The organism is Kribbella sp. NPDC050124 (genome assembly GCF_044460355.1).
In the GTDB taxonomy this organism is placed as follows: domain Bacteria; phylum Actinomycetota; class Actinomycetes; order Propionibacteriales; family Kribbellaceae; genus Kribbella.
This window is the reverse complement of sequence record NZ_JBITJU010000025.1, coordinates 57,458-163,584: the sequence shown is the minus strand read 5'-3', so window position 1 is coordinate 163,584 and position 106,127 is coordinate 57,458. Positions and strand designations below refer to the sequence as shown.

The window sequence follows — 106,127 nt, the reverse complement described above, 5'->3', positions numbered from 1 at the left end:
CCGCATCACCCTCGACCCCTGGCGCATCGGCGCCATCACACAAGCCGCACTCGTCCTACTTCAACTACAAAGACCAGCCCGGTGAGAAAACCTCATTGAACACTGAACGTCCTGATTGCGGCCGCCGTCGTCCCTGGATCCAAAGTCCCTGGCGGCGCACCAAAGGCCAGGTAACAGCACTTCTGTGGTGGACGCACCCGAGGCGAGCATCGGGCGCCCGCGGATGTACGAGTTCGACAACGATCCGGGCGACGCATCCACCGGTCTCATGCCTCCGGCGGAGGCACGGGCTGCAGGTACGCGGCTCGGTACTCCGTTGGTCGCATCGATTTCAGTTCACGGAAGCGCCGGTTGAAGTTGGCGAGGTTCCGGTAGCCACTGCGGGCGGCGACCTCGGTCACTGGCAGAGCGGTGGTGGTGAGCAGCTTGCAGGCCGTCTCCACCCTGAGCTGGTTGACGTAGTCAGTGAGCGTGCAGCCGATGGCCTGGCGGAAGAACCGGCTGAACGAGGTCGGCGACATGTGCGCGAGGCCGGCAATCTCGTCGAGATGCACTGGGCCGGTATGAGTCTGCTGGAGGTACCGGCACACGACATCGACACGATCGCGTACGACGGTGCTTGGTGCTGCGGTATATCCGGCCCCGGTCACCGGAGTGGGCGCGACGTCGGTGGCGAGGCGATGCAACACGTCGAGCAGTCGCACGGTCTGGACCGCCGACGCGAAGCCCGGAAGAGACGCCACATCCGCCCGCAGCTCCTCTGGGACGTCGCTGAAGGACAGACCGCGGGCCGAACGTTCCAGGAGGCTCTGCACGGAACGGAACTGTGGGAGTTCGAAGAATCCCGGGCCGAGGAAGTCGTACTGGAATTGGGTCACCGCGGCCTCGGCCAGATTCTCGGACCGCTCCGAGGCGTACGTGTGCGGCAGATCAGGTCCGAGCAGGACCAGATCGCCCGGACGGTACAGCTCCACCGTGGTACCCACATATCTGACCCCAGTGCCGGCAGTGATCAGGGTGAGCTCATACTCCCGGTGGAAATGCCAGTTGAAGTCGAAGGACTGATCGCGCCTGACAAAGCAGGTGAAGGTCGAGTCGTTGGGCACTCCAGGCCGTTCGTAACGCGGCTTCACACGGCAATCCTAGGCACGATCGCAGGGGGCAACTGAGTACCAGAACTGGCCAACAGCGGCGTGGTGCGTGCCCTCTGCGGGCTGCGATGGTCAGCAGACTCGACCGTCGATCGACACCAGGAGAACACGACATGACGACTGCGACAGACGCCCCGGTAGGCGAGCTGGACGTCCCCTATGACGGCCTGTCCGCGACCGCGACCGCGGACTTCAATCGAGACGGTTTCGTTCACCTCTCCGGCGTGCTCAGCCCGGCGACGATCGCGCAGTACGAGCCAACGATCACCTCCGAGGTGATCCGGCTGAACACCCAGCACCTTCCACTGGCCGAGCGCGACACCTACGGGAAGGCGTTCCTGCAGGTCACGAATCTGTGGCGGCGGAACGAGAAGGTCAGACAACTGGTGTTCTCACGTCGCCTCGCGGGCATCGCGGCGCGGCTCCTCGGGGTTCACGCCGAACGCATTTACCACGACCAGGCCCTGTACAAGGAGCCGAGCGGCGGCATCACCCCCTGGCACGCCGACCAGTACTACTGGCCGCTGTCCTCCGACCGTTGCGTGACGATCTGGCTGCCGCTGCAGGAGACCCCGTTGGAGATGGGCCCGCTCGCCTTCGCCCGCGGCAGCCACAACTTCGCCTTCGGACGGGACCTCCCGATCTCCGACGATTCCGAGGAACAGCTCGAGAAGGCCATGGCACAGCAGAACTTCGAGGACGTCGTCGAGCCCTTCGCACTGGGTGACGCCAGCTTCCACCGCGGCTGGACCTTCCACCACGCCGGCCCGAACCGCGGCACCGTACCGCGCCGGGTGCTGACCGTGATCTACATGGACGCCGACATCCGCGTCACCGAGCCCACCAACGACTACCAGACCAACGACCTCAGCCACTGGATGCCCGGCACGCAGCCAGGCCAGATCCCGCAGACGCCACTCAATCCTGTCCTCTACGACACCCGCACCCTGTGAATCCAGAAACGCACCTCAATCAGCACGAAGAGCCCACCAACAACGACAAGTACGGTCCCGCGGTTGTGTGCTGGGTGACGTCAGGAACGGATGTGTTGATTGTATGGACAGGTGCGTTCGTGTGAGCTACCACCGTGCAGGTCGACGTGCATCGGATCACGCGCTGACGGCGGCGACGGCATCCGGCAGCAACGATCATCCGGCCTCGTCGGCGGCCTGCCCACGGGCGAAGGGATTCGAGAACAGCATCTCCTCGACCTCGCTCAGGGCAAGACGCACCGCTCCCACAGCGGCCGCGCTCTCGCCGAGAGGTGAGACGACGACGCGCGGTTCGAACATGCACACCTGAGCGAGTCTCGAGCGGATCGCGTCCGCCGCAATGTCACCGGCGACGACCACGCCGCCGCCGACGACCACCACCTCGGGATCGACGGTGATCACGAGCCCCTCGATGGCCGCAGCGAACTCATCGGCGAAGTCGATGACCGCCTGGCGGGCACCGGCCTCTCCTCGCTGCGCCGCCTCGAAGACCGTCAGCGGATCGATCCCGAGCATTTCGTCACGCGGGAGCGTATCGACGCCGACTCCGGTGAAGCTCACGAGCTTGCGGTAGGCATCGATCAGCCGGCGGCCGGATTCCGGCGGAATCTCCCCCGCAGCCCCGTGATGCCCTAGCGGCGAGACGCCGTCGATGAGGTACGAGGATCCGATCCGTCGCCCCACGTGGAGATACACGGCGCTGCTGCAACCCACGGCCGCGCCGACCCAGTACTCCGCGAGGACAGCAGCGCGCATGTCGTTCGCGACGCGGACGGGGACGGGGAGGAACGCTCCCAGCATCTCGGCGATGTTGTGCCCTTCCATCTGAGGGATGGTGGAGCGCACCACCTGACCGTCAGCGCTCGCGATGCCGACCGTCGCAGCGGCTGCGGCGAGGATCTGCCCAGGATCCCGATCGGCCAGGCGCAGCGCTTCCGTGATCGCCGTGCGTGCCGCTGCGCTGCGCTCGGCCGCGCTCGCGCCGTCGGCCACGGGATAGTCCGCTCGCCCGATCACTCGCCCTGCCAGGTCCGAGACGAGTGCTCGCACCCAATGCCGTGCGAGATCGACCCCGACCACACAGCCGGCCTGGGAATCGAAAAAGATCGTCCGAGCGGGCCGGCCGGCCGAACGACGGCCGGGCGCCCCGGGACTCGGTGGCGCAGCGGCCAGCCACCCCTGCTCGACCAGAGCGTCCACCACATCCTCGGCGGTCGGACGCGAGATGCCTGCTGCTTGCGCGATCTCGGTCACCGTGTATCGGTCGCCCGCCGTGACCTCGCCAGAGCCGACCACGCCGGTCGCTTGCGCGGCGTAGAGCAGCCGCAGCACGGCGACGACGTTCAACTTCCGCAACGCGGAGGGGTCCCCCGCGTGCCCGGTACCGACACCCTTGACCGACATAAAGAATCTCATTTCTGAATCGCCCGGACACTCTCGATCCCCCGAGGATATAGGGAAGAGCGAAGGGTTGACAGCACCCCCACCCGTTGCGAGACTACCCGAAACCACCCATTACGAAACTTTTTTGGATAACTTCGCGACGTGTCGCACCGGCGGGACCGCCGCAACCCCTACTCAAGAAATGAGACATCCGTGCGTACACAACGGCGTAGAACGCGGTACCTGGTCCTGGGCACCCTTGCCGCGGCTGCCCTCGCGCTCACCGGCTGCACGGCCGGTGCGCCTGCCTCGTCCGAATCCAGCGACGAGGTGACCCTGACCTTCCTCGTCTCGGAATCCCCGAACCTGACCCCGCAGTACTGGGACGCCGCGATCGCCCGGGCCTCGAAGGAGGTCCCCGGCGTCAAGATCAAGAAGGTCGTCGGCGAGAACACCCCGGCCTACGCACAGCAGCTGTTCGCGTCAGGTCAGGCGCCCGACATCTTTGCCGCCGGCATCGCGAACGGCCTCGCGCAGAAGGGCGAACTCGCCGAGTACAGCCGCGACGAACTGGAGGCCGCCGGCATCACCGACTTCACCTCCGGCACCATCGACGGCAAGTTCTACGGCATCCCCACCGGCGCGCAGGCGATTCCGCTCGTCTACTACAACAAGGACCTCTTCAAGAAGGCGGGCATCAGCGCCCCGCCGAAGACCTACGCCCAGTTGCTCGAGGACTGCGCGAAGCTGAAGGCTGCCGGCATCTCCCCATTCGAGATCGGCGGTGGTGGCAAGGACACCTGGGCGACGTCGTTCGCGCTGAACGCCACCGTCTCGGCCGACGTGCTCGTCGCCGATCCGGCCTGGTTCCTCAAGCGCGAGAAGGGCGAGGTGAAGTTCACCGATCCGGAGTTCGTCGGCGCAGCGGGGAAGGTCGCGAAGCTCATGAAGGACGGTTTCGCCGATCCGGACGGCATGACCCGCACCTACGCCGACCTCGAGCAGGCGTTCCTCGCCGGTAAGGCGGCGATGTATCCGATGGGATCGTGGTTCACCGCCGCGGCTGACGGCAAGAAGCTGACCAACATCGGCGTGTTCGGCTGGCCCGGCGACGACGGCAAGCCGGCTTTCCCGGTCGTCACCGGCGCGGGCATGAACGTCAACGCTAGTTCGAAGAACGTCGATCTCGCCAAGAAGTGGGCACTGGCGTTCGCGACCGACAAGGCGAACCTGGACTCCTCTGTTGTCACCGACAGCGCGATCGTGACGGTGAAGGACTACACGATCCCCGACGGCGTGGGTGCGCTCTACAAGGAGATGGCGGCCGGCTACGACGCTGCCGTCTCCGAGAACGCGACCGTCCCGGCCTGGGGCAACATCACGGGCGACGGCGCGCTCCCGCCGGGCTTCAACGACAAGCTGATCGCGGCCAACGTCGACCTCCTGACGGGCAGGACAACGCCCGAGAAGTTCGCGAAGGACCTCGACGAGCAGTACGCCGCCGCGCAGAAGTAGGCGCATCCCGCCTCGGGAACGGGACGGACTCCGGCCGGAGCCGTCCCGTTCCCGAACGAGATACTCGAGAAGCGAAGACCCTATGAACACGCACACGAAGCGCAGGAAGATCCTGCGCAATCCTCTCCACTTCCTCTTGTTCGCACTGCCCGGCGCCGCGCTCTACGCGGTGTTCGTGCTCTGGCCGCTGCTGGTCGCGTTCGGGTCGAGCCTGACGAACGAAGACGCCTACCGGGTCACCACCTCGTTCGTGTGGTTCGAGAACTACACCCGGCTGTTCTCCGATCCGGCGTACCTGCAGACTTTGGGCAACACCGTGATCCTCACCGTCATCTGCATCATCGTGCCGAACGCGCTCGGACTCGGGATCGCGATTCTCCTCGACCGCAGCGGATGGGCCTTCAACGCGATGCGAGCGGTGTTCTTCGTGCCGGTCATCCTCTCCTCCGTCGTCGTGGCGGTGATCTGGCAGCTGCTGCTGAAGGACGACGGCCTGATCAACTCCGCACTGCACCCCTTCCTGCCCAACCCGCCCGGCTGGTTGTCCGATCCCTCCCTCGCTCTCTACAGCGTCGGCGCCATCGTCGCGTGGCAGTCCGTCGGTGTGTGCGTGGTGCTGTACCTCGCGGGTCTGCAGAGCGTTCCCAAAGAGCTCCTGGAAGCGGCGTCCATCGACGGCGCCGGGCCGGTGCGCCAGTTCCGGGCCGTGACGTGGCCGCTCCTGGCGCCTTCGGTCACCATCATGACGGTGCTGTCGATGATCGGCGGCTTCAAGATCTACGACCAGGTGAAGGTGATGACCAACGGGGGTCCTGGCGTCGGCACGACATCGACCCTCGCGTTCGACGTCGTGCACACCGGCCTCGACACCGGCGCCGTGGGATATGCCGCGGCCAAGGCCGCCGTGATGTTCCTCATCATCGCCGTGATCTCGCTGTTCTCGATCCGGCTGATGCGCAAGCGGGAGGTGGACCTGTGATCACCGCAGAGTCGACGGATGTCATCGAAAGCACCGTCGAAGATGGCACGGCCCGCGCTCGTCGCCGCAGGCGTCGTCGGCGCGGTGTGGAGGCGAGCGGCGCCGGACCGGTCCACACGGGGATCGCGCTGGTCGTGACCGCGATCTTCATCTACCCGATCTACCTCGTCCTGCTGAACGCGTTCAAGACGCAGGAGGACATCTACAAGTACCCCGGGCTTCCGGTGCTGCCGCTCACGGTGCAGAACTTCGTCGACGTGTTCACGCGTCCCGACGCGCTGTTCTGGACGGGCCTGATCAACAGCGTCCAGATCACCGTCATCGGCACCCTGGTCTCCACCGTCATCGCCGCGATGATGGCGCACTACATGGTGCGTTCGCCGGGCTGGTTCGCGAAGCTGCTGTGGATCACCATCCCGCTCGGGCTGATGATCCCCCAGGCGACGACCCTGCTGCCGCTGCTGCGCATGATGCGGGACTTCGGACTGATCGGCTCGGTGTTCGGCCTGATCATCGTGTACGTCGCGGGGAACCTGCCCTTCGGAGTGCTGGTCTTCACGGGATTCATGCGGACCATCCCGAAGGGGATCGAGGAGGCCGCCGCAATCGACGGCGCGGGCCCCATCCGCACGTTCTGGGCGATCGTGTTCCCCCTGCTGCGGCCGGCGGGAGCGAGCGTCGTCATCTTTCTGGCGGTCGGGCTGTGGAACGACTTCATCACTCCGCTGATCATCCTCGGACCGGCCAACGGAAGCACGGTCACGGTCGGCATGTACCGCCAGATCAGCGAACACGTGTCGAACTACGGAGCGGTGTTCGCCTACATGGTGCTCGCCACGATCCCGATCGTCATCCTGTTCATCTTCTTGCAGAAGTACTTCGTGAAGGGACTGCTCAGTGGCGCAGCAAAGGGATGACGCCGTCATCAGCAGCACGCGGGACATCCGCCTGGCCGTCGCCGGCGCCGGAATGCGCGGGCACGCGTACGCGGCGGAGGTCGCCGAGCTTCCGGGTGTCGAGGTCGTCGCCGTCGCCGAGAGGAATCCGACGACGCTCGCCCGCTTCGCCGGCCTCTTCCCCGACGCACAGGTTTTCGACGACTGGCGCGACCTCGCCGCACTGCCGCGCCTCGCCGATGCGGTCATCGTGGCGCTGCCCGATGAGCATCACCGCGACGCGAGCGTGGCCTTCGCCGAAGCGGGCTACGACATCCTCCTGGAGAAGCCGATCGCGACCAGCCCGGAGGACTGCGACGACATCGAGAACGCCGCGAAGGCCAACGGCGTCAGCATCACGGTGTGCCATGTGCTGAGATACACGGCGTACACGAAGACGTTGCGCCAGCTCCTCGATGCCGGCGCCATCGGCGAGGTCATGCAGATCGAGCATCTCGAGCCGATCGGTCACCTGCACTTCGCGCACTCCTTCGTGCGCGGGAACTGGGGCCGTTCCGTCACCAGCCACAGCCTGCTGCTCGCAAAGTCGTGCCACGACATCGACTGGCTGCTGCACATCATGGGACGCCCGGTGCAGCGGGTGACGTCCTTCGGCTCACTCGGGTACTTCCGCCCCGAATCGCAGCCGTCCGGCGCGTCCGATCGCTGCGTGACCTGCGCGGTGGAGTCCTCCTGCGCATTCTCCGCGGCGCGGTTCTATCGCCGCGGTCTGAACAACCCCGGTTCCGCCGAGGAGTACAACGCCCTGGTCATGGCGGGCGCGGTGACGCCGGAGGCGATCGACCGTGCCCTGGAGACCGGCCCTTGGGGGCGGTGTGCGTACCTCTGCGACAACGACGTGGTCGACCACCAGACTGTGCAGCTCGAGTTCAGCGACGGACGCCTCGCGAGCTTCACCCTCTCGGCCTTCACCGAGGGCAGCAACCGCAAGACCCGCCTGTTCGGCACCGCCGGGCAGATCACCGGCGACGGGCGGATGATCAGCGTTTACGACTTCCGCACGCTCCAGACGACGGTGTACGACACCGACGAACTCGGCTTCGACGCCGCGGCGGGTCACGGCGGCGGCGACCGGCGCCTGGTCGAGACGTTCGTCGCCGCGCTGCGGGACGACTCCCCCGAGCAGCTCACCACGAGTATCGCCGAGAGCATGGCCAGCCACCGTGTGGTGTTCGCCGCCGAGGAGGCCCGCCGCACCGGCACCGTCGTATCCCTGGCTCCTGCCATCGCGTGACGCCCTGCGAGCCGAGGCCCGCGTGTACTGCCGGCGGTGCCGGCAGTACACGCGCTCGACGCCGGTGTTACATCGTGAGCGTCAGCGGTCCAGGACGTTGACGAGGGCGGCCGGCCTGACCGGCGTTCCCGTGACCGCGCCGGTGACGACGAACCAGCCCGGCTTGGCGACCTTGTCCAGGGTGACCGGGTCCCAGGTCACCCCCAGCGGGGCGGTGGTGCCGTCGCTGTAGACCGCGTCGGCCTGCGCCGGCAGCGGCGGGAGTTCGCCGATCTTGGTGTCGACCGAGACCGGCCTGAAGTCCACGATCGCCTTCGCCTTCGGGACCGTGTACACACCGAACTCGGCCAACCCGCACTCCGCCCCGCTCGGGTTGTTGTAGGCGATGTCGGGATCGATGGTGAACTTCACCCAACTGGTCTTCACCGGAGCGTCGAATCTCACGACGTTGTCCGGCTGGCCGTTCCACTGGATACCGGTCACCCGTTTGCTGCCGCCTTCCCACTCCAGGACACCTTCGACGATCTGGTTGACGTCGTGGCCGCGGTCGACGAGGTTGACGTGGTCGATCTCGACGGGAGCCGGGAACTGCAGCTTGATCCACGGGCTGCGGTCGATCTGCTTGGCCGCCCAGGAGGTTGCCTTGTTCCCGTCCGTCGCCTTCGGACCCAGATAACGGTCGTCCTGGCTGTTGCCGTCGGGTACGCCGTTGCGGTCGCGGACGGAGGAGACCGTGACACTTGCCGAACTCGCAATGTTGTCGGACAGCGCCGTGATCGCGACCGGGTTCGACTCGACCGGTACGCCGTCCAGCGTCACGACGGCCTTCGCTGTGGCCTGGAACGCACTGGTGATCGGTTCCTTCAGCACGATCGTGTTGCTGCCCGGCACCGCCTGCAGTCTGCTGTCGCTGAGGACGTACTCGGTCGTCGCCTTCGACAAGTTCGCCTTGTCGCCGGTGTTCAGCGTGCCCTCGATCGTGCCGACGACCGGTTCGTTCAACTTGACCGAGCTGTTGCTCAGTGCAAGCTTCACCTGCTTGAGGAAGGTCGGGAACGACATCCGGCCGGTCGCGTCCACGTCGACATAGAGGTAGTCCTCGGCCCGGTATCCGGCCAGCTCCGCCGACACGGTGACCCGTGCCCTCCCCGCCGTACCGGACGACAGCACCCGAGCGTCGCCCATCGCCACCACTGACGGGTTGTCGCTGGTGATCGTCAGTCTGGCGTCTTTCAGGTCGAGGGGCGCACCCAGGAACGACGAGCCCGTCACCTCGATCGTCGCCGTACGGCCGTCGGTGGCGGCCTTCGGTTGCAGTTCGAGGCTGCCGAGGGCGGTGAGGTCCCGCAGTGAGTAGACCCGGACGTCCAGCACGTCGACCGGACTGCCACCTTGTCCGCCGCCGGGGAACGAGACCCTGACATAGCGGGCATGGACGCTGGGCCTGGCCGGATCGACCGGATAGTTGTAGTACAGGCCGTCCTGCTCCCAGCCGTACAGCGTCGTGTCACTGCCCGGCACGGCAAGCGTGTTTCTCGCGGTCGGTAGCCCGGCGCCGGACACCGTGTTCGTCTCGTTGCCGGCCGACCAGTGCTCGCCGTCCTCGCTGTACTCGATCCTCACCTTCTTCGGCACGTTGTAGTACGTGACGTTGTCGGCGTTCGGCATGTGGTGGTTGAAGAAGACGTTGACCCGCGAGAGGTCCTGCATCTTGCCCAGGTCGTAGGTGATGGCCGCGTTCTCGTCGCCGGCCGGGGCCGTCCACTTCGCCAGGTTGCCGCCGGTCGCGTCGTTGATCACGCCGTCGGACAACAGCTTGGCATGGGCGTTGTCCGTGGTCACCTTCGGCGTGAGACCCGCGGCAACATCGGCGTCCGGAAGCAACGTGATGTAGTTCCGCGTCGAGGTGTAGGTCTTCCCATCCACCGTGACGTCGGCCCAGTAGCTGTACGTCACCGGAGTGGACACCTTGCCGGCGAACCGCATCTTGTTGCCAGTAACAACGAACGGCGACTGGTCGGCCGGGATCTCGGTGACCGTGATCTTGCCCGCGGCGTTGTCCCGCCGGCCGTCCACCGTCGCATAGTGGAACTTGACGTCGGTCGCGTCGAGGACATCGACGTCGCCGCCCTTCTGGGTATAGCCCTTGAACGCCACCGGGACGTCCTTGTCGGTGCCGAACTGTCCCCAGAACCGCGCCCCGTTCGTCAACAGGTTCACGCCGACCAGCGGGAGCGCGGCCGAGATTGCCCGGTTCCGGACCTCGACCGGGTAGGTGTCCGTCATGACCTGCGGCGGGTTGACACCGTCGTCGTACGTCGAGGTCACGGTGATGGTCGCCGTACCGTCGCCGGTCGGCCTGACCACACCGGTCGCCTCGCTCACGGTCGCGACCTGCGGGTTGCTGCTCGTGTACTCGAGCTTCGCGGGAGCGAACACGTTGGTGTAGTTGTTCAGGTAGCTCTCAGCCCGCAACTGGAGGCTGTTCGGCTCGGTCTGGCTGCTGAAGAGCTTGACGCTCGTCATCTTGTACTTCCGGACCGGGTCGGCGGTCCGGATCTTGATGATGGTGTCGATGGGATCGGCCGTGACATCGGAGGTGTCGATCGAGACGTAGTACTTGCCGTTCGACGTTTCCGTGGTGAACCGCAGCGAACTGCCCTTGTTCAGCCACTGCACCTGCTGGACCGGGTAGTCGAAGGGGCCGATGTGGCTCATCGCCGACTGGCCGGCGAAGCCCGTCTTCGCCGTCCCCTGGATCTGGTTCTTGACCATGTGCAGGTACACGTACTGGTCGCGGGACATCGCGTAACCCCAGTCCGGACCCTGACCGTGCGCGATCGCCTTCTGCGGGTCGGTGTACCAACCGGGTTTCCGGGTGTAGTCCATCGTGTACGGCGTGGTGCCGTACATCGACTCGCGCAGATCAGGACCGCGCCCGTTGTCCATCCACCTGACGATCGACGACCGCATGTCCGACAGCTGCTGCGACGACACCGGCACCATCGTGAAGATGTTGGTGTTGTCCAGGTTGCTGCTCAGGTTGTCCATACCGCGGCTCACCGTGATCGAGGAGTCGTAGTTCATGACGTAGCCGTGGCCGTACTGGTTGATCAGCTCCTTCGTCGCCTCGCGCCAGTCGTCACGTTCGTTGCCCTTGGCGTACTGCGTCCAGATGTCGAGCGCCGTCGTGTACGGGTCGTTCCATTCCTCGTGGGCGACCTTTCTGCCCTGAGGCAGGATCCCGGTGCGCCAGCCGCCCTCGTTGTAAGGCTCGCTGTTCCAGAACGGACGCTCGTGCAGAGTGATGTCCTGGTCGCCGGTCTGCGCGTTCGGGTTCGCATCGATCAGCACCCGGTCGTTGTAGTTGCGCGCGGAACTCCAGGCGACGTCCGGATTGGAGTAACTCTCCGGACCACCGTCAGCGAAGACGTACCACGGGTCGTACCGCGCCACCAGACCTTGGATGTCGCTCTCGAGGATCTGGGATCCTTCGTACAACGACGACACATACACGCCGAACTTCAAGCCGTAGCGCTCTGCGGCCTGCTTCGCCTGAAGCACCCGGTCCTTCACGTGCCAACTACCGTCCGGGGACTGGTACAGGGCGTTGTACTTGTACAGCTTGTTGGAGTTGTTCGGCGTCAGGTTCGCGTTCGGCGACGGCCAGTAGTAGATGGTGTTCTGCAGGCTCTCGGTCGAGAGCATGGTCATACCCATCTCTTTCGCCGTCTGGGCCCACTCGTCGTAGTTGTAGTTCGGGTCGTACAGGTTCGGCATCGTGCCCGTGGTGTGCGACAGCGCCGACATCTTGCCGTCGATGAACCAGTCGACAGGGTTCTTCTTCACCGTGATCGTGTACGGCTTCGTACTCGTCGCACCGGCCGCGTCCGTCGCCTTCACCGTGAAGGTGTAGTCCTTCTGCGATGCCCCGTGGGCGCCGTCCGCGACCTTGCCGTCAATGTGACCGTCGGACGCCAGCGTCAAGCCGGGCGGCAGTTCGCCGGCGGCGATCGTCCAGGAATAGCCGGGGCTTCCGCCGGCCGCCTGGAACGTGAACGGGGCCGCCTGCGGGGCGATGCTCGACGTGTTCCGGTTGCCGTCGATCGTTGCGACCATGCCGACGTACGGGTTCTCGGCGTACGCGTACGGCAGGGTGTTGGACGGGTAGTCGTTGGCCGGAACGTCGGCGTTGCGCGCGGCGAAGGCCTGCCGATCAATACTCAGGCCCTTGGTGACGATACCGAGCTGGTTGTCCGCCACGTTCGGCCCGGTGACCGAGTAGGTCAGTCCGGGTACGGCGTTGCCGGCGCTGTCGCCGATCCTCGTGTAGAAGCCGAGGAAGTTCTTGTTCTTGCCCGGGTTCTTGTGCTGGATCTGGAGGAGCAGCTTGTTCCAGCCCTGGTTCAGCTGCACCGGGTACTTCGCGCCGGACTTGCTGACCCGGCTCGCGACCTGGGTCTGCTGCCCGACCGGGGCGTCGTTGGCGAACAGCCGGTACAGGCCCGAGCCGCCGACCTGCCACTGCACACTCTGCGCGGTGGGGCTGTAGACGTAGCTCGCAGCCGCCACCCACTTGTCGACCGTTGACTGGCCCTGCTTGACGTCGAAGTAGCCCATCAAGTCGTTGTAGTCGTCGTAGTTCCGGTTGAAGATCCGGTCGTCGAAGTACTGCCAGGTGGCCGTGTCCTTGCCGATCGCATCCGCGTCGACGTACGGACCCGACACCACCCACTGGTTCAGGTACGGCGCGGTTCCTCCGGTCTGAGCCGCCTGCGCTTGCGGCTGGGCCTGCACAATGCTGCCCGCCGCGAGACCCAGCGCGGTCACGGCCGCGAGAACGCCGTACCGGATCCTTCGTAATCTCTTCACGCTACCTCCTTCGAGTTGGTGAGATGAGTGCTGGCGGAGCGAACTGCGCGATCACTCGTAACCGATGCCGGGTGCGGTCGGAGCGCGCACGAGGCCGTCCGGGCCGACAGCCTGTTCGCGGACGATCGGGTTGGCGTAGACGAGGGACTCGTAGTACGAGGTGTTGGGGATGGCCATGCACAGATGGGCGTTGACGATGTCGGAGCCGTGCACCTCCGCGCGCAACTGGAAGCTGTCCGCGAGGTGCGCGATCCGCATCGCCCCGGTGATGCCGCCCTTGTACTGCGCACTGGTCCGGACGTAACCCGCCGTACCGGCGGTGATGAAGTCCGCGACGTTCATGTGCGCGCCGTCGGAGGTCTCGGCGACCAGCAGCGGTACGTCGACACGCTCGGCGAGCCGGCGGTACGCCGTGACGCCGAACTCCCGCATCGGCTCCTCGTACCAGGTGTAGCCGACCTCCGACAGGGCCCTCCCGACGTACACGGCGTCGGTGAGGTCGAAGCCTGCCGAGCCGTCGTACATCAGCGGAACGTCGTCGCCGACGTGGGCGCGCAGTTTCTGGCACAGTTCGGCGTCGGCGCGCGCATCACCCCAGGCATGCAGCTTGATCGCCTTGTACCCGGCCTCGAGGCACTGGTCGGCGACGTCGAGATACTCCTCCACCGACGCGAACGTCACGGTGGACGCGTACGCGGGGATGGCGTCCCGGAAGGTCCCCAGCAGTTGGTGAACCGGCAGACCGGCGGCCTTCCCGGCCAGGTCCCACAACGCGACGTCGACCAGTCCGAGCGCGTAGATCGGCAGCTCCTCGATCCGGTCCAGCTCCCACAGGCGATGCCACAGGAGCTCCCGCCAGAGCGGGTCCGCGCCGATCAGGTCGGCCCGGATCCGGCGCTCGACGAGGTCGGCCACGATCCGTCCGCGACGCGTTCGCGCCTCCCCCGTCAGTCCCTCGTCGGTGTGGATCCGCAGGATGCCACCTACCACCGGCCCCTCCGAACCCGGGAGCCCGGCACGCCACCGGAACGGCGGCTGCGCCGGCAGGTCGACGAGTTCCAGGGTCACGTCTGTGATTCGCATGTCGTCCTTCAGGTCGGGAAGAGCAGGGCGCAGCGCACGGCAAATACTTCTGATCTATCGAATCAAAGTTCGGCAAGTAGAGCAGATCCAAAGGGTTGACGCAATAGAGGGGCCTGGACATACTCGACGCACCCTCGAGCGCGCCTGGCCAGGGTGTTCTGGCGCCGCGGAGGACGGTGAGCCCGAGGAGTCAGTGTCTCTTCAGGCCTTAATTCATCACCAGAAGCATCAGATGCATCTACTCGGCTCGACTCTCGGCCGGTACAAGGAGACTGATAGTGAGACGCAAAAGAACCGCATCGTTAGCAGCCCTTGCGGCGATCCTCGCCGCGTCGTTCCTCCTCGCACCACCGAAGACGGCGCACGCCCAGCAGGTCGCCGGCAGTGCCCCGTTCATCAACTCGTGGCTGGTCTCGGGCCCGTTCGACGCACCGGTGGCCGACAAGCTGTACGAGTGCGAGGTCCCGGAGCCGGTGAACCATGCCCCGCAGGCATCCTCGATCACGGCGTCGTCCTCGACGCTGGCCGGGAATCCCTTGTCCTATCTGGTCGACGGGAGCACCGGCAAGCAGTGGGTGACGCAGAACGATGCGAGTCCGTGGGTGAACTTCAGCTGGAGCACCCCGATCTCGTTGAACGAGGTGCGCATCGCGCAGTGGGGCGACTCGCGGCACGTGAACAACTGGTACCACGTCACCTTCACCCTCGCGGACGGCAGCTCCGTCGCGTCCGGCCAGGTGAACAGCACCTCGTCAAGTCCGTCCTCGCCGACGGTGTACTCCGCGGATCCCGGGCTGAAGAACGTGGTCGCGATGAAGATCGAGATCGACAAGGGGCGCACGCCGTACCCGTCGATCACCGGGATCTCCGAGGTCGAGGTGTACAACCGGCCGGTGCCGGTCGACGGGAAGACCCAGATCACGCCCCGACTGGGCGAGTCCCTCGGCGCCGGGAGCGAGCACCAGGACTGGGAGTACTTCGACGACCGGCTCTACAACCGTAACTACGACGACTATCAGGACCTGTACGGGTACTACACGGTCAAGAAGGGCGTCGACACGCGGAACAAGTACGTCTACGCCAGCACCTATGTCTACAGCCCGGAGCCGAAGGACGCGTTCTTCAACACCGGCGCCAGTGGGTCGTACCGGATCTACGTGAACGACCGCTGCATGACGTCGCCGAGCACACCGGTCGAGGTACAGAAGGACCTGACCAAACAGGCCGTGCACCTGCGGCAGGGCTGGAACAAGCTGATGATCCAGATCAAGCACACCTACACCGAGGACGTGAACGCGAACGGCGTGCCGATCGCGAAGGATCAGAACGTCGCCTACCTGGGGTTCTACGGCAGGGTCGCGGATCAGAGCGGCAACGCCGTGAGCGGATTGGTGAACTCGGTGGCCGGACCGTCCGAGTCGCTGAAGATCGTCTCCCAGGGGCTGTCGACCGACGATCCGGTCAGCGCTCCGCTGCCCCGCAACACCATGCCCACCGGGTACAAGGAATGGCCCTACGTCTGGAACAAGTCGACCAGAACGGCGAACCACGGCGTGGCCGCGTCGGCGTTCCAGTTCATGGCCGGCGGAGGTACGCCGGGCTACACCTGGAAGATCGTCGACGGCCGGCTTCCGGACGGCCTGGAACTGAACCCCGACGGCACGATCGCGGACGGCCTGGTCGGTGGGAAACCCGACCTGAACAGCACCAAGGGCATCATCAGCGGTGCCGCCGCGACCGGCGACTACAACTTCACCGTGCAGCTCACCGACAGCGCCGGAAGCAGCGCGACGAAGACCTTCACGACAACGGTGAAGGAACGGCCGAACAAGTGGTTCGAGGAAGGCAGGGTCGGCGCCCTGACCCATGCCACGCCGACGTACGACTACTTCGTCGATCCGAACTACTCGGTCGATCTCTGGGCGGCGAGAGCAAAGCGCCAGGGACACTCACTCGTTTCGATCGAGGCCCTGCAGCAGAACTACTTCTGGCCGTCCAAGTTCGCCGACCCGAAGCACGTCAGGCAGCTCTACCTCCCCAAGGACAGCAGCGGCCAGGTGGTCGACGGCCTGAAGCGGTACGAACAGGCCGTGAAGCGCCAGGGCATGGAGTTCGGGCTCTACTACGCGACCGAGGGCGGCGGCCTGCAGCACTACTCCACCGACGTGTTCGTGCAGAACGTAGAGGATCTGATCGGGCGCTACGACCCGGCGTACCTGTACTTCGACGGTCCGCAGGCGATGCCGAACGCGAACTACGACGTGATGTACAGCGCCGTCCGCGACCACAGCAACGACATCGTCATCGACTCGAACGCCTGGGGAGAAGAGTTCGGCGACCCGGACCTCAGGACCGGCGAGGCGTCCGGCATCTACTCCAACGCCGGCGCGAACCACCTGGTCAAGCGCACGCCGATGGAACCGTGGAAGATGATTCGCACCAAGAATCAGGTCTCGCCGTACTACGGCCAGCGCGACGACTTCCGGCAGGTCACCAAAGAGATGATCATGAACGCCGGGCGCGGCTACGTCGACAACAACGACCAATCGGTCATCGACAGCCGCGGACCCAACTGGCACTCCCCCACCGAGATCTCCACCAGGTACCCGAAGGGCGTGCAGGAGTTCATCGACGTCCGGGAGAACCTGGCCGACTGGTTCGCGCCCGCCGGCCTTCCCGAGCGGCATGAAGCCACCACCGGTACGACGCCGTACTTCCTGGCCGGCCACGGCTACGAGGACAACGGTCGCGGGAACTACGAGAAGTTCGCCTTCCCGAACGGCACGACCGGGCCGCAATGGGGCTACGCAACCGCCCGCGACAACAACATCTACCTGCATGTCGTCAAGGGCCCCGACGGCAAGAAGGGCTTCGACGCCATCGCCGGACGGTCGCTCACCGTCAGCCCGGTCAAGGATCGGGTCACCTCGGTGACCTGGCTGAACCAGAACCTTCCGGTCACCTCGTTCAGCCAGACGGGCGACAGCCTGACCGTCAATCTCGCCAACGTCGAGGAAGACCAGATCGACACCATCGTCAAGATCGTGACCGACAACCCGGCGCGGAAGTACGAACTGACGAATGTCGTTGCGACCGGCAAGCAACTGGCGCCACGAGCTCTACGGGTCGAGGCCGAGGGGTACATGACGTACCCGGCCCTGAAGGCGAGCCTGTCGGCGGTCCGCTACAGCAGCGCGGATCCCGGCATCGCGAAGGTCGTGACTTCCGGAATCGTGACTCCCGTCTCGGACGGCACGACGACGATCACGGTCACGGGGACGCACGAGGGGGTCACCAAGTCGGACACGTTGAAGGTCAGCGTCACGGACGGTGTCGTCTTCGTCGGCGAGGACATGCTCGGCGCCTCCTTGCTGGTCGACGGGAAGGAGACGTACGGCGAGGTCGGCCTGAACGACGGGCTCCGGTACGAGATCCAAGGCAACTCGGCCAAGGGTGGCGCGATCGGGCTGGACGCGGCCCGGATCACCTGGCACGGCGGGATCGTCGACCTGGCCGGCGGCACCAACAACACGCCCGTGGCCATCACGGAAGTCGACACGTTCACGTTCGAGAAGAACGGGATCCTGACTCCGCAGGTCGACCGGCTCACCCGAGGAGTCGTCTGGGCCGACGTCACCCTGAACGGCAAGACCGTCACGACCAACCGGGTGTTCCTCGACCTGCAGCCCTACCGCAACCTTGCGAAGTCCGCGGAGGTCACCGCAGGCGACAACCAAGACGCGCTCGCGAAACTGACCGACGGACAGACCATCGACGCATCGCACTTCGACAGCTCGAAGTGGTCCGCGCCGGCCGGGACTCCGACCTGGATCCAGTTCAAGCTCCCGGCCCAGGCCGAGTTGTCGAACCTCGAACTGACCTACAACACGCTGGATCAGCGGTATCTGAACACTCCCAAGACGATCACGATCCAAACAAGCGTCGACGGAGTGAGCTGGACCGACGTCAGCACAATCAGCGGACCTACCGGCAAGGCGTACTTCGGCGCCTACAACCGGTACCCGTTGAACATGCAGGGACAGTACGTCAGGTTGGCCTTCGATGGCGGATCGAACGGATCGGCGATCGACCTGCTCGAGGTCGCCGTCAACGGCAAGTAGGCTCGCTGCAGATGCCTCGTCCGGGCTCGGGCCCGGACGAGGCACCGGCGCATGCAGTACCGCTCAGCTGGTGCCGTCGGCGGAAAACATGCGGGTGTGCATCTCGTGCTTGAACTGCGCCAAGGTCGTGTCGATGTGCTCGATCATCAGCGCCACCGCCTGCTCTTCGTCACCCGACCCGATCGCTGCCGCGATCGCCGCGTGCTGCTCCGCCGCCACTACGGTCGAGCCACCCGCGACGCCCGCCAGCCCGATCACACTGACCTGCCGCTGAAGCCGCTGCACGGAGTCGACACTCGCCGACAGAAACATGTTGGACGACGCGTCGCCGATCGCACCGTGGAACTTCTCGTCGGCCCGGTTGAACGCCTCCAGGTCCCCCTCCGCCGCGGCATCCACCGTGAGCTGCGCCGCCTCGCGCAACGCCTTCACCTGCGCCGGGGTCGCCCGCTGAGCGGCCAGCTTGGTCGTCGTGGTCTCCACGAAACGGCGGAACTCGAAGATCTCCTCGACCTGACCGAGATCGGCCGGCAGGAAATGCGCCAACGACTCCCGCCAGAGCGCACCCTCCGGCTCGGCCACATAGATCCCGCGACCCATCTGCACCGAGATCCGCCCGAGTGCGGACAGAATCTTGACCGCCTCCCGGACGATGGTCCGGGACATCCCCACCGCCTCCGCGAGATCCTTCTCGGTCGGCAACCGATCACCAGGTTCGAGGCGAGCCCGGACGATGTACTCGAGGATCCGCTCCGCCGCGATCTCGTACCCGGGACGATATCCGCCCTCCGCACCGACCTGCTGCGCCGCAGACGACAACCGCTTGGACCGGCCCGGCATCCCGTCTCCCATCGTCCACCGACACTCCGGATCCCAAGATACTTCACATCCACACAGTCACCAGCGACCGATCAACCCGAACTATCAGGAGCGAGGGTGGTGGCGAGAGCGTCGGAGCGGGCGTGGGTCGGCTGCGGCTAGAACGGGAGTTTGGGTTGGGGTGGGGCGTGGGTGGGGTCTACTCCGTCGAAGAGGCTGCTGACTGATTCGCCTTCGTGGATTCGTTTGATGGCTTCGGCGAAGAGGGTGGAGACGGAGCTGACCTGGAGTTCGGGGAAGCCGGCGGGGCGGGGGACGGTGTCGGTGCTGATGACCTCGGTGACGGAGGGGTGGGAGCGGAGGCGTTCCACCGCGGGGCCGGCGAAGAGGCCGTGGGTGCAGGCGACGGCGGCTTGGGTGCAGCCGCGGTCTTTGAGGCGGTCGAGGAGTTCCATGATCGAGCCGCCGGTGGCGATTTCGTCGTCGAGGATGATGGCGCGTCTGCCGGCCACGTCGCCGACGATGGCGTCGATCACGACGCGGTCGTCGGCCAGGCGCTGCTTGCTGCCGGCTGCGACCGGAAGGCCGAGGAGGCGGGCGAACTGGGTGGCGGTCTTGGCGTTGCCCAGGTCGGGGCTGACGACGACCGTGTCGCTGAGGTCGCGGCCGCGGAAGTGGTCGGCGAGGACGCCGATCGCGGTCAGGTGGTCGACCGGGACGGAGAAGAAGCCGTGCACCTGCGGCGCGTGCAGGGCCATCGTCAGGACCCGGTCGACGCCGGCTGCGACCAGGAGGTCGGCGACCAGGCGGCCGCCGATCGAGATCCGGGAGGCGTCCTTCTTGTCGGAGCGCGCGTACGCGTAGTGCGGCATCACCGCGGTGATCTGCTGCGCGGAGGCGCCACGCGCGGCGTCGATCATCAGGAGCAGCTCCATCAGGTGCTCCTGGGTCGGTGGTACCAGCGGCTGGACGATGTACACGTCCCGCTGCCTGCAGTTCACCTGCAACTGGACCTGCAAGCAGTCGTTGCTGAACCGATGGATCTCGACCGGTGAGAGCGCTACGCCGAGATCGGCACAGATCCGCTCCGCCAAACCAGTGTGGGCACTTCCGCTGAACACGACGATCTCTCGCACGGCTCTCCCCGAATGCTGCCGACCCGACAACCGCACCTTATCTCGGCCGCCCATCGCATCCACACAAGGTCATTGGATCAGGCGCGCCAGGGTTTCCGCGGCGGTGCGGCAGTCCTCGGTCGAGGCGTCGAGGTGCGTCACGACCCGCAGCTGCGTCGGTCCGACACCGCCGACGAGTACGCCAGCCTCGCGTGCGGCGGAGACGACCTCAGGCACCGACTTGCCGGTGGCGGCAAGGTCGGCGACCACGATGTTCGTCTCCACCTGGTCGGGCTTGACGGAACCGGGCGCGGCATCGGCCAGTACGTCGGCAATCAGCCGGGCATGAGCGTGGTCCTCGGCCAGCCGCTCCACGTTGTGCTCGATCGCGTACAACCCGGCCGCAGCCAGTACGCCGGCCTGCCGCCAGCCGGCCCCGAGACGCTTCCGCCACACCCGGGCCTCACGGATCAGCTCGGTCGACCCGACGAGCACCGACCCGACCGGCGCGCCCAGACCCTTCGAAAGGCACACGCTGACGGCCTTGGCACGGGACGCGTACGACGCCATCGACACACCAGACGCCACGGAGGCGTTCCACAGGCGCGCACCGTCGAGGTGGAGCGGCAGGCCACGGGCATCGAGTTCGTCGGCGAGAGCGTCGTACGCGCGCTGGATGGCGCCGCCGCCGAAGTTGTGGGTGTTCTCGACCGAGACGGCCGCCGTGGGCACGAAGTAGGCGCCCAGATCGGCCGCAATCAGCAAGCGGATCTGCTCGAGGTCGATCTGCCCGGCCGGTGCGCTCCACGTGCGCGTGGTGACGCCGCTGACGGCCGCGTGCGCGCCAAGCTCGGCCCGCGCGATGTGTGCGCTCGCCTCGCACAGCACCTCCGCGCCAGGCGGCACGAGCGCGCGGACACCAAGGATGTTCGCGAGGGACCCGGTCACGGTGAACAGGCCCGCCTCGTGGCCGAGCAGGTCCGCGACAGTCTCCTCGAGCCGGTTGATCGTCGGGTCCTCGCCGTACACGTCGTCACCGAGCGGCGCCGACGTCATCGCGGCCAGCATCCCGGCGGACGGCCGGGTGACTGTGTCCGACCGCAGATCAATCACGCAGCGCCCCAGATCATGCTTGGGCGCTGCGGAGCCGCTCCGCGACCAGGAACGCGAGCTCGAGCGACTGGTGCCGGTTGAGCCGCGGGTCGCAGGCGGTCTCGTAGCGGTTCACGAGGTCCTCCGCGACCAGCTCCTCACCGCCGCCCAGGCACTCGGTCACGTCGTCGCCGGTCAGCTCGATGTGCATCCCGCCCGGCCAGGTCCCGACCTGCTCGTGCGCGTCGAAGAAGCCCTGGACCTCGTCCATGACGTCCTCGAAGTTGCGGGTCTTGTACCCGTTCGGCGTCTCGAAGGTGTTGCCGTGCATCGGGTCGCACACCCACGCGATCGGCGAGCCGTGGTCCCGGACCGCCTCCAGCAGCGGCGGCAGCGCCTCGCGGATCTTGCCGGCGCCCATCCGGGTGATGAAGGTCAGCCGACCCTCGATGCCCTTCGGGTTCAGCTTGTCGATCAGGGTGCGGATGTAGTCCGGCGTGGTGGTCGGGCCGATCTTCACGCCCAGCGGGTTCGACAGCGAGGACAGGAACTCGACGTGCGCGCCTTCCAGCTGGCGGGTCCGCTCCCCCACCCACAGCAGGTGGCCGGAGACGTCGTACGGCTGCTCGGTCCGGGAGTCGATCCGGGTCAGCGCGTGCTCGTACTCCAGGATCAGCGCCTCGTGCGAGGCGTAGAAGTCGACGGTGTGGAATTCTTCGGAGTTCGCCCCGCAGGCCCGCATGAAGGCGAGCGCGCGCTCGATCTCGCTGGCGAGCCGTTCGTACTTCTGGCCGACCGGGGACGACTTCACGAAGTCCGTGTTCCAGGCGTGCACCTGGTGCAGGTCGGCGTACCCACCGGTGGTGAACGCGCGGGTCAGGTTGAGCGTGGCCGCGGCAGCGTTGTAGACACCACGCAGGCGCCGCGGATCCGGGATCCGCGCCTCGGAGCTGAACTCGAGCCCGTTGACCGCGTCGCCCCGGTACGACGGCAGCGTCACGCCGTTCCGGGTCTCCTCGCCGGAGCTGCGCGGCTTGGCGTACTGGCCGGCGATCCGGCCGACCTTCACCACCGGCACGCTCGCGGCGTACTGCAGTACGACGGCCATCTGCAGCAGCACCCGCAACTTGGCCCGGATGTTCTCGGCGGTCACCCCGTCGAAGGTCTCCGCGCAGTCGCCGCCCTGGAGGATGAACGCCTCGCCGCGGGCGACCGCACCGATCTTCGTGGTCAGGTCGTCGCACTCACCGGCGAACACTAGCGGCGGCAGCGTCCGCAGCTCGCCGATCACCTGGTCCAGGATCGCCGAGTCCGGCCACTCCGGCTGCTGCAGCGGCTTCAGCGCCCGCAGCTCGTCCAGGCTCGGCACACCGGGCACTTCCCCCGCAGTCAACGTCGCGAATTGCATGGCCCCAACTCTAGGCCAGCCGTCTCCAAGCCCGCGTGCCCGTCTCACGCCCTCCCGCAAACCGCTCCATGGAGGGAAATGCCCGCCTACAGCGACAAAATCCTCCAGGATTCAGCAGGGCCTTCCACAGGCGCGCAAATGGTCGCCAGGGAGGGGGTGAGTGGGGGGCATGTTGTCGGCGTGGAGGGACTACGAGAGCCAGAAGACGCGCGGGCAGGTCGATTCGTCGAGCTGCGCGGCCGCCAGCAAGGTGCGTTCAGCCGGGCCCAGGCGGTGGCGAACGGGATCGACGACTGCATGCTCGCGCGGCGATGCCGGAATCGACAGATCCAGCGGATCCACCAAGGCGTGTACGCCGACTTCACCGGGCCGCTGCCCTGGGCGACGCGCGTGTGGGCCGCTTGGCTGGCTTGTGGCCCCTACGCCGCTTTGACCGGCGACACCGCCTTGCGCTGGCACGGGCTGAGCGGCGATTGGGACGATGAGTCGATCCACCTCGCGGTGCCACTGGGCCGCAGGATGGAGCGTCGGCCCGGCATCCGGATCACCCGCCACCAGAACTTCGACGCCTTCGTGATGAACGGACGTGAGCCGCGCCTGGTCCGGCTGGAGGTGGCGCTGCTGACGGCGGCCTCCCGCCGCGTTGCCCCGGATCGACGGGCGGCACTGGTTCTCGACGCCTGCAGGCAGCGCCGGACACCACCAGACCGGTTGCTGGCCGAGCTGAGCCGGCTGCCGCGACTCCGTGGCCGGAACCTGCTGCAGCAGATCATCCAGGATGCCGCCGCCGGCGTGCAGTCGCTCCTCGAGCACACCTATCTGACCCGCGTCGAGCGTGCGCATGGGCTGCCCGACGCCGCGCGGCAAGTCCGCGCGACGCGCGGGACGGCGGTGAACTATCGCGATGTCGACTACCTGGCGTATGACTTGATCGTCGAGCTCGACGGTCGCGCCGGTCATGCGGACGCCGCCTCAAGCTGGCGCGACATGCACCGCGACGACGTCGCCACACTGCAAGGCAAGACGACACTGCGCTTCGGCTATCAGCTGGTCACCGACCCGTGCACCGCCGCTTCGCAGATCGGCGCGGCGCTCGCCCTCCGCGGCTGGCCTGGCCCCCTCACCCCCTGCTCCCCCACCTGCCCCATTCCTGGAGGGTTTTAACCAACTCCTTGGAGGTTTTCTGGCGCTATACCAGCAAAACCCTCCACAAACCTCAGGTGAGGGCGCTGAGATCCGGAGGTACGTCGACGGCGTGCTCTCGTAGGACCTCCAGGGGGATGGTGTCGAGTGACCGGGCGTGCGTTGACGCCAGTACGACGGGAGCCGCAACGCCGTCGTGGTACGCCTGCAGCCAGCGGACCGCGACCACGCACCAGCGATCGCCCGGCTTCAGACCGGGGAACCGCAGCTCGGGACGCGGAGTCACCAGGTCGTTCCCGACCGACACCTGCTGGGCGAGGAACTCCGCCGTCATCACCGCGCAGACCGTGTGGCTGCCGAGATCCTCCGGTCCGCTCGTGCAGCAGCCGTCGCGGTAGAAACCGGTGACCGGGTCCGTACCGCACTCCTCCAGCGGCTCGCCGAGCACGTTCAGGTCGCTGTCCATGCCGACCATCCTCACCCGCGCCGCGGGGAATGCGGCGTCAACTGGCCTTGGTGTCGCCGAGCCGGACGTGCTCGTCGACCGACTCGCCGGCCTTGATCAGCTCTTTGGCCTTGTCGGCGTAGATGTCGACGTACTCCTGGCCGGACAGGTCCATCAGCGCGTACATGATCTCGTCGGTGACCGAGCGCAGCACGAACCGGTCCCGCTCCATGCCCTCGTAGCGGGAGAAGTCCAGCGGCTTGCCGAACGCGACGCCGGGGCGGACGAGTCGCGGGATCCGGCGGCCCTTCTCCCGGTAGAACCAGTTCGGCCAGACCTTGCCGGGAGGCTGCAGCTTCTCGGTGTCGATCATCGCCACCGGGATCACCGGCACTCCGGCGACGATCGCCATCCGGGCGACGCCGGTCTTGCCCTTGTAAAGCCGGCCGTCGGGTGAGCGGGTGCCCTCGGGGTAGATCCCGAACAGGTCACCCTTCTTCAGGATCTCCAGGCCGGTGTTCAGCGCGGCCAGCGAGGCACGGCCGCCGGAGCGGTCGATCGGGATCTGGCCGACCGACCGGAAGAAGGTCGCGACCAGCTTGCCCTTGAGGCCCGGCGCGGTGAAGTACTCCGACTTCGCCGGGAAGACGATCTGCCGGGGCACCGCGACGGGCAGGAAGATCGAGTCGCAGAAGGCGAGGTGGTTGCTGACCAGCAGCGCCGGCCCGGTGGCCGGGATGTGCTCGAGCCCGGTGACCTTGGGGTGGAAGAACAGCTTCACCAGCGGCGCCACTATGAACCGTCTGAGGAACAGATACAGCATTCGCCTCGACCTCCGTCACTCGCCCGACACGCCTACCACCGACCATCCTCGGCCCGTACCTCGTCCGGCACCAGTGTCCGCCGGTGGCGACGGTCACGACAGCTCCGGCGTCCACCGTCGGTGCAGGACATTACGTTCCAGCTTCCTCCTCAGGCAATGTCACCGCCAGGAATGCCCGTGTTGCTCACCGTGTTGTCACCTGGATGCAGACTGGATGCAGCCCAGATGCGACGATTGGCCTGCGGTGGGTGTGCTACGTGCCAGACCGCCTGTGAGGACCGTGACCGGCGAGGAGTCGACAGTGCCAGTGCAACCCCATGCCGAGGAGTTCCGCAGCCCGGGATCCGGGCCGAACGCGGCCGTCGGGGTGCTGCTCAGCCATGGCTTCACCGGCTCGCCGAGGTCGATGCGCCCGTTCGCCGAGCACCTCGCCGCAGAGGGGTACGGCGTCGCCGTACCGCGGCTGCCCGGACACGGGACGAGCTGGCAGGAAATGAACAAGACCGGCTGGCCCGACTGGTACGCCGTACTGGACAACGAGCTGGAGCGGTTGCGTAAGGAGCACGACGAGGTGTTCCTGGTCGGGCAGTCGATGGGCGGGTGCCTGGTGCTGCGGTTGGCCGAGCAGCACGGGACCGATGTTTCCGGTCTGGTCCTGATCAACCCTTCGGTGCAGACCGACGACAAGCGGCTGGTGCTGCTGCCGGTGCTTTCCCGCCTGGTCCCGTCGTTCCCGGGGGTCGCGAACGACATCAAGAAGCCGGGTGTCGACGAGGGCGCGTACGACCGGATGCCGCTGCGGGCGCTGCACTCGCTGTCCCAGTTGTGGCAGCTGACCCGGGACGATCTGGCGAAAGTCACACAGCCGGTGCTGATGTTCCGCAGTACTGTCGATCACGTGGTGGAACCGAGCTCGGGGCGCACGGTACTGGCCTCGATCTCGTCCCGCGACGTGACCGAGACCCTGCTCGAGGACAGCTATCACGTGGCAACTCTGGACAACGACGCACCGCGGATCTTCGCGGACTCCGCAGCCTTCATCCGGCGCCTGAGCGCGGTCGGAGAGCAGGTCGCCGATGCGTGACAACGGCCTCACCGCCACCGACTACACCTCCCTGGGCAGCATCGACCCCCTGGTCGCCGACCCGGTCCTGACCGCGCTGGCCGAAGCCGGCATCGCCGCATACTGCGCCACGCCGGGTGAGTCCCGTACGACGGAGGCAGCCGACGCCGAGGTCCGTACGGCGGAACCGGCGGACGGCGGCGGTGAGACAGAGAAACCCGAAGCGCCCGCGAAGGCCGAGGAGCCGGCTCGGGTGCCGGTCGGGTTCGAGGAGATCTTCGTCGACTCCGAGGCGGTGGAGCGGGCCCGGCCGGTGATCGCGCGGAGTACCGAGGATGCGGAGTGGGAGTCGCTGGTCGAGCAGTTCAACGCGCCGTCGGCGCCGGGGCACGACGGTGGCGAGACGCCGGTGCCGCGGTGGCCGGCCAGTGAGGACGTCGACGACAAGTACGAGCCGCTGATCGACGTACCGGAAGGACTGGACGCCGCCGACGAGAAGGACGACGAGGAGGAAGAGGCAAAGCCGGCCCGGAAGTCGGACGACCCGCACGACCACTACGTCCCGCCGGAGCCGCCGCGCGGCCCGCGGCTGGACTGGATCAGCCGGCTCGCCTGGCTCGGCCTGATCGGCGGCCCGCTGCTGCTGATCGCCGCGGCCGTGCTGGACTTCGGCACCGGCCGGATCACCACGATCGCGGTGGTCGGCTTCATCGCCGGCTTCCTGACCCTGGTGATCCGGATGAAGGACCGCCTTCCCCCGGACGACACCGGCGACGACGGCGCGGTGGTCTGACGCCCCTCGCCGTACCGCAGTCCGAGCCGGGTGAAGCATTTGTCACATCGGCGCGCTAGAGTGCGGATCGTCGGACAATCCGACGAATGCTGAGGGAGGTAACCCGTGCAGGTCACCGAGACCGTCGAGATCACCGGCCACCTGATGGACTCCGGGCTGCTGTCCCGGGTCCTGGACGACATCCGCGGGTACGGCGGCGAATACACGCTGGACCGGTTCGACCTCGGCTACGACAAGGACGACCCGTCCACCGTCCGGATGACGGTCGGCGCGGAGGACGAGGAGTCCCTGCAGCGGCTGCTGATGCGGATCCAGACCAAGGGCGCGAACCTGGTCGACCCCGGCACCCCGGAGATCACCGAGGTGACCCAGGACGGGGTGTTCCCGGACGGGTTCTACTCCACCACCAACCTGCCGACCAGTGTCCGGCTCGGCGGCCACTGGGTCGCCGTACAGAACCCGGAGATGGACTGCGGGCTCCTGGTCGAGGGCGAGACCGTGCGGACCATCCCGATGTCCGACGTGAAGGCCGGGATGCACATCATCACCAGCGCCCAGGGCGTCAAGGTGATCCCGCCGATCGCGGTGAACACCGAGGAGGGGTTCGGCTTCATGGAGTCGGATGTGTCCAGCGAGAAGCCGCAGCGGGTGCTGGTCAAGCAGGTCGCGGACGGTATGCGCGAGGCGAAGGCGAACGGCCAGAAGGTGCTCTGGGTCGGTGGCCCGGGGATCGTCCACACCGGCGCCGCGCCGGCCATGGTGGCGCTGGTCGAGGCGGGCTTCGTCGACATCCTGTTCGCCGGGAACGCGCTGGCCACCCACGACATCGAGTCGTCCCTCTACGGTACGTCGCTCGGCGTCGACCTGGCCCGTGGTCGCGGTGTCGAGCACGGCCACGAGCACCACATCCGGGCGATCAACACGATCCGCAAGGCGGGCTCGATCGCGGCTGCGGTGGAGCAGGGCGTGCTCACCTCCGGCGTCATGCACGCGCTGGTGAAGATGAACAAGACGTTCGTGCTGGTCGGGTCGGTGCGCGACGACGGGCCGCTGCCGGACGTCTACACCGACGTACTCGAGGGCCAGCGGGCGATGCGGGCCGAACTGCCCGGGGTCGGGTACTGCCTGATGGCCGCGACCATGCTGCACTCGGTTGCCACCGGCAACATCTTGCCGGCCTCCATCCCGCTGACCTGCGTCGACATCAACCCGGCCACCGTGACCAAGCTGGCCGACCGCGGTTCGTCGCAGGCCCGCGGCATCGTCACCGACGTCGGCCTGTTCGTCGAGCACCTCGCCCGTGAACTGTCCCCGTCGTACGCTGACGGGAAGTAGGCCCGGGCAAGGATGCCGGGCTCAGAAGCTGCGTCCCGTGCCCTGCGAGCGGCCGGCTGACCGCGGTCCCCAGGTCTTCGCAGCATCCTCGGCCCGCACCGGCTGATCGGCGCGGCCGTCAACCGCCGGCCCCCTCGGATCGCGCGACAGCTCTCCGCCGAGGTGCCGCCCGTGCTCGACGGTGTGTGCCAGCCGCTCGCTGAACTCGATGACGGAGTTGATCTCGTCGTCGACGCCGAACCGTCCCAGGGTCTGACTTCCCCGGGCGGTGTGGTCGTGCCGAACGACGACCGCGGACGCGTAGGTCTCCTCCGGGTTGATGTAGGCGGACTCTTTGGTCGGCGTCACCAGCAGGTTCTGGTACGGCGTGGACGAACTGCGGCCGACGACGTGTAGGTATCCGTCGTCGTACTTCTTGTCCTCGTAGAACCCGTCCCCGCCGCCGTACCGGGAGCCGTAGTCGTCGGCCCGGCCCGCTCCGCTTTCGCAGGTGGCTCGCACGGCGTCGATCAGCTCCTTGCCGGTGATCGGCCGATCGAACGTGACGGTCTTCATGGCAACCGACTCACTCAGGTCGATCACGGCTCTCCTTCGTCAGTGTGGTCGAGCAGACGATCGTAGTGGCCGGGGCGGTCCATCCGGGCGGTTCGGGTCACAGCGCTCGCCGATCCGACAAGGCAGGATGTCCACATGACGGAACTTGTGCACCTGGCTGTGGCCGACGGGGTGGCGACGATCACCCTGGACTCGCCGCAGAACAAGAACGCGCTCTCGCAGCAGCTCAGCGGCGAACTGCTCGCGCGGCTGGAGACGGCGGGCGCCGATGACGCGGTCCGGGTGATCGTGATCCGGTCGGCGCTGGACGTGTTCTGCTCGGGCGCCGACCTGTCCGAGGCGACCACGGTCGGGATGGGCGTCGGCGCCCAGCGGATGGTGGACGTCCAGCGGGCGGTCGTCGCCAATCCCAAGCCGGTGGTCGCCCGGGTCGCCGGGCCGGTCCGGGCCGGCGGGATCGGGATCGTCGCCGCGGCCGACATCAGTGTCGCGGCGTCCGACTCGACCTTCGCGCTCACCGAGGTTCGCCTGGGTCTCGCGGCCGCTACCATCTCGCTGACCGTGATTCCGCGGCTGACCGACCGCGCCGCGTCGTACGCGTTCCTCACCGGGAACGGGTTCGACGGGCTGGAGGCCGCGCGGCTCGGGCTGGTCACGCTGACCGTTCCCGAGGCCGAGCTGGACTCCGCGGTCGGCACGGTCGTCGAGTCCCTGCTGAAGGGCGTGCCGCAGGGCCTGCGGGAGACCAAGAAGCTGCTCAACCGTGAGCTGCTCGCCGACATCGATGCCCGTGGCAAAGACCTCGCCGAGCTCTCGGCCGGCCTGTTCGGCTCCCCGGCCGCTCAGGAGGCGATGCTCGCCTTCCTGAACCGCCGGAAAGGCTAGTCTCAACCGCCGGAAGAGCTGAGCTCCAGTCTGTGTACGGCGCCGGCCGTCAGGGTGACCGGGATGCGTTGGTCGCCGTACCGGATGATGCGTTGCTGGTCCCGGTTCGTGGTGAGGACCGCGTCCACGCCGGACGGTGACCAGGCCAGGTCGACGGTCACTCCCCCGCGCGCCCGCAGCCCGCTCACGCGGCCGGTCGCCCACTCGGCCGGTACGGCGGGCAGCAGCTCGAGCTCACCGGTGTGGCTCTGCAGGAGCATCTCGGCGATCCCGGCCGTCGCGCCGAAGTTCCCGTCGATCTGGAACGGCGGGTGCGCGCAGAACAGGTTCGGGTAGACGCCGGCTCCGGCGCCGACGTAGTCCGTGCCGGTGTCGTGGGCAGGCGTCAGGAACGCCCGGACCAGCCGGTGCGCGCCGGCCGCGTCGCGGAGCCGGGCCCGGAGGTTGATCTTCCAGGCCAGCGACCAACCGGTGGCCTGGTCGCCGCGCAGGTCGAGGGTCCGCGCCGCCGCGGCTGCGAGGGCGGGCGTGCCGTCGGGGGTGATCGAGTCGCCGGGATGTAGGCCGATCAGGTGCGACATGTGCCGGTGGTGCGGGTCCTCTTCGGGCAGGTCGGCGGCCCACTCCTGCAGTTGCCCTTGGCCACCGATCGGCGGCTCCGGGATCCGCTTGCGGGCGGCGGCGAACTGCTCGACCAGCGGGTCGGACAGCTCGAGCGCCTCGGCCGTGAGCTCGCAGCGGTGGAACACGTCCGAGATGAGCGCGAGGTCCATCGTCGACGAGACGGTGACCGAGGCGGACGCGCCGTCGGCGAGGTACGTGTTCTCCGGTGAGGTCGACGGCGAGGTGCCCAGGCTGCCGTCGGGCAGCTCGACCAGCCAGTCCAGGCAGAACTCCGCGGCACCACGCAGGATCGGCCAGGCCCGCTCCAGGAACTCCAGGTCACCGCCGAACGCATAGTGGTCCCACAGATGCCGCACCAGCCAGGCACCGGCCATGGGCCAGTTTGACCAGCTCGGCCTGCCCGCAACCGGAATCGTCCAGCACCAGGCGTCCACGTTGTGGTGTGCGACCCAGCCACCGCAGCCGTAGCGCTCCTGCGCCGTATGGCGTCCTGCCTCGGCGAGGTGGCCGAGGAAGTCGAGCAGTGGCTCGTGGCACTCGGGCAGGCTCGTGGTCTCGGCCGGCCAGTAGTTCATCTCGGTGTTGATGTTGACCGTGTAGTTCGAGCTCCACGGCGGCTGCAGGATGTCGTTCCAGATCCCCTGCAGGTTGGTCGGCAGGCCGCCGGGTCGCGAGGAGGCGATCATCAGGTAGCGGCCGTAGTTGAAGATCAGCGCCGCCAGCGCGGGATCGTCGCCGTGCTGGGACAACCGCACGTCGGTCGGCAGCTCCTCCAAGTCCGCAGGACCGGTCAGGTCGAGCGACGCGCGGCGGAACAGTCCCTGGTGATCCTGGGTGTGCTCGGCGACCAGTTCGTCGTACTCGCGGCCGAGTGCAGCGTGCACCTTCTCGTCGGCGGCTGCCCAGCACTCCTCCGCCGTCCGGGTCGGCGCAACTGACGGGCCGTCGTACCCGGTTGCCGTGGACAGGATCAGCGTGAGCTCCGTGGCCTGGCTGACGGTCAGGGCGGTGTCGGTTGCCGTCACGGCACCGTCTGACCGGGCGCGGAGGGCGATGGCCGCTGCCATGCCGCGGTCTGCGCCGTCCGAGTAGCGGACCGGGTCGGTCGCGTCGCCATGCGGTGGCGCGACGTTGGCCGGCGCCTGAAGCAGCAAGCCGACCGCCCCGGCGACCACCTGCGGCCGCGAACGCAGCTGCGAGGTCAGCCGCCCAGTCAGCGTCACCGGCTGCGATGCGGTCAGCCGCAGCACGAGCACTCCGGCCGGCGCGCTCACGAACACGTCCTGCTGGACCTCGACCCCGCCGACCGCGTACGACGCCGTCGCGGTCGCCGTGTCCAGATCAAGCGTCCGCCGGTACTGCGTCGCGTCGTCGGCCGTCGGCGTGGAGTCGCCGATCCGGAGGTCGAGCAGCAGATCACCGAGAGGCATGTAGGCCTGCGAGTGCCCAGCCTGGAACCCAAGCGCCAACTCGTGAGCCTGCTCGATGTCCCCGGCAGCGAGCGCCGCCCGCACCTCGTCGACCGCCTCGGCCCCGGTGGTGCCCAGCGGCGTCGACAGCAACCGGGCCGTCTCCGGACTGCCCGACCAGCAGGTCTCGTCGTTGAGTGCGATCCGATCCGCCCCGACAGCGCCGAAGCACATCGCCCCGATCCGCCCGTTCCCGAGCGGCAACGCCTCCACCCACTCCCCTGCCGGCCGGTCGTAGTACAGCCGCTGCGCCCTCACACTGCCTCCACCCACAGATCCTATGAATCCCCGGAATCCTAGCCTCTCGTCACCCGCCCGCGGGAGCCACCAACCGCACCCCACCCTCCTCACGTCGGCCCTGATGTTGGCGGGTTTCGGCACATGCAGAGCAAAAGGCTCCAGGTTCCACCCGAAAAACCTCCAGGAGCCCGCGAACCGGGTCTGCCGAGGCGAATCATCCGATGTCTGACGCCATAATGGATTGCGCTCCCCGGACCGGGTTGATCCACTGACCGCATGTCGACGATCACCGACGAGCAGCGGGAGCACTTCCGGGACCAGGGGTACGTCGTTGTGCCCGGCGTAGTGACCGACACGCAATTCGCGGCCGCTCGCCGTACGGTCGCGACGATGCTCGAACAGCAGCCCCCCACCGACGTCGGCGTGCACTTCTTGTGGCCGCGGCTCAAGGACGCGCCTGCTTTGCTCGACGTCTACCGCGAGGCTGGGATCAGCGACCTCGCGGGGCAGCTGATCCGGTCGGACCTCGTGATCGACGAGCCCGAGCAGGCGCAGGTCGCGACGACGATCCCGCCATGGCCGCATCGACCGGGCGGGCCCCATGTCGACGGCCTGACTCCGATGGCGGCGGACGGTGTACCCGGGACGTTCACGATGCTGGCCGGGCTCTGGCTCACCGATCACGAACAGCCTGATCGCGGCAACCTCTACGTCTGGCCCGGTTCACACCTCGGCCTCGGCGCCTACCTCGCGGAGCGCGGCGCCGACGCCCTCACCCGGGTCGACGAGATGAACGACGGCCCCTACCCCGAGATCGACCTCGACTCCCCCGTCCAGGTCTCCGGCCCGGCAGGCAGCATCCTGTTCGCTCACTACCTCCTGGGCCACAACATGGGCGGCCACTCCGGCGCGGCAGGCGACGAGCGCCGCGAGACCGTCTACTACCGCCTCCACACCAGCGGCCACCGCGACCGCTGGCGTGAAGTGGTAACCAATCCGTTGCTCGAGTTCAGACGCTGACGCCGCGCGGGTTGCCCGCGAGCTGGTGGGTTGGCCGCTCGGATTCCTGCTGGGCAACCCATCTGCTCAAGGGGCAACCGCGGTGAGCTCGATCAGGAGGGGAAGGTGGTCGGAGGCGGCGGCCAGGTCTTCCGGGGTGGCTGGGGTGGGGAGGATGCGGCCGGAGAGGTCGGGCGAGAGGTGGGCGCCGTCGATGCGTTTGTACGGGTTGGAGGAACTGAAGGTGGGGCCGGCATCGGCGCCGAGGTCGGTGAGGCCTTCTTCGGCCAGGCGCTTCCAGACCGGGCCGTCGGGTTCCTCGTTGAGGTCACCGACCAGGAGGTACGGCGTACCGAAGGAACGGCAACCGCGAAGCACCTGCTCGAGCTCGTGCTGGCGGCCGCGGAAGTGCAGGCCGAGGTGGCAGACGACGAGAGCCAACTCGGTGGTTCCGAGGATGACGCGGCCGCCGACCGCGCCACCGGGGAGCTGGGTCGCGATCAGCCGGAGCCGACGGCGGACGAACGGGCGCCAGATCCGCCAGTGCAGCGGCTCCGCCAGTTCGGTGCCGTCGGCAACGAGGACGGCGTTGCGTGCGGACGCGGCGACGTACGTCATCCCGAAGCTCGCCGCCATCGCCCGCCGTTTGCGTCGCGTACCCCACCAGGTCGGTGCTTCCTGGACGAGCATCACGTCCGGCGCGCACGCCCGCACCACCCGAGCCAACGCCTCCCGGTCATCACCCCACCGATGCACGTTGTACGACAGCACCCGCAGGGTCATAAGTCGTCGTGGTCGCCGTTGAGGTCGGCGTGGTGGATCTGGTCGGGTGCCGTGCGCATCCCGGTACGGCGGTTGGCCGACTTGCGGGCCGCTCGCTCGAGACGGGTGGTGCGGTTACGGGCTGCCGCAGTCTTGGCGGTGACCGCGGTCGTCTTGACCCGGACGCGACGCAACCAGGTCGCCTCCTCGCGGGCGAGGTCAGCGGCACCGACCAGACCGGCCTCCGGGCCGAGGACGGCGCGCACGATCCGCGCCTCCGGCCGGAACCCGCGACCGGTGAGGGTCCGCTTGAACGCCTCCCGGGCCGGCGCCAGCAAGAGCTCGCCGGCGTCCGAGACGCCGCCGCCGATCACGAACGTGCCCGGATCCAGCGCCGCGGCCAGGTTGGCCAGGCCGATCCCGAGCCAGCGGCCGACGTCCTCGAGCAGCTCGACCGCGACCGGGTCGCCGTCCTTGGCCAGCTCGGTCACCATCGGCCCGTTGATCTTGCGCGGATCGCCGTCTGCCCGGCGCAGCAGGTTGTGCGCGACCGGCGAACCGGACAGCGCCAGCTCCCGCGCCTCCCGGGTCAGCGCGTTGCCGGACGCGTACTGCTCCCAGCAGCCGCGGTTTCCGCACTCGCAGCGGTGTCCGCCCGGCACGACCTGCATGTGCCCGAACTCGCCCGCGATGCCGAACTTCCCGCGCTGCAGTGAACCGTCATTGAGGATCGCGCCACCGATGCCGGTGCCGAGCGTCACGCAGACCAGATGGCTCTCGCCCTGGCCGCCGCCGAACCGCCACTCCGACCAGGCCGCGGCGTTCGCGTCGTTCTCGACCACGACCGGCACCCCGAGCCGGCGCTCGACCGCGTCCCGCAGCGGCTCGTGCCGCCAGGCCAGGTGCGGCGCGAACAGCACCGACGACCGGGTCCCGTCCACGAATCCGGCCGCGCCGATGCCGACCGCGATCACGTCGTGCCGGGACTCCAGGTCGCGGACGATCTCCGCGATCGCGTCCTCGGTCTCCTTCGGGTCCTTCGTCGGGGTGTCCCGGCGCAACCGGTCCAGGATGTTGCCCTCCGGGTCGACCACGCCGGCGGCGACCTTGGTGCCACCGATGTCGATCCCGATCGTCAATGCCTGCGTCAGAGCCACCGCACGACCCTCCTCGCCGTACCCCCGACCCCCGCCGGACTACATCCAGTATCCACGGTCGTCAGGTCGCTGAGATCGGGCGGCGAGCCAGGTCGGCGGCGCCGATCAGGCCGGCGTCGTTGCCGAGCTCGGCCAGGCCGAAGGCCGGGTGTTGCCGGTTGGACCGGGCCGGCAGGTTCTTCTCGAACGCCACCTGCGCCTGCTTCAGCAGCAGGTCCTTGGCCGCGCTCACCCCGCCGCCGATCACGACCACGCTCGGGTCGAACAGCGTCACGATGCTCGCCAGGCCCTCGCCGAGCCAGTGGCCGAGGTCGTCCAGCAGCTCGACCGCGCACGGGTCACCCGCCGCAGCCGCCTCGGTGATCATCGGACCGGTCAGCTCCGCCGGGTCCGTGATCCCGCAGACACTCAGCATCTGCGCGGCCGCGAGCGAGCCCGACTCCGCCCGGGCCCGGCCTTCGCGCACCAGCGCCCGGCCCGACGCGTACTGCTCCCAGCACCCACGGGCGCCGCACCCACACCGATGCCCGCCCGGTACGACGCGCATGTGCCCGAGCTCGGCCGCGACACCGTGCTCACCACGCAGCAGCTCGCCGTCGATCACCACGCCGCCACCGATCCCGGTGCCGACGGTGATGCAGACCATGTGCTCGACGTCCTTCGCCGCGCCGAAGGCGAACTCGCCCCAGGCGGCGGCGTTGGCGTCGTTCTCGACCACTACCGGGATCTTCAGCTGCTTCGAGAGCCGGGCGCCGAGTGGCTCATCGCGCCAGGCCAGGTTCGGCGCGAACAGCACCGTCGAGCGGTCCGACGAGACGAACCCGGCGGCGCCGATGCCGACCGCCTCGACGTCGTTCCCGGCGATCAGTTCGGCGGCCGCGTCGCAGATCGCGGCGGCGGTCTCGTCGACCGAGGTGGCCGGGGTGTCACGCTGCGTCCGCGCGCCGATCGAGCCGTCGTCGTCGACGACGCCGGCTGCGATCTTGGTCCCGCCGACGTCGATGCCGATGGTCAATCCCATGGTTCGGGGTCCTCACTCACGTCGATCCGGTCCACCCGGGACCGGCTCGGCTCATCGTCCTGCTGTGAGGATCGCGACGCTGCGTCCTCCCGCGCCTGCCGGGCAGTCTCAGCGGCTGCCTCGAGCAACGACCGCACCGACCCGAGCACGTGCGCAGCCGCCGTCGACAGTTGCTCGATGGTCTCTGGGCTGGTGGTACGCACCTTGTGGATCAGCTGGCACACCGGGCACCACTGACAGTCGGGTCCCAGCTTGTGCTCATGCTGCTCGTTCACAGGCGCTTCCGCCGTACCCGTTATGTCGGCCGCGTTCTGCAGTACGGCGAACAGCTTGGCCGCCTCCTCGGCGACGGAACCGATCGGATCCTTGGTCAACGGCCTTCTCCGATCGCGGCCTCGCGTTCGCGGCGCTGGGCGTGGTACTCGGCCGTCAGGCCCTGTGCCAGCTCCTGCGCCGACTCCAACGGGCCGGCCCCACTCGGTACGTCGGAAGACACCGAGCGAGCCAGCTCCCGCGGCGCGAACCGCACCTGCAGCCGACCGTCGTCCAGCCGGGCACCCGCGACCACTCCACGCGCCAACGCGGCCGGCAGCGGCAGCACGCGCCGGTAGGACCCGACCGTGATTATCAGCTCGTCGCCGTGCCGCGCCAGCTCCAGCTCACTCGCGGATGCCAGCGGCAACGGCATCGTCAACGTGTACGTGCGGCCGTCGGTGTCGATGTGCCGGTCCACCCACAGCGAGGTCTCGTCCGTCGCGCGGGCGAACGGGTCGTCCCCGCCGTACATCTCGACGGCGAACGCAGCCAGCTCCTCCACACCCACCGGCTCACAGACCCGGTACGGCGACTCCCAGATCGGCAGCGGCCGGAACGAGTCGGAGACCTCTTCAAGGATCCCGCGCTGCGCGGCGACCCACTGCCGCCGCCAGCTGTCCGCACCGGCGGCCGGGAAAACGCGGTTCGCCACCACACCGTCCACCCGGTAGCCGTACAGCGACAGCCGGGTCAGCGATCGCCGGGCCTCGGCCACGACCACGGCCTCCGGCGTCAGCACCAGGCGCACGGACGCGTCCGGCCCGGCCAGCAGCGTCTTGATGTCCGAGAGGTCGCTCTGCAGCCGCCGCAGCGCGTCGAAGACGGTGTCGTCGGGCATCGGCAGCGCCGACCCGCGGCTGAGGAACGGCCGGAAGGTCCGCATCACCTTGCGCTCGGCGTTGAAGATGCGGTCCATGTACCAGTTCAGCGCCTCGGGCAACGCGAGCAGCCGCAGCGTCTCCGCGGTCGGCGCGCAGTCGACCACGATCACGTCCCAGCGGCCGGACCGGACGTGGTCGCGCACCTCGAGCAGCGCGAGCACCTCCTCGGCGCCGGGCAGCACGGTGAGTTCCTCGGCCTCGATCGGGTCCACCCCGACCATGTGCAGCACCGACCGCAGGTACGACTGGATGTCACCCCAGGATCGTTCGAACCGGCGCTGCGCGTCGATCTGCTGGACGAACAGCAGGTCGTCGATCTCGGTCGGCTCACCACCGACCTCGGAGTCGAAGGCGTCCGACAGCGAGTGCGCGGCATCGGTCGACAGCACCAGCGTGCGCAGCCCGCGCAACGCGGCGAGCGTGGCCGTGCCCGCGGCGGAGGTCGTCTTGCCGACGCCGCCCTTACCTGTGTACAGCAGTACCCGAGTCACTGGATCAGGACTCGACGCGCTTCTTCAGGCCCTTCAGGGCCGTGTCGATGATGACCTTCTCCGCCTTCCGCTTGAGCATCCCGATCATCGGGATCGCCACGTCCACGGCCAGCCGGTAGGTCACTTCGGTCCCCTCCGCGCCCAGGTCGCGCAACACGTAGGCGCCGTCCATGCCCTTCACCATCTTGGCCTGCACCAGCGTCCAGGTCACCTCGTTGCGGGACCAGGTGTAGTCCAGGGTGTACTCGTCGGAGATCGCCCCGGCGTCCACCTTGAACCGCACCTGCTTCGGCCGGCCCGCCTCGTCGGTCGACAGCACCTCGGTCTCCCGCATCGAGTCGGCCCACTCCGGGTACGCCGCGAAGTCCGCGATCACCGTCATGATCTCTTTCGGAGTCGCGTTCACCACGATGGTCGAGGTGGTCTGTTCCGCCATCGATTCACCTCTTAGCTGCCGGGACGTGTGGAGCGGGGTCGACTGCGGGTCGGTTCCCTCCCCGGAGACTATCGCGGGATCGGACCCGGTACGGCGCTCGCCCGCGGCGCGGCCCGCCTCGACTTCGTCCTTGAACCGCCACAGCCGCTCCCGGTACTGCGCGACGTACCGCTCCCGCAGCTTGGTCAGGGCCCGGCCGCGGAGCGGTTTCGCCGGATCGACGCGCAGATACCAATGCACCACGACCCCGTCGCGGACCTGCTCCAGCCACCACTCCGCCGTACCGGTCGCCGCTCCGGTCACGGACCAGCGGACACCCTCCAGACCGCGCCGCTCGGACGGCGTCAAGGTCAGGTCCGGCCACCACTCGCGCCAGAGGGTGTCCGAACCGAGCCGCTCGGCGACGTAGGCTGGATCAGCAACGATCAGGTCGTCGCAACTGATGTCGAGCGTGGGCATTGCTGAGGGGCACCTGTTCCTTGAGTCACATGAACCTGGCTACTTATGGGTAGGTGACTGTAGCGTGCGCCGGAAGTCGACAATTCGTGACCGACTAGGAGACGACGCGGATGCGTGAGTACACCGTTCCTGCTGTGACCGAGCCACCCACCGGGAGCCTCAGCGACCCGGTCTGGGCGAACGCGTCCTCTCATCCTGACACCGCGGTGTTCAGCCGGCGCGCCGAGGGCGGCTGGCTCGACGTTTCCGCCGCCGAGTTCGCGCGGCAGGTGACCGCGGTCGCGAAGGGCCTGATCGCGGCCGGCGTGAAGCACGGCGACCGGGTCGCCCTGCTCAGCGCGACCCGGTACGAGTGGACCCTGGTCGACTACGCGATGTGGAGCATCGGCGCGGTCACGGTGCCGATCTTCGAGACCTCGTCCGCGTCACAGATCCAGTGGATCCTGACCGACTCCGAGGCGGTCGCCGCGGTGGTGGAGACCGCCGCGCACGGCGCCGTGGTGGAGTCCGCCCGGGCCGACGCGCCGTCGCTGCAAGAGATCTGGCAGCTCGAGGCCGGTGCGGTCGAGGAGCTGACCGTGCTCGGCCAGCAGGTATCCGACGCCGAGTTCGACAAGCGCCGTACGGCGGTCGAGCCCGGCGATCTCGCGACGCTGATCTACACCTCCGGCACGACGGGCCGGCCGAAGGGCTGCAAGATCACGCACGCCAACTTCCTGGACGAGCTCAACCCGGCGGTGCGGGTGCTGGACGACCTGTTCGACGTGAACGGCGCGAGCACGCTGCTGTTCCTGCCGCTGGCGCACGTGTTCGCCCGGATCATCCAGGTCGGCTGCGTGATGATGCGGGTCAAGCTCGGCCACAGCGCGGACGTGAAGAACCTGGTCGACGACCTCGGCGCGTTCAAGCCGACCTTCATCCTGAGCGTGCCGCGGGTGTTCGAGAAGGTGTTCAACTCGGCCAGCCAGAAGGCGCATGCCGAGGGCAAGGGCAAGATCTTCGACGCCGCCGCGGACACCGCGATCGCGTACTCGCAGGCGCAGGACAAGGGCGGCGCCTCGTTCGGGCTGAAGGCCAAGCACGCGCTGTTCGACCGGCTGGTGTACGGCAAGCTGCGCACTGTCCTCGGCGGAAAGGTCCAGTACGCCGTCTCCGGCGGCGCCCCGCTCGGGGACCGGCTCAGCCATTTCTTCCGCGGCATCGGCGTACCGGTGCTGGAGGGCTACGGCCTGACCGAGACCACCGCCGCGGTGGCGGTGAACCTGCCGGACGACGTCCGCATCGGCACCGTGGGCCGGCCGCTTCCTGGTGTGTCGGTCGGCGTCGCGGAGGACGGCGAGCTGTGCTTCAAGGGTGGCCAGGTGATGCAGGGCTACTGGAAGAACGACGACGCGACCGCGGCCGCGATCGACGCCGACGGCTGGTTCCACACCGGCGACCTGGGTGAGTTCGACGTCGACGGGTTCATCCGGATCACCGGGCGGAAGAAGGAGATCCTGGTGACCGCCGGCGGCAAGAACGTCGCCCCGGCCGTGCTGGAGGACCGGATCCGCCTGCACCCGCTGGTCAGCCAGTGCATGGTGGTCGGCGACGGCAAGCCGTTCATCGCCGCCCTGGTCACCATCGACCCGGAGACGATCGTCCCGTGGGCCACCGACCGCGGCAAGCCCACCGACGTCCCGTCCCTGGTGGACGACGAGGACCTGATCGCCGAGGTGCAGAAGGCCGTCGACGAGGCCAACGCCGCCGTCTCCAAGGCCGAGGCGATCAAGAAGTTCACCATCCTGCCCAACGACTGGACCCAGGAGACCGACGAGCTCTCCCTCAAACTCTCCCTCCGCCGCCACATCGTCATGCGCAACCACGCCACCGACGTAGAAGCCCTCTACGCCAAGTAGCCGGGGATTAGCTGGTGGGTACTTTCGGGGTGTGAGGCGATCGTCGCTTGGTTCTGGTCGCCGTGCCGGATCTAGGAGACGTTGTGAGTTCAGTGGACAGGCATGCTCGAAAACCTCGCGTGGTCGGGGCCGCGCGGCGGCCCACGGAGGTCAGTGGGCCGTTCGTTTGTGGGTGGAGTGCGGTCGGTGACTGTGCAGTGGTTCGGGTGGCCGGGCAAGTTGATCTGGTGACGGCACCGGCGTTCGAGCATGAGCTTCGGCACGTGATCACGACGAAGCTGCCAAAACTGGTGGTGGATCTGCGCCGCGTCACGCTGATGGAGCCGGCGGGCGTCGACGTACTCTCCGTCGCCCACGACCTGGCCGTCGAGCATGGTGGATGGGTGCGCATGTCGGGCGCCGCGAAATGGCTCGCGGACCTGATCGGCACGATCACGCCCACCCACTACCCCACGCTGGCTGAAGCGCTGCCGGCGTACCGTCCACTCGGCTAGCTCGGCCTTCTCGGACGGGATTAGCTACTTCCCGCCGCTGAAGGTGATTCCGTTCGTGATCTGCTTCTGGGCGACGAAGAACACCAGCAGGCAGGGCAGCGTGATCAGCACGGAGGTTGCCATCAGCAACGGGGTGTCGGTGCCGTTGACGGACTGGAAGCCGGCCAGGGCGAGCGGCAGCGTCTTCCACTCGTCGGAGTTGATGTAGATCGCCGGTCCGAGGAAGTTGTTCCAGTAGCCCATGAACAGCAGGATCGACACCGCGACGACGGCCGGCCGGGCCAGCGGCAGGTACACCAGCAGGAACATCCGGAACCAGCCGCACCCGTCCACGACCGCCGCGTCGGCCAGCTCGCCCGGCATCCGCAGGAAGAACTGCCGGAACAGGAAGATGTAGAACGGCGACCCGAAGAACGCCGGCAGGATCAGCGGGTACAGGGTGTCGATCATGCCGAGGTTGTTGAACAGCATGAACTGCGGCACCATCGTCACCTCCCCCGGCAGCAGCATGGTCGCCAGCACCACCGCGAACACCACCCCGGAGAACCGCACCCGCAGCCGCGCGAACGCGAACCCGGCCAGCGCGCAGGAGAACACCGTCCCCACGATCGGGATGAAGGTGGTCAGCACCGAGTTCAGCGCGTACCGCCAGAACGGGAACGACGTCACCGCCCGGGAGTAGTTGTCCCAGAGGAACTCCTGCGGTACCACGCTCGCGCCCGAGCTGCCCACTCCGGCGAGCGACCGCAGCGAGGTCGCGATCATCCACAGGAACGGGTAGACGAACGCCACCGAGCCCAGCACCAGGACGACGTACAGGACGATCGTGAGCGAGACGTTCCGGCGCCAGAACGGCCGATCGGTGCGGAACGCCACCGCGGGACGGGCTTCTGCCAGCGCGGTCATCGGTTCTTCCTCCTGCGGCGGACCGACAGCTCGGTCTCGTAGTACACGGCGAACGCGCTGCCCCGCAGGGTCACCGCGGTCAGCGCCAGGATGACGACGAACAGTATCCAGGCCAGCGCGGACGCGTAGCCCATCCGGAAGTTCTGGAAGGCGTTGTCGTAGAGGTAGTAGACGAAGAACAGCAGCGAGTCCTTCGGGCCGCCGTTCGCGATGAAGCCCTGGGTGAAGATCTGCAGCGACCCGATGATGCCGGTCAGCGCGTTGAACAAGATGATCGGCGACAGCTGCGGCAGCGTCACGTGCCAGAACAGCCGGAGCGGACCGGCGCCGTCGAGCGCGGCGGCTTCGTACAGGTTGGACGGCACATCCTTCAGCCCGGCCAGGTAGATCACCATCGCCCCGCCGACCGTCCACAGGCTCATCAGGATCACCGTCGGCAGCGCCCAGGACGCGTCGTTGAACCACCCGGGTCCCTCGATGCCGACCTTGCCCAGGACGTCGTTCGCCAGCCCGTACTGCGGGTTGAACACCCACAGGAACAGCACCATCTGGGCCACGCCGGACACCAGGCTCGGCAGGTACCAGATGGTCCGGAAGAACCGCATCCCGGGCAGGTCCGCGTTCAGCAGCAACGCCACCACGAAGGCCAGCGCGGTCTGCAGCGGCACGCTGATCAGGGCGTACAGCAGGGTCACCTTCAGGGCTTGCGCGACCCGCGGGTCCTGGAAGGCCTCGCTGTAGTTGGCGAAGCCGACGAACCGCGGCGGCGTGATCAGGTCCCAGGACGTCAGGCTGACGTAGACCGAGGACAGCATCGGGCCGACCGTGAACAGCGCGAAGCCGATCAGCCAGGGTGAGACGAACAGCCAGAACGCGATCGTCTTGTCGGCCCGCGGCCACTTCCGCCTCGCCCCGTACGCCGCCAGTCCGATGACGGCGTACAGGGCGATCAGCAGGAGCAGGAACGGGACCAGCGGCACGAGTACGGCGGGGACGCCCCAGGACTCCGCGAGGCTCCGGATCCAGCCGATGGTCGGGTTCATCGGCTACCTCACTGCTTCAGTGCGGCGGTGCACTTGTCGTTCAGCCCGGGCAGGATCTTCGCGACCTCCTCCTTGCCGCTGCCGAGCGGCGTGTAGCTGGTGATGCCCTTGTCCGCGTCACCGGAGATCTGCGCCTCCCGCGGCACCGACGGGCTGACCTGCCCGGTCTTCATCGCGGTGGTGAACGCGGCCAGGTTCCGCTCGGCCGGCAGCACCTTCTCCAGGGTGCCGGTGGACTCGGCGACGATCGGGACGCCGAGCGCGGTGTTGCCCTGGATCAGCTGGTTCTGGGCGTCCGGGTTCGAGCTGGCGAACTCGACGAACTTCTTCGCCGTCTCGAGTTGCTTGCCGCTCGCGGTCTTCGAGATCGCCAGTCCGCCGACCTCCATCGGGAATCCCTTGCCCGGGACCGGGACCAGCGTCCAGTTCGGTTTGGTGATCTTGGCGAAGTCGGCGACCGTCCACGGCCCGAAGTCGCTGAAGGTGCCGAGCCGCCCGCCCGCGAACCACTGCGCCTGGTCCTGGCCCTGGACGTCGAGCGAGCTCGGCGCGTACCGGTCCTTCTGCATGTCGACGACGTACTGCGCGGTCTTGAGGCCCTGCTCGTCACCAAAGGTGCAGGCGGTCGCGTCGGCGTTGTAGAACCCGCCGCCGGCCGCGGTCAGCCAGCCCTTGAACCACAGGTTGCTGGCGCCGTAGACCCGGCTCTTGCCCTCGCCGTGCGACAGCTTCGCCGCGATGTCGCGGTACTCCTCCAGCGTCAGCGGTGTGGTTGCGCTCGGCAACGGGATGCCCGCGGCCTTGAACGCGTCCACGTTGATCGCCATCACCTTCGGCTTGGCGGTGAACGGCATCGCGTAGTACTTGCCGTCGTACTTCAGCGACTCGGAGATGTTCGGCTGGACGAACTTGCCGGCGTCCACCTGCTGCTCGGCGAAGCTGGGCGCGAACCCGGCCAGGCTGGTGTTGCTGATCTCCATCACGGTGGACTGGGTGCCGGCCGCGATCGAGGTCTGCAGCTTCTGCTCGTAGTCGGCCTGGATCCAGTTCGTGGTCACCTTGGTGCCGGGGTTGGCCTTCTCGAACGCGGCCGCGATCGCCTTCAGCGAGGCGGCCTCCGAGTTCGTCCCCCAGAACGAGAAGCTGATGTCGGCGGAGTCCCCGGAGTCGCTCGACGCGGGTGGGTTGCTGGTGGCGCACCCGGCGGCCAGCAGTACGGCGGCAGTCGCCGGGATCAGGCGGTGGGAAAGCTTCATGAAAGGTCCTTGCTCTGAGTGCTGACCCGGGCGGTCCGACCGGGTTCGAGGAGGTGAGGGGCGGCCTGGCCGACGGTGACCGTGAGCGGCCCCGGTCCGCTGTGCACGGTGATCTCGGTGGTGTGCCGGCCTTGCTGGCTGATGCGGAGGTCCCACCCGCCGACCCGGACGTGGTCGGCGGTCAGCCGGCCGATGGCGGCGGGCAGGTGGGAGTCGATGGTCAAGGAGGCCGACGCCGCGTCCGGCACCAGGCCGAGCAGGCCGGCCACCAGGTGCTGGACGACGGTGAAGGAGATCTCCGGGTAGTCGTCGCGGCTGTCGATCAGGTGCTGGATCCAGCGCCAGGCCGACTCGTCCCGGCGGTGGCGGAAGAACACCTCGGGCAGGTAGCTGAACGCCTCGATGTTCTCCGGCGGCCGCTGCTCGAGTTGGGCTTCCAGGTAGTCGAGGAAGCGCTCGTTCTGCGCACCGGTCCCGCTGAGGCCGGTCATCGCGACGATCCAGTGCGACTCCAGCCCCCAGGTGAAGTCGAGCCCGTCCTTCGTCCGGCCGCGCGCGAACCACTCCCCGTTCCACCAGTCGTTCAGGAACATCGCCTGGATCCGCTCGGCCCGCTCGTCCAGACCGAGTTTGCGGAGTACGGCGTACTGCAGCGCGAGACCGTCACCGGCGACGACGAGTGGCGCGTCCTGCTCGTTGTAGGTGGCCGTGCCGACGAAGATGTCGCCGGTGCCGGACGCCTCCGGGACACCGTCGCCGTCGGCGTCGTGGGCGTCGACGAACTCGCCGATCGAGTGCCGGTAGTACGCGGCCAGGTCGGGCTCGTCGAGCCATCGGCGGTCGCCGGTCCAGTCGTACTGTTCCAGCGCCCGGTAGGTCAGGTCGAACACCGCGGGGATCTCCCGGACGAAGTGTTCGTCGTGGTGGTAGTCGATCTCGGCGATCCGGCCGTCGAAGTGGAACGCCCACAGCGGGTACCACTTGCGGGCCGGCGTCGCCGACCGGACGAAGTGCCGGAACATCGCGAGGTTCTCGGCGTCCAGGCCGAGCAGGTGCGCGCCGGCCGCCTGGTGGCAGACGTCGCGGGCGTAGAACAGCGGACGGGACGGGTAGCCGGCCCAGTACGACGGCAGGTTGCCCGGCGCGGCGCCGGTCTGGACCCAGTCGAGCGCACGCTTGCGGGCCCAGCCGAAGGCGTCCTCGACGATCGGGTTCTCGGAGCTGACAGCCAGCACGGCCACTCCTCGGAGAATCGGATATTAGCGCTAAAACTAGGAGTGCCCAGGAATTCCGTCAATACCTTCTTGGGATCGAGTTTTACCGCTATAGTCCAGCTCGTGACGACTTTCGAGATCCGCTCCCCCGACGGCCGCACGCACCGAAGCGGTTCGGTCGACGGCGCCCACTCGATCACCGAACTGCCGGCCACCGAGCCCGGCGTGCTGCGGTACGACGTGGTCGCAAACGGCACCGCACGGCTGCGCTGGACCTGGCCCGCCGAGTCCGCGGTGACCTTGTGGCGGGCCACGCAGTCGTCACACCGCGAGCTGCCGACCGACTGGGGTTCGCACCGCGACATCCGGTCGGTTCGCTCGGCGCCGGTCGCGGCTCTCGTCGACGCGCAGGACCGGAGTCTGCTGACCGTGTCGCTGTCGGCGACGGTCCGCGGCTGCGACTTCGCGATCGGCGTGCACGAGGAAGGCGCCGAGCAACTGATCCAACTGGCGGTCGACGACATCGAGCCGACCGACGGCGTGCACCGCTTCACCGTGCGGATCGACCTCCGCGGGCTGCACTTCGCGGAGGCACTGCGGGGCGTGACCGACGACTGGACGCGCGAGCTCGGCGATCGGATCGTGCCGGTGCCCGAGCTGGCCCGGCAGGCGATGTACTCGACCTGGTACAGCGACCACCAGCACGTCTCCGCCGAGTCCGTCGAACGGCACGCGCGCGCTGGCGCGTCGTACGACTGCAAGGCGGTGATCGTCGACGACGGCTGGCAGACCGACGACACTCGACGCGGCTACGCGTACTGCGGCGACTGGGAGCCGACGTTCCACGACATGACCCAGCACGTACGGCGGGTGCACGAGCTCGGGATGCGGTACGTCCTGTGGCTCGCGCCGCCGTTGATCGGTCACCACTCGAAGGCCTGGGAGAGCCTGAAGGACAGCACGCTCGGCCATCTCGAGCACCTCGAGGCATCGGTGCTCGATCCGCGGTTGCCCGAGGTACGTGAGCACATCGTCGAATCGTGTGTGCGGCCGGTGCGCGACTGGGGTGTAGACGGGTTGAAGCTCGACTTCCTCGACACGTGGGCGGCGTGGCAGCTGCCGGGGCTGGACGAAGGCGTCGAGTCGGTGCTGCAGGCGATCACCACCGAGCTGCGTCGGTTGCGGAGTGACGTGCTGATCGAGTTCCGGCAGGACTACGTCCACCCGCGGCTGTGGCAGTTCGGCACGTTCCTGCGGGCCGGCGACTGCGCGATGGACCCGGTCGAGAACCGGGTCCGCACCGTCGACGCGCGACTGCTGGCCGGCGATCGGGCAGTCCACTCGGACATGCTGATGTGGCATCCGGCGGCTGCTCCGGAGACGGTCGCCCAGCAGTTCATCGGAGCGATGTTCAGTACGCCGCAAGTGTCGATGGAGCTCGATGCGCTGCCAGTGGACCATCAGCGGGTCGTGCGGTTCTGGCTCGGGTTCCTGAGTGATCACGCCGACGTGCTGCTTCACGGCGTCCTGACTCCGATGCGGCCGGACGCTCGGTACACGCAGGTGCGGGCGGTCGGCGCGGAGACCGTCGTGGCCGTTTTCGCCAACCCTGTCGTGCGTTTGAGTGAGTCCGACCGGTCCGTCGTCGTAGTGAACGGCGGCAGCGAATCACGCATCCTGGTCGAAGGAGCCGGTTCTGGACCGGTCGACCTCGTAGTGTCGGATTGCTCGGGCGTGGAGGTCTACCGGGGGACGGCGACACCGCCGGAGCTGTGGGCAATCGACGTACCCGTGGCCGGAGTGGCGCGGATCGTGCGGAACTGAGGGGGCTGGATTGACGCAGCAGCGGAAGCCACGACGGACGACGGTCGCGGACGTCGCCCGGCTGGCCGGGGTGTCGGCGATGACGGTGTCGAATGTGCTGAACGCGCCGCACCGGGTCAGCCCACCGACGGTGCAGACCGTGCGGGCCGCGATCAAGGAGCTCGGCTACACCCCGAACCACGCCGCCCGGGCGCTCTCGTCCGGCCGCAGCCAGGTGATCGGGCTCCCGCTCTACCTCGAGGACGACGCGTTCAGCGACCAGAACCCGGGTCTGGGCGGCTTCTTGCACGGGCTGCTCGGCGGCCTGGTGAAGTCCGCCGCGGTCTCCGGGTACGGCGTGCACGTCACGACACCGACCGAGGGTGCGACCGAGATCGCCCTGTACGAGAAGCTGATCGCGGCCCGGCAGGTCGACGCGATCGTCGTACTCGAGACGATGCCGCACGACGACCGGATCGAGTACCTGAGCCAGCGGCCGTTCCCCTTCGTCGCGTTCGGGCGGACCGGGCATCAGCACCGGCAGTGCTGGGTCGACGTCGACAACGAGACGTCGATGGCCGGGATCGCCCGGCATCTGCAGTCGACCGGGCGGACGCGGGCCGTGTACCTGGCGACCGACAGCGCGTTGCCGTGGGTTCATCAGCGGCAGGACGGGTTCCTGCGGGAGTTCCCGGCCACGGTCGTGGAGTCGTTCGGGTCGCTCGAGGCGGTGGCGTCGTACGTCGAGGAGACGGATCCGCCGGAGGTGTTCGTGGCGGACAACGACGCGTACGCCGTGGTCGCGATGCGCGCGTTGCAGCGGCGCGGGATCACCGTGGGCAAGGAGGTCGCGGTGACCGGGTTCAACGACTTCCCGTTCGCGAGCATGCTCGACACACCGCTGACGACGGCGCGGATCCCGTTGCGGGACATTGCCACCGCGCTGTTCGAGCGGGCGCTGCGGGAGATCAACGGCGACCCGGATCAGCCCGGCTGCCTCGTCACCGCTCCCCTGGTCGTCCGGTCCAGCGCCTGACGCGTGATCAGGAGCGTGATCGTCGTACCGAGGATCCCCGAGAGGGTGATGGTCAGGCTTGGTTTCAGGAAGGTGCCGACCAGACCGCCGAGGGCGATGCTCAGGCCTTGGATGGCCATCAGGCCGCTGGTCTGGACGGTGAACAGGCGGCCTCGGTACGACGGATCGACGGTTGCGAGGATCATCGGGTCGATGGCTTGGTTGAAGGCGTAGCCGGCGCCGGAGACGGCGAGGAGTACGGCGGCGATCGGGATGGAAGGCGTTAGCAGGAAGGCGATCGCGGGGATCTGGCTGGCGATCACGAGTGGTACGACGAGCCGTCGCCGGGTGGCTGGGGTGAAGCGGGCGACGACGAGTTCGCCGAGGACGGTGCCGGCTGCGTAACCGGTGAAGAGGGCGCCGGCGGCTGAGGCGGCGGCGCCGGTCTGGGCGGCGTACGCGACCGCGAGTCCGTCGGGGACCGAGGAGAACGCGGGCGCGACCCAGGTGAGCAGGATCAGCGTGCGCAGGCGCTTGGTGGAGAAGATGTAGCGCAGGCCGGCCAGTGAGTCGCTGACGGTGTTGCGCTGTCGCTCACCGGGCGGGGTGTACGGCGTGCCTACGCCGATCAGGATCGCGGATGCTGCGAAGGTGATTGCGTCGAGCGCGAGGAGCCAGGTGGGGCCGATGGCGGCGACTGCTACTGCGCCGAGGGCGAAGCCGGTGAGCACAGTGACCTGACTGATTGCCCGGAGCAACGACCGGCCGATCGGGAAGAGATCGCGCGGGAGCAGATGCGCGAGACTGGCGGCACGGGCACCGGCGAAGACGGGCGCGATGATTCCGGTCAACAGGAGGAGGCCGAGGAGCGCGGCTACCGGTAGGTCCGGGATGAGCATCAGGCCGATGCAGAGGGCGCTGAGCAGGTCGCAGCTCACCAGGACACGGCGGGCGGGGAAGCGGTCCGCGATGGACGAGAGCACGATGCCGCCGAGGGCGTAGGGCAGGAACGAGCAGACGAGCACCAAGGCAGACAGCAGTGGTGAGCCGGTGCGCTCGAACACCAGGATGGACAGCGCGACCTGCGCGGCGACGGTGCCGACCATCGAAATGGTGTGCGCGAGAAAGATCGTGCGCATGCCTGGGATGGCCAAGACTTCTCGGTAGGACCTCACAGGCTGAGGGTGTCTGGTGCCAGCGCGGTGGCGTAGAGTTTTGGGTGTGGCCGAAAGTTGTGGGGGATGACTGTTCTGCGGTTCACGCAGGGGGATGCGTTGCGGTGCCGGTTCGGGGCTTCGCCGTTGTGGGAGACGATGTCGGCGGTGCGGGTGCTGCATGGCGTGCGGCATCGTGGGTTGTACGTGCCGTGGGTGGCGGCGAAGGCTGAGGCAGCGGCTGGGCTGGAGCTGCGCGGGTTGAAAGCCGTCCAGCCGCGGGTCGGGTTCACGCCGGACTTTCTCACCCCGCCGCCCAAGGCATCGCGGGCCAGGTTCGCGACCGAGATCGCGCGCGTCCGGAGCACGCCGCTCGAGCGAGTGCGATCCGAGCTGACCCGATCACGCGACGAGCTCGGCAACCCCGGCGCGCCCGAGATCGACCGAATGCTCAAAGACCTAGCCGGCGCACGGGAACGCCTCGCGGACGAGATCGAGAGCGCCTGGGAGGCCCTCGTCCGGCCCGATTGGCAGCTCATCAGCCGCGTGCTGGACGACGACATCGCGTACCGCGGCCAACAGCTCACCGACGGCGGACTGGCCGCGCTCTTCGACGACCTGCACCCGACGCTCGCCTGGGAAGACGACCGCCTGATCGCCACCCGCTACCGCGAACCGGACCACGAGCTCACCGGCCAAGGCATCCTGCTCGTCCCCGGCGTCTTCGCCTGGCCGCACCTGGTCATGGTCCTCGACCCCAGCTACCAACCCACTGTCGTCTACCCGGCCCGCGCAGCCGCCCGCTTGTGGTCAGATGCCCCCGCTCCCCCGGACCCTCTGGCCCGCCTACTCGGTCGCACCCGAGCGACCCTCCTGGTCGCGCTCGACCCACCCGCAACGACCAGTGCACTGTCCAAGCAGTACGGCCTGGCTCTGGCGACCGTGGCCGAGCACCTGGCTGCCCTGTACGACGCGGGGCTCGCGACTCGGCGTCGTACGGGGCATCAAGTCCATTACCGCCGTACCGAAGTAGGTCAAGCGGTGATCGACGCGTCCGTTGGTTAAATGCACTGGTGAACAGCACACGTCACATTCGGCGGTGGCCGGCTTCGCTGGCTGTGGTCGCCGTACTGGTCCTGCAGTTGGTCGTGCCGACGGAGATCATCGCGCTGCCGCGCTGGATCATGCCGGCTCTCGGTGCGGCGCTGCTGCTGCCGCTGGTGTGGACCAACCCGTTCCACTTGCGCCGGGACGAGCCCTGGCTGCGCTGGGTGGAGCTGGTGCTGCTCGGCGTCCTGGTGGTCGTCAACGCGGTCTACCTGACCGGACTGATCGTCTACCTGAGCACCGGCGAGGCGAACGACGGATCGGTGCTGGTGAAGGCCGCGTTGCTCATCTGGGTGACGAACGTGGTCGCGTTCGGGGTCTGGTACTGGGAGGTGGACCGCGGTGGGCCGTTCGCGCGGGCGCCCGAGCACGAGCGGGAGTCGGAGCGGGCCGACCTGCTGTTCCCGCAGATGACGGTCGACCTGCCGGGCTGGGAACGCTGGCTGCCCGGGTTCACCGACTACCTGTTCGTCGCGTTCACCGCCGCGACCGCGTTCAGCCCGACCGACACGATGCCGCTGACGGCCCGGGTGAAGACGCTGATGGGCATCCAGGCGGCCGTCTCGTTGCTGACCGTCGCGGTAGTCGCGGCGCGGGCCGTGAACGTCCTCTGAGAAAGGCTCTCGACAGCCATGTAATGGGCATGAGAGTGTTATGCCCATGTACAGCACGAAGTCGGTGGGGCTCGGTTTCGCCGTGTTCTCGGCGGTCACGTTCGGTGGTTCGGGGCCGTTCGCCAAGGCGCTGATCGGGGCCGGTTTCACTCCCGAGCAGGCCGCCTGGCTGCGGATCCTCGGCGCGGCGGCGCTGCTCATCCCGCTCGCGCTGATCTTCCGCGGGGTCGGTGGGCTGCGGGCCGCCCGGTCCTCGTGGCGGGCGCTCGTGATGTACGGCCTGACCGGGATCGCCGGCTGCCAGACGCTGTTCTTCATCGCGGCCAGCCGGCTGCCGGTGGGAGTCGCGCTGATGCTCGAGTTCACCGGTCCGGTGCTCGTGGTCGCGTGGCTCAAGTTCGGGCAGAAGATCGCGGTCCCCAAGACGGCGGCGGTCGGCGTCGGGATCGCGCTGGTCGGCCTCGCGACCGTGGTGGAGATCTGGTCCGGGCTGAAGCTGGACGTGGTCGGCCTGGTCGCCGGACTCGGTGCGGCTGCGTGCCAGGCGACGTACTTCATCCTGATCGACAAGCTGACCGGCGCCGCGGACCCGTTGGTGATGACCGCGGCCGGCAGTGTGGTCGGCGCGGTGGTCCTGACCGCGATCTCGGCGCCGTGGGGGATCCCGTGGCACTCGCTGGTCGACACGATCGCGATCGGCGACCGTTCGGCGCCCGGTTGGGTGCTGGCCGGCTGGCTGATCGTCGTCAGCACCGTCGTGGCCTATCTCGCCGGAGCCGCCGCGGTTCAGCGGCTGTCCGCCGCGGTGGGTGGAGCGGTCGCGTACGTCGAGGTCGTTGCCGCCAGCATCTTCGCCTGGATCCTCCTGAACGAGACGCTGCGCACCAACCAGATCATCGGCGGCGTCATCGTGCTGGCCGGCGCCTTCGTCGCCCAGTCCTCGGTCGGCAAGGTCGCTCCCCCGGAGATCCCGGACTCCGACACCCCGCGCACCCTGGACCCGGCCGGCGTCTGAGTCCGACTTTGTGCACCGCTCGAGCGTTTTCGGCGTCGCGCCGTACTCGAACGGTGCACAAAGTCGGCTAAAGCGAGGGCTGCAGCAGGGAGTCGACCAGCTCCCGGGGCAGGCCGTGGGTCTCGTGGAGGTACTCGTAGTCGGTGTCGTCGAGGGACTTGTGGAAGCGTTCGTGGCTCAGCACCTTGCGGCCGCGGTCGAGCAGGTTGCTGAACCGGATCTCCTCGTCGATCAGGATCCGCCGGACCAGCGTCACCGTCTCGCCCTGGTGGAAGTGCCGCAGCGTGTGCTCGAAGAGCTCCATCGGCAGGTCGGACAGCGTCCGGGAGTCGTCGTCGCGCCACAGCAGGGTCAGCACCCGGCGGATCAGCCGGCGCAGCACGTAGCCGCGACCGGTGTTCGACGGGTACACGCCGTCGCCGACGATCACGATGCTGGAGCGCAGGTGGTCGATGACGATCCGCTGCGACTGCTCGTCCAGCCGCCACAGCTCCGGCACGATCCGCATCCACGGCTCGAACAGCGAGGTCTCGTAGACCGAGTCCTTGCCCTCCAGCAGCATCGTCAGCCGCTCCAGGCCCAGCCCGGTGTCGATGTTCTGCTGCTGCAGCGGCTCGAGCGACCCGTCGTCGAGGCGGCGGTAGCGCATCATCACGTGGTTCCACACCTCGACCCAGCGCTTGTCCGTACTCGGCGTACCCTCCGGGTCGCCCTCGCCGGTCCAGACGAAGATCTCCGAGTCGGGTCCGCACGGTCCGGTCGGGCCGTTCGACCACCAGTTGTCCTCGGTGGTCAGCTCGATCGGCAGCCCGAGCTCCTGCCAGGTCCGCAGCGACTCCTGGTCGATCGGCACCTGGCCGTCACCGCCGAACACGGTCACGTACAGGCGGCTCGGGTCGATCCCGAACCCCTGGGTCATCAGCTCGTAGCCCCAGCGCAGCGTCTGGCTGCTGCCGTAGTCGCCGAGCGACCAGGAGCCGAGCATCTCGAACACGGTCAGGTGGGTCGGGTCCCCCACCTCGTCGAGATCGGTGGTTCGCAGGCATCGCTGGATGCCCACGAGTCTGCGCCCCAGCGGATGGGGTTCGCCTTCCAGGTACGGCGTCAGCGGATGCATCCCCGAGGTCGTGAAGAGCACCGGATCACCGAGGCGCGGGATGAGCGTGGACCCGGTGGTCGGCACGTGGTCACGGTCGAGGAAGAAGTCGATGAAGGTCTTGCTGAGGATTCCGTTGGTCTGCATGGTTCTGGTCCTGTCTTGGTGAATGACCGGAACCGGACCACCGGGAGCGGAAACAACAACACCGGCGAACCGTTTCCGGTCGCCGGTGGAAGTGTGAGAATGTCAGGCCGCGGCAGCCGGAGAGCGATGAGCTCGTACGGCTGCGGCAAGTCGGAACATCCGGTGCATGTCGGCCAGAGTACACGAATCCCGAACCTAGATGTCCAGCAATTCCCTCAGGACGGCTCCGCTGCGTGTCCAGGTCCAGTTCTGCTGGGCCCAGGCCCGGCCTTCCGCGCCCAGGGCAGCGGCTTTGGCCGGGTGGGTGAGGAGCTCGATCAGGCGGGCGGCGACCGCGGGCGGGTTGTACGGGTCGACCAGGTAGCCGGTCTCACCGTGCCGGACCGTGTCAGCCGCTCCCCCGGAGTCGCCGATCACGACCGGCTTGCCGGTGGCGGACGCCTCCAGGGCGACGATCCCGAGCGCCTCCGGCTCGAGCCCGAACCGGCGGGTCCGGCAGGGCATCGCGAACACGTCCGCGGCGTCGACGTACGGCGGGATGTCACGCCACGGGATCGCCCCGGTGAACACCACCGAGGACGTGACACCGAGGGATGCCACGAGCCCCTCGAGTCGTTCCCGGTCCGGGCCACCACCGACGAGCAGCAGCATCGCGGACGGTACGGCGGCCAGCACCTGCGGCCAGGCCCGGATCAAGGTGTCCTGGCCCTTGCGCGGGATCAGCCTCGACACGCAGGCGACCACCGGAGCACCTTCGAGGCCAAGACCTTCGCGGACCTGCTCTCCCCCACATCCCGGGAAGAACCGGGCCGTGTCGACCCCAGGAGTCAGTCGGCGCATCCGCCGTACGGCGGCCGGAGAGAGTGCCGGCGCGATCCGGTCCGCGCACCAGGACGAGACCGTCGTCACGGTGTCGGCGGCGTCGCCGATCCGCCGCAGCGCCCGGCGCGCACCGGGCACGCCGGCCCACCACGTCTCATGCCCGTGCGTCATCGCGACGATCCGCTGGACCCCGGCCCGCCTGAGCGCCGGTCCCATCAGACCGAGCGGCGCGGCTGCCCCGAACAGCACCCGATCCGCGTTGTGCTCCTTCGCCAGTCGTACGGCGTTCTTCGTGATCCGGGCCGTCGGCAACAACATCGTGGTCCGGTCCCGGACCACGGGGAACGGCAGCGTGGCGTCGTACTCCCGGTCGCCGGGCTCGTGCGACGTGTAGACGACGAGCTCCGGCAGTTCGTCGCACAGGGAGCGGACGAAAGTCTCGATGCCGCCCTGGCGGGGCGGGAAGTCGTTGGTGACGACGAGGACGGTCATCGCGGCACCAGCGGCGGCACCGAGGTGCCGTGCTCGACGGCCCAGGCTCGGCCCATCGCGATCCGCTCCGGTGAGGTCGGGTGACTGGCGAACATCCAGTACCGCCAGCGGCGCGGGGTCAGCCCGGAGATGTTGGTGACCGCGAGGTCGTGCTGCATTTCGACGAAGTTGCGCGGGTCGTTCGTCAGTTGCAGCGAGTGGTAGTCGGCGCGGGCCTCGATCCGGCGGCTGACCAGGTTCTGCACCGGGGCGGCGAGCGTCGTACCGGCGACGATCAGGGCCAGCAGCAACGCGGTCCGGCGCGGGTCGGACATCCGGGCCCCGAGCAACAATCGCAGCAGGACGACCGCGAAGGCGGTCCCGAGCACGCCGATCAGGGTGCCGTGCAGTACGTCGTCCTCGGCCGCGTGACCGAGTTCGTGCGCGACGACGAGCCGGACCTGCGCCGGCGGCGTGTCCTTCAGCAGCGTGTCGTAGACGACCAGCCGGCGCGTCGAGCCGAAGCCGGAAACGTAAGCATTCAAGGCCGTTGTGCGCTTGGAGGCGTCCGCGACCAGCACGTCCTTGACCGGTACGCCGTCGTCCGCGGCCAGCTTCATGAAGTCGTCGCGCTGCGGCCCGGCCGGCATCGAGGTGAACTCGTTGAACCGCGGCTCGACCAGGACCGGGTACGCGTACGACACCCCGAGCACGAGCACCGCGCCGGCGATTGCCGCAGGCAACCACCACCAGGTCCGGAAGCGTTTGGCCAGCGCGATCAGGCCGACCGCGATCACCGCCAGCGCAAGCGACATCAGCAGCCAGTTCACCACGCGGTCCCGGGTCCACAGCCCCCAGTCCTGCACGGACAGACCGTACTTCCGGGTGACCCGCTCAGCCATCACGTCGGTCGGCACCGTGACCAGGCTGACGAGCAGTCCGAGCCCGAACACGAGCAACGGTACGGCGACGTACCACCGGCGGATGCGGATCGCGTCGTACAGGCGGCGGCCGAGGGGGCTGAAGCCGATTACCAGCGGGACCAGCAGGGACAGCACCCATGACGTGGTCGACCACGGCAGCAGCTCGTGCCGGAACGCGTTCTGCCGGGCGATCTCGACGGCGGTGAAGTCCGCCGTCACGTCCGGTTCGGGGACGTCGATCAGGTGCCAGGGCGTCGTGGTGACGATGACGAGGACGAGCGCGGCGGCGAGAACGACGGCGGCTACCGGCGGGGCCCAGCGCGCCGCCGGCTCAGACACCGGCGAGCCTCTTGAGGTACTGCTGCCACTCGACGACGAACTCCTGCTCGGTCATGCCGAGCACGGACTTGAAGGCGTCGGCCAGGCCGGCCGAGGACTTCGACGCGTGCACGGCCCGGTAGAACTTCACCAACTTGCTCTGCCCCTCGCGCTCGGCGATCAGCCGGCAGGCCAGCCAGGCCGACTCGTAAGCCTGGGGCAGCTCCGCCGATGACGCGGCGAACGCCTCCGGCGCCGGCAGCGCGGACGGCACCTTGCCGGCCCGGACCGCCTTGAACAGCTCCTTCGCCGCCGACTCGTCCTGCACGGGAACGGCGGTGAACGCGACATAGTCGGCGAATCCCTCGGCCAGCCACAACGGGACGGGCGAGGCGGTCGCGGTGGACGCGACGTGGGTGGTCTCGTGGGTCAGCACGATCCGGCGACCCTGCTTGCCGAGCTCCTCGAACAGCTTGGGATTGGCCACGATCCGCACCGGCGCGCCCACCTGCGGACTGTCCAGCTCGGCCATCGTGACAGCGGCGATCTGGGTGTAGGTGTTCGGCTGCGCGCCGAGCACGTACTCCATCTGGGCCTGTTTGGCGGGCAGGTAGACGACGACCTTCTGCCGCCAGCTCCGTCCCCAGACCTTGCTGACCGAATCGACGGCACGATCCGTGACCGAGACGTAGCCCTCCGAGTCCGCCTTCGAGTCCAAGCTGATCACCAGGCTGTGGTCGCCCTTGGCCACGTCGATCGGACCGAGCGCCCACACCGGGCGTCGTTGACCGGCCACGAACCGCTCCGAGAACGACGCGGCGTACGTCGTCCCGTCGCGGGTGACGAACGTCACCGGCAGGGTCTCGCGGGCCGGCTTGGCGTCGTACCCGGTGAGTTGCCAGGACACCTCGACCTGCGCGAGCCAGGACTCGGTGCCGCCCAGCTCGGCCTGCCGGTCCGGGGTGAGCGCGGCCGGGTCGTCGCTGACGTAGCGGAGCTGGAAGGTGCCGACCGGGAGCTTGCCGAGGTTCGCGAAGATCGTGCGGGCGCTGGTGCGGAACTCGGTCGCCTTCGGGTCGATGGTGGCCAGGAACGCCGACCGGCTGTCGTCCTCGACCGCGCCGGCCATCTTCTGCAACACCGCTCCGCCGACGGAGGCTCGCCGTACGCCCTCGGCGGCCTCGTCCGGGGTGGTCGAGGTCTGCGGGGACTCCGCGGTGATCGGCGCACCGGGATCGGCCGGGGCGTCCGCGATCTGGCGGAGTCCGGCGTACCCCGCGACGGCGACCAGGCAGATGGAGAGGCCGAGTGCGACCTTCTTCACAATCGGCCCGACCGTGGGCGGCACCCGCCCCCCGTCGGCCCGTCGCTCGGCAAGCTGCGGGCGGTCCTCGGCGGGCGGTACCGCCGGGAGGGGCACCGTGTCGCCCTCTTCGTCGATCACCTCGGCCCCTCGCTGCTCACCTGCCCCTGTCAGGCGGGACACTACGTGCCTCCTCTGACAGTAGAGCACTCGGACGGTGGTGAAACGACTCGGCTCCGGGGGTGAGACCCCGGAGCCGATGAGTATGACAAAGGTTTGGTTCAGCTCGGACGGACTGCGGTGTTGAACGGCATCAGGTCCAGCGGGTCGGTCTTCACCGGCTTGCCCGGGCGGCTCGCGTGCACGATCCGGCCGTTGCCGATGTACATCCCGACGTGGCTGATCGGCGAGTAGTAGAACACCAGGTCACCCGGCATCAGCTGGCTCTTGCTGACCCGGCGGCCCTCACTGGCCTGCGCCTTCGACGAGTGCGACAGCGAGACACCGGCCTTGCCCCAGGCGTACATCGTCAGGCCGGAGCAGTCGAAGGACTCCGGGCCGTCGGCACCCCAGACGTACGGATCGCCGAGCTGCGCCATCGCGGCCTGGATCGCGATCCCGGCGCGGCCGTTGGCCGGCACCGGCAGGTCGTCCGTCCGGTCGCCGTCCCGGCTCGGGCGCTCGTCCCGGGCCTCCTCGGCTTCCTTCTCGTTCTCCGCCTGGATCCGGGCCCGCTCCGCGTCGCTGAGCTTGCCGAGCACCTTCTCGGCGGCGTCCAGGTTGGTCTGGATCTGCTTCTTCAGCGTGTCCTGCTGGGACTGCACGGCCTGCAGCGCGGCCAGCTCGGTCTGCTCACTGGCCTGCAGGTCGGTCAGCTTGCCCTGAGCCTGCTGGTAGCGGCGGAGCGCCGAGTTCTGCTGGCCGGCGAACGCCTGCGCGGTCGAGGCCTGGCTGAGGAACTGGTCGGGGTTCGTCGACAGCAGCAGCTGCGCCGTCGTCGTCATCCCGGAGGTCTGGTAGCCGGCGACCGCGAGCGAACCGATCTGTTTCTTGACCGAGTCGACCTGGCCCTGCTGCTTGCCGATGGCGGCCTGCAAGGCCTTCACCCGGGCCTGGGAGGCGCCGATCTGGCCGCGCAGGTCGTTCGCCGACTCACCGGCCTGCTCGGCCTTGTGCTGCAGCGCTGCGACCTGCTTCTTCGCCTCGTCCAGGGTCGGCGCCGGATCGGCGTCCGCACCCGTCTGGATCAAGAACACACCCGCGGCGACTGCCGTGCTGGTGATGGCGGCGAGGGCGATTCCCTTGGTGCGGTTGATGCGTCCGCTGGCCACAGCCCGGTCGATCCCTTCGTCTGCTCGCGCCGTCCCCATTGACCACACCGGCTGCAGCAGAACCTACGCTGCGGGACCTGGCGGGTCACCCATCGGCTTCGTGCTGCCCGGTCGGTCTGATCGGCCGACACCCTGAGGCAACGAGAGGTAACAGTAGTGACCGTTTCGTGACCAGTGCAATTCGCCCCTCGGGTTTGATCGAAAATTAACGAAGCGTCACCCCAACCCAACGACCGTTTCGCCTTCCCCGTCAGGGGTTTCCGGGTCGATGCTGCTGACAGCGTGCACGAGGCGTAGCGGTGGCACGAGACCGGACTCGGCCAGCGCGTCCAGCGCGGCCTTCTCGTCGTCGTCGATCCGCAGCGTGCCCGCCCGCTCGGCCGAGAAGCCCAGCACCACCGTGACCACGCAGTCCTGGCAGCCGGGACCCCGCATCACACAAGCGTCGCAGTCGATCAGCACAACGTCCTCCAAAGTGGGGAAGCATCCGGACTTGCATCCGGCTGAGAAGGACGCTAGAGGGCGGCTCCGACAGTTTTCGGCGTCAGGCGCGGGCGATCCGGCCGATCAGCGTGGTCGCGGACAGTGCCCGGGCCCCCATCTTGATGATGCTTTCGGCAACTTCGCGGTCGGTCGACACGACCACGACCGGGCGACCGGGCGGCTCGGCCCGCACCAGTTGCCGGATCACCTCGTCGGCGATCACGCCGGCGGGGCTGAACCGCACCCGCACGCCGCGCGGTGGATTCAGTTGCACCGGGCCCGAAAGCTCGGCGCCGTCGAACACCACGGTCACCTCGATGCGACGCTGCGCGACCAGCGCGCCCAGCGCTGTGACGAGCCGCTGACGCTGAGAGTGCAACGGTGAGTTCGGCCATGCGGTCTTCGTCACGTTGTAGCCGTCGATGATCAGGTGTACCTGCGGCAACGACAGCAACTCGTCGAACAACGCCGGGTCGTCGTCAGGCGCCGTACGCCCGACCGGAGCGGCGTCGGGCTCCATGCCGGCCACGGTGTCCGCCGGTCGGAGCTCTCCCCCGGGTGGCAGGGCCAGCTCGCGACGCAGCCCGCTTGCTGCCTCGAGCAACGTGTCGAGGAGCAGTCTGGTCCGCGTCGACGCGAGCTCGCGTTCCTGTCCCGCCGTACGGCGTGCTGCGTGTTCGACTGCTTCGAGCTCGGTGATGCGGGCGCGGAGCTTGCGCAGCTCGCGCTCCACCTCGGCGCGGGCGGCGTCGACGCGTTCGTCAGCTGTCTCCGCTTGGGTGGTGCGTTCCTCGAGCTCGCTCTGCAGGCCGCTGATGCGCTGCCGCGCCTCGTTGAGTTTGCGGCGCAGCGTGACGTTCTCGGCCTTGAGCTCGTTGACCTGTTCGCGGAGGCGCTCGCGGACCTGCCGGGTCTCGGTCCGCGCCTGGTCGAGCTGGTCGGACAGCCGGTTGACTGCTTCCTCTGCTGCGCGTGGCGCCTCGACGGGCACCTGGGCGGCGGCTGCGGTGACCTGCTTTTCCCAGTCGTCCGGACGGAGCAGGTAGGCCAGGGCGGCGACTTCCACGGGGTCGGCGGCCGGGACCGGGACGCCGTCGGCGACCGCATCCCCGAGCTCCGGATGCTCGCGTCGTACCTCGAAGGCTGTGAGCTTCCGGAAGTGGTCGTCGGTCTCCAGGATCGGCCCGAGGACGGACGCCGAGAGCTTGGCCCGTTTGGCCGGCGCGAAACTGGCGAAGCGGCGCAGCGGCGGCGGGATGTCGGTCGCCGGCAACTGGCCGAGAGCCTGCGCGGCGAGGGCGAGAACCCGTTGCCGGACCGGTTCGGGCAAAGAGGTAGCGGCGGAGCTCGCGGCGGTGCCTGCCTCAGTCACCGGCCCGCAGTCCGGCCCGAACGGTGGTCTGGCTGCACGAAGCGCTGGGCCAGTGACGCAGACCACAGCTGCCCGGCAGCTGGGCCGGATTCGCGGTGATCGCCTGTGTACGCATACAGAGAGCCTAGTCGGTCGTGCCTCGTTCGCCACGTTGTTTGAGTGCTGGCGGTGTCCAGGTGCGTGCATCGCAAGGCGGAGAAGCGTCCTCGATGCGGTGTTTCATCGTGGATGCTTCTCCAACGCCGCGAGGTGCGTGCCTGGGCGCCGCCAGTGCCAAAGAACGTGGTGAACGAGGCACGTGGTTGCGTGTCACCTGCGGAATTGTCGGTGGCGACTCTTAGCGTCGTTGCCATGACCAGCCCGGCCCCGGACCAGCTGACGCCGATTCGCGGTGTGCAGCCGAGTTTCGACGACCTCGGGACGCCGCTGCGCGACGTCACGTTCTGCGTCGTCGACCTGGAGACCACCGGTGGCGCGCCGGGCGAGTCGGGGATCACCGAGATCGGCGCGGTCAAGGTGCGCAGCGGCGAGGTGGTCGGCGAGTTCCAGACCCTGGTGAACCCGTCCGACCCGATCCCGCCGTTCATCGCCGTGCTGACCGGCATCACCAACGGGATGGTTGCCTCGTCACCCCGGATCGGGTCGGTGCTGCCGGCCTTCCTGGAGTTCGCGCAGGGCTGCGTGATGGTGGCGCACAACGCGCCGTTCGACATGGGCTTCCTGAAGCACGAGAGCCTCGTGCACGGGTACGACTGGCCCGACTTCACCGTCGTCGACACCGCGTTGCTCGCCCGCCGCGTGATCACGCCGGACGAGGCGCCGAACTGCAAGCTCGGCACGCTGGCCAAGCTGTTCCGCGCCACCACGACGCCGAACCACCGCGCGTTGTCGGACGCTCGCGCGACAGTCGACGTACTGCACGGCCTGTTCGAGCGGGTCGGGTCGCTCGGCGTGCAGACGCTGGAGGACCTGCAGACCTTCTCCTCGCGGGTCGCGCCGGCCGTGCGCGCGAAGCGGCACCTGGCCGAAACGTTGCCGCACGCACCAGGTGTGTACCTGTTCACCGACGACCGCGGCGAGGTCCTGTACGTCGGCAAGTCGAAGGACCTGCGGAACCGGGTCCGGTCGTACTTCACCGCCTCCGAGACCCGGTCGAGGATCGGCGAGATGATCGGCATCGCCAGCGGGGTGCGCGGGATCGAGTGCGGGACGTCGCTCGAGGCCGAGGTGCGGGAGCTGCGGCTGATCGCGGAGCACAAGCCGCGGTACAACCGGCGCTCGAAGTTCCCGGAGCGGCAACACTGGCTGAAGGTCACCGTTGAACCGTTTCCACGGCTGTCGCTGGTGAAACAGGTGCGCGACGACGACGCCGGGTACCTCGGCCCGTTCAGCTCGCGGAAGACGGCCGAGAGGGCGATGGCGGCGCTGCACGAGGCGTTCCCGATCCGGCAGTGCACGGCGCGGATGTCACGCCACCCGCAGTTGTCGCCGTGCGTGCTGGCCGAGATGGGCCGGTGCGTGGCACCGTGCGACGGGCGGATCTCGGCCGACTCCTACGGCGAGTTCGTGACGTCGCTGCGGACGGCGCTGACCACCGACCCGACCCCGGTGGTCGAGGCGCTGGACCGGCGGATCGACGTACTGTCGGCGGACGAGCGGTTCGAGGATGCCGCCGTACATCGGGACCGGTTGAGTGCCTTCGTGCGGAGCTCGGCGCGGATGCAGCGGATGGCGTCGGTGACGGGGTGCGCGGAGATCTGCGCAGCCCGGCGGACCGACGACGGCGGGTGGGAGCTGCACGTGATCCGGCACGGTCGGCTCGCGGCGGCAGGGATCAGCCCGCGCGGGACGGACCCGCGGCGCTACCTCGACATGCTCCGCGCCTCCGCCGAGACCGTCCTGCCCGGCATCGGCCCGGTCGCCTCCGCCTCCCCCGAGGAGATCGATCTGGTCCTACGTTGGCTCGACCAGCCCGGCATTCGCCTGGTCGAGATGGACGGCACCTGGACGTGCCCCGTCTCCGGCGCCGGCCGCCACCTCACCCGCCTCGACAACTCCCACTCCGAGGACCACCACCACCCCACCGAACGCCGCCGCCGACTCCGCCCCCTCGGCCCGGCCCGCGCCAGCTAGTGCGGGACACTTAGTCCCCTCAGTCGACGAACTGGTAGTCGGTGGTGATGCGGCCGTCCGGGCTGACGAGCAGGAGGTCGGTGCCGCTGCCGAGGGGCTCTCCCCCGCCGGCCGGGATCATCACCCACCTGAGCTTCACCATGTCCCGGACCACCGCGACCGCACCGTCCCGGCGGAACTCGAACTGCCCGGGTGCGACGAACTCGTCGTACGCCCGCGCCACCCGCCGTACCAGCTCGGCGTGCCCACGTGCCTCGAACGTCGCCCGGATGTCGAGCTCCGCCGCCCGCTTCACCACCTCCTCGGGCGGCTCCAGCAGGTGCACGCCGTCCGCCGTCCACAGCTCCTCCACGGCCTTGCGCCGTACGCCGGCATCCGGCTCGTTCCACACCGCCACATAGCGATCGGCCAGCTCCTCGGCGGCCGAGTTCTTCTTGTCCGGCAAGGGTTTCTCCTCCATCGTGGGCGACCCGGCGCCGCCCTGCCTCGACGATGCCGAGCCCACCGGCACCCGGACAATTCCCTCCGGGGAATCACGCGAACTGTCGGTGGCATGCGTTAGACCAGACTCGTGCTGACCGAACCCCGTCCCACCGACCTGTCCGCAGGCCTCCGGCTGTGGCGGCAGCGGCGGCGAGTGAGTCAACTGGAGCTCGCCATCCGCGCCGGGACCACGCAGCGGCACGTCAGCTTCATCGAGAGCGGCCGCTCACTCCCCGGTCGCGACATGGTGATCCGCCTCGCCGAGTCCCTACAGCTGCCACTTCGCGACCGGAACGCACTGCTCCTGGCCGGCGGCTTCGCTCCGGCGTACGACGAGACGCCGTACGACGACCCGAGTCTCGGCGCGATCCGTGCGGCGCTGGCCGGGATCGTCGAGGGCCATCGCCAGTACCCGGCGGTGGTCGTCAACCGGCGCGGTGACCTGGTGCTGACGAACCGATCGTTCGACGTGCTCATCGCCGGCGTGGCGCCGTACCTGCTCGAGGAGCCGGTGAACGGGCCGCGCCTGCTCCTCCACCCCGACGGCCTTGCGCCGCGGATCGTCAACTTCGCGGAGTGGTCCTGGCACGTGCTCGATGCCCTGACCCGCGAGGCCGCTCAGAATCCGGCGCCTGAGGCCGACGCGCTGATCGAGGAGTTGACCGCGCTGGTTCCGCCGCGTCCGCCTTCTGGTCCGGATCACCTGGGCTTCGCCGTACCGCTGCAACTGGACTCCTCGTACGGCGAGCTGCGGCTGATCACCACGCTCACCCGCTTCGGTACGGCGATCGAGGTGACGGTCTCGGAGTTGCGCATGGAGGCGTTCCTGCCCGCGGACGAGGCGACCGCGAAGGCACTGCGGTTACTCGACCCGGCCGCGCCGGGCTGAGCGGGAACGGGCGGGCTCGGTCGGTGCGTCGTACCGGCGGGCTCCTGGACACCGGGTTCGGGGGTGGGCCGCACTATGCTTCAGCGGGTTGAGATGTGATTCGAGGAGAGGACGGCATGGTCACCGCGATCGTGTTCATCAAGGCCGACGTCGCGCGCATTCCGGAGGTCGCCGAGCAGGTGGCGGCGATCGAGGGTGTCAGCGAGGTGTACTCCGTCACCGGCGGGCTCGACCTGATCGCGATGGTCCGGGTCGCCCACCACGACGACCTGGCCACCGTCATTCCGGAGAAGGTGAACCGGGTGGCCGGCGTACTCAGCACCGAGACGCATATCGCGTTCCGCGCCTACTCGACGCACGACCTCGAGGCGGCCTTCAGCCTGGGTCAGGAGGACGGTGTCTGAGGGCTGGAAAACCACGGCCCTGCTGACACGAGCTGAAGTTACGGTGAGCGCATGAGCAACCCTCCCGCGGGCTGGTATCCGGACCCCACCGGCCAGCCGAACACCATTCGCTGGTGGAACGGGACGCAATGGACCAACCGCACCGAGAAGGAAGACCTCTCCCAGCACGCCACCCCGGCGTCCGAGGCATCCTCTCCTGAGTCCACTCGAAGCGAGTGGTCCCCAGAGTCCGGCTGGACCACGCTCACCAAAGACCCCGCCCCCGCGGAGGACGACGGCCGCACCCCCTTCGAGCGCGCCAGCGCCACCTGGAACGCCCCCGTCATCGCCCCCGCACCCCCCAACCACTGGACCCAACAGCAACCCCCCACCGAACCCGCCGCGGACCCCACTCCCCCACAATCCGCCTGGACCCTAAAACTCGCCCCAACCCCACCCGAATCCGCCGAAGCACCCGCAGGCACGGGAGCAGGCGCAGGTACTGACGCGGGAACCGACACGCGAGCGGGAGCAGCTTCCGGCGCGGGAGCAGGCGCCGACACGGGTGCTGGCACAGGTGCTGGCGCGGGAGCAGGAGCAGGCACGGCGGCGGGTGCGGGCGCGGGAGCAGGCGCCGGCGCGGGAGCAGGCGCGGGCACGGGTGCTGGCACAGGTGCTGGCGCGGGAGCAGGAGCAGGCACGGCGGCGGGTGCGGGCGCGGGCACAGGAGTTGGCGCGGGAGCAGGTGTAGGTGCAGGAGCAGGCGCGCAGTCCTGGTCATCCACCAACTGGACTGACCCCAACCAGCCCCAAGGCGTCGACCTGGACCAGGAAGGCGACTGGACCCCGAAGCCCGCATCCCGAGCCCAAACCCAAGCCCACCAGGCCTGGGGCATCCAGCAACCCGAGGACGACCCCACCCAGGATCAACAGAGCTGGGGCACCGAGGACCAGACGCCCCCCAATCCCTGGCAAGCAGTCGACGACCAACTAACCGCCGAAACCACCTCGCCACAAGCAGCCACCGACACATGGGGCAACCAACAGAACCAGCCCGCCCCCGAAGATTGGGCCAACCAACAACCCCCCGCCCAGAACACAACCAACGGCTGGGGCGAACAACCCCCCACCGCCCACGAATCCCCCACCGCGAACCCCCAGCAAGGCCCAACACCCGCATGGGGCGAACAACAAACCACCGATCAGCAAGCGGCCCCCGCCCCGTGGGGCACCCAGCAGGCCACCACATCAGGCGAGCACCAAACCCCCCAGCAGCAGGACGCAGAAACCGGCTGGGGAGAGCAGCACGACTCCGCCCAACAGGCCGCAACCAGCGGCTGGGGTGAAGACCAAGCGTCTGCGCAGCAAGGGACAACCGCCACGTGGGGCGAACAGCAAACGGCCAACCAAGGCGCGGCAACGAGCCCGTGGGGCCAGCAGACTGACACCGAGCACCAAGGCGCAGGTACCGGCTGGGGAGAGCAGCACCGCTCCGCACAGCACGGCACAACCATCGCGCGGGGCGAGCAAGCACCCCAGCAGCAAGCCGCAGCCGGCGCCTGGGGCGAGCAGCAAGACGCCGGACAGCAAGGCGCGGCCGCGTGGGGCGAACAGCAGACGCCTGAGGAGCAGGCAGCCAGCCAGTGGGGCGAGCAAGCAAACCATGAGCAAGGCGCAGGCGGCGGCTGGGGTGAGCAGCAAGACGCCGGGCAGCCGGGCGCGGCCGCATGGGGCGAGCAGCAGACGGCTGAGCAGCAGGCGGTCGCCGGCCAGTGGGGCGAGCAAGGCGCCCAGCAGCAAGGCGCAGCCGGCGCCTGGGGCCAGCAGCAAGACGCCGGCCAGTGGGGCCAGCGAGGCGCCCAGCAGCAAGGTGCAGGCGGCGGCTGGGGCGAGCGGCAAGGCGCCGGGCAGCAGAGCGCGGCCGCATGGGGCGAGCAGCAGACGGCTGAGCAGCAGGCGGTCGCCGGCCAGTGGGGCGAGCAAGGCTCCCAGCAGCAAGGTGCAGGCGGCGGCTGGGGCGAGCAGCAAGGCGCCGGGCAGCAGAGCGCGGCCGCATGGGGCGAACAGCAGACGGCTGAGCAGCAGGCGGTCGCCGGCCAGTGGGGCGAGCAAGGCTCCCAGCAGCAAGGTGCAGGCGGCGGCTGGGGCGAGCAGCAAGACGCCGGGCAGCAGAGCGCGACCGCATGGGGCGAACAGCAGACGGCTGAGCAGCAGGAGGTCGCTGGTGAGTGGGGCGAGCATGGTGGCCGGCAGCAAGAGGCGGGCGGCGCGTGGGGGCAGCAGGGAGGCGCCGGGCAGCAGGGCGCGGCCGCCGCATGGGGCGAGCAGCAGACGGCTGAGCAGCAGGGTGCAGGCAACCAGTGGGGCCAACAGCAGGGCGCGCAGGAGCAGGGCGCGGATGCCGCTTGGGGCCAGCAGCAAGGCGCTGGGCAGCAGGGCGCGGATGCATGGGGCGAACAGCAGACGGCTGAGCAGCAGGCGGTCGCCGGCCAGTGGGGCGAGCAAGGCTCCCAGCAGCAAGGTGCAGGCGGCGGCTGGGGCGAGCAGCAAGACGCCGGGCAGCAGAGCGCGACCGCATGGGGCGAACAGCAGACGGCTGAGCAGCAGGAGGTCGCTGGTGAGTGGGGCGAGCATGGTGGCCGGCAGCAAGAGGCGGGCGGCGCGTGGGGGCAGCAGGGAGGCGCCGGGCAGCAGGGCGCGGCCGCCGCATGGGGCGAGCAGCAGACGGCTGAGCAGCAGGGTGCAGGCAACCAGTGGGGCCAACAGCAGGGCGCGCAGGAGCAGGGCGCGGATGCCGCTTGGGGCCAGCAGCAAGGCGCTGGGCAGCAGGGCGCGGATGCCGCTTGGGGCCAGCAGCAAGGCGCTGGGCAGCAGGGCGCGGATGGCGCTTGGGGCCAGCAGCAAGGCGCTGGGCAGCAGGGGGCGGCTTCCGCTTGGGGCGAGCAGCAGGGGGCTGGGCAGCAGGGGGCGGATGCCGTGTGGGGCCAGCAGCAGGGTGGGCAGGAGCAGGGTGGGGATGGGGCTTGGGGGGAGCGGTTGGGTGAGGTGCGGCAGGAGTCCGCAGGTGGGTGGGGGCGGCAGGAGCAGGGAGCCGCGGCCGGGGCTTGGGGGGAGCAGGGGGCTGCGGGTGGTGGCTGGGGGGAGCAGGCGGGCGCTTGGGGAGAGCAGCGGGTTGACGGGCGTGCGGGAAGCAAGGGGAACAAGGGCAAGAAGGGTGGGGGGAAGGGTCAGAAGGCGAGTGGTGGGGGTGGGCTCGGGGGGCGGACGCCGCTGATTGTGGCGGGGGCTGTGGCAGCGGTGATGTTGGTGGTGGCGGCCGTGTTTCTGATCACCTCACCCGGCGACGACGAGGCGGGGCCGGACACCACGCCGACGAGTCAGCCGACCGGGAGCCAGCCGACCAACCAGCCGACCGGCGAGAGCAGCACGAAGCCCGGCCAGTCGAAGAACCCGAAGCTGCACGAGGGCGCCCGGATCTCCTCGGACGCGATCTCGTTCCCGCGCCGGAACCCGCCGTGGTCCGACCGCAAGCGGCTCGTCTCGCAACTGCTCAACTCCAGCGGCCAGTACGTGCTGCTGCAGGAGAACTTCGACGGCAAGAACGACTGGTACGCCGACATCTTCGTCGGCGCGCTCGGCACCGGCTCCGGCTTCAACGGCGACCCGAAGGCGACCGCGGCGTCGCTGTCGATCCAGCTGCGGACCTCGATGTACGGCGACATCCCGGTGACGTTCAAGACCGTCAGCAACGGTGCGGTGAAGCGGTCGGACAAGTCCGGCTGGTACTTCCAGCAGCTCGTGACCGCGAAGTCGCCGAAGTTGACCGCCCGGGTGCTTACCCTGACGGTGGCCGTTTTCGACCTCGGTGACGGCACAGCAGTCGCCTACATCAGCGACATCCCCACCAACCGGCCGGAGCTGAGGGCGGCCGAGAGCCAGGCCTACAAGGGAATCAACGTTGGCTGAGAACGAAGACCAGACCCCACAACCGCCCCAGCGGCCCCCGGCGCGGCACAGTGCACCCCCGCACCAGCCCGGCGGCCCACAGGCATACCCACCCGACCAGCCGCCGTCAGGCGACCCGCTGGCCGGCACCCCGCAAGCCCCACCAGCTCCGGACAGCTGGCAGTCCCCCGGTCCGGCAGGGGCCGACTCACGTACGGCGAGCCAGGAGGCCGGCGCGCGGAGTGCTCAAGCGCCGGCTGGCGACTCGCCTGCGGCTGGACAGAACGCGGGTAGCTGGAGCGCCGCCGGGTCGTCGCCTGGTGGGTCGCATCAGGCCGAGCACCAGGCGGGTGGATCGTCGCCTGGTGGGGCGCCTGGGGCTGAGCAGGAGGCGGGTGGGTCGTCGGATCCGCTGTTTGGGCAGTCGCCTGCTCCTGCGCCGCCGCCTCCTCCGTCGGTGAGCTCCGATGGTGCTGCTGCGCAGCGGCCGGTACAGGCGAACCCGTATCAGCAGGCTCCGCAGCACTCGGCACCGCAGGCGCCGCAGCAGTCCTGGGCACAGCAGCAACTCGCCCAGCAACAGGCCGCCCAACAGCACGGCGTGCAGCAGCCGGGTGCCCAGCAGACTTCGCAGCAGCAAGGTTCGCAGCAGCAGGGTGCCCAGCAGCTGGGTGCGCAGCAGTTTGGCGGGCAGCCGCAGGCGCAGCGGCCTCAGCAGCCGCCGCAGGGACAGCAGTCCTGGGCGCAGCAGCAGTTGAGCCAGCAACAGGCGCAGCAGCAGCCGGCGCAGCCCGGACAGGCGCAGCCTCGGCAGCCGCAGCACGGGCAGGTTCAGCAGTCGTGGGCACAGCAGCAGTTGAGCCAGCAGCCGGGGCAGCAGCCCGGGCAAGCCCCGCAGCCCGGACAGGGACAGCATGGGCAGCCGCAGTACGGGCAAGCGCACCAGGCGCAGGGTGGGCAGGTGCAGCAGGCTGGGCAGCCGTATTACGGGCAGCAGCAGGGTGGTGGGCGTCAGCAGGGGCAGCAGCCCGGTCGGGCGCAGCACGCGGCGCAGCCTCCTGGATCGCCGCAAGCTGGTCCGCCTGGTGGCAGCTACGCGCCGGGACAAGGGCAGCAGGCGTACGGCGGTCAGGCGCAGTCTCCGTACGGCGGACAGCCGCAGGCACCGTCGGGTTCACACCAACCCGGGCAGCCGTCATATGCACAGCAGGGCGGGCAGCTGGCTGGGGCGCAGCAGGCTGGGCGGTCGTCGGGCGGTCCGCAGGCGGGGCTTGGTCAGCGGATGGCTGGGGGTGCCGGTAAGGCCGGGAGTGAGGGGATGCGGGCTCGGTTGGTGGGGGCGTTGGTTTTGGTGGTGGCTGCGTTGGCTACGACTGGGATCAGTGTTGGGTGGATCTGGACGAAGGCCGATGCGGTGACGCCGGTGACGTTGCCGCAGGGTGGGCAGACGCCGGTGGAGACGGTTGATCCGTCGGCGAAGCCGTCCGAGACGCCGACGCCCACCGGAAAGGTGCTCGGGACCGAGATGCGGGCCGGGAACAACGACATGATGCCGATCATGAGCTCGGCGTGGACCAGCGAGTTCGACCGCACCGGCCTGATGGGCGGGACCGCGATCTGGTTCACCGTGCACGCGAACTACGACGGCAAGAAGAACAGCTGGGGCAACTACGTCGCCTTCGGCGAGCTGCCGCCGACGGTGAAGTACGCCAACACCGCGGCCGGCCGCAAACAGGCCGCCAGCCAGGTGGGTTCGCGGGCGATCGTCGGTCTGGGCTACAAGGACCCGAAGATCTCCGCGGTGACCCACAAGCCGATCACCGTCGACGGGCACCCGGGCCACGAGATCACCGCCCGGATCGCGGTCAACCAGCCGCCGCTGAAGGAGACGTTCTCGACGGTCATGATCGCGGTGATCGACCGCGGCGACAACAAGACCGCGGCGGTCTCGATCGCGGACATCGCCGGCTCCACCCCGGCGTGGCAGAACGTCTGGCGCTACAAGGTCAGCCAGATCAAGGTCAGCCGGTAAACGAAAGGGCCGGCGGGATCAAAACCCGCCGGCCCTGATCAAACAAACCTTACCGCACCGAAGCGCAGGCAGCGATCCACCGGTCCAGCACGCCCTTGGCCGCACCCGAGTCGATCGCCTCCGCCGCCTTGTCCATCCCGACCCGGATCCGGTCGGTCAGCGACTCGTCCGTCGGCGCGTACGCGGCCAGCGCCGCACCCGCGTTCAGCAGTACGACGTCCCGCACCGCCCCCGGTTCGCCGTCGAGCAACGCCCGTACGACCTTCGCGTTGAACGCCGCGTCCGCACCCTTCAACGCGTCCGCGGCCACCGGCTCGATCCCGAGCTCCCGCGGGTCCAGCGTGAACGGCCCCTCGACCGCTCCCCCGCCGACCGTCCACACCTGCGAGGTCGTCCGGGTGGTGAGCTCGTCCAGGCCGTCGTCGCCGTGGAACACCAGCGCGTCGATCCCGCGCCGCGCCAGTACGCCGGCCATCAGCCCGGCGATCCGGCCGTCGCCGACGCCGACCGCCTGCGCGGACGGGTTGCCCGGGTTCGCCAGCGGGCCGAGGAAGTTGAACGTGGTCGGCACCCCGAGCTCACGCCGAGGTACGGCGGCGTGCCGCAGGGCGGGGTGGAACGCCGGGGCGAAGCAGAACGTGATCCCGGCCCGCTCCCCCACCTCGGCCACCTGCGCCGCGGTCAGGTCGAGCGGTACGCCGAGCTCCTCGAGAACGTCGGCCGCGCCACACGCCGACGAGGCCGCGCGGTTGCCGTGCTTGAGCACCTTGGCCCCGGCGCCGGCCGCGACGATCGCGGACATCGTGCTGATGTTCACGGTGTGGGCTTGGTCACCGCCGGTGCCGACGACATCGAGGGTGCGGCCCGCCATCGTGATCTTGGTGGCGAAGTCGCGCATGGTCGCGACCAGGCCCTCGACCTCGCTGACCGTCTCGCCCTTGGACCGCAAGGCGATCACGAACCCGGCGAGCTGGGCCGGCGAGGCCGCGCCGGACAGAATCTGCTCCATCGCCCACGCTGTGGCGGCGGCGTCCAGGTCCTCCCGCCGCAACAGCGGGTTGAGCACCTGGGGCCAGCTGTAAGCGGCCATGGAGGATCAGGCGGTCGTGGCGGGCAGCTTGGCCAGCCGCTGGCGGAGCAGGTCGGCCGTGACCTCGGCCATCCGGACCGGGTCGATCGGGTGCGAGACCGCGGCCTCGGCCCGGGACCAGGTGGCCAGCCAGGCGTCCTGCGGACGTCCGGTGATGACGAGCACCGGCGGGCACTGGAAGATCTCGTCCTTCAGCTGCCGGGCGATGCCCATCCCGCCGGCGGGCACCGCCTCGCCGTCCAGGATGGCCAGGTCGATCCCGCCCTTGTCCATGGTCTTGATCACGGCCGGCTCGGTCGCGCACTCGACGTACTCGACGACGGGCAGATCGGCGGCCGGCCGCTTGCCCAGCGCCAGCCGGACGGATTCCCGCGTCGTACGGTCGTCGCTGTAGACGAGCACCTTCAGCGGACGCTCTGAACTCATCGATCCATCCCAAGCTGTGTGTCAGTGACCAGTGGACATGCGAACAACACCGCGAATGCTACCGGGGCGCCTGTCCACTCCGGCGAGCCTGTTCCTCCAACCGGTCCAGGCGGCGGTCCTCGCGGCGCGCCTCGCGCTGCGACTCCTTCACCCACTGGACGAAAAGTACGCCGAAGAACACCAGCCCGACGATGTCGCCGGACCCCCACAACAGACCGCCCGCGATGTACTGGTCACGCAGCGGCGACGGCGACCAGGCCCGGTCGAAGCTGGTGTACCAGTCCTCGGCGATCAGCGTGCTGGTGGACATGATCGTGATGCCGAGGAAGGCGTGGAACGGCAGGGTGAGGAACACCAGGATCAGCCGGAACGGGTAGATCACCCGGCCGGGGACCGGGTCGAGGCCGAGCAGCGGCCAGAAGAACAGCGCGCCGACGAGGATGAAGTGCACGTGGAGCAGGTCGTGCAACACGGTCGATTGCAGCGTGGCGTCGTACCAGCCGCTGAAGTAGAGCGCCCACGGGCTCAGGACGAACAGCGTGAAGCCGATCAGCGGGAAGCACATCACCTTCGCGAACCGCGAATGCAATACGGAGAGCAACCATTTCCGCGGCCGCTGCGGCAGGGTGCGCAGGGCCAGCGTCACCGGCGCGCCGAGCGCCAGCATCAACGGCGTCAGCATCGACAGGATCATGTGCTGGGCCATGTGCACGCTCAGCAGCACCGTGTCGTACGTGCCGAGCGCAGACTGGGTGGCGATTACGGCGCTTCCCAGCCCCAGCCCGACGAAGGCGAAAGTGCGGCCGCGGGACCACTTGTCACCCCGCGCGCGCAGCTTGTGGACGCCGTACAGGTAGAGCGCGCCCATGGCGATGATCACGCCGAGTAACACCGGCTCGAAGGTCCAGGCCGTCAGCAGCCGGAGCGGCGTGAGCGGTGCGATCTGGTCGCCCGGCGTGGCGTGGAGAGGAAGCACACTTCAACAGTAGGAACCACGACTGCGCGACATGCATGGGGGTGGTCGTGGCAACTGATTCGCCGACCGACATAATGACCGCGTGGCCACTGCAACCGCGCTCCCAGCGTCTCGTGAACACGGACACCACGACCGTCCCAGCATGGTCAGTGTCGGCACGATCGTCTGGCTCTCGAGCGAACTGATGTTCTTCGCCGCCCTGTTCGCGGCGTACTTCACGATCCGGTCGGTGACGACCGCCGCCGCCGCTCCGGGCACGGAGACGTTGTGGCAGGCGTCCACCGAGATGCTGAACGTGCCGTTCGCCTCGGTGAACACGTTCATCCTGGTCGCGTCGTCGTTCACCTGCCAGGCCGGCGTGTTCGCCGCCGAGCACGGCAAGGTGGGCCGGACCGGCTCGCTGCTGAACGTCCGCCAGTGGGGCATGCGTGAGTGGTTCATCCTCACGTACATCATGGGCGCGGTCTTCATCGGCGGCCAGGTGACCGAGTACGCCGCCCTCGTGCACGAGGGACTGACGATCTCGTCGTCGCCGTACGGGTCCGTCTTCTTCCTGACCACCGGGTTCCACGGTCTGCACGTGACCGGCGGTCTCATCGCTTTCGTGTACGTCCTGGCCAGGACGTACATGGCTCGTAAGTTCACCCACGAACAGGCCGTCTCGGCGATCGTCGTGTCGTACTACTGGCACTTCGTCGACGTGGTCTGGATCGCCCTGTTCGCGACCATCTACCTGCTCAAATGAGTGAGAAGAGACTTTCCTTGTCACCGGCGCGCTTTCTCTCCGCGCGACGACGGCACCGGTCAGCCGGCCTCGTCGTGCTCCTGTTCGGCCTGTTGGCAGTGGGTTCGGCGTACGCCGCCTTCGCCCCTGACAACGCGGTCGCGGACAACTCCGCCCAGTCGCAGCAGATCGAAGAGGGCAAGAAGCTCTTCGCGGTCGGCTGCGCCAGCTGCCACGGCCTGAACGCCGAAGGTGGCGGCAACGGCGAAGGCGAGATGGCCGGTCCGTCGCTGATCGGTGTCGGCGCGGCCGCCGTCGACTTCCAGGTCGGCACCGGCCGGATGCCGGCCATGCAGCCCGGCGCCCAGGTGCCCCGCAAGACCGCGGCGTACACGCAGGAGGAGATCGAGGCGCTGGCCGCCTACGTCGCCTCGCTGTCGCCCGGCCCGGCGGTTCCGGCGCAGGAGTCGTACGACGTGAGCAAGGCCACCGACGAGCAGGTCACGCGCGGTGGCGAGCTGTTCCGCACCAACTGCACGGCGTGCCACAACTTCGCCGGCAAGGGCGGGGCGCTGCCGAACGGCCGCTACGCGCCGTCGCTGATGGGCGTCAGTGAGAAGCACATCTACGAGGCGATGCTGACCGGTCCGCAGCAGATGCCGGTCTTCTCCGACCAGGTGCTGCAGCCGGAGGACAAGCGGGACATCATCGCGTACCTGAAGGCGCTGGAGACCCAGAAGGACCCGGGTGGCTTCGGTCTCGGCCGCCTCGGCCCGGTCTCCGAAGGTCTGTGGGGCTGGCTGGTCGGTATCGGCGTCCTGGTCTGCATCGCAGTCTGGATCGGCGCCAAGGGTGTCAAGGCCAAGGGAGCGAAGGCTAGTGAGTGAGCGCAGCGAACTCACCATCAAGCACAGCAGTGACTCTCGACGCTCATTCGCGTCCGGAGCGAAGCGAGGACGCGAATGAGTGACGACAAACTGCCCGTAGTAAAGGGTGAAGAGGAACCGGGTCCGGTTCAGGTTGCGGAACCGATTCCGGACCCGGGGCTGGAGCCGCACGAGTACCGGATCACCGACATCGACCCGAAGGCCGCCGACCGCGTCGAGCGGCAGGTGTCGACGATGTTCGGCCTGGCCACACTGCTCGTGCTCGGCGCCTGTGTGGCGTACTTCGTCATCCCGCGCGACGCCGAACTGTCCTTCGGCCCGCTGTCCGGCAACGCGAACAACATGACGCTCGGCCTGTGCGTCGGCCTGGCGCTGTTCCTGATCGGCGCCGGCGCGATCCAGTGGGCCAAGAAGCTGATGGTCGACGAGGAGATCGTCGAGGAGCGGCACGCCGCGCACTCCACGCTGGCGCAGAAGGCCGACATCACCGACGCCTTCCAGCAGGGCGTGGCCGAGTCCGGCTTCACCCGGCGCAAGCTGATCCGCCGCTCGATGATCGGCGCGCTCGCCGCGCTCGGTCTGCCGGCCATCGTGTTCCTGCGCGACCTCGGCCCGCTGCCGGGCCGGGCGCTCTACAGCACGATCTGGGCCAAGGGCATCCGCGTCGTCAACGACGTCACGCTGCGCCCGATCAAGCCGTCCGACATGATCGTCGGCCAGCTGGTCAACGCCGCGCCCGCCAACCTGGCAGCACTGCAGGAGGACAGCCCGGCCGAGTACCAGAACGCCAAGGCGAAGTCCGCGGTGATCGTAGTCCGGATCAAGCCCAGCGAGATCCAGACGCCGCCCGGCCGGGAGAACTGGGGTATCGACGGGATCCTCTGCTACTCGAAGATCTGCACCCACGTCGGCTGCCCGATCTCGCTGTACGAGCAGACCACGCACCACGTGCTGTGCCCGTGCCACCAGTCGACCTTCGACCTGGCCGACGCCGCGAAGGTCGTCTTCGGTCCTGCGGCCCGGCCGCTGCCTCAGCTACCGTTGGCAGTGGACTCCGAGGGCTACCTGGTCGCGCAGAGCGACTTCACCGAGCCAGTCGGTCCGAGCTTCTTCGAACGAGGGTGACCGCAGTGTCTGACACGAAAGACTTCCCGCCACCGGTCAAATGGGTCGACGACCGGCTCGGTATCGCGAAGGTCGGCCGGAAGAACCTGCGCAAGGTGTTCCCGGACCACTGGTCGTTCATGCTCGGCGAGATCGCGCTCTACAGCTTCATCATCCTGATCCTCACCGGCATCTTCCTGAGCTTCTGGTTCAAGCCGTCGATGGCCGAGGTCGAGTACCAGGGCTCGTACAGCCTGCTCAAGGGCCTGCACATGTCCGAGGCGTACGCCTCGACGCTGGACATCTCGTTCGACGTCCGCGGCGGTCTGCTGATGCGGCAGATCCACCACTGGGCGGCGGTGCTGTTCATCGCCGCGATGATGGTGCACCTGCTCCGCATCTTCTTCACCGGCGCGTTCCGCAAGCCGCGTGAGCTGAACTGGGTGATCGGCTTCACGATGCTGTTCCTCGGCATCATCGAGGGCTTCATCGGCTACGGCCTCCCCGACGACCTGCTGTCCGGAACCGGTCTACGCATCACCCAGGGCATGATCCAGGCCTCGCCGGTGATCGGCACGTACATGAACTTCTTCATCTTCGGCGGTGAGTTCCCCGGCGACGACATGGTGCCGCGGTTCTTCATCGTGCACGTGCTGCTGATCCCGGGGTTGATCCTGGCCCTGGTCACGGTCCACCTGTTCCTGGTCGTGTACCACAAGCACACGCAGTACCCGGGCCCCGGCCGGACCAACAACAACGTGGTCGGCTACCCGCTGTGGCCGGTGTACACGGCCAAGGCCGGCGGCTTCTTCTTCGTCGTGTTCGGCATCACCGCTCTGATGGGCGCCCTGATGCAGATCAACCCGGTCTGGCTGTACGGCCCGTACAACCCGGCGGAGGTGACGGCCGGATCGCAGCCGGACTGGTACATGGGCTGGCTGGAAGGCTCGGTCCGAATATTCCCCGGCTTCGAGTCGCACTTCTGGGGCATCACGCTGAGCTGGAACCTGATCATCCCGGCGCTGATCATCCCGCCCGCCTTCGTCACGCTGGTCGCGCTCTACCCGTTCATCGAGGGCTGGATCACCGGCGACAAGCGGGAGCACCACCTGCTGGACCGGCCGCGCAACGTGCCGACCCGGACCGGTATCGGTGTCGCGTTCATGACGTTCTACGGCCTGCTCTGGGTCGGCGGTGGTAACGACCTGATCGCCACCCACTTCGGGATCTCGCTGAACAACGTGACCTGGTTCCTGCGGTTCGCGGTCATCCTCGGCCCGATCCTGGCGTTCTGGATCACCCGGCGGATCGCGATCTCGCTGCAGCGAGCCGACAACGAGCGGATCCTGCACGGTCTGGAGACCGGCGTCATCGTCCGCTCCCCCGAGGGCAAGTACTCCGAGAGGCACCAGCCGATCGGGACGTACGAGGCCTACGAGCTCACCGCCCGGGACCGGATCGAGCCGATGGACATCGGTCCGGAGACCGACGACAACGGCGTCCGGGCCCCGCGCCGGGCCCTGAACAAGCTCCGCGCTGCGCTGTCCCGCTTCTACTACGCCGACGCGGTGCAGAAGCCGACCACGCACGAGCTCGAGGCAGCCCACGAGCACGCGCACGACTCGGACGAGATCCACGACCTGAGCGACGAGACGGAGACCTACCGCGAGGTCACCAGCGACAGGTCCTGATCACCAGCACCACCGAGAAGCCCCGGCCACCTGCCGGGGCTTCTTGCGTTACCGGGGTCAGTCGATCGCTTCGGCGACCGTGGTCAGGTAGTTGCCGACGACCGCTCGCTGGTCGGGGGTGAGGGCCTCGGTGGTGGCGATCAGGCGCTCGAGGAGGGGGCCGAAGAACTGCCAGCCGAGGGTGACCGCGCGGTCGGAGACCTGGAGCCGGGCGCTGCGGCCGTCTGACCGGCTTCTGAGGCGTTCGACGTGACCGGCGGCCTCCAGCCGGTGGATGACCGCCGTCGTCGCCTGAGAGGTCATTCCCAGCTGTCCGGCGAGCCATCCCGGTGTCGCCTCCACCCCGGCCCGCTCGGCGTCCAGGAGGCGGATCAGGGCACGGACGTCGGTCGCGTGCAATCCCGCCGTACGGGCGAACTCCCCGACCGCCAGCTCCAGCCGCAGAGCGACCTCCCGCAGCCGGTGGATCAGCTCCAGCGCCGCCGCCCGATCCGGGTCTGCCGGCATCACTCCTTCACGCATGCCCTTAATTTACCTCACTCAGTGAGCTATTCTCGCATCATGAGTTTTCAGGACGCGTACGACGCCGTGCTCGAGCGCTGGGGTGTCCCGGTGGAGCAGCTGGACCTCGGCGGCACCCACGTGAACGCCTGCGGCCCGGTCGACGCCCCGCCCGTGGTCCTGCTCGCCGGTCATGGCGCAGCCTCGCCGGTGTGGTTCGCCGTCGCACCCCGCCTCGCCGAGCAGCACCGCGTCTACGCCCTCGACCTCCCCGGCGACGCCGGTCGCTCCACCGCCACTGCACCCCGCAGTGTCGACGAGCTGATGACGTGGCTGGCCGCCGTACTCGAGGGCCTCGAGCGTCCGATGCTCGTCGGTCACTCGTACGGCGCCTGGGTCGCCCTCACGTACACGCTCCAGAACCCGGACCGCGTCAGCCGGCTAGCCCTGCTCGACCCGACCGACTGCTTCACGGGTCTCCGCCCCTCCTACATCGCCCGCGCACTGCCGTTGCTCCTGCGGCCCTCTCCGGCCCGCTACAAGTCCTTCCTCCACTGGGAAACCCAAGGCCTACCCCTCGACCCCAGCTGGGTCGAGTTGTCCGCCCTGGCCACCCTGGAGCCCACCACGCGCCCAGTACGCCCCCGACGCCCGTCGAACCTCCAAGACCTGACGACCGACCTCGTGGTGGTCGTGGCCGGCCGCAGCAAGACACATGACCCGGACCAACTCGCCAACCGCGCGGCCGCTGCCGGCGCAACCGTCGTACGGATCGACGACTCCACCCACCACTCCTTGCCGGCGCTGCACGCCGACGAGGTCGTCAAGGCCTTGTCAGCCTGACGACCGACGCCGTCAGGACAGGGCGGAGCCGGCTTTGTAGTTGGCCCAGGTGGTGTTCCAGTCGGTCCAGCCGTTGCCGGGCTCCATCTTGCGGGTGGTGCCGGTGACGGTGACCGGGTCGCCGCGCAGGGTCTGCTGGAAGTACCACTGGCCGTTCGCGAGGCTCATGCCGACGCAGCCGTGGCTGACGTTCTCGCTGCCCTGGCTGCCGGCCGACCACGGGGCGCCGTGGATGAACTCGCCGGAGCTCGTGACCCGCTGGGCCCACTTCACGTCGTGGATGTCGTAGTACTCCGGGTCGCCCGGCTTGATGCCGACGGTGCGGGCGTCCATCCGCTTGACCGGAAACTTCTCCATGATCACCTTCACCCCGCTGCGGGTGGTGAAGCCGGACTTGCCGGCCGTGATCGGGATACTCCGGGCCAGCTTGCCGTTGATGGCGACGGTCATCGTGTGCCGCTTGACGTCGATCTTGGTGATCACGGACCTGCCGATGGCGAACGAGATCTTCCGGCCGGCCGCGCCCCAGGTGTTCTTGCCGGCGTTGACGCCCTGGGTGTCGATGGCGACGGTGACCTTGGTACCGGCCGGCCAGTAGTTCTTCGGCCGGTAGTTCACCTGCTTGCTGTTCACCCAGTGCCAGCTGCCGTCGACCGGGACCGAGGTGGTCACCTTCAGCCGCTTCTCCACCGCGGCCCGGTCGGTGACCGGGTTGTTCCAGTAGATCTGGATCGGCATCGCGACGCCGACGGTCTCACCGTTCAGCGGGGCGACCGAGGCCTTCAGGCTCCTCGCCGACTTCAGGGTCTTGAACGTCGAGTTGATCGGCACCGACGCGCCGTCCGTGCCCTCGGCGGAGCCGGTCAGCTTGTAGGTCGTACCGGGCTTGAGCTGCGGTACGGCGGTCCACTGGTTCTTCTCGGTGTTGAAGCTGCCGGCCACCTTGTCGCCGTCGTCATCCTTGAGCGTGACGTCCTTCAGCGTGCCGACGGAGGTCTTCACGGTCACCGCGGTGTCCGGCTTGACCGCGGTCGCGCCCTTGGCCGGGACCACGGACACGCTGGCCGCGCCGGGGTCCTGGCTCGGCGTGCTGGAAGCGCCCGGAGTGGTCGAGGCCCCCGGCGTACCGCTGCTCTGTGTCGCGCCTGGCGTCGACGACGAGCCGCCCGCCTCGGTGTCATTGCACGCGGTGCCGACCAGCAGCATCGCGCAGATCCCCGCCACGGCAAGGCCGTGCCTCCGCACCGAACCGATCACCATTCCCCAGCTCTCCCCTGCTCAAACCAACCCGCCGCTCAGAGTAACCCGCCGAACCGGCAGATCCCGGCAACGCATCGCCACTCAAGTGGTACGGACCACAACGGACCGTACTCCGGTGGCACCCCCTAAGACGCACGAAGGCGCCATCCGGTTGGCTTCCGGATGGCGCCCGTACGACGCTCAACTAGTGAGCGTGATCACCTCGGTAGTACTCGAAGATGAACCCCGACAGCGTCACGATGCCGATACCGCAGCCGGCGATGAACAGCCACCAGCCGAACACGACACCCAGCACGACGACCGACAGGGTCAGCGCGCACCACAGCGGCCACCACGAGTACGGCGGGAAGAAGCCGAGCTCGCCGGCGCCCTCCACGATCTCGGCTTCCTTGCGGTCCTCCGGGCGGGCGTCCATCCGGCGCGCGGTGACGCTCAGGTAGAACGCCACCAGCAGCGACAGGAAGAACGTCATCACCAGCGCGGTGGTGCCGGTCGGGTCCTCCGACATCAGCCAGTAGATCGGCGTGACGACCAGCACGAACACGCTCAGGATCCCGAAGACCCAGGCTTCGACCTTCACGCCTTGTCCTTCCCCTCGGTCTCGCCGTCCGCGAGCTGCTCCTGCAGATGCTCGACCCGGCCCTGGTCCTCACCGGCGTCGAGCAGGTTGTCCTTCGGCGACCGGTTGTCCGGGTACTCGGCCAGGGCGAGGTCTGCGTGGTGCAGGTCGAAGGCCGGGCTCTCGGACCGGATCCGCGGCAGCCGGTCGAAGTTGTGCCGCGGCGGCGGCGAGCTGGTCGCCCACTCCAGCGAGCGGCCCCAGCCCCACGGGTCGTCCACGCCGACCAGCGGCGCCTTGCGCGACTTGTAGACGTTGTAGAAGAACGGCAGCATCGACAGGCCGAGCACGAAGGCGCCGATGCTGGACACCTCGTTCAGCGTGGTGAAGCCTTCGTTGGCGCCGTACGACGCGTAGCGCCGCGGCATGCCCTCGACACCGAGCCAGTGCTGCACCAGGAACGTGGTGTGGAAGCCGATGAAGAGCAGCCAGAAGTGCAGCTTGCCGAGCCGCTCGTCCAGCATCCGGCCGGTCATCTTCGGCCACCAGAAGTAGAACCCGGCGAACATCGCGAACACCACGGTGCCGAACACGACGTAGTGGAAGTGCGCGACCACGAAGTACGAGTCGGACAACTGGTAGTCGAGTGCGGGCGAGGCCAGGATGATGCCGGTCAGACCGCCGAACAGGAAGGTGGTGAGGAAGCCCACCGACCAGAGCATCGGCGTGTCGAAGGACACCGACCCGCCCCACATGGTGCCGATCCAGTTGAAGAACTTCACGCCGGTGGGTACGGCGATCAGGAACGTCATGAAGGAGAAGAACGGCAGGTTCACCGCGCCGGTGACGAACATGTGGTGCGCCCACACCGCCACCGACAGCACCGCGATACCGAGCGTCGCGCAGACCAGGCCGATGTAGCCGAAGACCGGCTTGCGGCTGAAGACCGGCAGGATCTCGGTGATGATGCCGAAGAACGGCAGCGCGATGATGTACACCTCGGGATGCCCGAAGAACCAGAACAGGTGCTGCCACAGCAGTGGCCCACCGTTCGCGGCGTCGAAGACGTGAGCCCCCAGGGCTCGATCCGCCTCCAGCATCAGCAGCGCGCCGGCCAGGATCGGGAACGCGATCAGCACCAGGATCGACGTCACCAGGATGTTCCAGGTGAAGATCGGCATCCGGAACATCGTCATCCCGGGCGCGCGCATCGTGATGATCGTGGTGACGAAGTTGACCGCACCGAGGATGGTGCCCAGACCGGCCATCCACAGACCCATGATCCACAGGTCACCGCCGATGCCCGGCGAACGGACCGCGTTCGACAGCGGGGCGTAGGCGAACCAGCCGAAGTCGGCCGCGCCGCCCGGGGTGAAGAACCCGCTGATCGTGATCAGGCCGCCGAACAGGAACAGCCAGAAGCTGAACATGTTGAGCCGCGGGAACGCGACGTCGGGGGCGCCGATCTGGACCGGCATGATCACGTTCGCGAACCCGACGAACAGCGGGGTCGCGAACAGCAGCAGCATGATCGTGCCGTGCATCGTGAAGAGCTGGTTGTAGACCTCCTCGTTCACGATCTGCAGGCCCGGCTTGGCGAGCTCGGCGCGGATGACCAGCGCCATCACACCGCCGATCAGAAAGAACGCGAACGAGACGATCAGGTACATGTGCCCGATCAGCTTGTGGTCGGTGGTGGTCAACCACTTGACCGCGAGCTGGCCTTTGCTGCGCCGCCGGGGCAGTGCGGTAGTAGCACCGATAGCGCCGGTGCGCTCGGCGAAGTCGGTCACTTCTCGCCCTCCTCTGACCCATGGCCAGGAATGGTGGTGGCGTCCTGGCCACCGGTCGCGGCGCCGGTCTGGCCCTTGGCGGCCAGTTCCCGTAGGTGCGCGTCGTACTCAGAGCGGGTGACGACCTTGACGGAGAAGATCATCCGGCTGTGGTAGAGCCCGCAGAGCTCGGCGCACTTGCCGGCGAAGGTCCCGGTCTTGGTCGGGGTCAGCTCGAACTTGTTGGTCCGGCCGGGGATGACGTCGAGCTTGAAGTAGAACGACGGCACCCAGAAGGAGTGGATGACGTCCGGCGAGGTCAGGTCGAACTGGACCGACTCGTTCACCGGCAGCCACAGCTCGGCGGGCTTGTCCAGCGTGCCGGTCTCCCAGACGCCTTCCTCCCCGTCGACGGTGTCCTTGTAGTTGAAGGTCCACTGCCACTGCTGGCCCACCACGTTGACGGTGTGCTGCGGGCTGTTCGACATCGCGGTGATCTGGTTGCCGTGCTCGACGGTGTAGTAGAAGAGCACGCCGATGATCGCGAACGGCGCCAGTGTGTAGAGCACCTCGAGCGGCAGGTTGTACCGCACCTGCTTCGGGGCGTCGTCGGTGCGCTTGCGGTACCGCACCACGACCCACAGGATCAGGGCCCAGACCATCACGCCGACGATCAGGGCGGCGATCCAGGCGCCGATCCAGAGGCTCCGGACAGCCTCGGTCCGGTCCGATGCGCCCTCGGGGAGACCGAGTCGCTTCCACTGCTCAGTGGTCGCCGACGAACAACCGGTCAGCAGCAGGGTGCCGAGCACCACTCCCGTACCGACCAGCAGGCGTCGCTTTCCCGGACGTGTGGCGCCGGCAGGACCTGCCGCTCGCTCGTCCACTCCGGGCGTGCCGTTCGAACCCACGGGGCGCCTTTCCCTTCCCAAGTGAGACTGACGACCAAACACTACTGGACACCTACTTCGGTCCCGCGCATAGGTAGGGCTTAGCGTTTCCGGTGTGAGTCAGCGTGCATATCTGGACGCTGCGTCGGCGGAGGCTTTGCATCCGGCGGCGCGGGAAATGTTGCTCTCGGCAGTCGATTCCGGGTGGGCGGATCCGGTCCGGCTGCACCATGAGGGCCGGACCGCGCGACTACTGCTGGACAACGCCCGGGCGGTGCTTGCGGACGCGGTCGGAGTGCGGCCGGACGAGCTCTTCCTGACCACCTCCGGTACGGCGGCCATCCACGCCGGACTGACCGCGATCACGGCCGCCCGCAGGCGCGTCGGTACGGCGGTTGTCCACAGCGCCGTCGAGCATTCCGCCGTACTGCACACTGCTTCGACCGAGGGCGTCGAGGTGGGCGTGGACAGCGTCGGGCGGGTCGACCTGGAGGCGTTCCGGGCCGAGGTGGGCAAGCCGGGGGTGGCTTTGGCGGCGCTGCAGTCTGCCAATCACGAGGTCGGCACCAGACAGCCGATCGAGGCAGCCGCTGCGGCGTGTGGCGACGTACCGCTGTTCGTGGACGCATCCGCTTCGATCGGGCACGACGCCGTACCGGGCGGGTGGTCGGCGCTGGCGGCGAGTGCGCACAAGTGGGGTGGACCGGCCGGTGTCGGATTGCTCGCCGTCCGTAAAGGGACCCGGCTGGCGCCCGCCTGGCCGATGGACGAGCGGGAGGACGGCCTCTCCCCCGGGTTCCCGGACGTCCCGAACACCCTCGCGGCCGCAGCCGCCCTGCAGGCCCGGCTCGCCGAGGCCGACGACCTGAACAAGCAGCACCGGGCCTGGATCGACGAACTCCGGCACCGCGTCGCCACGGACATCCCGGATGTCGAGGTGGTCGGCGACCCGGACGACCGGCTGCCGCACGTGCTCACCTTCTCCTGTCTGTACGTCGACGGCGAGGCCCTCGTCACCGCTCTGGACGCGGAGGGCTTCTCGGTCTCGAGTGGCTCGGCCTGTACGTCGAGCACGCTGCGACCGTCCCACGTCCTGGCCGCGATGGGCGTCCTCACGCACGGCAACGTCCGCGTCTCGCTCAGCCGGAGCACGACGTACGGCGACATCGACCGGTTCGCCACGGTGTTGCCGGGGATCGTGCAGCGGATCCGGGCGGAGGTCGGCCTGTGAACACCGACCTCGACTGCCGCGGCCTGCTCTGCCCACTGCCCGTGATCAAACTGGCCAAGCTGCTGCCGACGATCGAGATCGGCGCCACGATCACCGTGCTCGCCGACGACCCGGCCGCCGCCACCGACATCCCGGCCTGGTGCCGCCTCCGCAACCAGGAACTCGTCTCGGCCGACGCCGGGCGGTACGTCGTACGGCGCCTCAGCTAAATCAGTCGCTCGCCGGGGACGCCGGTTGGCACACTGCGGACCGTGACTGACTTCTCCGTCAAACCGACGCTGACCGGCGAACTGGTGATCCTGCGACCCGTGGACGAGGGCGACTACGAGGCGCTCGCGGAAGCGATGGCGGATCCGGACGTGATCAGGTTCACCGGGAGCCGCGGGGACATCAGTGAGGAGAAGGCGCGGGAGTGGTACCGCACCCGCAAGGATCAGGCCGACCGCCTCGACCTGGCGATCGTCGACCAGGCGACCGGCGCGACCGTCGGCGAGGCCGTGCTGAACGAGTGGGACCCGGACAACCGGTCCTGCAACTTCCGGATTCTGATCGGTCCCTCGGGGCAGGGCCGTGGGCTCGGGACCGAGGCCACCCGGCTGATCGTCGGCTACGGGATCGAGGAGTTGGGACTGCATCGGATCAGCCTCGGGGTGTACGCGTTCAACCCGCGGGCCCAGCGCGCGTACGAGAAGGCCGGTTTCGTCGTCGAAGGCCGGCTGCGCGACGATCTCTACTGGGACGGCGAATGGGTCGACTCGATCGTCATGTCCGTCCTGGCCCCGGAGTGGAAGGCCGCCACCGCGTGACCGACTTCTTGTACAAGCCGACGCTGGCCGGTGAGCTCGTGATCCTGCGACCGGTGGACGAGGGCGACTACGAAGTGCTTGCCGCCGCGATAGCGGACCCGGAGGTGACCAGGCTGATGGGGAGCCGCGGGGAGCTCGGCAGGAAGACGCGGGAGTGGTACCGGACCCGGAAGGACCAGACCGACCGGATCGACCTGGCGATCGTGGACAAGGCGACCGGCGAGACGGTCGGCGAGACGGCGCTGTACCAATGGGATCCGGACAATCACTCGTGCACCTTCCGGATCCTGATCGGCCCAGCTGGCCAGGGCCGCGGGCTCGGGACCGAGGCCACCAGGCTGATCGTCGGCTACGGCATCGAGGAGGTCGGGTTGCACCGGATCGGCCTCGGCGTGTTCGCCTTCAACCCGCGGGCCCAGCGCACGTACGAGAAGGCCGGCTTCGTGGTCGAGGGTCGACTCCGCGAAGCGCTGTACTGGGACGGCGAGTGGGTCGACTCGATCGTCATGTCCGTGCTGGCGCCGGAATGGAAAGCTAACCTCTGACGCGTGATCGACGCCGAGCGCATCGCCGTACTGACCGGAGCCGGAATCTCCACTGCGTCGGGGATCCCCGACTTCCGCGGGCCGCAAGGGCTGTGGACGAAGAACCCGGCCGCGGCGGCGATGTTCGACATCGACGAGTACGTCGCCTCGCGCGCGGTCCGCGTGGAGGCCTGGAAGCACCGACTGGCCGCGCCTGCGTGGACCGCCGAGCCGAACCCGGGCCACCTCGCGCTGGTCGACCTCGAACGCCGGGGCCGGCTCATCGGCCTGATTACCCAGAACGTCGACGGCCTGCACCAGAAGGCCGGCTCGTCACCGGAGCTCGTCCATGAGCTGCACGGCACAGTCTGGTTCGTCGACTGCCTCGACTGCGGCCGGCGGATCCCGATGGCCGACGTACTCCCCCGACTCGACGCCGGTGACGAGGACCCGGCCTGCGAGGTGTGCGGCGGCATCCTCAAGTCCGCGACAGTCTCTTTCGGCCAGTCGCTCGACCAGAAAGTCCTCGACGCGGCCGTTGCCGCCACCGAGGCCGCCGACCTCTTCCTCGCCGTCGGCACCTCGCTGCAGGTCTACCCCGCGGCCGGGCTGTGCGACATCGCCCTCGGTCTCGGCAAGCCGCTGATCATCCTGAACGCCGAGCCGACGCCGTACGACGAGGAGGCGACCACTGTCCTGCACACGCCGATCGAGACCACCCTCCCCGGGCTCGTGACCTGACCGTGACATTCGAGCCCTCCTCACGGTGAAACTGGCGGGTTACCGTCCGCGGCAGGATCAACGGGAGGGGACCGTGATGCGCGGGTTCAGGCGATGGACGGCGGGGTTCACCGCGGCTGCGGTGATCGTGCTCGGACTAGGTACGGCGGCACCGGCGCCGGCCCAACCGGCAGCGGATCGGGTGATCACGCTGGCCGGGTCGCTGCAGAGCGAGCTGGGCTGCCCGGGTGACTGGGATCCCGCGTGCCCGGCGACGAGCCTCGGTACGGCGGCGCCGTACGCGAAGACCTTCGACGTCCCGGCGGGTTCGTACGAGTACAAGGTCACCGTCAACGGCAGCTGGGACGAGAACTACGGCGCCGGCGGCGTACTCAACGGGCCGAACATCCCGCTGCGGATCGAGGGTCCGGCGAAGCTGATCTTCAGCTACGACGACACCAGCCACCTGGTCACGGTGAAGCCGGTCGACCTGGCCGGGTCGACGGTGACACCGGCGGACAGGGCGCTGTCGACGCCCAGCCTGCGTCAGGACCTCACCAAGGAGCGGTTCTACTTCGTGATGGCGGACCGGTTCGCCAACGGGGACAAGTCCAACGACGCCGGCGGGCTGACCGGCGACCGCCTCGCCACCGGCCTCGACCCGACGGACAAGGGCTTCTACCACGGCGGCGACCTGGCCGGCGTGATCCAGAAACTCGACTACATCAAGTCCCTGGGTACGACGTCCATCTGGCTCACCCCCTCGTTCAAGAACCGGCCCGTGCAAGGCGCGGGCGCCGACGTCAGCGCCGGGTACCACGGCTACTGGATCACCGACTTCACCCAGATCGACCCGCACCTGGGCACGAACGCGGACATGAAGCAGCTGATCAGCCTGGCCCACGGCAAGGGGATGAAGGTCTTCTTCGACATCATCACCAACCACACCGCCGACGTGATCGCCTACGAGTCCGGCCAGTACGGCTACATCTCGAAGGCGACGTCGCCGTACAAGGACGCGGCGGGCACCGTCTTCGACGACAAGGACTACGCGGCCGGGGACACGTTCCCGCCGATGGACGCGAGCACGTCGTTCCCGAACGTGCCGGTGTTCCGCACCCCCGAGGACGCGTCCGTGAAGGTGCCGGGCTGGCTGAACGACCCGACGCTGTACCACAACCGCGGCGACTCCACCTTCGCCGGCGAATCGGCCGAGTACGGCGACTTCGTCGGGCTGGACGACCTGTTCACCGAGCAGCCGCGGGTCCGCGACGGGATGATCGACGTCTACAAGACCTGGGCCGAGTTCGGGATCGACGGGTTCCGGATCGACACCGTGAAGCACGTCAACATGGAGTTCTGGCAGAAGTTCTCGCCGCAGATCCTCGCGGCGGCGCAGGCTGCCGGGTCGAAGGACTTCTTCATGTTCGGCGAGGTGTTCGACGCCGACCCGAAGTTCATGTCGACGTACACGACTCAGGGCGCGCTGCAGGCGACCCTCGACTTCGGGTTCCAGCAGAACGCGGTCGCCTTCGCCAAGGGCGACCCGGGCACCAAGCTGCGCGACTTCTACGCGAACGACGACTACTACACCGACGCCGACTCGAACGCGTACCAGCTGCCGACGTTCCTCGGGAACCACGACATGGGCCGGGTCGGCACCTTCCTCAAGCAGGGCGGCGCCGCCGGTCAGGAGCTGCTGGCCCGCGACAAGCTGGCGCACTCGCTGATGTTCCTGACCCGCGGCCAACCGGTCATCTACTACGGCGACGAGCAAGGCTTCACCGGTCCCGGTGGTGACAAGGACGCGCGGCAGGACATGTTCGCGACGCAGACCACCGACTACAAGGACGACGAGATCGTCGACGGCACCGGGACGACGACGATCGGCAGCCAGGACCGGTACGACGTCAACGCGCCGATGTACAAGCACATCGCGGCCCTGCAGAAGCTGCGGGCGAAGTACCCGGCGCTCGCCGACGGCCGCCAGATCCACCGGTACTCGTCGAACTCGGGCGGGCTGTACGCGTTCAGCCGGCTCGGCGCCGACAACCTCGAGTACGTGGTGATTGCCAACAATGCGACAACTGCACAATCGGCAACCATCCCGACGTACGGACCGAACACCTGGCTGAAGCCGGTCTACGGCGGCTCGAAGGCCGTCAAGACCGACCGCGAAGGCCGGGTCGTGGTCAGCCAGGCTCCACTGTCGGTGACCGTGTACCAGGCGGCGAGCAAGGTCCCGAGCCGGACCAAGGCGCCTGCCGTCTACATGAGCTCGCCTGAACTGGGTGCGACGGTCGGCGGGCGGGCCGAGATCGGCGCCGAGGTACCGGAGAACACCCCGGTGACCGTGACCTTCGGCTACCGCCCGGTCGGTACGACGGCCTGGCAGCGCCTCGGGTCCGACGACAACGCGCCGTACCGGGTGTTCCAGGACGTGTCCGGGCTGCCGAAGGGCACCCTGCTCGAGTACCGCGCCGTCCTGAAGGATGCGTCCGGCAACTACTCGGTGTCGGGTTCGTTCGGCGTGGTCGGCGACGCACCGAAGCCCGGTGGCGGCGGTGGCGGGACCGGACCGGTCGTCCAGCCGGCCAACGTGAGTGTGCCCGGCGACCACAACAGCGAGATGGGCTGCCCGGCCGACTGGTCGCCGGACTGCGACCAGGCGCAGCTGACGCTGGACCCGCAGGACAAGGTCTGGAAGGGCACGTACACGATCCCGGCCGGTGAGCACGCCTACAAGGCCGCGATCAACAAGACCTGGGACGAGAACTACGGCGCCGGCGGCAACCAGAACGGCGCGAACATCTCCTACATCGCGCCGAACGGCCCGGTCAGCTTCTACTACGAGCACGGCCGCCACTACGTCACGTCGAGTGCCGAGGGCCCGCTCATCACCGTGCCCGGCACCTTCCAGAAGGCGCTCGGCTGCACGACCGACTGGGATCCGGCCTGCATGCGACCCTGGCTGACAGACCAGGACGGCGACGGGACCTTTACCTGGTCGACGACCGAGATCGGAGCGGGGAGCTATGAGGCCAAGGTCGCGCACAACCTGTCCTGGGACGAGAGCTACCCGGCCAACAACATTCCGATCACCGTGCCGGCGGACGGGCTGGTCGTCACGTTCAGCTACGTCCTTGCGACGCACGTGCTGACGGTCACGACGTCCACGCCGGGCGCTCAGCCGGACCTCAGCCAGGCCAAGGCCTACTGGCTCAGCAAGGACACCCTCGCCGTACCGGCGGTCGCTCATCCGGAGCGGTTCCGCTGGCGGCTGCACTGGTCGTACGACGGTTCCCTCAAGGTCGACGCGGACGACATTGGCGGCACGTCAGCCGGTCTGCGGTACGACCCCCATGAGGTGCGTCCGGGGTACACCACGCTGCGACTCGACCATGCCGACGTGAAGAAGATCCTCACCGGACAGCTCGGTCTGGCGCAGTACGACGACGCCGGGCGACTGCTCGACGCGACCGGCGTTCAGATACCCGGCGTCCTCGACGATGTCTATGGGAGCGCGACCGGGCGTTCGTACGGAGTCACTTGGAAGGGTCAGCCGACCTTCACCCTGTGGGCTCCGACGGCGCAGAACGTCAAGCTGCTGGTGGGTTCGTCCACTGTCTCGATGGTTCGCAACGACGACGGCTCGTGGTCGGTCAGCGGACCCCGGTCGTGGAAGAACGCGCCGTACCGCTACGAGGTCACCGTGTTCGCGCCGTCGACCGGCAAGGTGGAGACGAACGTCGTCACCGACCCGTACTCGGTGGCGCTCACCACCGACTCGACACACTCGGTCGCGGTCGACCTCGACGATCCGGCCGGGAAGCCGGCCCTGTGGTCGAACACGCCGGCGCCGGAGCTGGCCCGGTCCGTCGACTCGACGATCTACGAGCTGCACGTCCGGGACTTCTCGATCAACGACTCCACGGTGCCGGCGGCGCACCGCGGCACGTACCTCGCCTTCGCCAACGAGGGCAACGGAACGAAGCATCTGCGCGCCCTCGCAGCGGCCGGGCTGAACACGGTCCACCTGTTGCCGACATTCGACATCGCGTCGATCCCGGAAACCGGCCAGCAGTCGCCGGCGTGTGACCTGAAGTCGTTCCCGGCCGACTCCGAGCAGCAGCAGGCCTGTGTCACCGCGGTCGCGGCAAAGGACGGCTTCAACTGGGGTTACGACCCGTTCCACTGGCTCGCGCCGGAAGGCTCGTACGCGACCCAGCGCGACGGTCTGGCCCGGGTCGCCGAGTTCCGCACAATGGTCGGCGGACTCCACAAGTCCGGGCTGCGCGTCGTACTGGACCAGGTCTTCAACCACACGCCGTCGGCCGGTCAGGCGCCGACGTCGGTGCTGGACAAGGTCGTGCCCGGCTACTACCAGCGGCTGAACGCGACCGGCAAGGTCGAGACGTCGACGTGCTGCAGCAACATCGCCACCGAGCACGCGATGGCCGAGAAGATCATGGTCGACGGCACCGTCAGCTGGGCCAAGAACTACCGGGTCGACGGGTTCCGCTTCGACCTGATGGGCCATCACAGCAAGGCGAACATGCTCAAGGTCCGGTCCGCGCTCGACAAGCTGACCCTGGCCAAGGACGGCGTCGACGGCAAGTCGGTCTACGTGTACGGCGAGGGCTGGAACTTCGGCGAGGTCGCGGACGACAAGCTGTTCGTGCAGGCCCGGCAGGGCAACCTCGGCGGCACCGGCATCGGCACGTTCTCCGACCGGCTGCGCGACGGCGTCCGCGGCGGCGGGCCGTTCGACGGGAACCCGCGGATCCAGGGCTTCGGCACCGGCGCCGCGAGCGACCCGAACGGCGACGCGGTCAACGGCACCCCGGCCGAGCGCGCGAAGCGACTCGCCCACGACACCGACCTGATCCAGCTCGGGCTCGCGGCGAACCTGCGGAGCTTCTCGTTCCGCTCTGCCGAGACCGGTGCGGTCGTCCGGGGCGACGCGGTCGACTACAACGGCAACCCGGCCGGGTACGCCGACCAGCCGGACGAGGTGGTCACGTACGTCGACGCGCACGACAACGAGACGTTGTGGGACGCGCTGACGTACAAGTTGCCGACGGCACTGACCATGTCCGACCGGATCCGGATGAACACGGTGTCGCTGGCGACGACCGCACTGGCGCAGACCCCGTCGTTCTGGCACGCGGGCGCCGACATGCTGCGGAGCAAGTCGCTGGACCGGAACTCCTACGACTCCGGCGACTGGTTCAACACGCTCGACTGGACCGGCGCCGACAACGGCTTCGGCCACGGCCTGCCGCCCAAACCGGACAACGAGGCCAAGTGGTCGTTCATGAAGCCGCTGCTGGCCAACCCGGCCCTGAAGCCGACCGCAGCCGAGGTCGGCACGGCGTCGGCAGCCGCCCAGGACCTGCTGAAGCTGCGCTTCTCGACGCCGTTGTTCCGGCTCGGCTCGGCCGACCTGATCAACCAGAAGCTGACCTTCCCGGTGAGCGGCGCCGACCCCGGTGTGATCACGATGCGCATCGACGACACCGTCGGCCCGAACGTCGACCCGGCGCTCAAGGGCGTACTCGTCGTCTTCAACTCGACCGGCTCGGCAGTCACCCAACAGATTCCGGGCCTGGCCGGCGCCAACCTCGCCCTGTCCCCCATCCAGACCGCCGGCTCCGACCCCGTGGTGAAACAGACCACCTGGACCGCATCATCCGGCACAGTCACGGTCCCGCCACGCTCGGTCGCCGTACTAGTCCAGAAGTAGGCCGAACCCTTCCCAGGATGCGCTGTGCTTCCTAACGTCGAAAGTTGACCAACTGCACAGCGCATCCGAGGGGGAGAGATGTTCCGACGTGCACGGCTGCTTGTGTCCGGAGCACTGGTCACGGCGCTGAGTCTCGGTCTGGGGACGGGGACCGCACCAGCGTCCGACTACGCGCAACAGTTCTCGCCGGGGGCGGCGGGCGCCGGCGATCCGTACTTCAGCACGGACGGGAACGGCGGCTACGACACCAAGCACTACCTGCTGGACGTGAAGTACGTGCCCGCGACCGACCGGCTGATCGGCGTCGCCACCATCGACGCCCGGGCCACCCAGAACCTGTCCAGCTTCAACCTGGACCTGCAGGGCTTGACCGTTCGCTCGGTCACCGTCAACGGCCGGGTGGCCGACTGGACCCGAGCCGCCGACGAGCTCACCATCCGACCACGGTTCGGACTGCCGAAGTCGAAGCACTTCACCACGGTCATCCGGTACGACGGCGTACCACAGACCCTGGACGACGGCAGTGGATTCATCCACACCGACGACGGCACGGTCGTGATCGGTGAGCCGCATGTGGCCGACACGTGGTACCCGGTCAACGACCACCCCAGTGACAAGGCGGCGTACACCTTCCGGATCGCGGTGCCGGCTGGCCTCGAGGCGATCGCGAACGGCGTCCTGAAGGACAAGAGCACCCGGAACGGCTGGACCACGTGGACGTGGGACGCCAAGGAGCCGATGGCGTCGTACCTGACCACCGCGACGATCGGGCAGTTCGACGTGCGCGCCTACAAGCAGCAGGGCGTCAAATACTGGGATGCCTTCGATCCTGATCTCTTCGACGAGGCCACACCGCGAACCGGGGAGCAGTACGCCATCTCGCAGCGGGTGGTCACGAACGAAGCGTCGTACAAGCGTCTGGCCCGGACCATCAGCGTGCCCGCGGGTGGCGCGGACCTGTCGTTCTGGATCAGCCGGGACACCGAGGCCGGGTGGGACTTCGTCTTCGTCGAGGCCCACACCGTCGGCCAGGACGACTGGACGACGTTGCGCGATCTCAACGGCCACAACAACCAGGACACCGGGCTGGTCTGCCCGTTCTGGCTCGGTCTGCACCCGTTCCTCACGCACTACCAGACCGCTCAGGGCGACACCTGCACGCCATCCGGGTCCGGTGGCGGCTCCTGGTGGGCGGTGAGCGGTCGCAGCGACGGCTACGAGCAGTGGAAGGTCGACCTGTCAGCGTACGCGGGCACGAGCGTCGAGGTGTCGATCACGTATGCCAGTGACGACTTCATCCAGCTTCCGGGCGTGGTCGTTGACGACGTGGTTGTCTCCACGGGCGAGGGTACGACGTCCTTCGAGGCGGACGCGGATCCGCTGGACGGCTGGACGGTGCCCGGTCCCCCGGCCGGCAGCGCCCCCAACCCGAACGACTGGATCACCGGCACGGCAGCGGACGCGCCACCGACCACCGGTGAGGTCGTCAACGCCTCGTTCGCCCGCCAGACCGAGATCCTGGGCTTCCTGTCCGACACGTTCGGGAAGTACCCGTTCTCGGCCGCCGGCGGGATCGTCGACGACCTCGACGGCCTCGGGTTCGCGCTGGAGAACCAGACCCGCCCGATCTACGCGCGGGACTTCTTCACCGACACCGTGAACGGCGAGGCCGTGATCGTGCACGAACTCGCGCACCAGTGGTTCGGCGACAGCGTGGCGCTGGCCCGCTGGCAGCACATCTGGCTGAACGAAGGGTTCGCCACCTACGCCGAGTGGCTGTGGAGCGACCGCGAGGGACTCGGCACCGCGCAGGAGACCTTCGACTTCTTCTACGACGTGTTCCCGGCGGACGACCCGTTCTGGAGCCTGACCATCGGCGATCCGGGGCCGGACAACCTGTTCGACTTCGCGGTCTACGCCCGCGGCGCGATGACGCTGCACCAGTTGCGGCTGGCCGTCGGGGACGCCGACTTCTTCACCATCCTGCAGACCTGGGCGAAGACCCAGCGCGACGGCAACGTCACCACCGACCAGTTCATCGCACTGGCCGAGGAGGTCTCGGGCCAGCAGCTGGACAGCCTGTTCCAGACCTGGCTCTTCACCGCGACCAAGCCCGTGCTCGACACTGCCGCGGCGACTCGGCTCGCGACGGCGACGCAACCGCCGGCGGCGGCAAAGGGCCTGCTCGAGAGGATGAAGCGTTAGGTGACGCGGAAGGATGACGCGTCAGGGGATCCGGACGATCAGCGCTGCGGGGTCGACGGACGCGCTCAGGGTGCGGCCGTCCGAGATGGTGTCGCCGTCGAGTTGGCGTCGTACCGTCTTGGCGGCCGTCACCTGGATCTGCGTGCCGGTGAAGCGCTCGACGTGACGTTCGCGGAGTCGCTTCACCACCAGGCTGGCGGCGAGCCGGGGCCACTGGCTGATCCTGCGCGGCGCCAGGACGACGGCGTCGATCATGCCGTCGTCCGGCGCCGCGTCCGGCAGCAGCGGGATGTTCGCCTGCAGCGTCCCGACGTTGCCGATCACGACGGTCCGGGCGCGGCGCCGTACCGGTGGATTGCCGTCCACGATGATCTCGACCCGGACGAACGGGTGGTTGAGGTTCTTCAACGTCGCCACGACGTACGCGGCCCAGCCGACCCGCTTCTTCAGCTGGTCCGGCGCGTCCGCGATGATCGCGGCGTCCAGCCCGAGTCCGGCCATCACCACGAACCGGTCCGCCGGCAGCTCATCGCCCTCGATCTCGACGCTGTCGATGCGCTGCTCGTTGCCACCGAGCAACTCGGTCAGCGCGATCTCGAGGTCCAGCGAGATGCCGAGGTTGCGGGCCAGCAGGTTGCCAGTCCCGGCCGGCAGCACCGCGACCGGGATCCCGCTGCGGGCCAGCTCGGCGCAGACCACGCGCACCGTGCCGTCCCCACCGGCCACTACGACCAGGTCGACCGGCTCCTCGATCGCGCGCTTGGCCATCGTCGACCCGGCGTCGTCCGCGGTGGTCTCCAGCCACAGCGAGTCGTCGAACCCGCGCTCGGTCAGCGCCTGATCGACAGTACGGCGGAACTCGTCGACGTCCGGCACTTTCACCGGGTTGAGGATGACAGCTGCTCTACGCGCAGAACTCACCTGATTGTCCGTTCGGGGATGGCTGGCTCGGACTGAGCAGCCTCCCACGGACTCCGTCCCTAGGCCAGCGCAGCGAATCGACTGCCCGCCACGAACGCACACAGCACGAGGAACGTGACAGTAGCCGCCGTCGCCTTCGGTTCCCGCAGCGACGCGTGCGAGACGGACGCACCAATCAGCACGACACCCAGCCCAACCGCCGCCAACGGCGTCAGCACCCGTGCTGTCCCGCTCAGCCACGGAGCGACCAGCCCGACCACGGCCACCAGTTCCAGGACGGCGACGACCCGGACCAGCGGCATCGGGAACGGCGCGATCCCGGTCTGCCCGCTCGCGATCAGCCGATCCCGCGACATCGTCGACTTCGCCAGCCCGGAGAAGGTGAAGATGACGGCGAGTACTCCGGTCAGGATCCACGTGATCGTGTTCATGGGGTGGTAGACGATCAGCTGCCTGATCTTGTGACACTGTCACTGGGCACGGCTTTCGATCGTCTCAGAGGACGTGATGGAGGAGTTCAGACCGCTGCTGTTGTCGATCGCGTACCGGATGCTGGGCAGCTTCGGTGACGCCGAGGACGTCGTCCAGGAGGCCTACCTGCGGCTGCACCGGGAGGCTCGGGTCGACGCGCCGAAGGCCTTCCTGACTACCGTCACGACGAGGCTGGCGATCGACCAGCTGCGATCGGCGCGCCGGCAGCGGGAGACCTACGTGGGTCCGTGGCTGCCCGAGCCGGCCGTCGACGAGTACGTCGACCTCGCCGAGCGGGCCGCGTTGTCGGACTCGCTGTCCACCGCGTTCCTCGTCTTACTGGAGCGCCTCTCTCCCGATCAGCGGGCGGTGTTCCTGCTCTGCGACGTCTTCGGGTACTCCTACGACGAGGTCGCCGCGATCATCGGCAAGACCCCGGCAGCCTGCCGCCAGCTCGCCGTACGCGCTCGGAAGCGGCTGCGCGACGACCGGCCCCGCTTCGACGCGTCCCGGCAGGAACGCGACGAGCTGGTACGGCGTTTCGTCGCGGCAGCCGAGGAGGGTGAGCTGGATGACCTGGTGGAGCTGCTGGCCCCGGACGTGACGTTCACCGGCGACGGCGGTGGCAAGGCGCTGGCGTTCCCGCGGCCGATCCATGGCGCCGACCAGGTCGGCAGGCTGGTGCGGGTCGCCTTCGAGCGCATCGCCGGCCTCGGCTTCGCGGTCGGGCCCGTCCATGTCGGCGGTCAGCCCGGGATCCGGGTTCACGACGCCGACGACCGTACCTTGGCCATCTGGTCGTTCGTGGTGACCGACGGGGTGATCACGTCGATCCATGGCGTCGTCAATCCGGACAAGCTTGCCCATCTGCAAAGTCGGTGAATCTGCCGCTGTGGCGAGCTAGCGTGATCGGGTGACCCTTCCACGGAGTACGCCAGAAGCCCAGGGACTGTCCGGTGCCGCTCTCGACGCGTTCGTCGCCGCACTTGACTCGTCCGGCCAGGAGATCCAGACCGTGATGCTGCTGCGGCACGGCACCGTCGTCCTCGAGGAGGAGTGGACGCCGTACCGGCTGACCGAGCCGCACGCGTTGTTCTCGGTGTCGAAGAGCTTCACCTCGACCGCGATCGGACTCGCGATCGACGCCGGGCTGCTGGCGCTCGACGACAAGGTGGTCTCGTTCTTCGGCGCGGACGAGCTGCCGGAGACGATCAGCGACAACCTGGCCGCGATGACGGTCCGGCACCTGCTGACCATGACCACCGGCCACGCCCAGGACACCGTCGAGGCGCTCACCCGGGACCGCCGGATGGTGAAGATCTTCCTCGGCCTCGACGTCGGGCACGAGCCGGGCACGGTGTTCGTCTACAACAGCGGCGCGACGTACATGCTGTCCGCGATTCTGCAGCGGCTGACCGGCGAGAAGCTGGTCGACTACCTGCGGCCGCGGCTGTTCGAGCCGCTCGGCGCTGCGGAGGCGACCTGGCAGGAGTCCGCGGAAGGCATCAGCACCGGCGGCTGGGGCTTGTCGCTCAGCACGGAGTCGTTGGCACATTTCGGGCAGCTGTTGCTGCAGCACGGCCTCTGGGAGGGCCGGCAGCTGGTCCCGGCCGAGTGGTTCGAGGCCGCGACGTCCAGGCAGGTCCCCAACGACAACGAGCCGAACCCGGACTGGAAGCAGGGGTACGGCTTCCAGTTCTGGCGCGGCCGGCACGGCACCTACCGCGGCGACGGCGCGTTCGGCCAGTTCTGCCTGATCTTCCCGTCGTACGACGCCGCGCTCATCGTCACGAGTGCGACGTTCGACATGCAGGCGATCCTGGACACGGTCTGGGGGCACCTCCTTCCGGTGCTCGAGGGCAAGGAGGTCACGCCGGTCGCTCGGCCGTCGCGACTCGAGCTGCTGCCGCCGTCCGGCCCGGCGCCGAGCGGCGGAGACGGACGGACCTACCGCTTCGGGAAGAACGACGCCGGCCTGACCGCGGTCCGGCTCGACCCGGACGGGACGGGGACGTTCACCTTCGCCGGATTCGAGCGGACGTCGGACGACACGCACGACATCGTCTGCGCGGCCGGCGAGTGGCGTGAGCAACGGAGTCCGGCCAACGGCACCGAACCCGGGCAGCGGATCGTGACCAGCGCGTACGGCGACGGAGACGCGTTCGTCGCGACCTTGCGCTGGCTCGACACCCCGTTCGTCGCCACCGCGACCTGCCGGACGACCGGCGACTCGATGACCGTCGACGTCGAGCTGAACGTCTCCTTCGGGCCGACCGCCTTCACGCTGCAGTCAGAGTGACCCTCGTCACAGTCACAACCCGGTGGGCACGCGTGTCCTCCGGGTTGACGACGAACGATGGAGGAATCTCATGAAGGTGTTGGTGGCAGGTGCGACCGGCGGACTGGGCCGGTCGCTGGTACCCAAGCTGATCGCGGCCGGGCACGAAGTGACCGGGATGATCCGGTCGGAGTCGGGCGCGGCCGGCGTACGTGCACACGGCGCGGACGTCGTGCTGGCCGACGGACTCGACGCGGCGGCGGTGATGGCGGCCGTGCAGACGGCTCGGCCGGAGGTCGTCGTACACCAGATGACGGCGCTCAAGGGCGGGATCGACTTCAAGAAGTTCGACCAGAGCTTCGCCGTGACGAACCGGCTGCGCACCGAGGGCACCGACCACCTGCTCGCCGCCTCCCAAGCTGCCGGCGTACGACGGTTCGTCGTCCAGTCGTACGCCGGCTGGAACATGCTCCAGGAAGGATCCGCGACGAAGACCGAGGCGGACCCGCTCGATCCGGATCCGGTGCCGGCGCAACGGCAGACGATGGCCGGCATCAAACACCTCGAGTCGGCCGTCACCGGGGCCGAGGGAATCGAGGGCGTGGCGCTGCGGTACGCCGCGTTCTACGGGCCGACCGGCACGATCGGGAAGGGTGGTGAGCTCGTCGAGCTGATCCGGCAGCGCAAGCTGCCGCTGGTGGGCAACGGCGCCGGGGTCTGGTCGTTCATCCACTACGACGACGCGGCCGATGCGACGGTGAAGGCGATCGAGAGCGATGCCACCGGCATCTATCAGATCGCCGATGACGATCCGGCTGCGGCTGCGGTGTGGCTGCCGGAGTTGGCTCGCATCCTCGGGGCCAAGCCGCCGCGGCGGATCCCGGCCTGGCTGGCGCGGCCGATGATCGGTGACACCGGGGTGGCCGCGTTCACGACGATCCGGGGCGTGGACAACACGCTGGCCAAGAAGACCTTCGACTGGAAGCCCGGCTACACCTCCTGGCGCGAAGGCTTCCGCAAAGGCCTCTAGCCCGGGGCAGTTCGCCTAGTCCGGGCAGCTCGCCTGGTCCGGGGCGGCTCGCCGGCCGACCACTGGCGGCTTGTTGCACGCCTACCGGGTTAGAACCCGCCAGTGATCGAACAACCCGCCACCGCTCCGGCGGAGCGGTGGCGGAGGGTGGGGGTCAGGGGTGGCGGGTGAAGGTGAGGGTTTCGCCGCGGGCTCCGCCCATCCACAGGTCCTGGCAGGCCGCGGCGAACTCCTCGAGGTTCTCGGTGACCGCACCGAACACGTTCCCGGGCACCCACCCCTGATCCCCGTTGATCAGCAGGTTGTTCCGCCCGTAGAAGACGGCGAGGTCGACGATCGCCCCGGTCGTCCCGGTGCCGGTGGTGTTCTCGTACCCGTATGCCGGGTTGCCCAGGTCGTCGGAGTCGAACGAGAACCAGCACAGGTCACCCGGGATCGGGGTCACCGTGGTGTTCTCCTTCCCCGGATCCGCCGGCGCGAACGCGGGCAGCAGCGTGTAGATCTCGTTCCGCGCGTACTTGCCGTGGAAGACCGGCGCCGACAGCGGCAGCGCGTCCCACACGGCCGCGCAGGTCCGCGGCGCGACGTCGTCGAGCAGCTTGGCGACACAACTCACGCCGCGCTTGTCCAGACTGACGGTGACGAACCTGCTCAACGTGCCTCCAAGGTCGGTGTCCGCGTGTGCCAATCGGTCGCGTCCTGATACGCCTGACCGACCCGCAGGGTGAGCGCGTCCTGGTGACGAGCCGCCACCACCTGCAGGCCGACCGGCAGCCCGGCGGTCGTGAACCCGCAGGGCACACTCAGCGCCGGCTGCTGGGTGAGGTTGAAGGGATAGGTGTACGGCGTCCAGCTCGTCCAGTCCGGCGACGGCCACCCGTCCGGCACGTCCTGCCCGATCGGGAACGCCGTGATCGGCAGAGTCGGCGTGATCAGGACGTCGTACTGCTCGTGGAACCGACCCATCAGCAGCCCGAGCTCCATCCGGATCGCGGTCGCGTCCAGGAAGTCCGACGCCGAGTACGACGACCCGAGCTCGGCGACCCGGCGCAGTCCGGGATCGACCCGATCGTCGACCGTGTACGCCGACAGCACCTTGGCCGCACCCGACCACCACAACACGTTGAACGCGTCCACCGGATCCGCGAACCCGGGATCCACCTCGGTCACCTCGGCCCCGGCGTCGGCGAGTACGTCGACCGCGGCCCGGACCAGCGCCTCGACTTCCGTCTGATTGTCGACAAACCCAAGATCGGACGAGAAGGCGATCCTCAATCCGGCAACCCCGTCATCAATCCCGGACAGGAACGACGTACCCGGCGTCGGCATCGCCGACCAGTCGCGCGCGTCGAACCCCGAGACGACATCGAGCAGCGCGGCATTGTCCCGGACGGTCCGCGTCATCGGCCCGGCGTGCGACAACGTCCCGAAGGCACTCGGCGGGAACAGCGGAATCAGCCCGTACGTCGGCTTGAGCGCAACGGTGCCCGTGAACGACGCCGGGATCCGCACCGAACCGCCGCCGTCGGTGCCCAGCGACCACGCTCCCATGCCGAGCCCGACCGCGGTCGCCGAGCCGCCGCTCGAGCCGCCGGACGTCTTCGACGGATCCCAGGGGTTGCCGGTCGCGCCGTACTTGTGGGAGTCGGTGACGCCCTTCCACGAGTACTCGGGCGTGGTGGTCTTGCCGAGGATCACCGCCCCGGTCTCACGCAGCCTTGCGACCGCGGGCGCGTCCTCGTCCCACGGCCCGGCCTCGTCGATCATCGTGCTCCCGCGAAGCGTCGGCCAGCCCTTGGTCCACAAGGCGTCTTTGATCGAGGTCGGCACTCCGTCGCCGGGGCCCAGCGGCTCCCCGCGGTGCCATCGCACCTCCGACTCCTTGGCCGCGGCGAGCGCGCCTTCGGCGTCGACGAGGACGAAGGCGTTGACGTGTTCGTCGTACCGCTCGATGGCTTGGAGGGCAGCCTCGGTAGCTTCGACCGGGGAGAGCGTGCCGGCGCGGAAGCCTTCGAGCAGTTCGGTGGCCGGGGTGAAGTTGTCTGGCTGGGTCATCGGGCTCCCGAGGGGATGTAGCCGAGCTTCTTGTCCACCACGTTGAGCAGGGGGTCGCCGGCGAGCCAGCGGTGCAGGTTGGCGGCGAACTGGTTCGCGAGAGTTTCTCGCCAGCCGAGCACGTCCCCGGACATGTGTGCGGTGATCGTCGTACCGGGGGCGTCCCAGAGCGGGTGGTCGGGTGGCAGTGGTTCGCGGTCGAAGACGTCGAGCGTGGCGGTGATTCGCCTTTCCTGCAAGGCCTTCAGGAGCGCGGGTTCGTCGACAATCGGTCCGCGGGCGATGTTGATCAGGTGGGCGCCGGGCTTCATGGCGGCGAGCACGGTCTCGTCGACCAGGCCGCGGGTGGCGGGTGTCAAAGGCGCCGCGAGTACGAGGTAGTCGACGTCCGCCACCTCTCGGACGAGGTTGCTGCTGGCAACGACCGCGCCGAAGTCGGGGTCGGCTTCCCGTGCGACTCGGCCCGCGCCGCGCACCTCTACGTCGACGACTTTGAGCAGCCGGGCGATCGCCCGGCCGATGCCGCCGGTGCCGACGACCACGGCCTTCGCGCCGCGCACGCTTCGGGTCTCGCGGTGCCGCCACTCGTGCTGGGTTTGGTATTCGAAGCTGGTCCGGCTGTCCTTCGCGTGGGCGATCACGGCGCCCAGGACGTACTCGGCGATCGGCCGATCGAAGACGCCATGCGCGTTGGTGACGACCACATCGGAGTCGCGGAGCTCGTCGAACAGCAGCGTGTCCACGCCGGCTGCAGTCACGTGGATCCATTCCAGCGTGCCGGCCTCGTCCCAGACGTTCCGGACCGCGGTCGAGAAGTAGTCCCACAGCAGCAGCGCCCTGGACCCTTGGACGGCCTCCTTCAGACCGGCCGCATCGCAGTACCTGAACTCGACGCCTTTCAGCTCCTCCAGACCGGGTGGGCGGTCGGTGGCCTGCTCGCAGAGCACCGTGACAACAGGACGCTCAGTGGGGGCAGGCACCCATCGAGGCTAGGAACCGAACCGTAGGATTGTCAACAATCTCTTGCTGCCATGGCCGCCTCAGTCGCACACTGACTCTCATGACGGTCCGCCCCTCCACCCACCCGCTGCCGGCGTCGACGCCTCCGCTGCTGCAAACGGGGATCGGCGTCGTCGCGCCGTACGACTTCGCGCTGGATCGCGAGCTCTGGCGATGGGTCCCGGACGACGTGACGCTGCATCTCACGCGGACGCCGTACGCGCCGCTCGCCGCAACCCTCGAGATGGCGGTGCACATCTCGGATCCGGAGCTGATCGCCCGCGCCGCGACCGACGTCCTTCCGGTGGCGCCGCTGGCCGTTGCGTACGCCTGCACCTCCGGGAGCTTCGTCGGTGGCCTCGCCGGCGAGGTCGCGCTCGTCGACGCGATGATCGCCGCCGGCGCACCGGCTGCCGTGACGACGAGTGGCGCACTACTGCTGGCCTTGCGTCACCTCGGCATCAACCGGGTCGCGACGGTCACGCCGTACACCGACGATCTCACCGCTCTGCTGACCGCGTTCCTCGCCGAAGCCGGAGTCGAGGTGGTCGCGACCGCCGGACTCGGCCTGATCGCCCAGATCTGGACCGTCCCCTACGAGGCGATCGTCGAACTCGTCCGCAGCATCGATACGAGCTCCGCCGACGCAATCTTCATCAGCTGCACCAACCTCCCGACGTACGACGTCATCCCCGGCCTAGAGGCCCTCGTAGGCAAACCAGTCCTCACCGCCAACCAAGTCACCATGTGGTCCGCCCTCTCCCTCACCGGCCACACCCCCATCGGCCCCGGCCAACACCTCCTCACCTGACCCGACCACCCACAAGCCCCACCCCCGCCCGCCACCCAGCACCACCCCCACCCAGCGGCTCCACTCGAGCCCCCACCCCACCTAATCCCAGGCCCACGCCAGCCCAGGCCCCACCCAATCCCAGGTCCCACTCGAGCCCAGGCCCCGCTCGGGCTGGCCGCTGGCGGATCAAACCCACCTCGGACGCACGCGGCCGCGGCACGGTGGTCCGACGGCATGCGGGTCGGGTCTGACGGGGGTTCTGCTTCAGTCGATCTGGGGTTAGGCTTCGTCGTATTGTTGACAATCTGCAATCGGCAGGGGGTGAGGGTGTGCCGGACCTGCTGGTGCAGGCGGTTGAGCCGGGTGAGTACGCCGGGCGACTGCGGCGAGTGCGCACGGCGATGGGCGAGCGCGGGCTCGGCGCCCTGGTGGTCAGCGATCCCGCCAACCTCTTCTACCTGACCGGGTACGACGCTTGGTCCTTCTATACCCCGCAATGCCTGCTCGTCCCCGCCGACGGCGAACCGCACCTGTTCGCGCGCGCCATGGACGCGGCCGGGGCTGCGTACACCTGCAATCTCCGCGCGGACCAGATCCACGGCTACCCGGAGGACCTGGTTCACCGCCCCGACGTCCACCCCTACGACTGGATCGCGGTCGGCATCCGCGACCTCATCGAGCCCGGCGCCGACATCGGCATCGAGGGTGACGCGCACTATTTCTCCGCCCGCGCGTACCTTGCCCTCGGCAACGGTCTGCCCGGGCACCGCCTGGTCGACTCGGCCGAGCTGGTGAACTGGATCCGCCTGGTCAAGTCACCGCACGAGCTGCGCCAGCTCCGGATCGCCGGCTCGATCGCAGCGCAGGCGATGCGGATCGCCCTCGACCAGCTCCGCCCCGGTCGCCGGCAGTGCGACCTGGTCGCCGAGATCATGGCCGCCCAAGCCATCGGCACCCCGGAACACGGCGGCGACTACCCGGCGATCGTCCCGATGCTGCCTACCGGTGAAGCCGCCGGTACGCCGCACCTCACCTGGACCGACCGCCCGTTCCGAGCCGGCGAGGCGACCACGATCGAGCTTGCCGGCGTGTTCGGCCGCTACCACGCTCCACTCGCCCGCACAGTGATGCTCGGCGACCCACCGCAGCGGTTGCGCGAGACGGCCAAGGTGGTGGCCGAAGGTATGCGAGCCACGTTGTCGACAATCCGACCAGGTGTCACCGGCAGCGTCGTACACGCCGCCTTCAACGACGTGATCGCCGCGCACGGGCTGGTGAAGGACTCGCGAATCGGGTACTCGATCGGCATCGGCTACCCACCCGACTGGGGTGAGCGCACGGTGAGCCTGCGCCCCGGCGAGAGCACCGTGCTCGAAGCCGGGATGGCGTTCCACGTGATCCTCGGGATGTGGATGGACGGCTGGGGATACGAGCTGTCCGAGCCGATCGTGGTCACCGACGACGGCGTCGAGCGACTCACCGACCTGTCCCACGAACTGACGATCAGGAGGTAGCCCAGGTGACGGATCAGGAGGTAGCCCAGGTGACGCAGGAAGCCCGTGGTGCAGCGAAGACTCTTCCGTACGCCGAGCGCGTCACCGGTCTCGTCGGCTCGGTGATCGACTCGAGTACGTCGCTGTTGCACAAGCAGACCCACGACATCGTCCGGTTCGCCATGGGCTCCCCCGCCGCGGAAGCCGTCCCGTCGACAATCCTCGCGGGCATCGCCGCCGACCAACTCAGCCGCGCCGACGCGTACGACTACGCCGCCACCGAAGGCGACCCGCCGCTCCACGAGGCACTCTTGGAGACGCTCCGCGGCACCAGCGACGAGACCACTGCCGACCGCCTCACCATCACCGCCGGCGGGATGCAGGGCCTCGACCTGTTCTGCAAGCTCTTCGTCGACCCCGGTGACCTGGTCGTCGTCGAGTCACCGACGTACACGAACGGCAGCGCGACCGCGCTCTCGTACGGCGCCCAGTTGCTGGAGGTCCCGGTCGACGACGACGGGATGATTGTCGACCAGCTCGAGCAACTGGTGGACGGACGCCGACCCAAGGCGATCTACACCATCCCGACCTTCCAGAACCCGTCCGGCGCAACGCTCTCGCTCGAGCGACGGCACCGCCTCCTCGATCTGGCCCGGTCCTGGGGCTCGATGGTGATCGACGACGATCCGTACGGGCTGCTGCGATTCGCCGGCGATCCGTTGCCGACAATCCGCGAGCTCGCCGCCGGCGATCCGCTGGTGTTCGCCGTACGCACGTTCTCGAAGATTGTCGCGCCCGGACTGCGAGTGGGTTGGGTGGACACTGACCCCGAGCTGCAGCCGCTGCTGATCAATGCGAAGCAGGCGATGGACACCTGCACGAACCTGCCGGCCCAGCGGCTGCTCGCCGGGTTCCTGCAGGGTGGGCATCTCGAGGACCACCTGGTCACGCAGCGCGCGGAGTACCGGCGGCGCAAGGAAGCAATGCACGCGGCGCTGCAGGAACACTTCGGCAACATCGCCCGCTGGACCGACCCCGAGGGCGGCTTCTTCCTCTGGGTGACGCTGGAGAACGGCGTCGACACCGCGGAGCTCTTCGAGATCGCGCTCGCCGAAGGCGTCGCGTTCATCCCTGGCCCGGCCTTCTCCCCCACCGAGCGCTTCACCGACGCGCTCCGGCTCTGCTTCGCCTCCACCCCGCCCGACCGCATCCACGAGGGCGTCGCCCGCCTCCGCCGCGCCGCGGACAAACTGTTGCCTTAAGCAACCCCTCACCAGTCCTCTCAAGAATCCAGGCCGACTGAGAGGATTCGTTTACGCAGGTGTTACACACCACGCGCGCCGCTGAAACCGGGGCCCCCTGAACTGAAAAGGACCCGCCGACGTTGGCGGGGCGCCCCTAGGGTTCCGCTGCCGGCTTCGGCAGGTCTGGTCCGAGAGGGGAGGCGGCGCTGTTCGCGACGGCGCCGTTCCACGGCGGGACAAAAGCCCGGGAGGCCTTGAAGGCCCCGGGTTGCCGTGTGCATTCCGGGCCGATCCGACGGAGGCCGGAATGTCAGCCACCCCTGAAACACTGACCTCGCCGAGCGCGGAGGACCTGGGCCGCTTCGGCTACCCCCAGCAGCTCTCGCGCCGGGTCGGCAGCTACGCGTCGTTCGCTGCCGGCTTCTCGTTCGTGTCCATCCTGACCACCGTGTTCCAGCTGTTCGGGCTGGGGTTCGGCTTCGGCGGTACGGCGTTCTTCTGGACCTGGCCCGCGGTCCTGGCCGGCCAGCTGATGGTCGCGCTGTGCTTCGCCGAACTGGCCGCGCGCTATCCCCTGTCCGGCGCGATCTACCAGTGGGCGCGGCGGCTCGGCGGCGCCGTC

At 68.4% G+C, this 106,127-nt stretch carries 90 protein-coding genes, 1 pseudogene and 1 riboswitch (1 of these 92 cut by a window edge); of the genes and pseudogenes, 45 read left to right on the top strand and 46 right to left on the bottom strand.

Annotation, left to right across the window (positions count from 1 at the left end):
* Positions 1-85, top strand: a pseudogene (locus tag ACIBL3_RS38695) (IS5/IS1182 family transposase); the annotation flags it as partial.
* A gap of 181 nt (positions 86-266) precedes the next feature.
* Here ACIBL3_RS38695 and ACIBL3_RS38690 read toward each other — a convergent pair.
* Positions 267-1,106, bottom strand: a complete 840-nt coding sequence (locus tag ACIBL3_RS38690) for an AraC family transcriptional regulator (protein WP_396358927.1) — start codon at positions 1,104-1,106, stop codon at positions 267-269.
* Between the two features lie 158 nt (positions 1,107-1,264).
* Here ACIBL3_RS38690 and ACIBL3_RS38685 point away from each other — a divergent pair, with 158 nt between their 5' ends.
* On the top strand, positions 1,265-2,104 hold the full coding sequence (locus tag ACIBL3_RS38685) for a phytanoyl-CoA dioxygenase family protein (protein WP_396358919.1): 840 nt from the start codon (positions 1,265-1,267) through the stop codon (positions 2,102-2,104).
* 195 nt (positions 2,105-2,299) lie between these two features.
* On the opposite strand, the gene ACIBL3_RS38680 is transcribed toward ACIBL3_RS38685, so the two are convergent.
* Positions 2,300-3,547 (bottom strand): ROK family protein, encoded by a 1,248-nt coding sequence (locus tag ACIBL3_RS38680; protein WP_396358918.1) that lies wholly within the window; start codon positions 3,545-3,547, stop codon positions 2,300-2,302.
* Between the two features lie 192 nt (positions 3,548-3,739).
* On the opposite strand from ACIBL3_RS38680, the gene ACIBL3_RS38675 reads away from it, so the two are divergent.
* From ACIBL3_RS38675 to ACIBL3_RS38660, 4 genes are all read left to right on the top strand, one after another.
* Positions 3,740-5,041: an ABC transporter substrate-binding protein gene (locus tag ACIBL3_RS38675; protein WP_396358917.1), complete on the top strand. Its 1,302-nt coding sequence runs from the start codon at positions 3,740-3,742 to the stop codon at positions 5,039-5,041.
* Positions 5,042-5,123: 82 nt separating this feature from the next.
* Positions 5,124-6,020: a carbohydrate ABC transporter permease gene (locus tag ACIBL3_RS38670; protein WP_396358916.1), complete on the top strand. Its 897-nt coding sequence runs from the start codon at positions 5,124-5,126 to the stop codon at positions 6,018-6,020.
* Positions 6,017-6,937, top strand: a complete 921-nt coding sequence (locus ACIBL3_RS38665; protein ID WP_396358915.1) for a carbohydrate ABC transporter permease — start codon at positions 6,017-6,019, stop codon at positions 6,935-6,937. Before ACIBL3_RS38670 ends, ACIBL3_RS38665 begins: the two co-directional genes overlap by 4 nt.
* Entirely contained in the window at positions 6,918-8,210 is a 1,293-nt protein-coding gene (locus ACIBL3_RS38660) for a Gfo/Idh/MocA family protein (RefSeq protein ID WP_396358914.1), read from the top strand. The genes ACIBL3_RS38665 and ACIBL3_RS38660 overlap by 20 nt, the downstream gene beginning before the upstream one ends.
* An 81-nt stretch (positions 8,211-8,291) precedes the next feature.
* Here the strand turns inward: ACIBL3_RS38660 and ACIBL3_RS38655 are convergent, their stop codons facing one another.
* Positions 8,292-13,082, bottom strand: coding sequence for an Ig-like domain-containing protein (locus ACIBL3_RS38655; protein ID WP_396358913.1), 4,791 nt, complete (start codon positions 13,080-13,082; stop codon positions 8,292-8,294).
* Between the two features lie 51 nt (positions 13,083-13,133).
* Positions 13,134-14,165 carry an enolase C-terminal domain-like protein gene (locus ACIBL3_RS38650; RefSeq protein WP_396358912.1) on the bottom strand — a complete coding sequence of 344 codons (1,032 nt, stop codon included), beginning with the start codon at positions 14,163-14,165 and terminating at the stop codon, positions 13,134-13,136.
* Between the two features lie 278 nt (positions 14,166-14,443).
* On the opposite strand from ACIBL3_RS38650, the gene ACIBL3_RS38645 reads away from it, so the two are divergent.
* Complete coding sequence (locus ACIBL3_RS38645; RefSeq protein WP_396358911.1) at positions 14,444-18,286, top strand: discoidin domain-containing protein; 3,843 nt, start codon at positions 14,444-14,446, stop codon at positions 18,284-18,286.
* 63 nt (positions 18,287-18,349) lie between these two features.
* Here ACIBL3_RS38645 and ACIBL3_RS38640 read toward each other — a convergent pair whose 3' ends face one another.
* From ACIBL3_RS38640 to ACIBL3_RS38625, 4 genes are all read right to left on the bottom strand, one after another.
* Entirely contained in the window at positions 18,350-19,126 is a 777-nt protein-coding gene (locus ACIBL3_RS38640; RefSeq protein WP_396358909.1) for a FadR/GntR family transcriptional regulator, read from the bottom strand.
* Between the two features lie 137 nt (positions 19,127-19,263).
* Entirely contained in the window at positions 19,264-20,241 is a 978-nt protein-coding gene (locus tag ACIBL3_RS38635) for a ribose-phosphate diphosphokinase (RefSeq protein WP_396358908.1), read from the bottom strand.
* A gap of 69 nt (positions 20,242-20,310) precedes the next feature.
* On the bottom strand, positions 20,311-21,333 hold the full coding sequence (locus ACIBL3_RS38630) for a threonine aldolase family protein (protein ID WP_396358907.1): 1,023 nt from the start codon (positions 21,331-21,333) through the stop codon (positions 20,311-20,313).
* A gap of 13 nt (positions 21,334-21,346) precedes the next feature.
* Positions 21,347-22,720, bottom strand: a complete 1,374-nt coding sequence (locus tag ACIBL3_RS38625; RefSeq protein ID WP_396358906.1) for a class II 3-deoxy-7-phosphoheptulonate synthase — start codon at positions 22,718-22,720, stop codon at positions 21,347-21,349.
* A 180-nt stretch (positions 22,721-22,900) separates the two neighbouring features.
* Here ACIBL3_RS38625 and ACIBL3_RS38620 point away from each other — a divergent pair, with 180 nt between their 5' ends.
* The gene (locus tag ACIBL3_RS38620) at positions 22,901-23,884 is read left to right on the top strand and encodes a hypothetical protein (RefSeq protein WP_396358905.1); all 984 of its coding nucleotides are present in this window, start codon (positions 22,901-22,903) and stop codon (positions 23,882-23,884) included.
* 52 nt (positions 23,885-23,936) lie between these two features.
* Here ACIBL3_RS38620 and ACIBL3_RS38615 read toward each other — a convergent pair whose 3' ends face one another.
* Positions 23,937-24,329: a DUF2237 family protein gene (locus ACIBL3_RS38615; RefSeq protein ID WP_396358904.1), complete on the bottom strand. Its 393-nt coding sequence runs from the start codon at positions 24,327-24,329 to the stop codon at positions 23,937-23,939.
* Between the two features lie 37 nt (positions 24,330-24,366).
* On the bottom strand, positions 24,367-25,131 hold the full coding sequence (locus tag ACIBL3_RS38610; RefSeq protein WP_396358903.1) for a lysophospholipid acyltransferase family protein: 765 nt from the start codon (positions 25,129-25,131) through the stop codon (positions 24,367-24,369).
* A 301-nt stretch (positions 25,132-25,432) separates the two neighbouring features.
* On the opposite strand from ACIBL3_RS38610, the gene ACIBL3_RS38605 reads away from it, so the two are divergent.
* The 3 genes from ACIBL3_RS38605 (at position 25,433) to ACIBL3_RS38595 (ending at position 28,322) form a co-directional block, all read left to right on the top strand.
* Positions 25,433-26,215, top strand: a complete 783-nt coding sequence (locus ACIBL3_RS38605) for an alpha/beta hydrolase (protein WP_396358902.1) — start codon at positions 25,433-25,435, stop codon at positions 26,213-26,215.
* Positions 26,208-26,987, top strand: coding sequence for a hypothetical protein (locus tag ACIBL3_RS38600; protein WP_396358901.1), 780 nt, complete (start codon positions 26,208-26,210; stop codon positions 26,985-26,987). Before ACIBL3_RS38605 ends, ACIBL3_RS38600 begins: the two co-directional genes overlap by 8 nt.
* A 105-nt stretch (positions 26,988-27,092) precedes the next feature.
* Entirely contained in the window at positions 27,093-28,322 is a 1,230-nt protein-coding gene (locus ACIBL3_RS38595; protein WP_396358900.1) for a TIGR00300 family protein, read from the top strand.
* A 21-nt stretch (positions 28,323-28,343) separates the two neighbouring features.
* On the opposite strand, the gene ACIBL3_RS38590 is transcribed toward ACIBL3_RS38595, so the two are convergent.
* Entirely contained in the window at positions 28,344-28,904 is a 561-nt protein-coding gene (locus ACIBL3_RS38590; protein WP_396358899.1) for a hypothetical protein, read from the bottom strand.
* Positions 28,905-29,012: 108 nt separating this feature from the next.
* Here ACIBL3_RS38590 and ACIBL3_RS38585 point away from each other — a divergent pair, with 108 nt between their 5' ends.
* Positions 29,013-29,762 carry an enoyl-CoA hydratase-related protein gene (locus tag ACIBL3_RS38585; RefSeq protein ID WP_396358898.1) on the top strand — a complete coding sequence of 250 codons (750 nt, stop codon included), beginning with the start codon at positions 29,013-29,015 and terminating at the stop codon, positions 29,760-29,762.
* Between the two features lie 2 nt (positions 29,763-29,764).
* Here the strand turns inward: ACIBL3_RS38585 and ACIBL3_RS38580 are convergent, their stop codons facing one another.
* Positions 29,765-32,113, bottom strand: coding sequence for a glycosyl hydrolase family 95 catalytic domain-containing protein (locus tag ACIBL3_RS38580; RefSeq protein WP_396358897.1), 2,349 nt, complete (start codon positions 32,111-32,113; stop codon positions 29,765-29,767).
* 258 nt (positions 32,114-32,371) lie between these two features.
* Between ACIBL3_RS38580 and ACIBL3_RS38575 the strand changes: the two genes are divergently transcribed.
* Positions 32,372-33,115 (top strand): phytanoyl-CoA dioxygenase family protein, encoded by a 744-nt coding sequence (locus ACIBL3_RS38575; protein WP_396358896.1) that lies wholly within the window; start codon positions 32,372-32,374, stop codon positions 33,113-33,115.
* A gap of 66 nt (positions 33,116-33,181) precedes the next feature.
* On the opposite strand, the gene ACIBL3_RS38570 is transcribed toward ACIBL3_RS38575, so the two are convergent.
* From ACIBL3_RS38570 to ACIBL3_RS38545, 6 genes are all read right to left on the bottom strand, one after another.
* Complete coding sequence (locus ACIBL3_RS38570; RefSeq protein ID WP_396358895.1) at positions 33,182-33,877, bottom strand: endonuclease/exonuclease/phosphatase family protein; 696 nt, start codon at positions 33,875-33,877, stop codon at positions 33,182-33,184.
* Positions 33,874-35,013 (bottom strand): ROK family glucokinase, encoded by a 1,140-nt coding sequence (locus ACIBL3_RS38565; RefSeq protein ID WP_396358894.1) that lies wholly within the window; start codon positions 35,011-35,013, stop codon positions 33,874-33,876. Before ACIBL3_RS38565 ends, ACIBL3_RS38570 begins: the two co-directional genes overlap by 4 nt.
* A gap of 61 nt (positions 35,014-35,074) precedes the next feature.
* Entirely contained in the window at positions 35,075-36,034 is a 960-nt protein-coding gene (locus tag ACIBL3_RS38560) for an ROK family glucokinase (RefSeq protein ID WP_396358893.1), read from the bottom strand.
* On the bottom strand, positions 36,025-36,408 hold the full coding sequence (locus ACIBL3_RS38555; protein ID WP_396358892.1) for a hypothetical protein: 384 nt from the start codon (positions 36,406-36,408) through the stop codon (positions 36,025-36,027). Before ACIBL3_RS38555 ends, ACIBL3_RS38560 begins: the two co-directional genes overlap by 10 nt.
* On the bottom strand, positions 36,405-37,721 hold the full coding sequence (locus ACIBL3_RS38550) for an ArsA family ATPase (RefSeq protein WP_396358891.1): 1,317 nt from the start codon (positions 37,719-37,721) through the stop codon (positions 36,405-36,407). The genes ACIBL3_RS38555 and ACIBL3_RS38550 overlap by 4 nt, the downstream gene beginning before the upstream one ends.
* 4 nt (positions 37,722-37,725) lie before the next feature.
* The gene (locus tag ACIBL3_RS38545; protein ID WP_396358889.1) at positions 37,726-38,616 is read right to left on the bottom strand and encodes an SRPBCC family protein; all 891 of its coding nucleotides are present in this window, start codon (positions 38,614-38,616) and stop codon (positions 37,726-37,728) included.
* Between the two features lie 110 nt (positions 38,617-38,726).
* Between ACIBL3_RS38545 and ACIBL3_RS38540 the strand changes: the two genes are divergently transcribed.
* Positions 38,727-40,514, top strand: a complete 1,788-nt coding sequence (locus ACIBL3_RS38540; RefSeq protein ID WP_396358888.1) for an AMP-dependent synthetase/ligase — start codon at positions 38,727-38,729, stop codon at positions 40,512-40,514.
* Positions 40,515-40,576: 62 nt separating this feature from the next.
* A complete protein-coding gene (locus ACIBL3_RS38535) occupies positions 40,577-41,008 on the top strand; it encodes an STAS domain-containing protein (RefSeq protein ID WP_396358926.1) in 432 nt (143 codons plus the stop codon).
* 24 nt (positions 41,009-41,032) lie between these two features.
* Here the strand turns inward: ACIBL3_RS38535 and ACIBL3_RS38530 are convergent, their stop codons facing one another.
* From ACIBL3_RS38530 to ACIBL3_RS38515, 4 genes are read right to left on the bottom strand one after another with little or no spacing between them, the layout of a single operon-like run.
* Entirely contained in the window at positions 41,033-41,914 is an 882-nt protein-coding gene (locus tag ACIBL3_RS38530; RefSeq protein ID WP_396358887.1) for a carbohydrate ABC transporter permease, read from the bottom strand.
* Entirely contained in the window at positions 41,911-42,957 is a 1,047-nt protein-coding gene (locus tag ACIBL3_RS38525) for a carbohydrate ABC transporter permease (protein WP_396358886.1), read from the bottom strand. Before ACIBL3_RS38525 ends, ACIBL3_RS38530 begins: the two co-directional genes overlap by 4 nt.
* 8 nt (positions 42,958-42,965) lie before the next feature.
* Positions 42,966-44,213: an ABC transporter substrate-binding protein gene (locus ACIBL3_RS38520; protein ID WP_396358885.1), complete on the bottom strand. Its 1,248-nt coding sequence runs from the start codon at positions 44,211-44,213 to the stop codon at positions 42,966-42,968.
* Positions 44,210-45,448, bottom strand: a complete 1,239-nt coding sequence (locus ACIBL3_RS38515) for a hypothetical protein (protein ID WP_396358883.1) — start codon at positions 45,446-45,448, stop codon at positions 44,210-44,212. Before ACIBL3_RS38515 ends, ACIBL3_RS38520 begins: the two co-directional genes overlap by 4 nt.
* Before the next feature lie 102 nt (positions 45,449-45,550).
* On the opposite strand from ACIBL3_RS38515, the gene ACIBL3_RS38510 reads away from it, so the two are divergent.
* Positions 45,551-47,251, top strand: coding sequence for a glycoside hydrolase family 36 protein (locus ACIBL3_RS38510; protein WP_396358882.1), 1,701 nt, complete (start codon positions 45,551-45,553; stop codon positions 47,249-47,251).
* 10 nt (positions 47,252-47,261) lie between these two features.
* On the top strand, positions 47,262-48,266 hold the full coding sequence (locus ACIBL3_RS38505; RefSeq protein WP_396358881.1) for a LacI family DNA-binding transcriptional regulator: 1,005 nt from the start codon (positions 47,262-47,264) through the stop codon (positions 48,264-48,266).
* Here the strand turns inward: ACIBL3_RS38505 and ACIBL3_RS38500 are convergent.
* Positions 48,215-49,384, bottom strand: a complete 1,170-nt coding sequence (locus ACIBL3_RS38500) for an MFS transporter (RefSeq protein ID WP_396358880.1) — start codon at positions 49,382-49,384, stop codon at positions 48,215-48,217. The two genes, ACIBL3_RS38505 and ACIBL3_RS38500, sit on opposite strands and share 52 nt — an antisense overlap.
* Positions 49,385-49,486: 102 nt before the next feature.
* Here ACIBL3_RS38500 and ACIBL3_RS38495 point away from each other — a divergent pair, with 102 nt between their 5' ends.
* From ACIBL3_RS38495 to ACIBL3_RS38485, 3 genes are read left to right on the top strand one after another with little or no spacing between them, the layout of a single operon-like run.
* Entirely contained in the window at positions 49,487-50,464 is a 978-nt protein-coding gene (locus ACIBL3_RS38495) for a DUF5937 family protein (RefSeq protein WP_396358879.1), read from the top strand.
* Positions 50,465-50,472: 8 nt separating this feature from the next.
* On the top strand, positions 50,473-51,120 hold the full coding sequence (locus ACIBL3_RS38490) for a hypothetical protein (protein WP_396358878.1): 648 nt from the start codon (positions 50,473-50,475) through the stop codon (positions 51,118-51,120).
* A 46-nt stretch (positions 51,121-51,166) separates the two neighbouring features.
* On the top strand, positions 51,167-52,135 hold the full coding sequence (locus tag ACIBL3_RS38485; protein ID WP_396358877.1) for an EamA family transporter: 969 nt from the start codon (positions 51,167-51,169) through the stop codon (positions 52,133-52,135).
* A 67-nt stretch (positions 52,136-52,202) separates the two neighbouring features.
* On the opposite strand, the gene ACIBL3_RS38480 is transcribed toward ACIBL3_RS38485, so the two are convergent.
* The 7 genes from ACIBL3_RS38480 to ACIBL3_RS38450 all read right to left on the bottom strand — a co-directional run bounded on the left by ACIBL3_RS38480 (position 52,203) and on the right by ACIBL3_RS38450 (position 60,401).
* Complete coding sequence (locus ACIBL3_RS38480) at positions 52,203-53,378, bottom strand: alanine--tRNA ligase-related protein (protein WP_396358876.1); 1,176 nt, start codon at positions 53,376-53,378, stop codon at positions 52,203-52,205.
* A 195-nt stretch (positions 53,379-53,573) separates the two neighbouring features.
* Positions 53,574-54,692, bottom strand: a complete 1,119-nt coding sequence (locus ACIBL3_RS38475; protein ID WP_396358875.1) for a glycosyltransferase family 4 protein — start codon at positions 54,690-54,692, stop codon at positions 53,574-53,576.
* A complete protein-coding gene (locus tag ACIBL3_RS38470; RefSeq protein WP_396358874.1) occupies positions 54,689-55,933 on the bottom strand; it encodes a M48 family metallopeptidase in 1,245 nt (414 codons plus the stop codon). Before ACIBL3_RS38470 ends, ACIBL3_RS38475 begins: the two co-directional genes overlap by 4 nt.
* Positions 55,926-57,398: a hypothetical protein gene (locus ACIBL3_RS38465; protein ID WP_396358873.1), complete on the bottom strand. Its 1,473-nt coding sequence runs from the start codon at positions 57,396-57,398 to the stop codon at positions 55,926-55,928. The genes ACIBL3_RS38470 and ACIBL3_RS38465 overlap by 8 nt, the downstream gene beginning before the upstream one ends.
* Positions 57,399-57,496: 98 nt before the next feature.
* Positions 57,497-58,585, bottom strand: a complete 1,089-nt coding sequence (locus ACIBL3_RS38460; protein WP_396358872.1) for an NlpC/P60 family protein — start codon at positions 58,583-58,585, stop codon at positions 57,497-57,499.
* 177 nt (positions 58,586-58,762) lie between these two features.
* Entirely contained in the window at positions 58,763-59,008 is a 246-nt protein-coding gene (locus ACIBL3_RS38455; protein WP_396358871.1) for a hypothetical protein, read from the bottom strand.
* 82 nt (positions 59,009-59,090) lie between these two features.
* Positions 59,091-60,401, bottom strand: a complete 1,311-nt coding sequence (locus tag ACIBL3_RS38450; RefSeq protein WP_396358870.1) for an NYN domain-containing protein — start codon at positions 60,399-60,401, stop codon at positions 59,091-59,093.
* 351 nt (positions 60,402-60,752) lie between these two features.
* Here ACIBL3_RS38450 and ACIBL3_RS38445 point away from each other — a divergent pair, with 351 nt between their 5' ends.
* Complete coding sequence (locus ACIBL3_RS38445) at positions 60,753-62,534, top strand: DEDD exonuclease domain-containing protein (protein WP_396358869.1); 1,782 nt, start codon at positions 60,753-60,755, stop codon at positions 62,532-62,534.
* Between the two features lie 19 nt (positions 62,535-62,553).
* On the opposite strand, the gene ACIBL3_RS38440 is transcribed toward ACIBL3_RS38445, so the two are convergent.
* Entirely contained in the window at positions 62,554-62,994 is a 441-nt protein-coding gene (locus ACIBL3_RS38440; RefSeq protein WP_396358868.1) for a hypothetical protein, read from the bottom strand.
* A 111-nt stretch (positions 62,995-63,105) separates the two neighbouring features.
* Here ACIBL3_RS38440 and ACIBL3_RS38435 point away from each other — a divergent pair, with 111 nt between their 5' ends.
* The 3 genes from ACIBL3_RS38435 to ACIBL3_RS38425 all read left to right on the top strand — a co-directional run bounded on the left by ACIBL3_RS38435 (position 63,106) and on the right by ACIBL3_RS38425 (position 65,040).
* Complete coding sequence (locus tag ACIBL3_RS38435; RefSeq protein ID WP_396358867.1) at positions 63,106-63,906, top strand: helix-turn-helix domain-containing protein; 801 nt, start codon at positions 63,106-63,108, stop codon at positions 63,904-63,906.
* 116 nt (positions 63,907-64,022) lie between these two features.
* Positions 64,023-64,310 (top strand): Lrp/AsnC ligand binding domain-containing protein, encoded by a 288-nt coding sequence (locus ACIBL3_RS38430; RefSeq protein WP_360469428.1) that lies wholly within the window; start codon positions 64,023-64,025, stop codon positions 64,308-64,310.
* Between the two features lie 544 nt (positions 64,311-64,854).
* Positions 64,855-65,040 carry a hypothetical protein gene (locus ACIBL3_RS38425; protein ID WP_396358866.1) on the top strand — a complete coding sequence of 62 codons (186 nt, stop codon included), beginning with the start codon at positions 64,855-64,857 and terminating at the stop codon, positions 65,038-65,040.
* Between the two features lie 497 nt (positions 65,041-65,537).
* On the opposite strand, the gene ACIBL3_RS38420 is transcribed toward ACIBL3_RS38425, so the two are convergent.
* Positions 65,538-67,193 carry a hypothetical protein gene (locus ACIBL3_RS38420; RefSeq protein ID WP_396358865.1) on the bottom strand — a complete coding sequence of 552 codons (1,656 nt, stop codon included), beginning with the start codon at positions 67,191-67,193 and terminating at the stop codon, positions 65,538-65,540.
* A gap of 414 nt (positions 67,194-67,607) precedes the next feature.
* Here ACIBL3_RS38420 and ACIBL3_RS38415 point away from each other — a divergent pair, with 414 nt between their 5' ends.
* Complete coding sequence (locus ACIBL3_RS38415; RefSeq protein ID WP_396358864.1) at positions 67,608-68,255, top strand: hypothetical protein; 648 nt, start codon at positions 67,608-67,610, stop codon at positions 68,253-68,255.
* Between the two features lie 187 nt (positions 68,256-68,442).
* On the opposite strand, the gene ACIBL3_RS38410 is transcribed toward ACIBL3_RS38415, so the two are convergent.
* Positions 68,443-69,279 carry a hypothetical protein gene (locus tag ACIBL3_RS38410; RefSeq protein WP_396358862.1) on the bottom strand — a complete coding sequence of 279 codons (837 nt, stop codon included), beginning with the start codon at positions 69,277-69,279 and terminating at the stop codon, positions 68,443-68,445.
* 309 nt (positions 69,280-69,588) lie between these two features.
* On the opposite strand from ACIBL3_RS38410, the gene ACIBL3_RS38405 reads away from it, so the two are divergent.
* On the top strand, positions 69,589-70,266 hold the full coding sequence (locus tag ACIBL3_RS38405) for a hypothetical protein (RefSeq protein WP_396358924.1): 678 nt from the start codon (positions 69,589-69,591) through the stop codon (positions 70,264-70,266).
* A gap of 49 nt (positions 70,267-70,315) precedes the next feature.
* On the opposite strand, the gene trpD is transcribed toward ACIBL3_RS38405, so the two are convergent.
* From trpD to ACIBL3_RS38390, 3 genes are read right to left on the bottom strand one after another with little or no spacing between them, the layout of a single operon-like run.
* Positions 70,316-71,356: an anthranilate phosphoribosyltransferase gene (gene trpD, locus ACIBL3_RS38400; protein WP_396358861.1), complete on the bottom strand. Its 1,041-nt coding sequence runs from the start codon at positions 71,354-71,356 to the stop codon at positions 70,316-70,318.
* A 6-nt stretch (positions 71,357-71,362) separates the two neighbouring features.
* A complete protein-coding gene (locus tag ACIBL3_RS38395) occupies positions 71,363-71,782 on the bottom strand; it encodes a hypothetical protein (protein WP_396358860.1) in 420 nt (139 codons plus the stop codon).
* A 58-nt stretch (positions 71,783-71,840) separates the two neighbouring features.
* Positions 71,841-72,758 carry a cytochrome c oxidase assembly protein gene (locus ACIBL3_RS38390; RefSeq protein WP_396358859.1) on the bottom strand — a complete coding sequence of 306 codons (918 nt, stop codon included), beginning with the start codon at positions 72,756-72,758 and terminating at the stop codon, positions 71,841-71,843.
* An 82-nt stretch (positions 72,759-72,840) separates the two neighbouring features.
* On the opposite strand from ACIBL3_RS38390, the gene ACIBL3_RS38385 reads away from it, so the two are divergent.
* The 4 genes from ACIBL3_RS38385 to ACIBL3_RS38370 all read left to right on the top strand — a co-directional run bounded on the left by ACIBL3_RS38385 (position 72,841) and on the right by ACIBL3_RS38370 (position 77,164).
* Positions 72,841-73,503 (top strand): heme-copper oxidase subunit III, encoded by a 663-nt coding sequence (locus ACIBL3_RS38385; RefSeq protein ID WP_396358858.1) that lies wholly within the window; start codon positions 72,841-72,843, stop codon positions 73,501-73,503.
* A complete protein-coding gene (locus ACIBL3_RS38380; protein ID WP_396358856.1) occupies positions 73,500-74,369 on the top strand; it encodes a c-type cytochrome in 870 nt (289 codons plus the stop codon). The genes ACIBL3_RS38385 and ACIBL3_RS38380 overlap by 4 nt, the downstream gene beginning before the upstream one ends.
* 75 nt (positions 74,370-74,444) lie before the next feature.
* Positions 74,445-75,494: a Rieske 2Fe-2S domain-containing protein gene (locus tag ACIBL3_RS38375; protein ID WP_396358854.1), complete on the top strand. Its 1,050-nt coding sequence runs from the start codon at positions 74,445-74,447 to the stop codon at positions 75,492-75,494.
* Entirely contained in the window at positions 75,491-77,164 is a 1,674-nt protein-coding gene (locus ACIBL3_RS38370) for a cytochrome bc complex cytochrome b subunit (RefSeq protein ID WP_396358853.1), read from the top strand. Before ACIBL3_RS38375 ends, ACIBL3_RS38370 begins: the two co-directional genes overlap by 4 nt.
* A gap of 57 nt (positions 77,165-77,221) precedes the next feature.
* Here the strand turns inward: ACIBL3_RS38370 and ACIBL3_RS38365 are convergent, their stop codons facing one another.
* The gene (locus ACIBL3_RS38365) at positions 77,222-77,686 is read right to left on the bottom strand and encodes a MarR family winged helix-turn-helix transcriptional regulator (protein WP_396358852.1); all 465 of its coding nucleotides are present in this window, start codon (positions 77,684-77,686) and stop codon (positions 77,222-77,224) included.
* 39 nt (positions 77,687-77,725) lie between these two features.
* On the opposite strand from ACIBL3_RS38365, the gene ACIBL3_RS38360 reads away from it, so the two are divergent.
* A complete protein-coding gene (locus ACIBL3_RS38360; protein WP_396358850.1) occupies positions 77,726-78,508 on the top strand; it encodes an alpha/beta fold hydrolase in 783 nt (260 codons plus the stop codon).
* Between the two features lie 12 nt (positions 78,509-78,520).
* On the opposite strand, the gene ACIBL3_RS38355 is transcribed toward ACIBL3_RS38360, so the two are convergent.
* From ACIBL3_RS38355 to coxB, 4 genes are all read right to left on the bottom strand, one after another.
* The gene (locus tag ACIBL3_RS38355) at positions 78,521-79,768 is read right to left on the bottom strand and encodes an Ig-like domain-containing protein (RefSeq protein ID WP_396358848.1); all 1,248 of its coding nucleotides are present in this window, start codon (positions 79,766-79,768) and stop codon (positions 78,521-78,523) included.
* Positions 79,769-79,952: 184 nt separating this feature from the next.
* Complete coding sequence (locus tag ACIBL3_RS38350; RefSeq protein WP_396358847.1) at positions 79,953-80,348, bottom strand: cytochrome c oxidase subunit 4; 396 nt, start codon at positions 80,346-80,348, stop codon at positions 79,953-79,955.
* A complete protein-coding gene (gene ctaD / locus ACIBL3_RS38345; protein ID WP_396358923.1) occupies positions 80,345-81,997 on the bottom strand; it encodes a cytochrome c oxidase subunit I in 1,653 nt (550 codons plus the stop codon). The genes ACIBL3_RS38350 and ctaD overlap by 4 nt, the downstream gene beginning before the upstream one ends.
* A gap of 119 nt (positions 81,998-82,116) precedes the next feature.
* The gene (coxB, locus tag ACIBL3_RS38340; protein WP_396358846.1) at positions 82,117-83,010 is read right to left on the bottom strand and encodes a cytochrome c oxidase subunit II; all 894 of its coding nucleotides are present in this window, start codon (positions 83,008-83,010) and stop codon (positions 82,117-82,119) included.
* 94 nt (positions 83,011-83,104) lie between these two features.
* Between coxB and ACIBL3_RS38335 the strand changes: the two genes are divergently transcribed.
* The 7 genes from ACIBL3_RS38335 (at position 83,105) to ACIBL3_RS38305 (ending at position 94,221) form a co-directional block, all read left to right on the top strand.
* Positions 83,105-84,220, top strand: a complete 1,116-nt coding sequence (locus tag ACIBL3_RS38335; RefSeq protein WP_396358845.1) for a cysteine desulfurase family protein — start codon at positions 83,105-83,107, stop codon at positions 84,218-84,220.
* Entirely contained in the window at positions 84,217-84,429 is a 213-nt protein-coding gene (locus ACIBL3_RS38330; RefSeq protein WP_396358844.1) for a sulfurtransferase TusA family protein, read from the top strand. The genes ACIBL3_RS38335 and ACIBL3_RS38330 overlap by 4 nt, the downstream gene beginning before the upstream one ends.
* Positions 84,430-84,471: 42 nt before the next feature.
* Positions 84,472-85,026 (top strand): GNAT family N-acetyltransferase, encoded by a 555-nt coding sequence (locus ACIBL3_RS38325; protein ID WP_396358843.1) that lies wholly within the window; start codon positions 84,472-84,474, stop codon positions 85,024-85,026.
* A complete protein-coding gene (locus ACIBL3_RS38320) occupies positions 85,023-85,571 on the top strand; it encodes a GNAT family N-acetyltransferase (RefSeq protein ID WP_396358841.1) in 549 nt (182 codons plus the stop codon). Before ACIBL3_RS38325 ends, ACIBL3_RS38320 begins: the two co-directional genes overlap by 4 nt.
* A 3-nt stretch (positions 85,572-85,574) precedes the next feature.
* Entirely contained in the window at positions 85,575-86,291 is a 717-nt protein-coding gene (locus ACIBL3_RS38315) for an SIR2 family NAD-dependent protein deacylase (protein ID WP_396358839.1), read from the top strand.
* 76 nt (positions 86,292-86,367) lie between these two features.
* Positions 86,368-92,016, top strand: coding sequence for a pullulanase-type alpha-1,6-glucosidase (gene pulA, locus ACIBL3_RS38310; RefSeq protein WP_396358838.1), 5,649 nt, complete (start codon positions 86,368-86,370; stop codon positions 92,014-92,016).
* A gap of 78 nt (positions 92,017-92,094) precedes the next feature.
* Positions 92,095-94,221 (top strand): M1 family metallopeptidase, encoded by a 2,127-nt coding sequence (locus tag ACIBL3_RS38305; protein WP_396358837.1) that lies wholly within the window; start codon positions 92,095-92,097, stop codon positions 94,219-94,221.
* Between the two features lie 21 nt (positions 94,222-94,242).
* Here the strand turns inward: ACIBL3_RS38305 and ACIBL3_RS38300 are convergent, their stop codons facing one another.
* Entirely contained in the window at positions 94,243-95,142 is a 900-nt protein-coding gene (locus ACIBL3_RS38300) for a diacylglycerol/lipid kinase family protein (RefSeq protein WP_396358835.1), read from the bottom strand.
* 59 nt (positions 95,143-95,201) lie between these two features.
* A complete protein-coding gene (locus tag ACIBL3_RS38295) occupies positions 95,202-95,573 on the bottom strand; it encodes a DoxX family protein (protein WP_396358833.1) in 372 nt (123 codons plus the stop codon).
* A 76-nt stretch (positions 95,574-95,649) separates the two neighbouring features.
* Here ACIBL3_RS38295 and sigJ point away from each other — a divergent pair, with 76 nt between their 5' ends.
* The 3 genes from sigJ to ACIBL3_RS38280 all read left to right on the top strand — a co-directional run bounded on the left by sigJ (position 95,650) and on the right by ACIBL3_RS38280 (position 98,921).
* Entirely contained in the window at positions 95,650-96,495 is an 846-nt protein-coding gene (gene sigJ / locus ACIBL3_RS38290) for an RNA polymerase sigma factor SigJ (protein ID WP_396358832.1), read from the top strand.
* A 31-nt stretch (positions 96,496-96,526) separates the two neighbouring features.
* The gene (locus ACIBL3_RS38285) at positions 96,527-97,912 is read left to right on the top strand and encodes a serine hydrolase domain-containing protein (protein WP_396358831.1); all 1,386 of its coding nucleotides are present in this window, start codon (positions 96,527-96,529) and stop codon (positions 97,910-97,912) included.
* Positions 97,913-97,982: 70 nt separating this feature from the next.
* The gene (locus ACIBL3_RS38280) at positions 97,983-98,921 is read left to right on the top strand and encodes an NAD-dependent epimerase/dehydratase family protein (protein WP_396358830.1); all 939 of its coding nucleotides are present in this window, start codon (positions 97,983-97,985) and stop codon (positions 98,919-98,921) included.
* A gap of 154 nt (positions 98,922-99,075) precedes the next feature.
* Here ACIBL3_RS38280 and ACIBL3_RS38275 read toward each other — a convergent pair whose 3' ends face one another.
* From ACIBL3_RS38275 to ACIBL3_RS38265, 3 genes are read right to left on the bottom strand one after another with little or no spacing between them, the layout of a single operon-like run.
* Positions 99,076-99,576, bottom strand: a complete 501-nt coding sequence (locus ACIBL3_RS38275) for a DUF3830 family protein (protein WP_396358828.1) — start codon at positions 99,574-99,576, stop codon at positions 99,076-99,078.
* Entirely contained in the window at positions 99,573-100,976 is a 1,404-nt protein-coding gene (locus ACIBL3_RS38270; protein ID WP_396358826.1) for an amidase, read from the bottom strand. Before ACIBL3_RS38270 ends, ACIBL3_RS38275 begins: the two co-directional genes overlap by 4 nt.
* Positions 100,973-101,956: a D-2-hydroxyacid dehydrogenase gene (locus ACIBL3_RS38265; RefSeq protein ID WP_396358824.1), complete on the bottom strand. Its 984-nt coding sequence runs from the start codon at positions 101,954-101,956 to the stop codon at positions 100,973-100,975. Before ACIBL3_RS38265 ends, ACIBL3_RS38270 begins: the two co-directional genes overlap by 4 nt.
* An 80-nt stretch (positions 101,957-102,036) precedes the next feature.
* Here ACIBL3_RS38265 and ACIBL3_RS38260 point away from each other — a divergent pair, with 80 nt between their 5' ends.
* The 4 genes from ACIBL3_RS38260 to ACIBL3_RS38245 all read left to right on the top strand — a co-directional run.
* Positions 102,037-102,786, top strand: coding sequence for an Asp/Glu racemase (locus tag ACIBL3_RS38260; RefSeq protein ID WP_396358822.1), 750 nt, complete (start codon positions 102,037-102,039; stop codon positions 102,784-102,786).
* A gap of 311 nt (positions 102,787-103,097) precedes the next feature.
* Entirely contained in the window at positions 103,098-104,282 is a 1,185-nt protein-coding gene (locus tag ACIBL3_RS38255) for a M24 family metallopeptidase (RefSeq protein WP_396358821.1), read from the top strand.
* Between the two features lie 5 nt (positions 104,283-104,287).
* Positions 104,288-105,523 (top strand): PLP-dependent aminotransferase family protein, encoded by a 1,236-nt coding sequence (locus tag ACIBL3_RS38250; RefSeq protein WP_396358820.1) that lies wholly within the window; start codon positions 104,288-104,290, stop codon positions 105,521-105,523.
* A 125-nt stretch (positions 105,524-105,648) separates the two neighbouring features.
* Positions 105,649-105,758: riboswitch (guanidine-I (ykkC/yxkD leader) on the top strand.
* A 54-nt stretch (positions 105,759-105,812) separates the two neighbouring features.
* Positions 105,813-106,127 carry the beginning of an amino acid permease gene (locus ACIBL3_RS38245; protein WP_396358819.1) on the top strand. The gene runs 1,251 nt beyond the window's last position, so the window shows 315 of its 1,566 coding nt (coding positions 1-315); it begins with the start codon at positions 105,813-105,815; the stop codon falls past the right edge of the window.

Bases quoted from the DNA above. Each gene is read 5' to 3' on its own strand.
- ACIBL3_RS38685 (WP_396358919.1), top strand. From the start codon at position 1,265: ATGACGACTGCGACAGACGCCCCGGTAGGCGAGCTGGACGTCCCCTAT.
- ACIBL3_RS38680 (WP_396358918.1), bottom strand. From the start codon at position 3,547: ATGTCGGTCAAGGGTGTCGGTACCGGGCACGCGGGGGACCCCTCCGCG.
- ACIBL3_RS38670 (WP_396358916.1), top strand. From the start codon at position 5,124: ATGAACACGCACACGAAGCGCAGGAAGATCCTGCGCAATCCTCTCCAC.
- ACIBL3_RS38650 (WP_396358912.1), bottom strand. From the start codon at position 14,165: ATGCGAATCACAGACGTGACCCTGGAACTCGTCGACCTGCCGGCGCAG.
- ACIBL3_RS38640 (WP_396358909.1), bottom strand. From the start codon at position 19,126: ATGCCGGGCCGGTCCAAGCGGTTGTCGTCTGCGGCGCAGCAGGTCGGT.
- ACIBL3_RS38625 (WP_396358906.1), bottom strand. From the start codon at position 22,720: ATGCAATTCGCGACGTTGACTGCGGGGGAAGTGCCCGGTGTGCCGAGC.
- ACIBL3_RS38615 (WP_396358904.1), bottom strand. From the start codon at position 24,329: ATGGACAGCGACCTGAACGTGCTCGGCGAGCCGCTGGAGGAGTGCGGT.
- ACIBL3_RS38610 (WP_396358903.1), bottom strand. From the start codon at position 25,131: ATGCTGTATCTGTTCCTCAGACGGTTCATAGTGGCGCCGCTGGTGAAG.
- ACIBL3_RS38600 (WP_396358901.1), top strand. From the start codon at position 26,208: ATGCGTGACAACGGCCTCACCGCCACCGACTACACCTCCCTGGGCAGC.
- ACIBL3_RS38585 (WP_396358898.1), top strand. From the start codon at position 29,013: ATGACGGAACTTGTGCACCTGGCTGTGGCCGACGGGGTGGCGACGATC.
- ACIBL3_RS38575 (WP_396358896.1), top strand. From the start codon at position 32,372: ATGTCGACGATCACCGACGAGCAGCGGGAGCACTTCCGGGACCAGGGG.
- ACIBL3_RS38570 (WP_396358895.1), bottom strand. From the start codon at position 33,877: ATGACCCTGCGGGTGCTGTCGTACAACGTGCATCGGTGGGGTGATGAC.
- ACIBL3_RS38560 (WP_396358893.1), bottom strand. From the start codon at position 36,034: ATGGGATTGACCATCGGCATCGACGTCGGCGGGACCAAGATCGCAGCC.
- ACIBL3_RS38545 (WP_396358889.1), bottom strand. From the start codon at position 38,616: ATGCCCACGCTCGACATCAGTTGCGACGACCTGATCGTTGCTGATCCA.
- ACIBL3_RS38540 (WP_396358888.1), top strand. From the start codon at position 38,727: ATGCGTGAGTACACCGTTCCTGCTGTGACCGAGCCACCCACCGGGAGC.
- ACIBL3_RS38530 (WP_396358887.1), bottom strand. From the start codon at position 41,914: ATGACCGCGCTGGCAGAAGCCCGTCCCGCGGTGGCGTTCCGCACCGAT.
- ACIBL3_RS38525 (WP_396358886.1), bottom strand. From the start codon at position 42,957: ATGAACCCGACCATCGGCTGGATCCGGAGCCTCGCGGAGTCCTGGGGC.
- ACIBL3_RS38520 (WP_396358885.1), bottom strand. From the start codon at position 44,213: ATGAAGCTTTCCCACCGCCTGATCCCGGCGACTGCCGCCGTACTGCTG.
- ACIBL3_RS38500 (WP_396358880.1), bottom strand. From the start codon at position 49,384: ATGCGCACGATCTTTCTCGCGCACACCATTTCGATGGTCGGCACCGTC.
- ACIBL3_RS38495 (WP_396358879.1), top strand. From the start codon at position 49,487: ATGACTGTTCTGCGGTTCACGCAGGGGGATGCGTTGCGGTGCCGGTTC.
- ACIBL3_RS38485 (WP_396358877.1), top strand. From the start codon at position 51,167: ATGTACAGCACGAAGTCGGTGGGGCTCGGTTTCGCCGTGTTCTCGGCG.
- ACIBL3_RS38480 (WP_396358876.1), bottom strand. From the start codon at position 53,378: ATGCAGACCAACGGAATCCTCAGCAAGACCTTCATCGACTTCTTCCTC.
- ACIBL3_RS38475 (WP_396358875.1), bottom strand. From the start codon at position 54,692: ATGACCGTCCTCGTCGTCACCAACGACTTCCCGCCCCGCCAGGGCGGC.
- ACIBL3_RS38460 (WP_396358872.1), bottom strand. From the start codon at position 58,585: ATGGGGACGGCGCGAGCAGACGAAGGGATCGACCGGGCTGTGGCCAGC.
- ACIBL3_RS38445 (WP_396358869.1), top strand. From the start codon at position 60,753: ATGACCAGCCCGGCCCCGGACCAGCTGACGCCGATTCGCGGTGTGCAG.
- ACIBL3_RS38440 (WP_396358868.1), bottom strand. From the start codon at position 62,994: ATGGAGGAGAAACCCTTGCCGGACAAGAAGAACTCGGCCGCCGAGGAG.
- ACIBL3_RS38430 (WP_360469428.1), top strand. From the start codon at position 64,023: ATGGTCACCGCGATCGTGTTCATCAAGGCCGACGTCGCGCGCATTCCG.
- trpD (WP_396358861.1), bottom strand. From the start codon at position 71,356: ATGGCCGCTTACAGCTGGCCCCAGGTGCTCAACCCGCTGTTGCGGCGG.
- ACIBL3_RS38395 (WP_396358860.1), bottom strand. From the start codon at position 71,782: ATGAGTTCAGAGCGTCCGCTGAAGGTGCTCGTCTACAGCGACGACCGT.
- ACIBL3_RS38380 (WP_396358856.1), top strand. From the start codon at position 73,500: ATGAGTGAGAAGAGACTTTCCTTGTCACCGGCGCGCTTTCTCTCCGCG.
- ACIBL3_RS38375 (WP_396358854.1), top strand. From the start codon at position 74,445: ATGAGTGACGACAAACTGCCCGTAGTAAAGGGTGAAGAGGAACCGGGT.
- ACIBL3_RS38365 (WP_396358852.1), bottom strand. From the start codon at position 77,686: ATGCGTGAAGGAGTGATGCCGGCAGACCCGGATCGGGCGGCGGCGCTG.
- ACIBL3_RS38360 (WP_396358850.1), top strand. From the start codon at position 77,726: ATGAGTTTTCAGGACGCGTACGACGCCGTGCTCGAGCGCTGGGGTGTC.
- ACIBL3_RS38355 (WP_396358848.1), bottom strand. From the start codon at position 79,768: ATGGTGATCGGTTCGGTGCGGAGGCACGGCCTTGCCGTGGCGGGGATC.
- ctaD (WP_396358923.1), bottom strand. From the start codon at position 81,997: ATGTACCTGATCGTCTCGTTCGCGTTCTTTCTGATCGGCGGTGTGATG.
- pulA (WP_396358838.1), top strand. From the start codon at position 86,368: ATGCGCGGGTTCAGGCGATGGACGGCGGGGTTCACCGCGGCTGCGGTG.
- ACIBL3_RS38305 (WP_396358837.1), top strand. From the start codon at position 92,095: ATGTTCCGACGTGCACGGCTGCTTGTGTCCGGAGCACTGGTCACGGCG.
- ACIBL3_RS38295 (WP_396358833.1), bottom strand. From the start codon at position 95,573: ATGAACACGATCACGTGGATCCTGACCGGAGTACTCGCCGTCATCTTC.
- sigJ (WP_396358832.1), top strand. From the start codon at position 95,650: ATGGAGGAGTTCAGACCGCTGCTGTTGTCGATCGCGTACCGGATGCTG.
- ACIBL3_RS38280 (WP_396358830.1), top strand. From the start codon at position 97,983: ATGAAGGTGTTGGTGGCAGGTGCGACCGGCGGACTGGGCCGGTCGCTG.
- ACIBL3_RS38270 (WP_396358826.1), bottom strand. From the start codon at position 100,976: ATGACCCAGCCAGACAACTTCACCCCGGCCACCGAACTGCTCGAAGGC.
- ACIBL3_RS38260 (WP_396358822.1), top strand. From the start codon at position 102,037: ATGACGGTCCGCCCCTCCACCCACCCGCTGCCGGCGTCGACGCCTCCG.